Genomic DNA, 95,095 nt, shown 5'->3' with positions numbered 1-95,095 from the left:
TATCGGGGCGACCCTCCGCCTTGCGATCGCACGCACCAGACGCCGCCGGGCCTGCCCTTCGGGCAGACGACGCTACTTTCGAAACACGCCCTAGACGCCCCGCGGGTACCGGGCGAGCCAGCCCGGGGAGGCGCTCGCCGGGGTGTGCAGGGCCGGGCCCTGGGTCATCTCCATCGCGAAGTCGTCCGCCAGTTCCAGGATCGTGGGACGGCCCTCCAGTTCGGCCAGCCAGGCCGGCGGGAGGGCCGTCTCGCCGTGCAGCGCCCCGAGCAGCCCGCCGGCCAGCGCGCCGGTCGCGGCCGACGGGGCGCCGTGGTTGACGGCGAGCCGCAGCCCGTGCCGTACGTCCTCGGCGACCAGGGCGCAGTAGACGGCCGCCGCGAGCACGGCCTGGGCCGTCCCCGCCCCGGCCAGCTCCGCCACCCGCTCCGGGCCGGGCGCCCCCTGCCGTACGGCGTCCAGCGCGTGCCACAACGCCTCCGACACCGGCTCGTGCCCCGGCCGGGCGGACAGCAGGCCGAGCGCCCGCCGCACCGCGCCGTCGAGGCTGTCGCCGCGGGCCAGCGCGTGCACGGTGACCGCATACGCGCCCGCCGCGAGGTGTCCGCACGGGTGGCCGTGGGTCTGCGCCGCGCACTCCACGGCCAGTTGCGCCACCAGTTGCGGCTCCCAGCCGACGAGCAGCCCGAAGGGCGCCGAGCGGGCGGCGGCCTCGGGGCCGTCCTCGCCGGGGCCCTTGGGTGCGTCGAGGGTGCCCATGGTGTCGTCGCCGAAGCCGAGCAGCAGGGACCGGGCGGGGTCGCGGCGGACGTACAGCCACTCCTCGTGGGCCAGCCAGCCGTCGTCCTTGCGGCGCAGGTCGGGCCCCCAGTCGCGCTGGGTGGCGGCCCACCTCCGGTACGCCCGGTGCAGATCGGTCGGCGGATGCCAGGCGCCGGTGTCGCGGCGGACCTGGGCCCGGATCAGCCCGTCCACGCTGAACAGGGTCAGCTGGGTGAGATGGGTGACGGCGCCGCGCCGCCCGTGGGCGGGCGCCAGGTCGACGAGCCCCTCGGGCCCGTGCGCCCGCCGTATCTCCTCCAGCCCGAGCCGGTCGACGGCCGCCCCGAGGGCGTCCCCCACGGCGGCGCCGAGCAGGGTGCCGCGCACCCGGCTGCGGAAGTCCTGCTGCTCGGTACGCCCCCAGACGGCACCGCCTGTCGCACCCACCTAGACCTCCCGGACACCGTCCGTACGTACGACGTCCGTCACTGTAATCGAACGGAGGTGGAGGATCCGGGGGAAGGTCGTGAACATGCCAGACGCACCTTCCGGGCGGAGCTCCCCTGCGGCGGTCACGGTCTCCGCCCCCGCGGTACCCGCCGGCCGGCGCCGGGACCCGCTCCCGCGGTTACTCGACGACCCGGACGTTCGTCCCCGTCGCGCCGAACGCCCACAGGGCCGCGCCGTCCGCCTTCGGCATGCGGATGCCACCGGTCTGCGCCCCCGAGGCGGGGGGCGGGGAGGAGCCGTCGACCGCGTTGGAGAAGGCGATGTTGACGCCCGACTTGGCGGAGAAGTAGATGATGTGCTCGATCTGCACGCCGTCGGAGCCGGTGGTGGCGTCCTTGCGGAGGGACACCGTGTAGCTGCCGGACGCCGGGTCCACGGTGCCCGGCCAGACCGTGAAGGTGCGGCGGGCCTCGTCGTCGGCGTCGACCAGCCAGACCCGGTCCTGGCCGAGGGAGTAGACGATGCGGCGGCCCGCGCCCGAGCCGTCGGGGACGGGCTCGGCCGTGGGGGCCGGGGAGGGGGAGGCCGAGGGCTTGGCGTCCGCGGAGGCGGGAGCGGACGGCTTCGCCGCCGTCGCCGTCGGGTGCGGGCCCTTGTCGGCCTGCACCGTCAGGGCGCCGACCACGACAATCGCGCCGGCCGTCAGACCGGTGACCCAGGCCCACGAAGGAAGCCGTCGGGCAGGCACGGGCACGCATCTCCTCAATCTCGGGCCCCCGACACCGGGAGCCCGATCATCGTACTGCGACGCCCCCGGTCCCCCGGCCCTCAGCCCGGCGGACGCCCCGGTCCCCCGGCCTCCCGGCTCCCCGCTCCCCCGGCCCTCAGTCCAGCACCGGCAGCAGCTCCGGCAGGTGGCCGTCGGACGCCGCGGCGGCCCGCTGCCGCTCCTCGGGGACCTCGCCGTACAGGGTCGTGCGGGGCCTCGCCGGGCGGCCGGCCGCCTCGGCGACCGCGATCAGGTCCCGGACCGACTTGTAGGAGCCGTAGGAGGAGCCCGCCATGCGGGAGATGGTCTCCTCCATCAGGGTGCCGCCGAGGTCGTTCGCCCCGGAGCGGAGCATCTCCGCCGCGCCCTCGGCGCCCAGTTTCACCCAGCTGGTCTGGATGTGGGGGATGTGCGGGTGCAGCAGCAGGCGGGCCATCGCCGTGACCGCGCGGTTGTCCCGCATGGTCGGGCCGGGCCGCGCGATGCCCGCCAGGTACACCGGCGCGTTGGTGTGGATGAAGGGGAGCGTCACGAACTCCGTGAAGCCGCCGGTGCGTTGCTGGATCCCGGCCAGGGTGCGCAGGTGGCCGAGCCAGTGCCGGGGCTGGTCGACATGGCCGTACATCATCGTCGACGAGGAGCGGATGCCCAGTTCGTGGGCCGTCGTGACGACCTCGATCCAGGTCGCCGTCGGCAGTTTGCCCTTGGTGAGGACCCAGCGGACCTCGTCGTCGAGGATCTCCGCCGCCGTGCCGGGGATCGAGCCGAGCCCGGCCTCCTTCGCGGCGGTGAGCCACTCGCGGATCGACAGACCGGTGCGGGTGGCGCCGTTGACGACCTCCATCGGCGAGAAGGCGTGCACGTGCATCCCCGGCACCCGTTCCTTCACCGCCCTCGCGATGTCGAAGTACGCCGTGCCGGGCAGGTCCGGGTGGATGCCGCCCTGCATGCAGACCTCCACCGCGCCGACGTCCCAGGCCTGTTGGGCCCGGTCGGCCACCTGGTCCAGGGAGAGCGTGTAGGCGTCGGCGTCGGTGCGGCGCTGCGCGAAGGCGCAGAAGCGGCAGCCGGTGTAGCAGACGTTGGTGAAGTTGATGTTCCGCGTGACGATGTAGGTGACGTCGTCGCCGACCGCCGCCCGCCGGACGTCGTCGGCGATGCGGCAGAGGGCATCGAGCGCGGGCCCGTCGGCGTGCAGCAGGGCCAGCGCCTCGTCGTCCGTCAGCCTCGTCGGATCGTCGGCCGCCGTCGCCAGCGCCTGCCGTACGTCGGTGTCGATGCGCTCCGGTGCCATGCCGGGCGCGGCGGCCTCCCGCAGGGCGCCCCAGTCGCCGTACACCTCGTCGAAGTCGTCGCGGCGGTCGGAGGTGCGGCCGTCGGTGTCGATGGTGCGGTGCAGGTCGGTGCGGCCGGTGGCCTCGAAGGTGTCCTCCGGTTCCTGCCACGGCCGGCCCTCGACGACGGCGTCCGGCACGGCCAGGCCCGTCTCCGGGTCGGCGAGCGCGCGCACGTGCGGCAGCAGGCGCGGGTCCAGCCACGGCTCGCCGCGCCGCACGAACTCCGGGTACACGCACAGCCGTTCGCGCATCTCGAAGCCGGCCGCCGCCGACCGTGCCGCGAGTTCGTCGATCTGCGGCCAGGGGCGTTCGGGGTTGACGTGGTCGATGGTGAGCGGGGACACCCCGCCCCAGTCGTCGATGCCCGCGCCGATCAGGCGCTCGTACTCGCTGTCCACCAGGTTGGGCGGGGCCTGGAGGCAGGCGCTCGGGCCCATGAGGTGGCGGGCGACGGCCACCGTCGCCACCAGCTCGTCGAGTTCGGCGTCGGGCATGCCGCGCATCGCCGTGTCCGGCTTGGCGCGGAAGTTCTGGATGATCAGTTCCTGGATGCCGTGGTAGGCGCGGGAGACCTTGCGGAGCGCGAACAGCGACTGTGCGCGCTCCTCGTACGTCTCCCCGATGCCGATCAGGATCCCCGAGGTGAACGGGACCGAGGAGCGGCCGGCGTCCTCCAGCACCCGCAGCCGTACGGCGGGTTCCTTGTCGGGGGAGCCGAAGTGCGGGCCGCCGGGCTCGGACCACAGCCGGGTCGCGGTGGTCTCCAGCATCATGCCCATCGACGGGGCGACCGGCTTGAGCCGCTGGAAGTCCGTCCAGGTCATGACGCCCGGGTTGAGGTGCGGCAGCAGGCCGGTCTCCTCCAGGATGCGGATGGAGACGGCGCGGACGTAGGCGATGGTGTCGTCGTAGCCGTGCGCGTCGAGCCACTCGCGCGCCTCCGGCCAGCGGTCCTCGGGCTTGTCGCCGAGGGTGATCAGCGCTTCCTTGCAGCCGAGGGCCGCGCCCTTGCGGGCGATGTCGAGCACCTCGTCCGGGGACAGGAACATCCCGTGCCCGGCGCGCCGCAGCTTGCCGGGCACGGTGACGAACGTGCAGTAGTGGCACTTGTCGCGGCACAGCCGGGTCAGCGGGACGAAGACGCTCTTCGAGTACGTGATGACGCCGGGCCGCCCGGCCGCCTCCAGGCCCGCGTCCCGCACCCGGGCGGCGGACGCGGCCAGGTCGACGAGGTGCTCGCCCCGGGCCTGGAGCAGGACCGCCGCCTCGGAGACGTCGAGGGCGACGCCGTCCCGGGCACGTTTGAGGGCGCGACGCAGCGAGTTCTCGGTGGGGCCGGTTCCGGAGGTCGCGGAAGTCGTCATCCCTTGAGCATACGTTCGGGCTGATCAGGACCGGCGGGGCGCCGGGATCGTCCCTCGGTTGCATGCGTGACGCGGTGACACCGGCGGTCGGCGCCCGTGGCGGTCGGCTTCACGCGAGGTCGGCCGCCGCGGGCAGGTAGGCAGCGCACGCGTCGAGGGCCGCGAGGACGTCCGCCTCCCCCGCCGGCGGGAGCTGCACCACGACCTCCTCGATGCCCAGCTCGGCGTAGTGCGCGAGCTTGCCGGGCGACGGGTGGACGGCGTACGGCACGACCTGGAGGCCCGCCGGGTCCCGGCCCGCGTCCGCCCAGGCCGCGCGCAGCACGGGCAGCGACTCGGACAGGCCGCGCCCGCCGATCGGCAGCCAGCCGTCGGCGTACTCGCAGATGTGCGCGAACAGCTTCGGACCGGCGGCGCCGCCGACGAGGGTGCGGGGTCCGATGACCGGGCCGCGCGGCTTCTGCACGGGCTTGGGGTAGGCGTGGCTGGCCCGCACGCCGCCGAACTCGCCGTCGTACGCGGTGGGTTCCTCGCTCCACAGCGCCCGCATCAACGCCATCCGGTCGCGGACCAGCTCACGGCGGGTACGCCACTCGACGCCGTGGTCGGCGGCCTCCTCCACGTTCCAGCCGAAGCCGAGCCCGAGGGTGAGGCGGCCGCCGGAGAGGTGATCCACCGTCGCGATCTGCTTGGCGAGGTCGATCGGGTCGTGCTGGGCGACGAGGGTGATCCCGGTGCCGAGCCCCAGGCGCTCCGTCACGGCCGCCGCCTGACCGAGGGCGACGAAGGGGTCGAGCGTACGGCCGTACTCGGGAGGCAGGTCGCCGCCCGCGGGGTACGGGGTGGTGCGCTCGACGGGGATGTGCGTGTGCTCGGGAAGGTACAGCCCGGCGAAGCCCCGCTGCTCCAGCTCACGGGCGAGGCGGGTGGGAGTGATCGTCCCGTCGGTGAGGAAGATGGTCACGGCGATGCGCATGGGGCGGCCTTTCGACGCGGGCGGCTCTGGGTGTGCGGTGGTGCGGCTTCCTGGGCGGTGCGGTTCGTGCGGCTGTGTGGTTCGTGCGGCTGTGCGGTTCGTGCGGCTCCCTCGACGCGGGTGCCGTCGCAGTCATCTGTACCGGGAGACCGGCCCGGTGTCCATACCGACCGGTCGGCATCACGGCGCGGGGCCGGCCTGCCACCCCCGGCGGGCCGGGGACGGCGGCCGACGGTGTCAGCTCGCGCCCGATGACGGGGGGTGGACGGAATCGAGCTGGTGGTCGGCCCAGACGTAGGTCTCGGGGAGCAGGTCGGCGACGGGGACCGTGCGGACGCGGTCGCCTTCGCCGACGATGACCCCGATGCCGGGGAAGTAGTCGAGGAGGACCTGGCGGCACCGGCCGCACGGGGGAACGACTCCGCGGTCGCGGTCGCCCACGGCGACGATCGTGTCCAGTTCGTAGACGCCCTGGGCGGCCGCCGCACCGATGAGGACCAGCTCGGCGCAGGGGCCGCCGGTGAAGTGGTAGGCGTTCACCGCGGTGACGATCCGGCCGTCCCGGGCGCGGCCCGCTGCCGCCATGGTGTGGTGGTCGCCCCGGCAGCGGGTGCGGGCGACGTGCGCGGCGGCCTGGACGAGTTCGTGGTCGACGGGGGAGGTCTGCGGGGTCATCAGGCGACGGTGGCCCGTGCGCCGGGGCCGCACAAGCGAATTTCGGCGGGCCGGCCCCGTGCGGCCCGCCCCTCCACCATGTGGGGCGGGCCGCCCACACTCCGAGGCTGCGACGTACGCCGGTGACGGGTGACCGGCGGCGTAACTCAGTCCACGACCTGCGGATCACGGAAGTAGTAGACGACGGTGACACCCATGCCGTGAGTGTGCGTGTAGACGACCGTGATCGCCTCGGCCGAGTCGCGGGCCAGGGGCGTTGTGTACGTGTACTCGACGGACGGTGGGCGCCAGCCGGGGACCTCCCTGCCCACCGCGGGATCCCGGCCGATGGCCGCGAGTGCTTCCCGAACCACCTCCCGCTCCCCCTCCGTCAGGTCACCGAACGCTTTCCTCCTCCCCCACCGCCATCCACCTCACCGAATCCGCCGACCCCGCCCGAGCCGTCCTCACCACCACCCCCACCGCCTTCGCAGCCCTCCTCGACTTGATCGGCCGGCGGAGCCGGGGCTGACCCGTCGGAGCCGGCCGGCATCCGCGGTCACCCGCGGCCTTCGTCGCGCAGGTGTCCGGGACCATGGACGCGACAGTTCGACCGGCCTGCCGTACGAAGGAGTCGCACCGACGATGTCCCGCCTCGACGACCGACGGTTCCGTGCCACCACCGCCTTCCAGCGCCGTCTCAACCCGCTTCTGCGGTGCCTGCCCTTCCAGACCGTCGTCGAGACCACCGGCCGGGTCTCCGGGCTGCCCCGGCGGACGCCGGTGGGCGGCCGACGGGTCGGGGACGTCTTCTGGCTGGTGTCGGAGTTCGGGGAGCGGTCCCAGTACGTGCGCAACATCAAGGCCGACCCGCGGGTGCGGGTGCGGATCGGCGGGCGGTGGCACACGGGCACGGCGGGGCTGCTGCCCGACGACGACCCGGCGGCACGTCTGCGCGGCCTGCCCCGGTTCAACAGCGTGGCGGTGCGGGCCCTCGGGACGGACCTGCTGACCGTGCGGGTGGATCTGGACGGCTGACGGGAGGGGCCCGGTGAAGTCGGCCTGACTTTACGTCAGCTCCGTTGCCGGGGGCCCTCGGTGGGCGGCGGCGGGCGAAAGTGTGCGCAGAGCGTGTGGTGACTGTGTGGACTCCCGGGTGCCGCCCTGTGATCGGCGTCTCCCACGGCTGACGGTCCGGGCAAGTACAGGGCAAACTGACATAGTTGGTCATCATGCCTAGGGGGAGCCCGATGGACGACCGTGTACCGCGCGTGCCGGAGCAGAAGCGTCACGACTCCCACCGGGAGCCGGCGACGTTGCGCTTCGACGTGCTCGGCCCGGTGCGCGCCCGGCGCGGCGAGGAGCCGCTGGCCACCGGCTCACCCCAGCAACGCGCCCTGCTCGCCGCCCTCCTGCTGCGCGAGGGCCGTACGGCCACCGCCGCCGAGCTGATCGACGCGCTGTGGGGCGAGGAGCCGCCGTCGCAGGCGCTGGCGGCGGTGCGGACGTACGCCTCCCGGCTGCGGAAGGTCCTCGACCCGGGCGTCCTGGTCAGCGAGTCGGGCGGATACGCGGTGCGCGGGCTCGGCGAGGGCGCCCTGGACCTGGCGGTGGCTCAGGAGTGGGCCGTCGAGGCGGAGAAGGCGCGGGCGGCCGGCGCCCTCGGCCGGGCGCGGGACCTGCTGAACCGCGCGCTCGGCCTGTGGGACGGGGAGACGCTGGCCGGCGTGCCCGGCCCGTACGCGGAGGCGCAGCGCGTCCGGCTGGAGGAGTGGCGGCTCGGCCTCCTCGAATCCCGCCTCGACCTGGACCTGGAGCAGGGCTGCCACGCGGAGGCCGTCTCCGAACTGACCGCGCTGACCGCGGCGTACCCGCTGCGCGAGCGGCTGCGGGAGCTGCTGATGCTGGCGCTGTACCGCGGCGGACGGCAGGCGGAGGCCCTCGCCGTGTACGCCGACACCCGGCGCCTGCTGGCGGAGGAACTCGGCGTCGACCCGAGGCCGGGCCTGCGCGAGCTCCAGCGCCGCATCCTCCAGGCCGACCCGGACCTGGCGGAGCCCTCGGCACCGCAGGCCGAGCCGTCCTCCGCCCCGGTGCGGCCCGCGCAACTCCCGGCCACGGTCCCCGACTTCACGGGCCGTTCCGCCTTCGTGACCGAGTTGAGCGAGGTGCTCGCCGGGGCGTCCGGCGAGGGCGGCGGCGGTGGCCGGGTGATGGCCGTGTCGGCGCTGGCGGGCATCGGCGGCGTCGGCAAGACGACCCTCGCCGTGCACGTGGCCCACGGGGCCCGCCCCGCCTTCCCCGACGGACAGCTCTACGTCGACCTCCAGGGCGCCGGCGCGCGGGCCGCCGAACCCGTCACGGTCCTGGGCGCCTTCCTCCGCGCCCTCGGCACCCCCGACTCGGCCGTCCCGGACTCCCTGGAGGAGCGGGCGGCGCTGTACCGCTCGGTGCTGGACGGCCGGCGCGTACTGGTCCTGCTGGACAACGCCAGGGACGCCGCGCAGGTCCGTCCGCTGCTGCCGGGCACGGAGGGCTGCGCGGCCCTCGTCACCTCACGGGTGCGGATGGTGGACCTGGCCGGGGCGCATCTGGTCGACCTGGACGTGATGTCGCCCGAGGAGGCCCTCGCGCTCTTCACGAAGATCGTCGGCGAGGAACGGGTGGCGTCGGAGCGCAAGGCCGCGCTGGACGTGGTCGCCGCCTGCGGCTTCCTGCCCCTCGCGATCCGCATCGCCGCGTCCCGGCTGGCCGCCCGGCGCACCTGGACGGTGTCCGTCCTCGCCGCCAAGCTCGCCGACGAACGCCGCCGCCTCGACGAACTCCAGGCCGGTGACCTCGCCGTCAAGGCCACCTTCGAACTCGGCTACGGCCAGCTGGAACCGGCCCAGGCCCGCGCGTTCCGCCTGCTCGGCCTGGCCGACGGCCCCGACATGTCCCTCGCGGCGGCGGCGGCCGTGCTCGACCTGCCGCCGGAGGAGACCGAGGACCTGCTGGAGTCGCTGGTCGACACCTCCCTCCTGGAGTCGGCCGCGCCGGGCCGCTACCGCTTCCACGACCTGGTCCGGCTCTACGCGCGTGCCTGCGCGGAGCGGGACGAGTGGCCGCCGAGCGAGCGGGGGGCGGCGCTGTCGCGGTTGCTGGACTTCTACCTGGCCACGGCGGCGGGGGTGTACGCGATCGAACGGCCGGGAGACCGGCTGGTGGACGACCTGGAGCCGACGGAGTACACGGGGCTGACCTTCACCGAGGGCTCGGCGGCCCTCGACTGGCTCTACTCCGAGGCGGGCCCCTTGCTGGCCTGCGTACGGCAGGCGGCGGGGACGGCACGACTGCGGCGGGCGGTGGATCTGCTCTGGGCGGCCCGGGACCTGGTCGAATCGGGCGCCAACTCCCGGCAGTACGAGACGACAGCCGTGGCCATGTGCGAAGCGGCGCAGGCAGCCGGGGACGTCCGGACGGAAGGCAGAGCACGCAATACCCTCACCAGCGTCCGGCTGGTATCCGGCCGTATTCAACAGGCCGCAGAAGAGGCGCGACTGGCCATGGAGAGCGCGACTGCCGCCGGGGACTCCACCGCCGCCAGCTGGGCTGCCCAGGACCGAGGGCTCATCGCCCTGCACCAACGCCGGTACGAGGACGGCAAGGTCTTCTTCGACCAGGCCATCGCGGGTTTCCGGGCAGCCGGCAACGGGCTGTGCGAAGCGACCGCCCTGTGCAACCTCTCGCGGGCGTACATGGGGATGGGCGACATCACGAGAGCCGTGGAGTTCGCTCAGCGCGGCCTCGCCGTCCACATCGAAGTGGGCAGCACGATGCGGCTGGCGAACGGGTACTACGCACTGGGTGTGGCGCTGACCAAGGCCGACCGGCACGCCGAAGCCCTCAGCCAGTTCTCGGAGGCCCTGACCATCTTCGTGGACCACCGGCAGCGGCTCTGGGAAGGCACCACCCACTTCAGGATCGCCGAGGCGCACATCGCGGCGCACCGCCCCGCCCAAGCGGCGCAGCACGCCGAACAGGCTCTCGCCATCGGGTGCATCGGCGGAGACCGGACACGAGGTGGTGTCCTGACACTTCTTGGGCACGCGCTCTCCTCGCTGGGCCAGGCGGACCGGTCGAAGGCCTGTTGGCGTGAGGCGCTCCAGCTCTACGAGCAGAACGGCGCGGACGAGGCCGAAGACGTACGCGCCCTGCTCTCACCCGCCACCGCGGCGTAGAAGGCGGGACCGGGCCATCGGCTCCGGGTGCGTTCAGCGTTCGTTTATCACTGTCCGCCACTCTCTTACGTGTCACACCGTCGCGTCGGGGGGCAGGCGGTCTGACCAGAAGCCGAGCGGTTACTGTGCGGCTTCGAGCGCCCGTCCGGCGGCCCTCGGGGGAGCTTCTGGACGGGCGTTCCTCATTCGTCATCCGCAGCAGAGGAATCAGGACCATGAGCGACAAGAAGAACGCGGACGTCACCGCCCTGGACAACAACATGCCCAGCCCGCCGAAGACGGACGAGACCATCACCACGCTGGACAACAACATGCCGAGCCAGCCGGCCAATGAGGCCATCACGACGATGGACAACAACATGCCGGCTCCGCCCGCCCTGGACCTGGACGGCGGCGGCAAGTAGGGCTTCATCCCACGGGGACCGATCGGCCGCGGCGGCGCGGAGGGGGAGCCGCCGCGGCCGTGGTGTGTCCGACGGCCTCGGTCCGTCCGGCGGTTGTGTGGTGTCTCCGACGGCCTTGACGTGTCCGACGGCCTTCGTGTGTCCGGTGGTTGTGGTGTGTCCGGCGGCCGCCGCAGGGGCGGCACGAAGCGGTGCGTCATGTTCCGCTCGCCCGGCACTTCCCGGAGTTCACGAAGTCGTCGGCCTGACGGGGTGTGAGCAGGTCTCACGGAAGGCAGCCATTTTGACATGCACCTGTTTCCCGAGGGGCGGGCAACAGCCGTACGGAGGTGGGGGAATGACCCGCAGACTTGCCACCGCTCTCGTCGCCCCGGCCCTCGCCCTCGGCGCCGTGTTCGTCACGGCGACCGCCGCCGAGGCCGCTCCCGCCGACAAGCCGCAGGTCCTCGCGAGCTGGACGCAGACCAGCGCGACGAGCTACAGCGCGTGGACGGCCGCCCGCGCGAACCAGTCCGCCTGGTCCGCGTACGGCTTCGACTGGTCGACCGACCACTGCTCCTCCTCGCCGGACAACCCGTTCGGCTTCCCCTTCTCCACCTCCTGCGCCCGGCACGACTTCGGCTACCGCAACTACAAGGCCGTCGGCACCTTCGACGCCAACAAGTCCCGCCTCGACAGCGCCTTCCACGAGGACCTCAAGCGCGTGTGCAACAAATGCACCGGCGCCACCCAGACGTCCTGCAACAGCACGGCCTGGACCTACTACCAGGCCGTCCGCGTCCTCGGCTGAGCACACGCGGGGCGCCCGCCGCGCGCCCCGCACCGCTTCCGGGTGCGCCGAGTTCCGGGTGCGTCGAGGTCAGCTGCCGGAAAGGGAGTCAGGGGCGGTGGGGGCGGCCTCGCAGTGGTCGAGGACCTCGCCCGGCGCACCGCCGTCGAACTCCACCCGGACCCTCTTCGTACCGTTCGCGGGGACGTTCACCGTCGGGTGGGCCTCGTCGATCGCCACCGTGTCCGCGTCCATGAAATACACGGCGACGTCGAAGTCGCGGGGGACGCCGTTCGGATTGACGACCTCGACGGTGGCGTACGGCCGGTCCTTGGTCGCGCAGCTCACCAGCTCCACGGTCGCCGGTTCGAAGGTGGCCTCCATGGCAGGGGACGACGACCCGTCCGACCCGCTCGAACCGCCCGACCCGTCGCCGTAGTCGTAGTCGTCATCGTCGTAGTCGTGGTACCCGCTCGACCCGGACGAGGACGATCCGCCGCCGCCGGACGAACCGTCGTGGTCCTGGCTCGAGCTGCTGCACCCGCCGCCCCCGTGCGTGCTGCTCCCGTGGCCGCGTCCGGTGGAGAAGCCGGTCAGCGCCAGTACCACCAGTGCCGCCGTCGCCGTGAGTCTGAGTGTGCGTCCCCGTCGGTCCATGGGACCAGCCTAGACACCGACTGTCACGAGCATGTCATTGCGGGGTGACCGGCCGGTCCCCGGCGCGGCGGGGACCGGTGCGTCGCGCCGCGGGCCCCGGCGCCGGGCGGCGTCACGCCGTTCGCGCCGTGCCCGTGCCCTTCTCCGCGTCCAGGGCGTAGACGCAGCGGTCCTTGCTGCACGCGTAGACGACGCCGTCGCGGACCATCGGGGAGCCGGTGATCTCGCCGCCGGTCGCCAGCTTCCAGCGGAGGCGGCCGTCGTCGGCCTTGAGGGTGTAGAGGAGGTGGTCGGTGGAGCCGAAGTGGATGCGGCCCTCGGCCACCGCGGGGGCGCCGACGATGTCGCCGCCCGCCTGGAAGCGCCACTTGGGCGTGCCGGTGACGGCGTCGAGGGTGTAGAGGCCCTTGCCGCTGCCCACGTGGACGTGGCCCGCGGCGACCAGCACCGGGTCGACCGAGGAGCGGGCCTCGGTGGCGATGCGCCAGCGGTCGCGGCCGTCGGTGGCGTCGAGGGCGTAGACCGTGCCGAGGTAGTCGGCGAGGTAGACGCCGCCGCCCGTGACCGCCGGGCCGGGGACGAAGGCGGGCGGGGAGAGGAAGACCGCGGGGGCCTCGAAGTGCCAGCGGACCATGCCGCTCGCCACGTCGACGGCGAGGACGCGGGTGCCGGCCGAGACGTAGACGTAGCCGTCGGGAGCCGCGGTCACCCGGACCGGGACGCCGCCGCAGGAGGCGGCGTCGCCGATGGGGTACGACCAGCGTTCGTCGCCGGTGCGGGCGTCGAGGGCGCGCAGGCGGGCGTCCTGCCAGAGGTAGACCGTGCCGTCGTGGAGGGCGGGGCCCGCCTCGGGGGACTCGAAGTCGGTCTGGCAGCCGGTGACCTCCCACAGCTTCTGCCCGGTGGAGGCCTCCCAGGCCTGGACGCCGCCGCCGCGGGTGCCGGTGACGACGGTGCCCCGGTCGGCCCTGAGGCAGTACACCCAGGAGTCGGTGGGCAGCCGCCACAGGTCGGTGCCCTCGCGGGCGTCCAGCGCGAACAGGGTGGGGCCGTCGGAGGCGACGATACGGCCGTCCGCCACCGCCATCGACCAGGCCACGTCACGCGTCTTGAAGCGGCGCCGGCCGGTGGCCACGTCCAGGGCGTGCACCTCGAAGGAGGTGACGTAGACGAGGTCGCCCGCGACGGCCGGGGTGCCCCACACGTCGTTGGACATGCGGAACCGCCAGGGGCGCCAGCCCGCCGGGGTCGCGGCGGCGGCCGGGGGCGCGGCCGTGGGGGCCGGTTCGGCGCCGTTGACGCCCGGGCGGGGCCGGGACCAGGAGGCGACCAGGCCGGGATCGGGCACGGGCGCCTTGACGGCGGCGGTGGCGCGCGCATCGGCGACCCGCGGGCCGGGGCCGATCGGCACGGCCGCTCCGGCGAGCCGGACGGGCCCCGCGCCGGGGGCGCCGACCCCGACGGGCGCGGGCGCCGTACGGGCGGGCACCACGGGGTCGTGCGCGGGCGGCGGCGGCACGGCGGGGCGGGCCATGCCGACGCCGCCGCCGCGGGGGCTCACCGCCGCCTTGACGGGTGGCCGGCCGCCGCGGCGCGTCTCGATGAGGGCGACCGCCTTCTCGGGCAGCCAGGCCGACGCCGTACCGCTGTCGTCGGAGCCGGAGCCGAAGAGGTGCGGGGCCAGCTGGGCCTGGAGGTCGGCGGGGCTGGGCCGGCCGGTGGCCTCCATCTGCATGCAGGAGTCGATGAGCGGGCGCAGCTCGTCCGGGAGCCCGGCCAGGTCGGGGCCCTCGCGCAGCAGCATGAAGACCGTCTCGACGGGGTTGGCGCCGTGGAACGGGGGGTGTCCGGTGGCCGCGAAGACGAGGGTCGAGCCGAGGGAGAAGACGTCGCTGGCGCCGGTGACGCTGCGCGAGTCCTTGGCCTGCTCCGGGGACATGTAGGCGGGGGTGCCGACGGCGACGTTCGTCATCGTCAGACGGGTGTTCGAGACGCCGGAGGCGATGCCGAAGTCGATCACCCGGGGGCCGTCCTCGACGACGAGGACGTTGGAGGGCTTCAGGTCGCGGTGGACGAGCCCGGCGCCGTGGATGGACTGGAGGGCCTCCGCGATGCCCGCCGCCAGCCAGCGCACCGCCTGGGCCGGGAGCGGCCCGCAGTCGTTCACTATCTCCTCGAGGGAGGGCGCGGGCACGTAGGCGGTGGCCAGCCACGGCACGGCGGCCCGCGGATCGGCGTCGACGACCGCGGCCGTGTAGAAGCCGGAGACCGCCCGCGCCGCCTCCACCTCGCGGGTGAAGCGCACCCGGAACAGCTGGTCCTCTGCCAGTTCCGTGCGGACCGTCTTGATCGCCACCCGCCGGCCCGAGGCCGAACGTGCGAGATAGACCAGCCCCATGCCGCCGGCCCCCAGCCGTCCCAGCACCTCGAACGGCCCGATCCGCCGCGGATCGTGCTGCGTCAGCTGATCCACCACTTGCCTGCCACCTCCCCGTACGGGCCGCGTCACCCACATGTGTACGCGACCCCGTGCAGCGTCTCACCACCGCACCGCCATGGCGGCACGCACCCCGATTCTTCCTGGCCGGGCCACCGGTTGCGAACCCCGTGACAATCGGGGTGTCTCATTTCATATACGCGCAAGTAGGCACATGCACAGGTGCCCGGCCCGCACGTACGTCCCCCGCGTCCGCCCCCGCACCGGCCCCCGGCCGCACGCCCGGACGGCTCAGCGCTGGAGCAGCGCGAACGACGCCCCCTGATTGTCGGTGACGACGGCCACCGTTCCGTACGAGGCGGTGAACGGCCCCGCCTGCACCCGCCCCCCGAGCCGGCTCACCGCGCCGAGGACCGCCTCGCAGTCCTCGACACCGAAGTGGACGAGGAAGTGCGGCGGCATGACGTCGGGGAAGACGTCCGAGACCGGCGCCCGCCCGAAGTCGGGCTCGGCGCCCGGTCCGAACAGGGCCTCGTGGAAGAGGTGGCCGTAGAAGGTGTTGGCGGCACCGGTGTCACGGGCGTACAGCTGCGCCCAGGCGAACGCGCCGGGTCTGTGCCGCACCCCGAAACCCGGGTGGCCGCCCGCCTGCCACAGGCCGAAGACCGCGCCCTCGGGATCGGCGGCCAGGGCCGCGACCCCCGCCCCGTCGACCGGCGTCGGCGCGGTCACCACCTGCCCGCCGGCCGTGCGGATGCGGCGCACGGTCGCCTCCGCGTCCGGGGTCGCGAAGGACACCGTCCACACCGTGGGCATCCGGCCGTCCGTCTTGTGGGCGAGCGCGGCGACCGGCTCGCCGTCCAGCCGGGCCCACACGGAGGAGCCGTACGCCTCCTCGAAGACCCACCCGAACAGCTCCCCGTAGAACCGCTTGCCCGCGTCCACGTCGGGGAGCTGCGCATCCACCCAGCAGGGGACGCCCTCCGCGTACACCGATGCCCTGTTTTCGGCCATACAGCCAAACTAACGGCGCTTCACGCAAGCCGCAGACCAGGCACGCCCGCCTCCGAGCCCCCGCGCACCCCATTTGCAGTCGGCCGAATCGCGCTCTCATCACCCGTCGGTAAGCTGACGGCATGACAGGACAAGTGCGTACCGTCGACGGCCGCGTGGCCGGTCGGCGCGGGCAGGCGACGCGGCAGAAATTGCTCGACTGCCTCAGCGAGATGCTCAGATCCTCTCCCTACCGGGACGTCAAGGTCATCGATGTCGCCCGGAAGGCGGGCACTTCGCCCGCGACCTTCTACCAGTACTTCCCGGACGTCGAGGGCGCCGTCCTGGAGATCGCGGAGCAAATGGCCGCCGAGAGCGCCGGGTTGACCGAGGTGCTGGAGGGGCGGTCCTGGGTCGGCAAGGCCGGCTGGCAGACCGCGCAGGAACTCGTCGACGAGTTCCTGGAGTTCTGGAAGCGCAACGACGCGATCCTGCGCGTCGTCGACCTCGGCGCGGCCGAGGGGGACAAGCGTTTCTACAAGCTCCGCATGAAGATCCTCAATTCGGTGAACGCCTCCCTCGCGGACGCCGTCGCCGAGTTGCAGTCCAAGGGCAAGGTCGACAAGGACGTGAACCCGGGCGCGATCGCCGGTTCGCTGGTCGCGATGCTCGCGGCGGTCGCCTCGCACCAGAAAGGTTTCACCGCGTGGGGCGTCAAGCAGGCTGAACTCAAGCCGAACGTGGCGCTGTTGGTGCACCTGGGCATGACGGGCAAGAAGCCGACGAAATAGCCCGCGGCAGCCGCGACCCTTTTCCCCCACGTCCCACGTCCTGTCTGGCAGGCGGCGGTCCGTCCGGTGATCCGGACGGGCCGCCGCCTGCCGCGCTGTGGGGGGGTGCCCGACTCGAGGACGCCCGCGGCACACGTCGGCCGAGGGTGGGCAACAGCCCGGACTGCGTGCGCCGGCCCGAGCCGGTGGGCAGCAGCCCGGACGGCGTGCGTCAGCCCGGCAGCGGCCGGTCCCGCACCACGTGCTTCATGACCAGCGTCGAGGTGAGCCGCTGCACCCCGGGCAGGGTCGCCAGCCGCTCGTCGTACAGCCGCTGGAAGGCCGCGAGGTCGGCGGTGGCCACCCGCAGCAGGTAGTCCGGCTCCCCGAACAACCGCTGCGCGTCCAGGACGTGCTCCACCTCGCCGACGGCCCGCTCGAACTCCGCGACCGTGTCCCGGTCCTCCTGCCGCATCGAGACGAAGACCAGTGCCTCGAAGGTCAGCCCGACGGCGGCCGGCTCCACCACCGCCCGGTAGCCGCTGATCGCCCCGGACCGCTCCAGCTCCCGCAGGCGCCGGTGGCACGGCGAGACGCTCAGCCGCACCCGCGCGGCCAGCTCGGTCACGGTCAGCCGCCCGTCCTGCTGCAGCTCGGCAAGAATCTTCCGGTCCACGTCGTCCATGGGGAAGATCCTTCCCCATTCGGCCCGGTTCCGGGAAAACTTCGGGAACACCTTCGACGGAATCGCGCCTAATGTCCCCTCCATGGATTCCGCCACCCTGATCTCCTTCCTCACCGTGGACCTGCTGCTGGTGTGCGTGCCGGGCGCCGACTGGGCGTACGTGATCGCCGCCGGGCTGCGCGGCCGCTCGGTGGGCCTGGCCGTGACGGGCCTGGTCAGCGGCTACGCCCTGCACACGGCGCTGGCCGCGGCGGGCCTCGCGGTCCTGGTGGCGGGGTCCCCGCAGCTGCTCACCGCGCTGACGGTGGCCGGGGCGGCGTACCTGGTGTGGCTGGGCTGGAGCGTGCTGCGCCGGCCGGGGGTGCCGCGGGCGGGGGAGGCGGTGGAGCGGGACCGGCGGCGGGTCTTCCTGCGCGGCGCGACGATCAGCGGCCTCAACCCCAAGGGCCTGCTGCTCTACCTCTCCGTGCTGCCCCAGTTCCTCGTCACCCGGGACGCGCGCCTGCCGGTGCCGGCGCAGACCGCCGTCCTCGGGCTGCTGCACATGGCGTGCTGCGCCGCCGTCTACGCGACGGTGGGCGTCCTGGCCCGCAGGCTGCTGGGCGCCCGCCCGGCGGCGGCCCGCGCGGTCACCCGGACGTCGGGGGCGGCGATGCTGGGGATCGGGGCGTTCCTCCTGGCCCAGCGGCTGGCTCTCGGCGGCTGAGCCGGACCGGGCGGATCTCCCGCGCCGCCCTCGTCCGCGCTCGCCTTCGTCCGCCCTGGCCGATACTCGGACCATGGGAACGGATGCCACGGATCTTCACGAGTTGCTGAGGTCGCTGCGGGTGTGGGACCCGGAGGTGACCGAGCTGCCGCCCTTCGACCCGGCGGCGGCCCCCGCCGAGCCGCTGGCGCTGTTCACCGGCTGGTTCGCCGAGGCGGTGGCGGCGGGCGAACGGGAGCCGCACACCATGACCCTGTCGACCGCGGACGGGGACGGCCTGCCGGACGCGCGCATCGTGATCCTGCACGGCGCGGACGAGGACGGCTGGTCCTTCGGCACGCACGTGACCAGCCGCAAGGGCGGCCACCTCACGGACCGTCCGTTCGCGGCCCTCACCTTCTACTGGCCCGTGCTGGGCCGCGAGGTGCGCGTGCGCGGCCCGGTGACGGCCGCCCCGGCTGCGGAGGCCCGGGCGGACCTGCACGCCCGGTCGACGGGGGCCCTGGCCGCCGCCCTCACCGGCCACCAGAGCGAGAGCCTGGCCTCGCTGGAGGAGCTGGCGACCGCGTCGGCCGCCGCCTGGGACCGGGCCCGCGCGAACCCGACCGCCGAGTCGCCCACCTGGACCCTGTACCGACTCCGCCCGGACGAGGTGGAGTTCTTCCAGGGCGACGCGGGGCGCCGGCACGTCCGGCTGGCCTACCGGCGGGCGGCGGACGGCTGGTCGCGGGGGCTGCTGTGGCCGTGAGGGGCGGGCGAGGGGGCGGCGAGCCGCGGGTTCCTGCCGCCTGGACCGGGGTGCCGAGGCCGTCCCGGCCGCTACGCGCCGGGAGCCCGGTACTGGACGAGCTGGGCCGTGCGCAGGGCCCTCAGCGTTTCGTCGACGGTCAGCAGAACGGTCGTCTCGAACGAGCTGAGCGCACCGCCCCCGCTGATCGCCAGCGCGACCGCGGCCATGGACACGTCGTCCGGGGCCTCCCACAGGTTGTAGCCGTCGTGCGTGCCGAAGGCGTACCAGAAACCGTGGAGCGTTCCGCCGACGGACTCGATGTACGACTGAGCGGCCCGGGCCCGGTCCTCCGGGTGGTCGATCAGCCGCGCCCAGGTCTCCGGCGTGTAGCTGAACCTCGACAGGTAGAGCGGCATCGTGTCTCCCTTTCGTCCCGTCAAGGGATGCCCCGCGGGGCGGGAAGCGCGCCGACGGCGGGCGCCGCGTCCCCCGAACGGCCGGGAAAACCGCTGGGCGTCCGGGCACGGTCTTCGGCACTCGGGGGTGGCGCGAGAAGCTTCGCGCCGTCGAGGACGAACTCCTCCGGCGGGGCGCCGACCAGGCCGGTCAGGCCGCGGTGGCCGGGACGAGGACGGCGGTCAGGGGCGCTCCGGCCGCTCGTCCGGGCACTCCCCTCCAGCTCCGCAATTCCGGCGAAACGCACCAAAAAGACTATTATTTCCCTTGTGGGTGCCGTGCGGGCCTCACGAGGGAGGAATGTCCCCATGACTGAGAACACCGGCGTACGACACGGTGGAGCGCCCGGTTCTCGCGGCCGGACCTCCATCGCCGATGTGGTGGTGGAGAAGATCGCCGGAATGGCGGCACGCGACGTGCCCGGCGTCCACGCCCTCGGCAGCGGATTCGCGCGCTCGATGGGATCCGTGCGCGAACGGATGCCCGGCGCCGGTAGCGGCAAGTCCGTCACGCGCGGGGTCAGCGTCGAGGTCGGAGAGCTTCAGGCGGCCGTCGATCTGGAGATCGTCGTCGACTACGGCGTCTCGATCACGGACGTGGCCGGTGCGGTGCGGGAGAACGTGATCTCCGCGGTGGAGGGGATGGCGGGCCGGGAAGTCGTGGAGGTCAACATCACGGTCAGCGACGTGAAGCTGCCCGACGAGGAGGACGAGGGCGAGGAACGGCAACGGATCCAGTAGCCGGGCGGAGCGGCGCGTTCGAGCGACGGAGCGCGTGATGAGCCCTGAGCGAAGGAGCGCGTGATGAGCAAGGCCGTGGTGGGCCTGATGGCCGGAATGGCGCTCGGTTTCGCCGCCTATTTCGGCAACTTCTGGACTTTCCTGCTGGTGCTGGGGCTGGGCCTCGTCGGCCTCCTGGTCGGGCGGCTGACGGAAGGCGATCTCGAACCGAGCGACTTCGTCCGCCGCCGGGACCGGCAGGAGCGGATCCGCGACGACCGGCGACGGGCTCGGTGAGACCGGCGGCAGTGACCGGTGAAGCCGATCGGCGTCCCGTCGTCCCCCTGGCGGGCGCGGTGCGTCACCGTTGCCGACCGGGCCGTCGTGAAGACCGTTTCCCGGATCGCCCGCCGGGCACTGAGCCGGTTCACCTCGACCGGTTCAGTGCAGCCCGGCCGCCGTACGCCACGGGTGGCGGCCTGTGTGCCGGGGCCCTCGCGTCCCCCGCGTCGGCCGACGCGGCACCCGAGCACGGTCCCGGCGTGCCCCGCCGTACCGGAGAGGCGCGGAACCCGCACGTCCCGGGAGGTGTCCCGCCATGGTCCTCTTCCTGACCCTGCTCGCCGCCGGAATCGCTCTGGTCGCCGTCGGCGCGGCCGTCGACGGCCTGCTCCACCTGGCCTCGATCGGCGTACTCCTCCTCGTCGCCGACCTGCTCTACCTGGCGGTCCGCTCCCTGTGGCGCTCCACCCGGCGCCCGGCCGGCTGAACGGCCCGGCCACGGGCGGCCCACGTTCCGCCGGGCGCGAGGCCGTTCGGAGGCGCCCCGAGGGTCGTCGACATGGCCACGAGTCCATCACACGGGCCGGGGACAGGAGCCTCGGTTCCGCAGATCCGGCAGCGGAGGACGCCCGGGGGACGACGTCGCCGTCGCGGAGCCCGCGGAGGGGGAAGCCGGAGCCTCCGAGGTCACCCGGACCCGGCCGCCGGGTCGGGGTCCGTCGCGAGGCGGGCGTGGCCGTGCACGTCCCGCCAGGCGTCCTGGCGGCCGGCCTCCCACATCGCGCCGCGCAGGGTGCCCTCGTAGCGGAACCCGCAGCGCTCGGCGACGCGGCAGGACGCCCCGTGGCCGAGGGCGTGGCCCAGCTCCAGCCGGTGGAGGCCGAGTCGGGCGAAGAACCAGACGGTGGCCAGCCGCAGGGACCGGGTGGCCACCTGCCGGCCGCGGGCCTCGGGCAGCACCCAGTAACCGACGTTGGCACAGCTGCGGACGCGGTCGATCGCGTTGAGGCCGACCTGCCCGAGGATCGCCCCGTCCTCCGCGTCCGTGACGCAGAGGACGACCGCGGTCCCGGCCTCCGTCGCCGCCGTCCTCGCCCGCAGCGACTCCCGCGCGCCGGCGGTGTCCGTGACGGCCCGCAGCGGGGTGTTCCAGCGCAGGAACTCGGGGTCGAGGTGCACGCGCAGCCACGCGTCGACATCGGCGGCGGATCCGGGGTCCCAGGGCCGCAGGCGCAGGCCGTGACCGTCGAGCACGGGGGCGGGCGGACCGGCGTACGGCTCACGGGGATCGGTCATCCCGCCATTGAACACCGGCCGCTTCCGCACCCGCGCCGGAAGGGCCCCCTGCCCGTGTGCACCGTCCTCCCGGTTCCATGAAAATGCGCTGTGCCCCCGCCATGAACCTGTGCATCCCCCATGAAGCGCGCGGGATTGTTGGCAATTTTGTCTGCGATCCGGCTACGTTCGCTGACGCAAGCACCCGCAGCGAGGGAGTCGAACCGTGAAGCACAGGGCAGTCAAGCGCAGGTCGGTCGTCATGGGCATCGGGGCCACCGCCGGCGTCGCGGCGGTGGGCGGCCTCGCCCTCAGCGCCCAGGCGTCGGCCGGCGGGACCTCGTCCTCTTCTTCGTCCGGCTCGGACTCCCTGGGCTCTCTGGCCTTCGACCCCGACGCCTACACCGAGCTGACGACCACCGTCACGGACGCCGAGGGCACCGAGCACCCCGTGACCTACCGCTTCTGGAAGGCGATCACCTACGTCGCCCGGCCGGTGGACGAGAAGTACCAGAGCCTCAACGTCAGCGTCCCGGTGAAGATCGACGGCACCGCGGTGGACGCCTCGGACGCGCCGATCCTGTTCGCGAACTCCGTCGGCGGGTACATGCCGTCCTCCGTCGCGGACGCCACCGGCGTCGGCGGCCCCGCCGGCGGGCCCATGGGAGGCGGCGCCCCCGGCGGCCCGTCCGCCCCGACCGCCTCGCCCAGCCCCTCCGCCTCCAACGCGACGGGCGACACCAACGCCACCGGCGGCGCCCTGAACACCAACCAGCTGCTCGCCCTTGCCGCCGGTTACGTCGTCGTCGAGCCCGGCGCCCGCGGCCGTACCCTCAAGAACTCCGCCGGCGAGTACTACGGCGTCGCCCCCGCCGCGATCGTCGACCTCAAGGCCGCCGTGCGGTACGTCCGCGCCAACAAGGGCCGCATCCCCGGCGACACCGACCGGATCGTCTCCGCCGGCACCAGCGCGGGCGGCGCCCTGTCCTCGCTGCTCGGCGCGTCCGGCGACAGCCCGCTCTACGCGCCCTACCTGAAGGAGATCGGCGCGGCCGACGCCTCCGACGCGATCTTCGCGACCGGCGCCTGGTGCCCGATCACCGACCTGGAGCACGCCGACGGCGCCTACGAGTGGAACTGGGGCGCCAACGCCACCTCCGCCGGAGCGGTCGTCGACCAGTCGGTGTCGAAGGAGTTGCGGGCCCGGTTCGCGGAGTACCAGGCCGGCCTCAAGCTCAGGGGACTCGGCGGCTTCGGCACGCTCAACGCCCGCAACTACGACGAGTACCTGGTCGAGCAGTACCTGGAGCCGTCGGCCACCACCCACCTCGCCGCCCTGTCGGACTCGGCGCGGGCGACCTACCTCGCCGCCAACACCTTCATCACCTGGAAGAACGGCCGGGCCTCCTTCTCCTGGGCCGACTTCCTCACCCACGTCGGCGCCCGCAAGAAGAACGTCCCGGCGTTCGACGCCTTCGACCTCTCCTCCGGGGAGAACAACGAGTTCGGAAAGGGCACCACGCTCGCCCGGCACTTCACGGCGTACGGCCAGAAGAACGACACGACCGGCCTCACCGGCAAGCGGGTCGACGGCGACGTCCCCGAGCTGCTGCGGCTGATGAACCCGATGTACCACCTGGTCGACAAGCCCAACACCGCTCGCAGCAAGCACTGGTGGATCCGGCTGGGCACCAAGGACTCCGACACGTCCCTGACCGTCTCCGCGAACATCGCCGCCGCCGCGCACGGCCTCGGCGACGACGTGAACCACGTCTACTACTGGGACCAGGGCCACGGCGCCAACACCGACCCGGGCGACTTCATCCAGTGGATCGCCGAGGTGACAGGGCACAAGGCCGAGCGGAAGTAGTCCCTTTCCCGGCGGCCCCTGCCGGTTCCCGGCGGCCTCCGCCGGGCCGCCCCCGAGCGGCGGCGTCCGTTTCCCGTCATAAGAATCGACGCCGCCTCCCGCGACGCCGGACCCCCGCGCACCCGGGCCCGGCGTCGCGGCACGTCCACAACCAGGTGACCCACGTCACCGTCCGCACACACCACTCGTACAGGCGTGATCGATCCGCAACCAATTCCGGTCTTGACCGAGACCCATCAATGCCGCGCATGATTACGCTCGCGCTCATGGAAGACTCCGCACCGCAGCCGAACCCCTCCGCGAACAGCGCCGCGAACGCGGCCGACCGCCCGGTCTACGTCATCGGCGGCGGCCCCGGCGGCCTCGCCACCGCGTACGCGCTGCGCGCCCGGGGCGTACGCGCCGTCGTGGTGGAGAAGTCCGACCGGGTCGGCGCGTCCTGGCGGCGGCACTACGACCGGCTGCACCTGCACACCACCCGGCGCCGCTCGGCCCTGCCCGGCCTGCCGATGCCCCGCCGCTTCGGACGGTGGGTCGCCCGCGACGACGTGGTGCGGTACCTGGAGAAGTACGCCGAGCACCACGAGCTGGAGATCGTCACCGGCGTCGAGGTGTCCCGCGTCGAGCGGACCCCCGACGGCACGGGCTGGCTGCTGCACGCCTCCGGGGGGCGCGAGCTGACCGGCGCGGCGGTCGTCGTCGCCACCGGCCACAACCACACCCCGGCGCTGCCCGACTGGCCCGGCCGCGACACCTTCACCGGCGAGCTGATCCACGCCTCCGCCTACCGCAACGGCACGCCGTACGCGGGCCGGGACGTCCTCGTCGTCGGCGTCGGCAACACCGGTGCCGAGATCGCCGTCGACCTGGTGGAGAGCGGCGCCGGGCGGGTGCGGCTGGCCGTGCGCACGGTCCCGCACATCGTGCGCCGCTCCACCGCCGGCTGGCCGGCCCAGTACAGCGGCATCCTCGTACGGCGGCTGCCCGTCAAGCTCGTCGACCGCGTCGGCCGGGTCCTGGCCAGGATCAGCGTGCCGGACCTGTCGGCGCAGGGACTGCCGCGACCGGACACCGGGCTCTACACCCGTGTCCGCGAAGGGGCGATCCCGGTGCAGGACGTCGGCCTGATCGACGCGGTGCGCACGGGGAGGGTCGAGGTCGTGGCCGCGGTGGACGGCTTCGAGGACGGCAAGGTCGTCCTCGCCGACGGCACCCGCGTCCAGCCGGACGCCGTGATCGCCGCGACCGGCTACACCCGCGCCCTGGAAGGCCTGGTCGGCCACCTCGACGTCCTCGGCCCCCGGGGCAGACCGACCGCCCACGGCCCCCGCACACCGGCCACCGCCCCCGGCCTCTACTTCACCGGCTTCACCAACCCCATCAGCGGCAACCTCCGCGAACTGTCCCGCGACGCGGAACGCATAGCGAAGGCGGTACGCCGCCGGCTGGGGCGGGGCTGAGGGGACGCCGCACCACCGGGGACGGGTTCCGGCGGGAGCCGGCCGTCAGGCCACCGCGGGCGCGGCGGGCGCGAAGGGAGCCGTGGGCCTGCGCCTGATCACCAGCGCCATCAGCGCCGCCGCCGCGCACAGCGCCCCCGAGGCGTACCAGACCACGTCGTACGAGCCGAAGGCGTCGCGAGCCACGCCGCCGAGGAAGGCGACCAGGGCCGCGCCGATCTGGTGGGAGGCCAGGACCCAGCCGAAGACGATGGCGCTGTCCTCGCCGTAGTGCTCGCGGCACAGGGCCAGGGTGGGCGGGACGGTGGCGACCCAGTCGAGGCCGTAGAAGACGATGAAGAAGATCATCGGCGGGTGGACCGTCGGGGCCAGCAGGACCGGCAGGAAGAGGAGCGAGACGCCGCGGAGCGCGTAGTACACCGCCAGCAGCCGGCGCGGTTCGAAGCGGTCCGTGAACCAGCCGGAGGCGATCGTGCCGACCACGTCGAACACGCCGATCACCGCCAGCAGGGAGGCCGCCGCCGTGACGGGCATGTGGTGGTCGTGGGCGGCCGGCACGAAGTGGGTCTGGACCAGGCCGTTCGTGGAGGCGCCGCAGATCGCGAAGGTCCCGGCCAGCAGCCAGAACGGGCCGGTGCGCAGCGCCGAGAACAGGACCGTGACCGCACGCCGCGCCGCGCCCGGCACCGGGGCCGGCTTGGGGACGAACTCCGTCGCCCCGTACGGCCTCTGGCCCACGTCCGCGGGATGGTCGCGCAGCAGCAGCCAGACGAAGGGGACGACCGCGAGGGCGGCGAGGGCGACCGTCACCGCCGCCGGGCGCCAGTCGTGGCGGGTGATCATCCAGGACAGCAGCGGCAGGAAGATCAGCTGGCCGGAGGCGGAGGCCGCGGTGAGGATGCCGCTGACCAGGCCCCGGCGCTCGGTGAACCAGCGGTTGGTGACCGTCGCGGCGAAGGCGAGGGCCATCGAACCCGAGCCGAGACCCACGAGCAGACCCCAGCACAGCAGCAGCTGCCAGGCCGCCGTCATCCACACCGTCAGGCCGGAGCCGAGCGCGATCACGGTCAGCGCGACGGCCACCACCCGGCGGATGCCGAAACGGTCCATCAGCGCCGCGGCGAAGGGCGCGGTGAGCCCGTAGAGGGCGAGGTTGACCGACACGGCCGCGCCGATCGTGCCCCGCGACCAGCCGAAGTCCTCGTTCAGCGGCTCGATGAGCAGGCCGGGCAGCGAGCGGAAGGCAGCCGCCCCGATGATCGTGACGAAGGTGACGGCGGCGACGAACCACGCCCGGTGGACGCGCGGCCGCCGCCTCCCGGCGCGAGGGGTCCCACCGGGGGCCACCCCCGGCGCCCGGGAGACGCCCGCGTCCGGCGCCCCGCCCCCCTTCGCCCCCGCCCCGGTCACCCTGGTCCCGCTCTCCTCGACCTTGTCCACCTCGGCCCCGTCCGCCCCGGTCCCGGTCATGTCTGTCTGCGTCACGCCATAGAGCTTCGGGTCCGCGATCGTCCGGAGCGAGTGACCCAAAGGCCGATGTTCGTTAGGATCGGGCCATGAGCCCCTCCTCGGGCTTCCGCCCGCACCGCGTCGTCGTCCTCGCCCTCGACGGCCTGCTCCCCTTCGAGCTGGGCATCCCGCACCGCATCTTCGGCCGTCCCAAGGACCCCGAGGGACGGCACCTGTACGAGGTCGTCACCTGCTCGGTCCGGCCGCCGGGGCCGGTCGAGACGGACGCCGATTTCGCCGTCCAGGTCGCGTACGGTCCGGAGGCACTGGCCACCGCCGACACCGTGATCGTCCCGGCGTCCTACGAACTCGGCCCGGTCTTCGAGGAGGGCGTCCTGACCGACGACCTCGCCGCCGCGCTCGCCTTCATCCGCCCCGGCACCCGCCTCGCCTCCATCTGCACCGGCGTGTACGTCCTGGCCGCCGCCGGCGTCCTCGACGGCCGCCCCGCGACCACGCACTGGGCCGACGCCGCCCGGCTCCAGCGCCTGTTCCCCGGCGTCAGGGTCGACCCCGACGTCCTCTTCATCGACGACGGCGACGTCCTGACCTCGGCGGGCGTCGCCGCCGGCATCGACCTGTGCCTGCACATGGTGCGCCGCGACCACGGCACGGCCGTCGCCAACGAGGTCGCCCGCCGTACGGTCGTACCGCCGCACCGCGACGGCGGGCAGGCGCAGTACATCGAGCGGCCGGTGCCCGATCCGCAACTGCCCGGGACGGCCGCGGCGCGCGCGTGGGCGCTCGGCCGCCTCCACGAGCCCATCCAGCTACGGGACATGGCCGCCCAGGAGGCCATGTCGGTACGGACGTTCACCCGCCGCTTCCGCGAGGAGGTCGGGGTCAGTCCCGGCCAGTGGCTCACCCGGCAGCGCGTCGAACGCGCCCGGCACCTGCTGGAGTCCACCGGCCTCTCCGTGGACCAGGTCGCCCGGGACGCCGGCTTCGGCACCGCCCAGTCGATGCGCCAGCACCTGCAGGCGGCGCTCGGGGTGACACCGACGGCGTACCGGCGGACGTTCCGGACGGAGAGCGGCGCCGTCAGAACGTGAGGACGCCCCGTGGCGGCAGCCCGGGATCCGGCGGGGCGGGCATCGCGCAGGACAGGAGCGGGAATCCCGAACATTTGTCCACAGCCTGTGGACAAGAGGAGCGGCACGCCTTCCCCCTCTCCGCGAGGCCCGAGCCGCTCACCGGCGCCGGCGGAACGCCGGGGGTGCCGGTGCCGCCGGGTGGCGATCCCGTGACGGACGCCCGGGGCATCCGGCGGTCGACCGCCCCCGAACGCACGCCGGACGGCGGCGCGCCTCCCCCGCTCTCGACCGTGCTCGAGCGGGAGGTGCCCCCGTGCCGCCCCGAGCACGGCACCGCGCACCACCATCCGACTCGGCGCACCCGCCCCGGTCTCCCCCGGCCCTGAGGGACCCGACGCCGAATCACGACCCACACTCGGCGAGGGCCCCGTCACCGGAACCCTCGTCGTCCCCTCGCGGCGAATCGCTGCCCACAAGCGTGATCAAACGGACACCCGACGTCAACACCCGTTCGGGGATTTGTGACTTACGTCCTATTTATACTGGGCGCGCACGGAAGCACGTCCAGGCGCACCGCCGCCCTCCCCGGCCGGACCGACAGCGCTTTCTGCATCCGTGCACCGCACCCCGCGCGCCGTTCGGCTCCGTCCACGCCCGCGCACCGCCGCCGCAGGCCGGGCCGTGCCGGTCCGCATCAGTCCTCGGACACGGCCGCGCCGCACGGCCGTGTCACACGGCTTCGTACGCGAACCCGCCGTAGGCCGGCGCGCGGAAGGGGCGGGTCCCGCCCTCGGCCGCTCCGCCGCGGTCCGTCACTCCGCCGCGGTCCGTCACTCCGCCGCGGTCCGCCGCGCTTCCGGGGTCGATGTCGTCCAGCGGCCGCGCGCAGTGGTCGAGTTCGCACCAGATGCGCTTGCCTGGACCCTCGACGCTCCACCCCCAGCGGTCCGCGAGGCCGTCCACGAGGGCCAGTCCACGGCCGCCCGTCGCCCCGTCCCCCACACAACGGGGCACGGGGGCCCGGCTGCTGCTGTCGGCCACCTCCAGCCGGACGGTGGCCCGACCCGCCTCGACGCCCGGCAGCGAGAGCCGCAGCACGGCCGGACAGCCGGTGTGCACCACGGCGTTGGTGACCAGCTCGGAGACGAGCAGGATCAGCGTCTCGGCGAGCGGCTCGTCGGCCCCTATCCCGGACCCGACGAGACGCGAACGGGCCCATCGCCTGGCGCGACCCACTTCAGCGGGGTCGGGCCGGATCTCCAGCTGCACTTGAAGCACCTGCACCGCTCACACCATCCGAACCGGCGGACACATGGCCGCGCGCCACGTGAGCCACGCAAGCCACGCGAGCACCATGACGACGAGGGCCACGATCGTAGCCATTTTCCGCATGGCCAGAACAACGACCAGAGGCGGAGTGACGGAACGTGATTCCCTTACGAGACAGCTTGGTTGACATACAGTCACCTCAACAAGCGCTTCGGGCATATTCCAGCGCGAAGGAGTACGCGTGCGGCATACTGTGCGACGCTTGTCGCGGAGAGTCGAACAGGCCGCAAACCCGCGCCCGTCCGGCCTGCGAGCAGGCACGCGCACCGTCGGATCCGGCACTGCCCCGGGGGCACCACCGGCACGGCTCGCGCTCGTAGCCACTCGCATCACACAGAAGGTACCGGAGCGACCCCCCGACTCCAGCCCGTGACGGGTCACACCTCGGCCACAACCGCAACTCACGCTCCGTCACCACCCCGTGCCACGATCAGTGACACGGTTCCCGGCCGGCGCCCGTCACCGCAGGCCGACGCCTTCGGAAGCCGTCCCGGACAGCGGGTCGCGCGTCGGCGGACCATCACTCTGTGTGCAGTCTCCCGCACGCCGCGCACCCGTCCGGTTCCGCTTCAGCAGCAGGTGAACCCCGTCCCGCCGCGCGCCTGGAGGCAGTCGCGCGCGCCGCGCACGGCGGCCTCCTCGGCGCGGAGCCGGGCCGTCGCGAGGCCGGCGGTGCCGACGGCGGCGTGGACGGCGGCCCGCGCCGCCTCCACCCGCGCCGACGGGTGCGCGCACGGATGCCCGACGGCCGGGAAGGCGCCGATCGGCTGTCCGAACTGCTCCCGCGCCCGGGCGTGTTGCACGGCCGTCCCGCACGCGCGCGTGGCGCCACCGAGCTGCCCGGCCGCGGCAAGGAGGGCGGCGACGGGTCCGGAGAGGATCGGGGGTGGAGCCCCGCGGCGGTCCCCTACTCCGGCACGGTGAAGTAGCGGGCGAACGCCGGCACGACCTCCGCCTCCCCCACCTTCCCGTCCGCGTCGGCGTCCAGCACACCCGCGGCCCCCCGGGCCACACCCTCACCGGCACCGAGCGCCCTCAGCACCCGCACCGTGTCGTCGACCGTGGCCCGCCCGTCCCCGTCACCGTCCGCGACGGCGAGCGCGGCGTGCAGGAACGGCCGGGCGATCTCGGCGAACCGCTCGGGATTGTCACGGAGCCGTTTGACCGCCCCGCCCACGAACTCGTCGCGGGTGATGCGCTGATCCCCGTCGCGGTCGGCCATCCCGGCCATGCCCTGCCAGAACGCCTCGGCACCGGCGTACAGCGCCTGTCCCCTGTCGGACCGGGCCGGCACTCCGAACTCGGCGAGTACGGCCTTCGCGGCGGAGGCGAAGTCCTCACGGTCGATGTAGCCGTTGCCGTCCTGGTCGAAGGTGGCGAACCGGTCGGCGATCCTGCGTTCGTACTCGCTGCTCACCATCTCTGTGGGCCGCCTCACGTCGTCGCGTCGGGTGTGGGTGAACTCTCCGCAGGGGAGCGTACGACGCCGACGGCCCCGGGGCGGAGTCGGCCGGTGCCTACGCGGACAGCGGCTCGGTGCCGTCCACGGCCTCGGCGACGTCGCCGTACACGTCGAACAGCCGGCGCACCCCCAGCGCGCCGAGGACCCGGTTCACGTGGGAGTCCTCGACCGCGCCGCGCGCCGGCAGGATCAGCCGCAGGCGGCCCCGGCAGGAGCGGATCAGCCGCCGGGAGGCGATGAGGACGCCGACTCCGCTGGAGTCGCAGAAATGCACCTCGGAGAGGTCCAGGACGAGGCTGTGGCGGCCCTCGGCCACTTCGTCGTGCACCCGTTGGCGCAGCAACGGGGACGTCACCAGGTCCAGTTCGCCCGACACCCGGAGCACGGCCCATCCGCTCCGTTCGCCGACGGTCACTTTGAAAGCCACCCACACGCCCTTCGTCCGCCCGAACGGAAGCTGTCCCTTCGCTTCCTCGCAGCGCGGCTGCCCAGCGGCCGTTCCCCGAAACGACGAGCAAAAAACAACCAATGCGAGAAAGAGGCTTGTTCCGATCGCTATCGGTCCTGTTCGATCTCACCGGAACAAGGTCCAATCAACCCTGATCCAGTCTGATCACCGGCAAGTCGGGTAGGTGTGCCCAGAGCGGGCCTTTACCACCCTCCGAAGTGCAGGGGGCGCACATTGCACCAAAGGGGCGTGCGTCGTCGGACGTGCCGACTACATTCGAGGTGACGATGCACGCAGGCTGGACAGGGACAGGTCCCGGCGGGGGCGCCGGGCACGGGCAGGGCTGAGGGGGCCGCATGGCGAAGAAGGACGCACCGCCCCGCTGGGACCGCAGGATGCAACAGCGCCTCGCGCGCGGGGAGGCCGCCGCCCTCGGTGAGCTGTACGACCGGTTCGCCTCGCTCGTGCACGGCCTGGCCCACCGCGTGCTGGGGGACGAACGGGCCGCCGACGGCGTCACCCACGAGGTCTTCGCGCACGTGTGGGAGCACCCGGACTCCTACGACCCCCGGGAGAGTCCCCTGCGCACCTGGGTCGCCGACCTGACCCACCGCCTGGCCGTGCAGCGACTGCGCGCCACGGAGACCGCGGCGCTCGCGCCGGACGGCTCCGGCAGCACCGAGGAGCTGGAGAACAAGGTGCGTCACGCCTCGGTCGCCGCCCGCGCCGACTACATCGTCCAGTCGATGCCGGCCCCGCTGCGCGCCGCCCTGGAGCTGGCGTACTTCCAGCGCCGCGACTACCGCCAGACCGCCGCCGACCTCGGCGTCACCGAGGACGAGGCGCGCCGGCGCCTCCGCCTCGGCCTGCAACTGCTCTCCACGGCCCACGACGCCGGCGCCCCCGGCGCCCCGCCCGGACGCTACGGGGGTGCGGCATGACCGAGGACCGGTTCCCCGAGAACACCGGAGCCGACCGCCTCCCGCGGACCCCGCACGCCTCCGTGGCGGACGGCGGCCTCCCGCGGCCCGCTCCGGAACCCGCCGCTCCGGCGCCGCCGCGGCTGGAACACCCGGTGCTGAAGGCGCTGTTGGGAGCCTGGGCGCTGGCCGCCTGCTCGGCCGAGGAGACCGCCGCCGTCGAGGACCACCTCGGTGACTGCGGGGCCTGCGCCGACGAGGCACGGCGGCTGCGCGAGGCGGTCGGCCTGCTCCAGCGCCCCGACAGCCTCGACCTGGATCCGGGCCTGCGCACCCGCGTCCTGGAGAGCTGCCTGGACCGGCGCCCGCCGCGCATCCCGGTGCCCGACTGGGCGATGGCGTACGACGCGGAGACCGCCCGGCTGGACGCGCTGCTCCAGGACTTCGGGGACGCGGAGTGGCACGCACCCGTGCGGCTGCGCTGGTTCCGCGGCCAGGACGCCACCAGCCGCCGTACGACCGTCGCCGGGGTCATCGCCCACCTGCTCGCGGTGGACGGGCTGGTCGCCGTCGCCCTGGGCCTCGACGATCCGCTGGGCCCGGCCACGGGCGGCACCGCGGGCAAGCCGGCCGGCACGCCCGCGGAGCGGACGGAGGCGTTCTGGGAAGCCTCGCACTTCCCGCCGACCCGGTCCGTGCGCGGCCCCTGGCGGGAACAGGCCCACGCGGTCGTCCGCACGGTGTCCTCCAGCGGGGGCACCACCCGTGCGGGCGAAGCCGAGCGTGGCGAAGACCCCGGCACCGTCGCGGTGCCGTACGGCGACTTCGAACTGCCGCTGCGGGACGCGCTGGTGGACCGGGCCTTCGAATGCTGGGTGCACGCCGTGGACATCGCCGAGGCCGTCGACTACCCCTACGACCCGCCCGCGCCGCGTCACCTGCGCGGCATGGTCGACCTCGCCGCCCGGATGCTGCCGGCCGTCCTCGCCGAACGCCGTCGCGCGGGACTGGCCGGGCCGGGCGACCGCAGGCACCTGGTGACCGCCGGCCGTCCCGGGCGCAGCCTGCGGCTGGAGATCGAGGGACGGGGCGGCGGCGAGTGGTTCATCCCGCTCGACTCCCCGGCCGCGGTGGGCTCCGCCGACCACGAGGTGGCCCATGTCGCCCTGGACGACGTGGAGTTCTGCCGGCTCGCGGCGGGCCACGTCTCCCCGGAGGAGGCGGCGGCCGGCCAGGTGGGCGACCGGACGGCCATCCGCGACGTCCTGTCCGCGGCGGCGTCCCTGAGCCGGATGTAGGGCCCACCCGGGACGGAAACGGAGCCCGGCGGCGGCACCACGCAGCGGAACGGCCTACGCGAAGACGACCGTCCGCCGCCCGTTCAGCAGGATCCGGCGCTCCGCGTGCCACTTCACGGCCCGCGCCAGCGCCTGGCACTCCACGTCCCGTCCGACGGCCACGAGCTGGTCCGGCGTGGCGTCGTGCCCGACCCGCTCGACCTCCTGCTCGATGATCGGCCCCTCGTCGAGGTCGGCCGTCACGTAGTGGGCCGTCGCGCCGATCAGCTTCACGCCCCGCGCGTGCGCCTGGTGGTACGGCTTGGCGCCCTTGAAGCTCGGCAGGAACGAGTGGTGGATGTTGATGATCCTCCCGCTGAGCTGCTTGCACAGGTCGTCCGAGAGGACCTGCATGTAGCGGGCCAGCACGACCAGCTCGACGCCCTCCTCGCGGACGATCTCCAGCAGTCGCGCCTCCGCCTCGGCCTTGTTCTCCTTCGTCACCGCGATGTGGTGGAAGGGGATGCCGTACGAACCCACCAGCTCGGCGAAGTCGGTGTGGTTGGACACCACGGCCGCGATCTCCACCGGCAGCGCGCCGGTCCGGGCGCGGAACAGCAGGTCGTTCAGGCAGTGGCCGAACCTGCTGACCATCAGGACGATGCGCATCTTCTCGTCGGCCCGGTTGATCTGCCAGTCCATGTGGAAGGAGTCGCCGATCGCCGCGAAGCTCGCCCGCAGCTTGTCCACGGTCACCGGCGACTCCGCCGAGAAGTGGACGCGCATGAAGAACAGTCCCGTGTCGTGGTCGCCGAACTGCTGGCTGTCCTCGATGTTGCAGCCGGTCATGAACAGGTAGCTGGACACGGCGTGCACGATGCCCTGCTTGTCGGGGCAGGACAGCGTGAGGACGTACTGGTCGGCGAGGGTCGCCGTGGCGCGGGTGGACTGCTCACTCATGCAGCACAGGGTCTCATGACAGGTCGTACCCGCAGGAAATCCGTCCGCAGGGCGGAATCCCGGCCGTCACGCCGTCCGTGTCATGATCCGCAGCACTTCGAGCGTGCGCGGCGGGGTGTCCGGCTCCTCGCCGTCGGCCGCCGCCATGCGCACGTGGGCGTCGCGCGCCGCCCGGACCGCGTCCGGCCAGCCCTCGTGGTCGACGTAGGCGGAGACCGGGGCGTCCGGCCCGACCTGGTGCATGATCCGCAGGACGCGCAGGACGGCGGTGTCGACGAGCGCCGCCTCCTGCGAGTCGCGGAAGATCGTGCCGACGTACTTTTCGGCGGACCAGTTGTCGAGCCAGGTGTCCTCGACCAGGCGGTACACGGCGTCGGTGACGTCCCCGTACCCGTCCACGCCGGCCAGCCAGACGTCCCGCTGGAACACCGGGTCGGAGAGCATGTGCAGCGCGGAGCGCACATTGCTGCGCCAGCGCCACCACGGCATGTCGTTGAGTGGCATGCCGCCCATGGTGGAGGAGCGACGGCCGCGACGGGAAGAGTTCTCCGAACCTTGCACGGTCATCGATCGTACGTTTCCCCGCCCCGCGGGTCGCGTCGGCCCCCGCAATTCACCTCCCCGTCACTCCCCGTCGGCCGTGGGTCACTCGGAGGTTGGCCGTGTGGCGGAATCGTGCAGGGACATGACCGGCAGGCAACGCACGCGAAGCACCTTCCTCCTCAGGTTCATCCGCCCCACCAGGTCTTTCACCACCACCGTCCGGTCGGCGGGCGCCCTCGTGGCGTGTGCGTCGCTCGCCGCCGGCTGCGGGCTCGTCCCCGGTGCCACGGGGGGCTCCGGGGACGGCACGATCACCGTCATGACCTGGGCGCCCGAGGGCACCGCGGCCACCAACAAGCCCGGCATGCCCGCCTTCGCCCGCGCCTACGCCCGGTGGGTCAACGCCAACGGCGGGCTGAACGGCCGCAAGCTCGAGGTCCTCACCTGCAACGACCACAACAGCGGCGTGGACGCCGCGAAGTGCGCGCGGCAGGCCGTGAAGGCGGGGGCGGTCGCCGTCATCGGCTCCTACAGCCAGCGCTCCGATTCCTTCCTCCCGTACCTGGAAGGCGCCGGCATCCCCTACATCGGCGGCTACGGCGTCACCAACGCCGAGTTCACCAGTCCGCTCTCCTACCCCGTCAACGGCGGCCAGCCGGCCCTGCTGGCCGGCCTCGGCAAGGAACTCGCCGCGGACTGCGGCCGTGTCGCCCTCGTGCGCCCCGACACCATCGCGGGCGACACCCTGCCCGCCATGCTCGACGCCGGCCTCACGGCGGGCGGCCACGACAAGGCCGTGGACCAGCTGGCCGCGGAGGACGCCACCGAGTACTCGGCGCAGGCCGACGCCGCACTCAAGGAGGTGACCGCGACGAGCGGGGCCGGACGGGCCGGCAACACCGGCACGGCAGGCAAGGGCGGCGGGTGCGTGGTCCCCGCCCTCGGCGACCGCACCGGCACCTTCATGGACTCCTTCCGGCGCGCCCGCGGGGACCACCCCGACGTGAGCACCGCCACCGTCCTCGGCAGCGTCGACCAGTCGGTCATCAACTCCACCGGCGGCGCGTCCAGCGCCTTCGAGGGGGCGTACGTCACCGGCTGGTACCCGGTGGCGAGCGATCCGCGCTGGGACCCGATGAAGAAGGTGATCAGCGAGAGCGCCTTCTCCGACACCCGGATCGACCCCGCGGACACGGGCGTGCAGACCACCTGGATCGCCTACACCGTGTTCAAGAAGGCCGTGGAGTCGCTGGGCGGCGGCGCGGTGACCGCCGACACCGTCACCGGCGCCCTCGACGACGGCCTGCGGATCAGCACGGGCGGGCTCACGCCCACCCTGCGCTGGGAGTTCACCGACCAGCTCGCCTCGATCGGCTTCCCGCGGCTGGTCAATGCCAACGTGACCCTGCAGACCGTGAAGCAGGGCCGGCTGGCGGCGGCCAAGAAGGGCTTCGTCGACGTCACGAGGACGCTGGAGAACGCCGACGTCGACTGAGGCCGACGCCGGCCGGGCCCCTCCCCGGGTCACAGCTGTGTCGGCTGCCGCTCCGTCAGTCCGTACGTCTTCGCGATCGCGTTCCACAACGCGGCGGCCTGCGTCTTCTGGGCGCTGGCCGTGCCGCTCGCGCGGTTGGCCTCCTGCGTCCGGCCCGTGCTGCGGGCCTGCCCCTTCTTGCAGAGCTTGCCCTTGTCGGCGGCCACCTGGTCGGCCCAGGCCGCGTAGTGGTCGTCGGCGGAGGCCGAGGCCTGCCACGCCTTGGTGAGCGCGGCGGTCAGCCTGGCGTGGTCCGGCAGCTTGTCGACGGCCAGGCCGGACAGCGCGGTCACCAGCCCGGTGCGCTGCTTCGCCGCGTCCCGCAGGTCGGAGGAGGCCTGGGCGAGGTTGTCGCACCTCTTCACGTCGGCGACCGCGCCGATCACGGTCGCCCGGCTGCTGCCGCTGTCCGCGAGCAGCTTGTCCAGGGCGATCGCCTGCTGCTCGGCCGGGTCGGCGGACGCCGAGGCGGAGCCCTCGGTGGCGGGCTGTGACGCGGCGACGGTCTCGTTGCCGTCGCCCTGCTCGTCACCGCCCCCGCCGGAGAGCAGGGCGCCCGCGCCGACCCCGACGACGACGAGGGCCACGCCGACCGCCGCGAACAGCGGCACCCGCGAGCCGCTGCGGCCGCCACCCCGGTGGTCGTCGTCACGCATCGCGCGCCGGCCGCCGGAGCCGCCGCCGGGCGGCGTGTACGAGGGCTGGGCGTGGGCCGCGGGGTGGGCGCCGTGGCCGGGGGGCTCCGGCTCCGAGAAGCGCGGCATCTGCTGCGTGGACCCGGCCGGGCCGTCGTCGGCGGGGCCGCTGCGGAAGAGGTTGTCGAACTCGGCGGGCGGCTGCTTCTCGCCGGCGCCGTAGGGGCCCTGGCCGGTCACCGGCGGGATGTACTGGGTGGCCTCGGCGTCGGCGTGGGAGCCGTGCTGCCCGCCGTGGGCGGCCTGCGGTCCCGGACCGTGCTGCTGGGCGCGGCCCAGGAAGTGGGTGGACTCCGCGGGGGACTCGGGCGGCAGGGCTCCCGGCATGCCCGGCGCGACCGGCGGGAGGTACTGCGTCGCGCCCTCGTCGCCCGGCCCCGGTGCGGGGACGGGCGGTATGTACTGGGTGGCCCCCTCGTCCAGCGGCGCGGACGCGGAGACCGGGGGTATGTACTGGGTGGCCCCCTCGTCCACGGGCGCGGGCCCGGACGCGGAGACGGGGGGTACGTACTGGGTGGCGCCGTCGGCCATGGGAGGCAGCGGCGCGGCCGGCACGCCGTGGCCGTACGACGGCGCGGGGGCGCCCTCGGGCGGCAGCGGGCCGGCGCCCCGACCGGGTCCGGGCTGCGGTGCGGCCCGCCACGCGTCGGGGCCGGTCGGCTGCGGGGCGTCCCACTGCCGGTCCCCGCCCCACTGCTGCTGGTCCGCCGGGGGCGGCCAGGCCTGCCCCGGCTGCTGCCCGGGCTGATACTCCGACTGCTGTTCCGGTCCCCAGGACCGGTCCCAGGTCTGCCCGCCGGCCGGCGGGGGGGACGGCTCCCGGCCGTACTGCTGCCGGCCGCCGTGGGGATCCTGCCGCGGGCCGTTCGCCGTGCCCGGCAGCAGGGGTTCCCCGCCGTCGGAGGGCAGCACGATGCCTTCGCGCGCGGGCCGCGCCGAGGGCTCCTCGCCCTGTCCACTCTGCGTCACCGGGACTCCTACTGATGGGGGACCTTCGGAATCGTCGGCTCACGCTACCGGGTCCCCGGAACCCCGTGCCACGCAGCTCAGGTCATGATCTCCCTCCCGTGCGACGGCCGGAGGACCGAAGCGCCGTGCGCCGTACCCGCCGCCGGCCGTGCGACGGCGGGCCGTTTCCCGGCCGTTCACGCCACGGCGCCCCGGATGTTCACGCGGCGGCCTGGAGCTCCAGTCGCGCCCCGAACTCCCTGACCACGGGCTCCTCCCGGAACGGTTCCAGCCGCTGCTGGAGGTCCTCCAGGTACTCGGCACCGCGGTCGGAGCGGAGCGTCTCCAGCAACTCCACCGCTTTCGTACCGGTGTTGCAGGCCTGCTCGACCTCTCGCTGCTGCACCTGCGCCGTGGCCAACAGCACATATCCGATGGCCCGTCGGCGGGCCCGGCTCTCCGGGTGCCCGGCCAGCGACTGCTCCGCGCAGCGCGCCGCCGCCTCGGCCTGACCGAGGTCACGGTGACAGTGCGCCAACTCGTCGGCCAGATAGGCCTCGTCGAAGTGCGCGATCCACGCCGGGTCGTCCCCGGCCGCCGGATCAGCCGCCTCCAGCGCCGACACGGCCCGCCCGGAAGCCGCGTGAGCCGCCCGTACGTCACCCATCAGGGCGTGCCCGCGGGCCTCGGCGGCGTGGAACATGGCCTCCGCGCGCGGCGTCACCCGCCCCCGCGCCCCTTCCTGCGCCGCGCGCGCCAACTGGGCGATCTCGCGCGGGTTCCCGAGCTGGGCGGCGAGGTGGCTCATGGAGGCGGCGAGCACATAGCCGCCGTAGCCGCGGTCGCCCGCCGCCTGAGCGAGGCGCAGGGCCTGGATGTAGTAGCGCTGGGCGAGGCCGGGCTGCCCGGTGTCGACGGCCATGTAGCCCGCCAGTTCGGTCAGCCGGGCCACGGAGGAGAAGAGTTCGCGCCCCACCGCCTCCCGGTAGGAGCCGGTGAGCAGGCCGGAGACGACGCTGTTGAGGTAGTGCACGACGACCGGGCGCACATGCCCGCTGCCGTACTGGTGGTCCAGTTCGACCAGCGCCTGGGTCATCGCCCTCACCGCCGCCACGTCGGACAGGCCCACCCGGGGGCCGGCCGAGCGCGCCACCTGCGCGTCGGGCGAGGAGATCAGCCAGTCACGGCTCGGTTCGACCAGCGCGGAGGCGGCCACGGACGCCCCCGAGAGGAAGTCCCGCCGGCCCACGTCACTGCGCCACAGCTCGCAGACCTGCTCGATGGCCCCCAGTACCGTCGGCGAGAACTGGAGACCGACCCCCGACGCGAGGTTCTTGCCGTTGGCCATGCCGATCTCGTCGATCGTGACCGTGCGGCCGAGTTTGCGGCCCAGGGCCTCGGCGATGATCGCCGGGGCGCGTCCCCGCGGCTGCTGTCCGCGCAGCCAACGGGCCACGGACGTCTTGTCGTAGCGCAGGTCGAGACCGTGCTCGGCGCCGCACATGTTCACGCGGCGGGCGAGCCCGGCGTTCGAACATCCGGCTTCCTGGATGAGCGCCTGCAGCCGTTCGTTCGGCTGCCGCGCGACGAGAGGCCTTGCGGCCATTGGCACTACCCCCTGTGGCTGCGGTGCCTTTCCCGCGCACCGAGTTGATGTGTCTTCCACCGAAAAGTTCCGGCCGTGAAGATCAATGCCCCGCGGACAGGACGAGAATGCGAGGCATGCGAGGATTGCCTGGGTAAAGACGGAAGCTTCCCCCAAGCCTCACTACCCGCTCACGCGCTCGTTCCTCCCGCGCGCCCCCGGTCATGCACCCGTGCGCCCCGGACGGGGAATCGGTGCTCCTCCCCCGCGCACGTGGGCGGGCCGTAACCCCTGGTGACGCCCGGAGTTGTGTTCATCGTGGAAAAGACCATCGCGGGCGCCGAGGCCACCCAGATCCCGAAGCAGCGCGGGGAATCGCTGCTGGAGACCGCTGTTCGCTACACCGAGGAACGTCACTGGGACGTCGTCCCCGGCACCTGGTTGGAAGCCGTCGACGGGGCGCAGCGCTGCTCCTGCGACGACGCGGCGTGTCCGGCGCCCGGGGCGCACCCGGCCCGGCCCGACTGGGCGACGCAGGCGACGGGCAGCGCGACCGTCGCGCGGCGCATGTGGCAGAAGCAGCCCGGTGCGTCGATCCTGCTGCCGACCGGGCGGACCTTCGACGCGATCTCCGTCCCGGAGACGGCCGGGTTCCTGGCGCTGGCGCGGATGGAGCGGATGGAGTCGACGCTGGGCCCGGTCACGTCGGCGCCGGACCGGCGGATGCACTTCTTCGTCCTTCCCGGGGCTGCGGCCAAGGTGCCGGATCTCGTCCGCACGTTGGGGTGGACGCCGTCCTCCCTCGACCTCGTCGCGCTGGGCGAGGGGGCGTACGTGGCGGCGCCGCCCACGCGGTTCGGGTCGCGGGGGGCCGTGCAGTGGGCCTGCCGGCCCACGCCCGCCAACCGGTGGCTGCCGGACGCGGAGGAGTTGATCTCCCCGCTGGCCTACGCGTGCGGCAGGGACCGGTAGACCCCGGGGTGTCTTCGGAGGGGGCGTCTCGCGCAGAGGCGCCCGGCCTCCCTCGTCGGCCCGCTCAGTGCGCCAGTACCCCGTCCAGGAACGGCTCGATGGCCGTCCGCCAGCCCTCCGGCTGGTCGTAGTGGACGAGGTGACCGGCGTCGGCCACCTCCGCGTACTCCCCGCGCGGCAGCACCCGCACCATCTCCTGAGCCTCCGCGCGCCCCAGTTCGCCGTTCAGGCCGCGGACGACCAGGGTGGGGCAGCCGACCTGGGCGAGTTCCTCCCAGTGGGCGTCGTAGACCCAGGTCTCACGGGACTTGAGCATCTGCTCGGGTTCGAAGACGGGGCGCCAGCCGTCGGCGGACTCCTGCATCACCTCGGCGTAGAACTCGCCGCGCGCCGGGTTGGGCCGCTCCACCCAGGGGTCGTCCTCGCCGAACCACTTGCGGACGTCGGCGAGGGTGGCGAAGGGCAGGGGCCAGGACGTGAACCAGTCGGCCCACTCGCGCTGCGAGGCCGCGCCGAGCGCGGAGGCGCGCATGTCGCAGATGATCACGCCGGAGATCAGGTCGGGGCGCTTGGCGGCGAGCTGCCAGGCGGTCAGGGCGCCCATGGCGTGGCCGACGAGGACGGCGGGGGCGAGGCCGAGCTGTTCGAGGGCGGCCTCGGCGTCCTCGACGTACGCCTCGCGTGTGAAGGCGGCCCGCGGCGGCTTGTCGCTCCGGCCGTGGCCCCGCTGGTCGAGGGCGACGGCGCGGTGCCGCTCGGAGAGCCAGCGGGCGGTGGACGCCCAGTGCGAGGCCCGGCCCATCAGACCGTGCAGTAACAGCACGCCGGTGGTGCGCTCGGCGGCCGCCGGTCCGGACCACCCTCCGCCCGCCACGGCCGGTTCCCCGGTCGCTCCCCCGGCCGGTTCACCGCTCGGCGTCCCGGCCGACTGGGACGGAATCATGGCTTCCGGCCCGTTCTCCGCCGGGTCCTTCTTGGGTGGGTCGCCGAACTCCCAGGCCGCCAGGCGTACACCGCCCGCCCCGGTCACGTCGATGCGTCGCGCCATAGCTCCTGGCACCCCCTCGCTCCCGCTCGGACCCCCCGCTCCCGCTCGAGCCGGCCGGTCCGGTCACGCGTCGTGTCTGCCGTCGTACCGCTGTGCTGCCCACTGCCTCACTGCCCGCGCGCCCCGCGCACCGCGTCACGCACGGGCCCCTCACCCGCACGCTACCGAACGTTCATTCGAAAACATCTGCTTCCGCGAGCAACACCCCTCGTTCGAGTGACCCCCCTCAAGGAATGATCGCCGCCACCGAGGGGAGATCTTCAACGGGGGGGCGGACCGCTCGGGGAAACCGGTCCGAAGGGAATGACCTTGAGAGCTCGGGGCTCCAGGTCAGAACAGGGGAGGACAGGCCCCGGCGCCGCAGGGCGCCGGGGCCCTCCCATGATCCGCGGCACATCATCCCGCCCCCTCAGGTCGTATGCCTCACGCGACAGCCTGGCACGCGCGGCGCCGGAGCGCTGCGGTTCGACACAGGGAATCACCGATTTGACGAGATCGACAGGACGCCTCAACTAACCCGGCAACCGCAACAGTTGAACAACGCTCAGCAAGTGCACCGACGCCACCGTCAACGCTTGGCGACGAACACGTGGGAGGCGATGTCCGCCTCCAGCTCGGCCGCCTCGCCGCCGCTGCCGACCAGCACGCCGCCGGCCGACTCCGTCACGCTCACCACCGAGCCCGGCTGCACGCCGGCCCGCCGCAGTGTGTACATCAGCTGCGCGTCCGTCTGGATCGGCTCGCCGATGCGGCGTACGACGACCGTCTTGCCCTCCAGGCCCGGGTCGAGGTCGGCCAGCGACACCATGCCCTCGTCCAGGAAGGGATCGGCGATGTCCTTCTCCCCCAACTCCTCCAGTCCCGGGATGGGGTTGCCGTACGGCGACTCGGTGGGGTGACGCAGCAGTTCGAGGACCCGGCGCTCGACGGCCTCGCTCATCACGTGCTCCCAGCGGCACGCCTCCGCGTGGACCTGCTCCCACTCCAGGCCGATCACGTCGACGAGGAGACACTCGGCCAGGCGGTGCTTGCGCATCACGCGCGTGGCGAGGCGGCGGCCCTCGTCCGTCAGCTCCAGGTGCCGGTCGCTGGCCACGGAGACCAGGCCGTCCCGCTCCATACGGGCCACCGTCTGGCTGACCGTCGGCCCGCTCTGGTCGAGCCGCTCGGCGATCCGGGCGCGCATGGGGACCACACCTTCCTCCTCCAGCTCGAGGATGGTGCGGAGATACATCTCCGTGGTGTCGATCAGTCCGGACATACGTGCCCCTCGATGAGATGGCCGGAGGCTGGACGGCTCTCCGGCTCGTGCGCTGGCCCTGGCCTCAATTCTGCCGGATACCACCGACAAGCGTGCCGCGCCGCCGAGACGAGGGGGTCGCGCCGGGGCCGCCGCTCCCCGGCCGTGTTGACAGGGTGCTGGTCCAGACCGCACGGTGATCCGCGACACGGACACGGACACCGGATTCGGCAAAGGGGCCCCTCGGATGAGTGACCGCACGCCCGCCGCGCAGTTCTTCGACGCCGCGATCGGCCTGTTGCAGCGGGTTCGCGACGAGGAGGCGGAGGCCGTGGAGGCCGCCGGTGTCCTCCTCGCCGACACCGTGGCCTCCGGCGGACGCCTGTTCGCCTTCGGCGCCGGCCATTCCTCCCTCGCCGCGCAGGACGTCGTCTACCGCGCGGGCGGCCTGGCACTGATGAACCTGCTCGCGGTGCCGGGCGTCGTGGGCGTCGACGTCACGCCCGCCACCCTCGGCTCCGCCCTGGAACGCGTCGACGGCCTGGCGAGCGCGGTCCTGGACACCTCGCCGGTGCGCGCGGGCGACGCCCTGGTGATCGTCTCGCTGTCGGGCCGCAACGCCCTCCCGGTGGAGATGGCCCTCAACGCGCGCGCCCTGGGCGTGAAGGTCATCGGCGTGACCTCGGTGGCGTACGCCGCCGAGACGACGTCCCGGCACCGGTCGGGGACGTTCCTCAAGGATCACTGCGACCTCGTCCTGGACTCGAAGATCGCCGTCGGGGACGCCGAGTTGACCCTCGACACCGTCCCCGCGCCCTTCGCGCCCGCCTCCACCGTGGTCACCACGGCCCTGCTCCAGGCGGTCGTGGCCACCGCGGCCGCCTCCCTCGCGGAACGCGGCATCGAGCCCCCGCTGCTGCGCTCCGGCAACGTCGACGGCGGCCACGACTGGAACGGCCGGATCATGGACGAGTACCGGGACCGGATCTTCTACCGGCACTGAGGGGCCGCGCCCGCGGTGACGGGCTCCCGCGCGCCTCAGACCTCGTCGCCGCTCCCGGCGGGACCGGCGAGGTCGGCGAGGTCGAGGGCGGCCGCCATCCGGACGGCGACGTCCTCGGCGTAGGTCGCGTCGGAGCGCTCGAAGGCCATACGGCCCGCCGCGCGCAGGAACGTCACGACGCCCAAGGTGCGGCCGCGGCTGCGCAGGACCGCGCAGAGCGCGTGCACGGTGTCCTCGGGCCACTGACGCGCCCGTGCCCACTCGACGGCCCGGTCCGGCGCCACCTTGCCCGCGGAGGCGCGCACCGAGCCGGCGCGGGCCACGCACTGGAGCGCCGGGTGGCTCTCCGCGTACCCCACGGGCAGCCCGGCGTGGCCGGTGAGGACGCTGGGGCCCGGTCCGCCGGAGGGGGTGGCCGCCACCCGCACCAGACGCGGCGGGGCGTCCGACTCCCCGTCCGCCCTCGGCGCGCCGGCGACCCGGTCGATCACGGCGTGGTCGGCGAAGCCGGCGAGGGCGAAGTCGAGGTGGACGGTCGCCGCCTCCGCCGGGTCCTCGCACTCGGCGGCCGCCCGCGACGCCCGGTGCAGCTGGTTCGTCCGGAACCGCAGCAGGGCCGCCTCCTGCTCGACCTGCTTGGCCTCGGTGACGTCCTGGAACAGCCAGCCGACGCCGAGCGGCACCGGCTCCTCGGCGAGCGGGGAGGCGAGCCGCACGAAGCCGCTGCGCCAGCAGCGCCGCTTCTCGCCGTCCGGGGTCCGCACCCCCACCCACATCTCGGCGGGCGCGGGCGGGGCGCCCTCGGCGAGGACGTGCGTGAGCGCGTTCTCCAGCTCCTCGACGCCCCGGGTGAGCAGGTCGCCCAGCGGACGGCCCAGGACCGCCGTACGGCCCGTGCCGAGCGCGCGGGCGGCGTGCGCGTTGACGACGGCGGGGCGCAGGTCGGCGTCGACGAGGACCACGCCCCAGGACGCGTCCGCGAAGAGGGCCTCGCTCAGGGCGATGGAGCGCTCCAGGTCGATCTGGGTGTGCACCTCGCTGAACGCGCAGTACAGCCCGGCGGGCTTGCCGTCGGGGCCGCGGACGGCGGCGGACTGGGTGCGCACCAGGACCCGGCCGCCGTCCTTGGTGAGCAGCGCGAACTCGTGCACCTGCCGGCCGGGCGCCCGCATCGCGGCCATCAGCCGGCCCTCGATCTCCTCGGCGTCCGCCTCGCGCACCGCCCAGCCGGCGAAGCCGTGCCGGCCGACCGCCTCCGCGGCGGTCCAGCCGAGGATGCGCTCCGCCTCGCGGTTCCAGTGGGTGACGACGCCGTCGGCGTCGAAGGCGCACAGGGCCGCGTCCATCCCGTCGAGCAGCGCGGCGAGCAGGTCCGAGCCGTCCGGCCCCTCCGGGCCGGGCCGCTCGGGCTCGTCCGGTCCCAGTTCGTCGGTGGTCCCACTACGGCGGGAAGCACTCACCTGGACCCCCTCAGCTTCGCTCACGTGCCCTGTGCCCTCATTCAACTTGAACGTGACGCAGCCCACATATGGTTCCCGCAAGATTGCGGGGGGAATCGTCGGACGCCGGTCCCGCCCGGTACGCACCGGCCCGCTAGAGCGCGGTCAGCCGCAGGTCTACCCAGACGTCGTCCTCGCCGTCCAGCGTGTACCGCTCCGTCTCGACGAACCCGTGCGCAGCGGCGAACCGCAGGCCGTCCTCGTTGACGGCCAGCACGCACGTCTCCACCGTCCGGGCGCCCAGCACGCGCGCGTGGGCGAGACCGTTCTCGTACAGCGCGGTGCCGTGTCCGCGGCGGCGGTACGGCGGCAGCACGCGCGCGATGACGGTGGCCACCGCCTCCTCGCCCGCCGGGGGCCGCAGCGTCGAGCAGCCGACGAGGACGTCGCCGAGGTAGGCGTTCTCCAGGCGGTAGCGGTCGGCACGCGCGCGTGCCTCGTCGGGGGACATGGCGGCCGGGGGCACGATCGTGTTGTGGACGTGCCGCCACTGCTCGAGCATGGCCGCACCGGCGACCGGCGCGATGCGAAGACGAAGATCGGTCACGGCACCAGGCAACCGTGCGGCGGGGCGGGCGTCAACGCGGTTGCGGGTCCGGCGGGCGGGCGGCGCGCGCACGTCCACCCGCCTCCTGGAGAGGCCTGCGGAAAAAGGGGTTGAACGGACGGCGGGACGCTTCTTAGGGTGGCGAGCACACGAGAAGGGAGGTGGTTCGGCGAATGTACGAGAACCGGACGCGTGAGGTGGCTGCGGGCTAGCGGCCCGTCACCACACCGAGTGCGGTGCCGGACCCGCACGTGAAAGAGGCGTGCAGCCGGCCCAATCCCAGCAGTCACCCGACCCGCGAGTCGCCGGTACGTCCGGCCGGCCCTCCCCGGAGGACCGGACTCGCGGGTCGCCTGCGTTCACGGGCTCCCCTCGGAACTCCGCCGTTCGAGCGGGCCGACCGTGGATCCTTCGGTACGTGACGCACGCCACGCACGAATGCGCGGGCGGGGAGTACCCTGACCGCATGCTTTCGCTCGTTCGGCGCCGCCACGTGGACTACGTCCGCGTCACGAGCATGGGCTGTCGACGCTCCCTCTGAGCCGTCCGGCCCCTTCGCGGTTCGACAACCGCCCGTGTTCCCCCCTTTCTCTGCCCACCTGGCACCCGCGCGCCCGCCCCTACCCACGGCGCTCGCGCGGGCCCCGTACACCCCGCGGACGCACCATGACGAACGTGTCGACGAACCCGTCGTACCAGCAACTGCCGATCATCGATCTCTCCGCCGCCGACCGGGGGCCCGAGGCCCGGGAGCTGTTGCGCGCGCAGCTGCACGGCGCCGCGCACGACGTGGGGTTCTTCCAGCTCGTGGGGCACGGGGTGAGCGAGGCGGAGACGGCGGCGCTGCTCTCCGCGATGCGGCGGTTCTTCGCGCTGCCCGAGGCCGAGCGGCTCGCGATCGACAACGTGAACTCGCCGCACTTCCGGGGCTACACGCGCACCGGTGACGAGCGGACCGGGGGCCGGCAGGACTGGCGGGACCAGCTGGACATCGGCGCGGAGCGGCCGGCGCGGGTGCCGGGGCCCGGGGAGCCGGCGTACTGGTGGCTGGAGGGGCCCAACCAGTGGCCCGCCGGACTGCCCGAGCTGCGGGTGGCCGCGCTGCGGTGGGTCGAGCGGCTCAGCGGTGTCGCACAGCGGCTGCTGCACGAGCTGCTCGCCTCGATCGGGGCTCCCGCGGACTTCTACGACCCGGTGTTCGGGGAGCGGGCACATCCGCACCTGAAGCTGGTGCGCTATCCGGGGAGCGCGGGCGACGGCACCGGCCAGGGGGTGGGGGCCCACAAGGACTACGGCTTCCTGACGCTGCTGCTCCAGGACCGGGTGGGCGGGCTCCAGGTGCAGCGGGAGGACGGGCTCTTCCACGACGTCCCGCCGCTGCCCGGGGCGTTCGTCGTCAACCTCGGTGAGCTGCTGGAGGTGGCGACGAACGGGTACCTGGTGGCCACCAACCACCGGGTGGTGTCGCCGCCGAGCGCGGTCGAGCGGTTCTCCGTGCCGTTCTTCTACAACCCGCGCCTCGACGCACGGGTGGAGCCGCTGCCCTTCCCGTACGCCTCCGCCGCGCCCGGCGTGACCGACGATCCGGCCAATCCGCTGTTCGCCGAGTACGGCTTCAACGAGCTGAAGGGCAAGCTGCGGGCCCATCCGCTGGTGGCCGAGCGGCATCACGCGGAGCTGCTCAGCCCCGCCTGACGGCCGCCCGGCCGGCTCAGTGGGCGATGTCAGCGATGTCTGCGTATCCCTCGATCTCCCGGGGGCCGCGGGAGCCGGGGCCGGTGTAGCGGGCGGAGGGGCGGACGAGGCGGCCGGTGCGCTTCTGCTCCAGGATGTGCGCCGACCAGCCGGCGGTGCGGGCGCACGTGAACATCGACGTGAACATGTGGGCGGGGACCTCGGCGAAGTCGAGGACGATGGCCGCCCAGAACTCCACGTTGGTCGCCAGGACCCGGTCGGGGCGACGGGCGTGGAGTTCGGCGAGGGCGGCCTTCTCCAGGGCCTCGGCGATCTCGAAGCGCGGCGCGCCCAGCTCGCGGGCGGTACGGCGCAGCACGCGGGCGCGGGGGTCCTCGGCGCGGTAGACGCGGTGGCCGAAGCCCATCAGGCGTTCGCCCTTGTCGAGGGCCTGCTTGACGTAGGCCTCGGCGTCGCCGGTGCGCTCGATCTCCTCGATCATGCCGAGGACGCGCGAGGGGGCGCCGCCGTGCAGCGGGCCGGACATGGCCCCGACCGCGCCGGAGAGGGCGGCGGCGACGTCCGCGCCGGTGGAGGCGATGACGCGGGCGGTGAAGGTGGAGGCGTTCATGCCGTGCTCGGCGGCGGAGGTCCAGTAGGCGTCGACCGCGGCGACGTGCTTGGGGTCGGGCTCGCCGCGCCAGCGGATCATGAACCGCTCGACGACGGACCGGGCCTTGTCGATCTCGCTCTGCGGGACCATGGGGCGGCCCTGTCCGCGGGCGGACTGGGCGACGTAGGACAGCGCCATGACGGCGGCGCGGGCGAGGTCCTCGCGAGCCTGCTCGGCGTCGATGTCGAGGAGTGGTTTGAGGCCCCAGACGGGGGCGAGCATGGCGAGCGCGGACTGGACGTCGACGCGGATGTCGCCGGAGTGGACGGGGATGGGGAACGGCTCGGCGGGCGGCAGTCCGGGGTTGAAGGCGCCGTCGACGAGCAGGCCCCACACGTTGCCGAAGGAGACGTGGCCGACCAGGTCCTCGATGTCGACGCCCCGGTACCGGAGTGCGCCGCCCTCCTTGTCCGGTTCGGCGATCTCCGTCTCGAACGCGACGACTCCTTCGAGTCCGGGTACGAAGTCGGACATCAGGCGGCTCCTCGTGATGTGTGCGACAGGTGGCGCCGGTGGATCCACGGTCCGTGCGGGGACTCGCGGTCCTGGGCGGTCACTCCGGTGATGCCCCGCGCACTCGGCGGTCACGCAACCGGGATGGCACAAGCACCATAACGCCGAGTGCCACCTTTGGGGAGATGTCGCGGCACTCAGTGCCACCTTCGGGTGGGCGGGAGGCGCTGCTGCCGGCGGCTCCGGTGCGGCAAGATGACGGCGTGGAACACGCAGAAACCGTTTCTCCCGATCCCGCCTCCATGCGCAAGCAGTACCGGGCGGAGGGCCTCGACGAGGCCGATCTGGCCGCCACTCCCGTGGAGCAGTTCGCGCGCTGGTTCAGGCAGGCCGCGGCGGAGGCGCACCTGTTCGAGCCCAACGCCATGGTCGTCTCCACGGCGGACGCCGAGGGGCGGCCCTCCTCCCGCACGGTGCTGCTGAAGCACTTCGACGCGCACGGCTTCGTCTTCTACACGAACTACGACTCCCGCAAGGGCCGCGACCTCGCGGAGAACCCGCACGTCAGCCTGCTGTTCCCGTGGCATCCGGTGGCCCGGCAGGTCATCGTGCGGGGTGCGGCCCGGCGCACCGGGCGGGACGAGACGGCGGCGTACTTCCGGACCCGGCCGCACGGCTCCCAGCTCGGCGCGTGGGCGAGCGTGCAGTCCGCGGTGATCACGTCCCGCGACGATCTCGACGCCTCCTATGCCGAGCTGGCGGCCCGCTACCCGGAGGGCGAGCAGGTGCCGGTGCCGCCGCACTGGGGCGGTTTCCGGGTGGTGCCGGAGTCGGTGGAGTTCTGGCAGGGCCGGGAGAACCGGCTGCACGACCGCCTGCGTTACGTGGCGGAGACGGACGGCGGCTGGCGGGTGGAGCGGCTCAGCCCGTGAGGGCTGACCGCCTCGTCCGCACGATCGCCCGGAACCGGTCGCTCACCGGCCGAGGTTCTGTTCCAGCAGGGCCGCCCACTGCGTGACGACCCGGTCGCGGCGGGGGCCGTCGTCGGTGAGGAGGTTCGCGAGGCCGAGGCCGCGGGCCATGTCGAGCAGGCCCTGGACGGTCTCGCGGACGCCGGGCCCGGACTCGTCGGCGCCGAGCAGGTCGACGGCTATGCGGTGGGTCTCGCGGCCGACGCGGGCCTCGAGTTCCGTGACGCGCGAGCGGAGCTGCTCCTCGTTGGAGGCGGCGACCCACAGGTGCAGGGCGGCCCGGAAGAGGGGGCCGGTGTAGAGGTCGACGAGGGCGGACACGACGGCGCGCCGGTCGCCCGCCGCGCCCTGCGGGAACAGGGCGCGCAGGGCGAGGGAGCGTTCCTCGGCGACGTATTCGACGGCGGCGGTGAAGAGGTCCTCGCGGGTGGGGAAGTGGTGCTGGGCGGCGCCGCGGGAGACACCCGCCCGTTCCGCGACGACGGAGACCGTGGAGCCCGCCCAGCCGCGTTCGGCGAGGCAGGCCACGGCGGCTTCCAGGAGCCGCTGCCGGGTGGCCCGGCTGCGGTCCTGCTTGGGGGCGCGGTCGCGGTCGACCGGGCTCACAACACCCATGCGGGTTCCCGTCGTTCGAGAAAGGCCGTCATTCCCTCGCGGGCCTGCGGGGAGGCGAACAGGCGGGCGGAGAGCGCGGTGAGTGCGGCCGCGTCCCGCTCGAACGCCTCCAGCACCCTAACCGTGAGCAGCCGTTTCGCCTCGGCCAGGCCCTGGGGTGCGGCCTTGCGCAGGCCGTCGAGGACAGGGGCGAGCACGGCGTCGACGTCGTCGGCGGCCGCGGTGAGCAGGCCGATGCGGGCCGCCTCGAGGGCGTCGAAGCGTTCGCCGGTGAGGTAGTAGCGGGAGAGGGCCCGGGGGTCGGTGCGCGGGAGGAGCGGCAGGGAGATGACGGCCGGGGCCACCCCGATGCGCACCTCGGTGAAGGCGAACGTCGAGGCGGTGGAGGCGGCGGTGACGTCGCAGGCGGCGAGGAGGCCGAGGCCTCCGGCGCGGACGTGTCCGGTGACGCGGGCGACGACCGGCTTGGGCAGCTCGACGAGCTGCCGCAGCAGGGCGACGAAGGCGTCCGGGTCGGGCGGGTCGCGCAGGTCGGCGCCTGCGCAGAAGGTGCCGCCGGTGTGGGTGAGGACGACCGCGCGGACCCCGGGGTCCGCGGCGCAGCCGGCGAGCGCGTCGGCGAGTTCCGCGACGAGGGCGGCGGAGAGGGCGTTGCGGGTGTCGGCGGCGTCGAGGCTGAGTGTCTCGACGCCGCGGTCGCGGGCGCGGCCGATCGGCGCGGTCACGGGTGCTTCCTCCGGTGCGGTCATGGGCGCTTCCTCAGTTCGCGGCGCAGGATCTTCCCCGAGGCGGCCCGGGGGACGGCGTCGACGAAGGTGACGAGGCGGACGCGTTTGTACGGGGCGACGCGTTCGGCGACGTACAGGGCGACCTCGCCCCCGGAGAGGTCGGGGGCGGTCGGCCGGCGGACCACGTACGCGTGCGGCACCTCGTTGCCGTCGTCGTCGTACTCGCCGACGACGGCGGCGTCGGCGATGCCGGGGTGGGTGAGGAGCAGGGCCTCCAGTTCGGCGGGGGCCACCTGGAAGCCCTTGTACTTGATGAGTTCCTTGACCCGGTCGACGACGAACAGCCAGCCTCCCCCACTCTCGGCTTCGCCCGAGCGGGAGGCGCCCCCACCGTCGACGCGGCCGATGTCGCCGGTGTGCAGCCAGCCGTCGGCGTCGATCATGGCTGCGGTGGCGTCGGGGCGGCCCAGGTAGCCCTTCATGACCTGGGGGCCGCGGATGAGGATCTCGCCGGCTTCGCCGACGCCGAGGTCCTTGTCGGGGTCGTCGAGGGAGACGATGCGCATCTCGGTGCCGGCGACGAGCCTGCCGACCGTGCCGGCGGGCGCCTCGTGCATGGCGTCCAGGGGGACGACGTGGGTGCCGGGGGACAGTTCCGTCATGCCGTAGGCCTGGCCGACGGGCGGCAGGTTCAGGCGGGCGGCGCAGGCGGCGGCGAGGCCGGCGTCCAGGGGGGCGGCGGCGCTGATGACGTACCGCAGGGACGACAGGTCGTACTGGGCGACCGCCGGGTGCTTGGCGAGGGCGAGGACGATCGGCGGGGCCACGTACAGGCCGGTGATGCGGTGGTTCTGGATGGCCGCGAGGAACGTCTCCAGGTCGAAGCGGGGCAGGACGACGACGGTGGCGCCCTTGCGCAGCGGCGCGTTCATGAGAGCCGTGAGGCCGTAGATGTGGAAGAAAGGCAGCACCGCGAGGATGCGGTCGCCGGGGCCCGCCGTGATCGCCGGTTCGAGCTGGGCGAGGTTGGTGGCGATCTGCCGGTGCGTGAGCATCACGCCCTTGGGGACGCCCGTGGTGCCCGAGGAGTAGGGCAGGGCCGCGACGTCCTCGACGGGGTCGATGGCGACCTGCGGCTCGGGGGCGGCGGACCCGAGCATGTCGATGAGCGAGCGGTGGCCGGGCGCGCTGTCGCAGACGAAGATCTCCTGGACGCCGCCCGCCAGTTCGGCCGCCCGGCGGGCCGTCTCCAGCAGCGGGGAGACGGTGACGATCCAGCGGGCCGCCGCGTCGCCGAGCTGCTTGGCGAACTCCTCGGCGGTGGCGAGCGGGTGCACGGTGGTGACGGTGGCCCCCGCGCGCGTGGCGGCGTAGAACGCGATGGGGAAGGCGACCGTGTTGGGACTGTGCAGGGCGAGTACGTCGCCCTTGCGGACACCGGCCTCGGCGAGGGCGGCGGCGATCCGCCGGTGGAACCGGTCCACCTGCTCGTAGGTGAGGGTGGTGCCGTCGGTGCCGTCGACGAGGGCGGGCAGGTCGCCGAATTCGGCGGCACGGCCCAGCACGGCCTCGTGGATGGGCAGTTCTACGGGCGGGACGTCTGCGTACGCGCTGCGGAACATGGTTCCTCCTCGCTGACCGGCGGCTGGCCGCGCGGTCAGTACGACTTGGGCAGGCCCAGGGTCTGGTGGGAGACGTAGTTGAGAATCATCTCCCGGCTCACGGGGGCGATACGAGCCACGCGCGAGGCCGTTATCAGCGAGGCGAGGCCGAACTCGCGGGTGAGCCCGTTGCCGCCGAGGGTGTGCACCGCCTGGTCGACGGCCCGCACGCAGGCCTCCCCGGCGGCGTACTTCGCCATGTTGGCGGCCTCGCCCGCGCCGACGTCGTCCCCGGCGTCGTACAGACGGGCCGCCTTCTGCATCATCAGGCGGGCCAGTTCCAGGTCGATGTGGGCCTGGGCGAGGGGGTGCGCGATGGCCTGGTGGGCGCCGATGGGGGTCTTCCAGACGGTGCGCTCGCGGGCGTACGCGATCGCCTTGCCGAGGGCGTGGCGGCCCATGCCGATCGCGAAGGCGGCCGTCATGATGCGCTCCGGGTTGAGGCCGGCGAACAGTTGGAGCAGTCCTGCGTCCTCGTCGCCGACGAGCGCCTCGGCGGGCAGCCGTACGTCGTCCAGGACCAGTTCGAACTGCTTCTCCGCGCCGTGCAGTTCCATGTCGATGGGCCGCCGGGTGAAGCCGGGGGCGTCGCGCGGGACGATGAACAGGCAGGGCTTGAGGCGGCCGGTGCGGGAGTCCGCCGTCCTGCCGACGATGAGGGTGGCGTCGGCGATGTCCACGCCGGAGACGAAGACCTTGCGGCCGGTCAGCAGCCAGTCGCCGCTCGCCTCGTCGCGGCGGGCGGTGGTGGTGATGCGGTGGCTGTTGGAGCCGGCGTCGGGCTCGGTGATGCCGAAGGCCATGAGGCGGGAGCCGTCGGCGAGGGCGGGGAGCCATTCCCGCTTCTGGGCGTCCGTGCCGAAGCGGGAGATCACCGTGCCGCAGATGGCGGGGCTGACGATCATCATCAGCAGGGGGGATCCCGTGGCGCCGAGTTCCTCCAGGACGAGGGAGAGTTCGGCGATGCCGCCGCCGCCCCCTCCGTACTCCTCGGGAAGGTTGACGCCGATGTAGCCGAGCTTGGCGGCCTCCCGCCAGAGGTCCGCGGGGTAGCGGCCCTCCGCCACGATCGTGGCGAGGTAGTCGCGGCCGTAGCGGCTGCCGAAGGCGGACACCGCCGCCCGCAGTGCCTTGTGCTCGTCGGACTCGATGAGGGTGGTCACGGTGGCTCCTTCGCGTGCGGGTCGTGGATGGCGGGGGCGCCCACGCGGCGGAGCCGCGTGTCGGTACGGCCCCGCCCGCTAGGTCGTCTGCACTACCGCCAGCAGGGTGCCGACCTGCACCTGCTGTCCCGTCGTCACCGGCAGCTCCGTCAGCGTCCCCGCCGCCGGCGCCGAGATGACGTGTTGCATCTTCATCGCTTCGAGCCACACGATCGGTTCGCCCGCCCGGACACCCGATCCGGTGACGAGACCGTCCGCGATCTTGACGACCGTGCCGGGCATCGGTGCCAGCAGGGAACCGGGGGCGCGCTGGTCCTCGGGCTCGGGGAAGCGGGGCAGGGCGGTGAGGGCGGTGGCGTTCACGTGGACGCGGTCGCCGTACCGGGCCACCCGGAACCTGCGCCGTACGCCGTTCACCTCCAGCACGACGAGGGACGCGTCGGCGTGGACGACGTGCACGCCGTCCGCCGTGAGGCCGGTGCGGGTGTGGTGGTAGCGGGCCTCGTGTTCCTCGCCCGCCATGAGGTAGCGCCGGGTCCGCGGCTGGGAGGGCAGGTTGCGCCAGCCGCCGAAGCGGGAGCGGCCGTGCGCCTCGGCGAGGGCCGCCGCCAGCGGGGCGTAGGGGTCGGGGGCCGGTGCGGTGAGGGCCGCGAGGTGGCGGTCGTAGAAGCCGGTGTCCATGCGGCCGGAGGTGAACTCCTCGTGGCGCAGGGAGGCGACGAGGAGGTCGCGGTTGGTGACCGGGCCGTGGACGGCCGCCCGCTCCAGGGCGCCCGCGAGGGAGCGGACGGCCTCCGCGCGCGTGGGGGCGTGGGCGACGACCTTGGCGAGCATGGGGTCGTAGTGGACGCCGATGGTGTCGCCGTCGCCGAAGCCGGTGTCGAGCCGGACGCCCTCGGGGACGGCGAGTCGGTGCAGGGTGCCGGTCTGCGGGGTCCAGCCGGCCGCCGGGTCCTCGGCGTAGAGGCGGGCCTCGACGGCGTGGCCGCGCGCGGGCGGCGGCTCGGCGGGCAGGGCGTGGCCCTCCGCGACGCGGATCTGCTCGGCCACCAGGTCGATGCCGAAGACGGCCTCGGTGACGGGGTGTTCGACCTGGAGGCGGGTGTTCATCTCCAGGAAGTGGGCGCGGCCGTCGGCGACGAGGAACTCGACGGTCCCGGCGCCGGTGTAGTCCACGGCGCGCGCGGCCCGCACGGCCAGCGCGTGCAGCTCGTTCACCAGGTCCCCGGGGAGGCCGGGTGCCGGGGCCTCCTCGACGACCTTCTGGTGGCGGCGCTGGAGGGAGCAGTCGCGGGTGCCGAGCGCCCAGACCGTGCCGTGCGTGTCGGCGAGGATCTGCACCTCGACGTGGCGGCCGTTCTCCACGTAGGGCTCGACGAAGACCTCGCCGTCGCCGAAGGCGCTCGCGGCCTCGGCGCGCGCGCCCTCCAGCGCCGACGTCAGCTCCGCCAGGCGCCGTACGACGCGCATGCCGCGCCCGCCGCCGCCCGCGGCGGCCTTCACCAGGACCGGCAGGTCGGACTCGGTCACCTCGTCGGCGTTCAGCGGGGCGAGCCCCATGAGGGCCTTCGCCCGGGTCTTGGACGCCATCGCCTCGATCGCCTCGGGCGGCGGCCCGATCCAGACGAGGCCCGCGTCCAGGACGGCGCGCGCGAAGCCGGCGTTCTCGGAGAGGAAGCCGTAGCCGGGGTGCACGGCGTCCGCGCCCGCGGCGACGGCCGCCTTCACGATCAGATCGGCCCGCAGGTACGTCTCCGCGGGCGTGTCGCCGGGCAGCCGTACGGCGGTGTCGGCCACGCGCGCGTGGAGGGCCCTCTCGTCGGCGTCCGAGTGCACGGCGACCGTCCGGATCCCCGACGCGCGGCAGGTGCGGAAGATGCGGCAGGCGATCTCGCCGCGGTTGGCGACGAGCACAGAAGTGATCACTGGAAGGTCCCTCACATCCGGAAGACGCCGAAGCCGCCCCGCGCGCCCTCGAAGGGGGCGGTGTGGACGGCCGACAGGCACAGGCCGAGGACGGTGCGGGTGTCGCGCGGGTCGATGACACCGTCGTCGTACAGCCGCCCGGACAGGAACATGGGCAGCGACTCGGACTCGATCTGCTGCTCGACCATCGCGCGCAGCGCGGCGTCGCCGTCCTCGTCGTAGGGCAGGCCCTTCGCGGCGGCCGACTGGCGGGCGACGATGGAGAGCACCCCGGCGAGCTGCTGCGGGCCCATGACGGCCGACTTGGCGCTGGGCCAGGCGAACAGGAAGCGGGGGTCGTAGGCGCGCCCGCACATGCCGTAGTGGCCGGCGCCGTAGGAGGCGCCCATGAGGACGGACAGGTGCGGGACCCTCGAGTTGGACACCGCGTTGATCATCATCGAGCCGTGCTTGATGATGCCGCCCTGCTCGTACTCCCTGCCGACCATGTAGCCGGTGGTGTTGTGCAGGAAGACCAGCGGGATGTCGCGCTGGTTGGCGAGCTGGATGAACTGGGCGGCCTTCTGGGACTCGGCGCTGAACAGCACGCCCTGGGCGTTGGCGAGGATGCCGACCGGGTAGCCGTGCAGGCTCGCCCAGCCGGTGACCAGGCTCGTCCCGTACAGCGGCTTGAACTCGTCGAAGTCGGAGGCGTCGACGATCCGGGCGATCACCTCGCGCGGGTCGAAGGGCACCTTGAGGTCGCCCGGCACGATCCCGAGGAGTTCCTCCGGGTCGTACTTCGGCGGCTCGGCCGGTCCCGGGTCCTGGTGCGCCTTGCGGTGGTTGAGGCGGGCGACGATCCGCCGGGCCTGGCGCAGGGCGTCCGGTTCGTCGACGGCGAAGTGGTCGGCGAGGCCGGACACGCGCGCGTGCATCTCCGCGCCGCCGAGCGACTCGTCGTCGCTCTCCTCGCCGGTCGCCATCTTGACCAGCGGCGGCCCGCCGAGGAACACCTTCGCCCGCTCCTTGACCATGACGACGTGGTCGGACATGCCGGGGACGTACGCGCCCCCGGCCGTGGAGTTGCCGAAGACGACGGCGACGGTCGGGATGCCGGCCGCGGACAGCCGGGTCAGGTCCCGGAAGATCGCGCCGCCGGGGATGAAGATCTCCTTCTGCGAGGGCAGGTCGGCCCCGCCGGACTCCACCAGGCTGATCACGGGCAGCCGGTTGGCGAGCGCGATGTCGTTGGCGCGCAGGGCCTTCTTCAGCGACCACGGGTTGCTGGCGCCGCCGCGCACGGTCGGGTCGTTGGCGGTGATCAGACACTCCACGCCCTCGACGACCCCGATGCCGGTGACGAGGGAGGCGCCGACCGTGTACTCGCTGCCCCAGGCCGCCAGCGGCGACAGCTCCAGGAACGGGGTGTCGGGGTCGAGGAGCAGTTCGACGCGCTCGCGGGCCAGCAGCTTGCCGCGGCCCCGGTGCCGGGCGACGTACTTCTCGCCGCCGCCCGCCAGCGCCTTCGCGTGCTCCTCGTCGAGGGCGGCCAGTTTGGCGAGCATGCTGTCGCGGCGGGCCCGGTGGTCGGGTCCGTGGGGGTCCAGCGTCGACGGCAGGACGGTCACAGCAGGTCCTCCGGTATGTCCAGGTGGCGGGAGCGCAGCCATTCGCCGAGCGCCTTGGCCTGCGGGTCGAAGCGGTGCTGGGAGGCGACCCCGGCGCCGAGGAGGCCCTCGACGACGAAGTTGAGGGCGCGCAGCCCGGGCAGGACGTGCCGGGTCACGCGCGACCCGGCGCTCTCGGGGATCAGTTCGCGGAACCGGTCGACGGTCAGCGTGTGGGCGAGCCACCGCCAGGCCGCCTCCGACCGCACCCACACGCCCACGTTGGCGTCCCCGCCCTTGTCACCGCTGCGGGCTCCGGCGACGCGCCCGAGCGGCGCCCGGCGCACGGGCCCGTCGGGCGGCGGTCCGGGCGGCGCCGGCTGCGGCACGTCGTCCAGGGCCAGGGTGTCGGCCGGCGCCGGCACCGGGACGCGGCGCCCGTCGGCGAGGACGGCGGTGTGGTCCACCTCCCCCTGCGGGACGTACGCGGCCTCGAACACCCCGTAGGGGGCGCCCTTGCCGGGCGGGGCGAGGACGTGGAAGCCCGGATAGCTGGCCAGCGCCAGTTCGACGGCCGCGCCGCTCAGCGCCCGCCCGACGGCGGCCTGGTCCGGGTCGCGCACGACGAGCCGCAGCAGCGCGCTCGCCGTCTCCTCGGTGCCCGCGTCGGCGCGGTCGGTGCGCACGAGGTCCCAGCGGACCTCGTCCGGGGCCGACTTGGCGAACGCCTCCGCCATCTGTTCCCGCACCAGCGCCGCCTTGGCCTCGATGTCGAGGCCGGTCAGCACGAAGACGACCTCGTTGCGGAACCCGCCGAGCCGGGTGCGGCCCACCTTGAGGTCCGGGGGCGGCGCCTCGCCGCGCACGCCGTCGATCCGGACGCGGTCGGGGCCGTCCTGCACGAGCCGTACGGTGTCCAGCCGGGCGGTGACGTCCGGTCCGGCGTAGCGGGCGCCGCCCGTCTCGTAGAGCAGCTGGGCGGTGACCGTCCCGACGTCGACGAAGCCGCCCGTGCCCGGATGCTTGGTGATCACGCTGCTGCCGTCGGCGTGCAGTTCGGCGAGCGGGAAGCCGGGCCTGCGGACGTCGCGGCCGCCCTCGCCGAAGAAGGCGTAGTTGCCGCCGGTGGCCTGCGTCCCGCACTCCAGGACGTGCCCGGCGACGACGGCCCCCGCGAGCCGGTCGTGGTCGGTGGGCCCCCAGCCGAAGTGGGCGGCGGCGGGCCCGGTGACCAGGGCCGCGTCCGTCACCCGCCCGGTCACCACGACGTCCGCGCCCGCCCGCAGGCAGGCGGCGATGCCGAAGCCGCCGAGGTAGGCGTGGGCGGTGAGGCTGCCGGGGTGGCGGGGTCCGAGGTCGTCCCCCTCGACGTGCGCGACCCGTACGGGGATGCCGAGCCGCTCCGCGAGGGCGCGTACGGCGTCGGCGAGTCCGGCCGGGTTCAGGCCGCCGGCGTTGGTGACGATCCTGACCCCGCGTTCATGGGCGAGGCCGAGGGACTCCTCCAGCTGGCGCAGGAAGGTGCGGGCGTACCCGGCACCGGGGTCCTTCAGGCGGTCCCGGCCGAGGATCAGCATGGTCAGCTCGGCGAGGTAGTCGCCGGTCAGGACGTCCAGTTCGCCGCCGGTCAGCATCTCGCGCATCGCGTCGAAGCGGTCGCCGTAGAAGCCGGAGGCGTTGCCGACGCGCAGGGGCCGGGCCGTCACCGGACGGCTTCCTTCGGCGGACGGCCGGGGCCGGGCGGTCCGGCGAAGGCCTGCGCGATGTCCAGCCAGCGGTCGGCGCCCTGGCCCTCGGCGCGCAGGGCGAGGTCGGTGCGGTGGGCGCGCTGGGTGACCAGCAGGCAGAAGTCGAGCGCGGGGCCGGTGACGCGCTGCGCGGCCTCCTCGGGGCCGTAGGTCCACGACTCGCCGGAGGGGCCGAGGAGCTCCACCCGGACGGGATCGGCCGGTGCGGGCAGCCCGTGCACGGCGAAGGCGAAGTCGCGGGTGCGGACGCCGAGCCGGGCGATGTGCCGGATGCGGTCGGTGGGGGCGCGGGTGACGCCGAGGGCGTCGGCCACGTCCAGGCCGTGGGCCCAGGTCTCCATGAGGCGGGCGGTGGCGAGGGAGGCGGCCGCCATCGGGGGGCCGTACCAGGGGAAACGAGCACCCGGCGGGGCTCCCCGCAGCGCCTCGTCGAGGGCGGTGCGGCCGGCCCGCCAGCGCGAGAGGAGTTCGGCGGGCGGGAGCACCGCGGCTTCCTCGGCGCCCTGGTCGACGAAGGAGTCGGGGGCGGCGAGCGCCTGTTCGACCAGGGCCCGGAACCCGTCCTCGTCCGTGACGGCGAGGAGGGCCGAGTGGTCGGTCCAGGCGAGGTGGGCGATCTGGTGGGCGACGGTCCAGCCGGGGGCGGGCGTCGGGAGGGCCCAGCGGTCCGGGGCGGACTCGGCCACCAGCCGGTCGAGTTCGTCGCTTTCGGCACGGAGGTCGTCGAGCACGGGCGTCGGGTCGGCCATGGGGAGGAGCATGGCAGCGGCCCCAGAAACAATCAAGCATGCTTGCATGATTTGTCGAGGGGCCTTTCCGAGAGGCTTTCCGACACCCCGTGGGCCCCGTCGCGGGGTCTCCCGGGCGCAGGGTCTCCCGGTCGCGGGGTCTCCCGGTCGCGGGGACTCCCGCAGGCCCTCTCGCGGGGCCTGCCGACCGGGCGGGCCCCCTCAGGCCTCCGGGACCGCCGTCCTCACCCGCCTCGCCTGGGTCCGCACCGCGCCCATGCTCGCGGCGATGACCAGGGCGATCGCGGCCGCCTCGACGGTGGACAGGGCCTGGTCGAGGACGAGGAAGCCGGCGGCCGCCGCGAGGGCCGGCTCCAGGCTCATCATGATCGCGAAGGTGGGGGCGGGCATGCGCCGCAGGGCGAGGAGTTCCAGGGTGTAGGGCAGCACGGAGGACAGGATCGCCACCGCCGCGCCCAGGCCGAGGGTCACCGGGTCGAGGAGCTTCGTGCCCGACTCGGCGACGCCCAGGGGCAGGAACAGCAGCGCGCCCACCGCCATCGCCAGCGCGAGCCCGTCCGCCTGCGGGAAGCGGCGGCCGGTACGGCCGCTGAAGACGATGTACGCCGCCCACATCGCGCCCGCCGACAGCGCGAACGCGGCGCCCAGCGGGTCGAGGTCGCGGACCCCGCCGCCGAGCAGGAAGACGCCGGCGAGCGCGAGCCCGGCCCAGACGAGGTTCAGGGCGCGCCGCGAGACCAGGACGGAGAGGGTGAGCGGGCCGAGGACCTCCAGGGTGACCGCGGTACCGAGAGGGATGCGGTCGACGGACTGGTAGAAGAGGCCGTTCATGGCGGCCATGGTCACGCCGAAGGCGACGACCGTGCCCCAGTCGGCACGGGAGTGCCCGCGCAGCCCGGGCCGGCAGACCGCGAGCAGGACGACGGCGGCGACCAGCAGCCGCAGCGCGACGACGCCGAGCGCGCCCGCCCGCGGCATCAGGGTCACCGCGAGCGCGCCGCCGAACTGGACGGACACCCCTCCGGCGAGCACCAGCCCGACGGGGCCGAGGGCGGCCCACCGGCCGGGCGCCGGAGCCGGGCCGTCCGGGCCGTCCGGGCCGGCCAGGTTCGCCGGGGCGGCCGTGCCGGCCGGGGTGACGGGCTGCCGGTTCGGCGCGGTGGTGTCGGGGGTGCTCACGGGCGGTCCAAGGGTTCGGTGGGCTCTGCGCCAGGGCGGGCGTCCATCAGGATGCACTGCGCAGTCCAGGGTAATGGACCACGTCAGGGGTGTGAAGGGGATTTGCCGCTGTCCACGGGGCCGCGGGAGGCACGGCCGGGGCGCCGGACTCACCGCGGGAGCACGGGATCGCGGGAGGTGCGGCCCGGGCGCCGGACTCCCCGCAGGACGGGGTGCCGTCGTTTGCCGACGCTCAAGGCCGGCCCCCGGCCGCTGTCGGATCACCCCGCGAGTCGTTCCCGGGCGTACTCGCGCAGCTCGATCATCGGTTGCTCGGTCCGGTCGTCCAGGCGGCGGATGAGTGCGGAAGCGAGGTCAATGCAGCGAGTGGCCCCGGAGTCGAGGGCGCAATCGAGAGCGGCGCGGGCATCGGCCGCGGCAGCGGAGGCGTCGCGGTCATGGAGCGAGCCTTCGGCCCGGTAGGTCAGGAACACCGCTCTGGTGCGGGACCGGCGTGGATCGAGCTCGCCCAGTCCGGAGTCGATCGCCCTGCCTGCGCGACCGGGGTCACCGAGGTCGAGCCAGCAGCGCCCGGCGTCGGCGTTGACGTCCGCCATCGACATCCAGGACACCACGGGAGGTGTGTCCTGCGGGCGAATCCGGTCCAGCTCGGCCTCGGCGGACGCCAGGGCACGCCCGGTTGCCGTGTGATCCTGGAGCACGGCGCAAGCCCGTGCGCGGCGTACGTCGAGCAGGGAGCGGGCGGCCGGCGCACGGGTCCGGGAGCGGGCGTGTTCCAGCACTCTGATCGCGTCGGCGGGCCTGGACAACCAGGTTGCCTGGTATCCGAGGTCGGACAGTGCGACCGCGGCGAGATCGCGGTCCCCGGCCTGGTGCGCGGCGTGGACGGCGGCCTGCCAGTGGCGTTGGGCGTCGGCGTGCCGGTCGGCGTCAAAGCGCAGCCATGCGGCGCAGTGCGCGAGGTCGGCGGCCACGGCGTGGAGGCGACGACCGATTGCCGAGCTGTAACGGTTCTGGGTGATCAGGTCGATCGCAGTGTTCAGGTGGGCGTCGATGAGGCCGGAGACCTGTCGGTGCGGCCCGGCGGCAAGGGTGCGCAGTTCGCCGGAACGCCGCTCCAGCCACCTCAGGAGTTCCTCGTCAACCCGTTGTCCGCCCAGGGCCTGGGACAGGTGGCGCGGCTCGATGCGGGCCCAGTCGGCAGCGACCTCGACGAGGGTGCTGCTGCTGAGTACCAGGAAGGATCGTCGGTCCATGCGGGTGATCTGCACCTCTCTCAGAGCGGCCCGGCTTCCCGAGGGGCTGAACGGGGCGGGCTGTTCGAAGGCGGGCAGCCAGTCGGGCCATCGGAGATGTTCGATCGCGGCGGTCGGAACATCGAGGACCTCCGCCAGCAGCAACTGGCTCTCCTCGCTCGGTGTGGTTCCTGTCTCCCAGAGCCAGATCCGGTTTCGGTCGATACCGCTGCGCAGGCCACGCCTGTGGGCCTGCGCACGGAGCAGACGGGCGAGATCCTCTCCGGACCAGTGGTGCCTGTGGCGCAGATGCGCCAGCGGATGACGGTCCAGATCCATGTCGCCCCCTCTGACACTGACACCGCCCCTCCACCATGCCGTACCCGGAAGGGGGTTGAGGAGGCTTCACCGAGGCCGGGCACACATCGGCCACACAGTCATCCCCTGGAGCCCGGCGGGACCTGGTGGTGTCCTCGACGGCGTGACGCCGCGCATCCGCGCGGCGCCGTCGAGAAGGGCCGGCCCTCGCGTGAACACCAGGGATCGCTTTGCTGATCTGTCCGGCGCCACCGTCACCGTGACCGGAGGCTTCGGACTGGTCGGCAGCCGCATCGTGCACAAACTCCGCGCACTGGGCGCCAAACCGCTCTCCGTGGGCCGACTGGACGCCTACGGCAGTTCCGTCTGCTCCTCCGTGTTCGGCATCTCGCCCGGGGACCCGGACGTCGTCGCCGGCGACATCACCGACACCGCGCTGATGAACGACCTGCTGTCGCGCAGTGATTACGTCATCCACGCCGGGGCGCTGGCCGACGTCGCGGAGTGCCCCCGCAATCCGGCGGCGGCGCTGGAAGCCAACATCCGCGGTACCCAGACCGTGCTGGATGCAGCGGCCCAGCACAGCGGCACGTTGAGGAGGCTGGTCTTCGTCTCCTCGGCCGGCGTCTACGGCGTCGGCAACGGTTCGCCGGATGCGGGTGCCTGCTTCAGCGAGGACCTCGCCCCCGGTCAGGACGCGACCACCTTCGCCTTCCGCGACCAGGACTTCGACAGCCTTGCCAAGGCGGCGCCGTCCCTGCTGGGACAGACGATCTTCCGCGAGATGCGCATTCTTCAGCGCTACCCGCAGCTCTACCTCGCCTTCGAGCAGGCAAAGGCCCTTCGGGCCTGGAACTACTGGAACCACCACCAGATCCGGGCGCCGTTCAACGGGTTCCTCCCGAAGGGCGAGATCGGCGTCGACCCCGCCTACCCCGCCGACTGCGCGGTGTGGCTGGCGGAGACCTGCGAGCGGGGCCTGATCCACCCAGTCGACGAACTCGACGTCGCCTTCGTGCCCCGCATGGCGGACCTGGGCATGACCGCCATGCGACGGGACGCCACCGGCAAGGCCGCCGGGCATCCGGCCGCCGCCTGAACTGATCGCCCGGTACCGCTACCAGGTCTGCCCGTCCCGCCGGCCTCAGCGGCGCGCCATGTACAGCTCCAGCGCCCGGTGGAGCATCCGGTTCAGCGGGAAGTCCCACTCGCCGAGGTACTCCACCGCCTCGCCGCCCGTGCCCACCTTGAAGCGCAGGAGGCCGAGGAGGTGGTTCCCGTCCTCCAGGGTGTCGGTGATGCCGCGCAGGTCGTAGACGGCGGCGCCCAGTTCGTGGGCGTCGCACATCATGCGCCACTGCAGGGCGTTGTTCGGCTGGACCTCGCGTCTGCGGGCGGTCGAGGCGCCGTAGGAGTACCAGACGTGCTCGCCGACGGTGATCATGGTGGCCGCGGCGAGGACCTCGCCGTCGTGGTGGGCGAGGTAGAGACGCATGCGGTCGGGGTGCTCGGCGTCGAGCGCGGTCCACATGCGCTCGAAGTAGGCCAGGGGGCGCGGGACGAACCGGTCCCGTTCGGCGGTCTCGGTGTACAGGCCGTAGAAGGCCGCGAGATCCGTCCGGTCGCCGCGGACGACCTTGACGCCCGCCTTCTCCGCCTTCTTGATGTTGCGCCGCCACTGCTGGTTGAAGCCGCCCTGGACGTCCTCCAGCGACCGGCCGGCGTAGGGGACCTGGAAGACGTACCGCGGCTGTCCGGCCGCGAAGCCGTCCTCGCCGCCCGGCTCGGTCTGCCGCCAGCCGGCGCCGCGCAGCCGCTCGGCGACGCCGAGGGCGGGCGCCTCGGTGACGGTGGGCGCCGCGTCCCGCAGCCGCCGGGCACCCGGATCGGCGATCGCGGCCTTCACGGCGTCGGCGCTCCAGCGGCGTACGACGACGGGCGGGCCCATCTTCACGGAGAACGCGCCCCGCGCCTTCAGGTGGGCGAGCATCGGGTCCAGCCAGCGCTCGACGAGGTCCGCCGCGAACCAGTCGACGACCGGCCCTTCGGGCAGGTACGCCAGGTACCTCTTCAGCTTCGGCAGCGGCCGCAGCAGCACCAGCCCCGCCCCCACCAGCGCCCCGCGCTCGTCGAACCAGCCGAGGCTCTCCGCCCGCCAGTCCGGTTTCACGTCCCCCCACGCGGGAGTCTGCAGGTGACTGACGGAGGGGCGGTCCGCGACGAACGCCAGGTGCTCGGCGCGGGTGATCGGTTGGACACGCAGGCTCATGCGCGGGGCTCCTTCGACGGCTGTGCGGCCAGCGTAGGAGCCGACCGCGCCCGTGCCGGGGACCGAGCGACCCCGGGCGCGGGCGTGTCCGTTCCCGCACGCGCGCGTGCGGGCGCCGTCACCTCCTCACCGCTCCCCCGGCCGGTCCTCCGGCCCCTCCGCCAGGACCTCCGCGAGGTGGCGCCCCCGCACGCCCGCCAGCTGTTCGAGCTGGGTCCGGCAGGAGAAGCCGTCCGCGAGGACGACCGCGTCCTGGCCGGCGTCCCGCACGGACGGCAGGAGCATCTCCTCCGCGCAGGCCCGTGACACCTCGAAGTGGCCCTTCTCGAAGCCGAAGTTTCCGGCGAGTCCGCAGCAGCCGCCGCTCAGCTCGCCGCCGAGCCCGGCGGCCTCGCGCAGCCGCCGGTCGGCCGTGTCGCCCAGGACCGCGTGCTGGTGGCAGTGGGTCTGGCCGACGACGGGACGGTCGAGGCGGGGCGGCCGCCAGTGGGGGGCGTGCCGTTCCAGGGCCTCGGCGAAGGTGAGGACGCGGGCGGCGAGGCGGGCCGCGCGCGGGTCGTCGTGCAGCAGCTCGGGCAGGTCGCTCCGCAGGGCCGCGGCGCAGCTCGGCTCCAGCACGACGACCGGCACGTCCGCCGCCAGCACCGGCTCCATCAGGTCGAGGGTGCGCCGCAGCACCACGCGCGCGTGGTCGAGCTGCCCGGTGGAGACGTACGTCAGCCCGCAGCAGACCCGCGCGCGGCGGGCCGTCAGCAGGACCGCCGCGCTCCTGGACCGCCCGTCCCCCACCGGCCGCCCCCGCATCCGCAGGGTCGGCGGCAGCGCCACCCGCAGCCCGGCCGCCTCCAGCACCCCGACGGCCGCCCGCCCGACCGAGGGCGAGAAGTGCTCGGTGAAGGTGTCGGGCCACAGGACGACGAGGGGACCGGAGGCACCGAGGGGACCGGAGGCACCGCTGGTCCCGGAGCCGCCCGCGGGCGCCCTCCGCCGCCACCACCGGCTGAACGTCTCGCGGGCCGGCCGCGGGAGGTCCCGCTCCGCGGCGATCCCCCCGATCCGCTTCGCGGCCCGCGCCAACGGCCCCACCGCCGCCAGCGCGCCGACGAGCGACGCCGTGCGCGTACGGCTCACCCAGCGCAGCCAGACCGGCAGGCGTCCCATGGCGTAGTGGGCGGCCGGGCGGCGGCGGCCGGCGTAGTGGTGGTGGAGGAACTCCGCCTTGTACGTGGCCATGTCGACCCCGACCGGGCAGTCCGAGCGGCAGCCCTTGCAGGAGAGGCAGAGGTCGAGGGCCTCCCGCACCTCCTCCGACCGCCAGCCGTCGGTGACCACCTCACCGGCGAGCATCTCGTGCAGCAGCCGGGCCCGCCCGCGCGTGGAGTGCCGTTCCTCGCCGGTGGCCCGGTAGGAGGGACACATCACGGCGGGCCCGGACGCCGTCGCCGTACGGCACGCGGCGACGCCCACGCAGCGGCGGACCGCGGCGGTGAAGTCGCCGCCGTCGCCGGGGTAGCCGAAGGCCACGTCGACGGGCTCGCGGGGCAGCACGGCGAAGCGCAGGCCGGAGTCGAGAGGGGCGGGGCGGACCAGCATCCCGGGGTTGAGGAGGTCGTCGGGGTCCCACACGGCCTTCGCCCGCTCGAAGAGGGCGACCATCTCCTCGCCGTACATCCGCGGCAGCAGCTCGGCGCGCGCCTGCCCGTCGCCGTGCTCCCCGGACAGCGAGCCGCCGTGCGCCACGACCAGGTCGGCCAGTTCCTCCGAGAAACGGCGGAAGCGGCCGACGCCCGCCCCGGTGAGCAGGTCGAAGTCGATGCGGACGTGGACGCAGCCGTCCCCGAAGTGCCCGTACGGGGCGCCGCGCAGGCCGTGCGCGGTCAGCAGGGCGCGGAAGTCCCGCAGGTACGCGCCGAGCCGGGCCGGCGGCACCGCGCAGTCCTCCCAGCCGGGCCAGGCCTCCGTGCCGTCGGGCATCCGGGTGGCCGTACCGCTGGCGTCCTCCCGGATCCGCCACAGGGCGCGCTGCCCGGCGGCGTCCGTCACCACGAGCGTGTCCACGGCGTCGGCCGCCCGCGCGATCGCCTCCGCACGCGCGCGTGCCTCACCGGGCGACTCGCCGCCCGTCTCCACGAACAGCCACGCCCCGCCCCGCGGCAGTCCCGCCGCCGCCGGCACCAGGTCGGCGGCCATGCCCTCGACCGTCAGCGGCCGTCCCCCGCTCCCGGCCGCGCCCGAGCGGGGGGACGAGCGTGCCACCAGAGCGGCCGCGGCCTCGGCGGCGGCGCCCTCGTCGGCGTAGCCGAGCACCGCGAGCGCGTGCGCGCGGGGCGCCTCGACGAGATCGACCACCGCTTCCGTGAGCACGGCCAGGGTGCCCTCGGAGCCGCAGAAGGACCGGGCGACGTCGGCGCCCCGCTCCGGCAGCAGGGCGTCCAGCGCGTATCCGGAGATACGGCGGGGCAGCTCGGGGAATCCGGTGCGCAGCCGCGCCCGCTCGCCCTCGACGAGCGCCCGCAGTCCGTCCGGCGCGCCGGCCCATCCGCGGCCGAGCCGCAGGCGCCGCCCGCGCGCGGTGACGACGTCCAGCTCGCGCACGTGGTCCGCGGTCGTCCCCCAGGCGACCGAGTGGGCGCCGCAGGAGTTGTTGCCGATCATTCCGCCGAGCGTGCAGCGGCTGTGCGTGGACGGGTCGGGCCCGAAGCGCAGTCCGTGCGGGGCGGCGGCCTCCTGGAGGCGGTCCAGCACCAGACCGGGCTGGACGACGGCCGTACGGGCGTCGGCGTCCAGGCGGACGAGCCGGTTCAGGTGGCGGGTGAAGTCCAGCACCACGCCGGTGCCGGTCGCCTGCCCGGCGATCGACGTCCCCCCGCCGCGCGCCACGACCGGCACGCCGTGCGCCCGGCACACCTCCAGGGCCGCCGCCACGTCGTCGGCGTCGCGGGGCGCGACCACGCCCAGGGGGACGCGCCGGTAGTTGGACGCGTCCATGGTGACCAGTGCCCGGGAGGTGACGTCGAAGGCCACCTCGCCGCGCACGGCGGCCCGCAGCGCGGCCCGCAGTTCCGCGATCTCGGTCATCCCCTCAGGATGCCCCGGGAGACCGGCAACCTCCCCCCGGCCCGCGCGCCCGTGCCTCCCGGAGGGTGCCCGGCCGCGCTCTTCGCTTTTCGGCCACGTCAATTCCCAAGAACCTGACCGGGACCCTCCCAAAGTGATCACGAACCTGCATATAGTGACCGGCAGTTGCGCGCAGGTGACGGCTCTAGCCCCCAGTAGAGGCCGGATTACCTCATGGAATCGCCCGAGGGCCGGCCCGGATCTCCGGTGAACGCCCGCGGACCCGACCGAGGATTCGACTGATGACCTCCCCCGCCCTCCCAGGCGACCGCCCCGCCCTTCGCAACCTGCTGCCCGCCTTCGCGCTCACCGCGGCCGGGGCCGGGGCCGCGGTCGCCGTGGCCGCCGCTCTGGCACCGGCCTCCGTGCGCGGAGCCGTGGCGCTGACCGGGGTGGTGGCCGCCCTGCTGCTCTGCGCGGCCGTCACCGCGGCCGCACACGGCAGGCAGACGGCGCGGCTGGCCCGCGCCCGGCTGGCATCCGCCAACCAGGACCTCAGCCGGCTGTTCCAGGAACGTGCCCGGCTGGGTGAGGACTCCCGCCGTCAGCACGAACGGCTGGCCGGAGACCTGGCCCGGGAGCAGGCCCGGCTGGCGGCCGAGCTGGAGCGGGAACGCGCCCTGCACGCCGAGACCCTGGCCGCCGAGCACGACCGCCGCACGGCCGAGCACACGGCGGAACTGGCCCGCCTCACCGAGGAGCACGCCGCCGAGCGGGCCCGGCTCACCGCCGAGCACAGCGCGCAGGTGGCCCGCCTCGGCGAGGAGCGGGACCGGCTCACCGACGGCAACGCCCGGCTCGCCGCCCGGCTGCGTGAGGCCACCAGCGCGCGGGCCGCCGCCCTCTCCGCCACCGCCAACGCCGCGGGGCGCATGCAGGCCCTGGCCACCAGCATGCTGGCCGACCTGCGCGCGATGGAGGAGAAGCACGCCGACGAGGAGGTTCTCGCCGACCTCCTCCACCTCGACCACCGCACCGCCCAGGCCGGCCGGCTCGCCGACTCGGTCGCCGTCCTGACCGGCGCCCGGTCCGGCCGCCGCTGGGCCCGGCCCATCGCCATGGAGTCGATCCTGCGCGGCGCCATGGGCCGGATCGGCGGCTACCAGCGCGTGCGCGTCCACTCCGCCAGCGACACCGCCGTCGCCGGGCACGCCGCCGAGGGCGTCATGCACGCGCTCGCCGAACTCCTCGACAACGCGGCCAACTTCTCGCCGCCGACCGCCGAGGTCCACGTGTACGTGGAGGAGGTGCCGGCCGGGGTCATCGTGTCCGTCGAGGACAGCGGCCTCGTCATGAGCGAGGCCCAGCTCCGGCGCGCCGAGGCCGCGGTCTCGGGCGAGACGGCCGGGATCGGCGGTCTCACCGGCACCCGCCTCGGTCTCGCCGTCGTCGGCCGACTGGCCCGGCGGTACGGCATGAAGGTCTCCTACCGCCCCTCGGCGCGCGGCGGCACGGGCGTGCTGGTGCTCATCTCGCAGGACATCCTCGTGTCCCAGGACGGCACGCCCGGCATGCCCGCCGTGCCCGTCCCGCCCGCCGTGTCCGCCCCGTCGGTCACTCCGGCCGCCCCGGCCCGGCCCGCCCCGGCCGCCGCACCGCGCACCGGCCCCGTCCCGGCCCCCAGGTCCGCCCCCGACGCCTCCGACCGGCTTCCCCGGCGCGGCGGCAACCGCCCGGCCGCGGCACCGGCCGGCGCGACCGACACCCCGCAGCCCGTTCCCCCGGCCGACTACGCCGCCGCACTGGCCGCCTCCACCCCGGGCCCCGACCCGCTGCCCCGGCACGACTCCGCGGACCGGGACGAAAACCACACCCCGGACGCGGCGGCGCTCGGGCTGCCCCGCCGCCGGCGCGGCCGCACCCTCGCCGAGGCCGAGCGCGCCCGGTCCGGCAGCCGCACCGCCACGCCGCGCCCCGCCCCCACGGCCGAGGAGACCCGGGCCCGCGCCTCCCGCTTCAGCGACTTCCGCCAGGCCGTACGCGGCTCCGCGCCCACCGCGCCCCAGGACGCGGCCGGCCCCCCGGCCGCCCGGAGCACAGCCGAAGCCGCTGCCGCCGCGGACCCGGACGCCCCGCACACCGCCGCGGACCCGGACGTCACCTCGCCCGGCCGGGGCGACGACACCACCCCCGTACCCACCACCCCCGTACCCACCACCCCCCGCTCCCCGCACACGCAGAACCACCTGGAAGGCGATCCCACCTCATGACCGGCACGACGACCGCCGACGAGAAGCTCACCTGGCTGATAGAGGGCCTGCTGACGCGCACGCCGGGCACTCGGCACGCGCTCGTGCTGTCCCGTGACGGCCTGAAGCTGTGCCGTACGCCCGAGCTGTCCAACGACCAGGCCGACCAGCTCGCGGCGATCGCCGCCGGCATCCAGTCGCTGTCGCACGGCGCGTCCGTGGAGTTCGGGGACGGCAGCGGAGGCGTCCGGTCGGCGATGACCGAGTTCTACGGGGGCGTGCTGTTCATCGTGGAGGCCGGTGAGGGCGCGCACCTGGCCGTCGTCACCACCGAGGACGCGGACCCCGGCCTCGTCGGCCACAACATGAGCGAACTGGTCGAGCAGCTCGGGGAGCACCTGACCGCCCCGCCGCGCAGCTCATGAGCAGGCCCGGCAGGGACGACGCGCCCGACCGGCTGTACACGCTCACCGGCGGACGCAGCCGGCCCGGCCCGGACAGTCCCTTCGACCTGGTGACCCTGGTCGTCGCCGAGTGCGATCCGACGCCGGGCATGCAGTCGGAGCACGCGGCGATCCTGCGGATGACCGACCGTCCCACCGCGGTCGTCGAGATCGCGGCGGAGCTGGGGCTGCCGGTGAGCATCACCAGGATCCTGCTGTCCGACCTGCTCGCCTCGGGCCGGGTCAGTGCCCGTCACCCCCGCAAGGCCGCCGTACTCGACCCCGACATTCTGGAGCAGGTGCTCGTTGGACTCCGCAACCTCTGAGACGCGCACGCCACTCGGCGCGTCGGCCGACAACGGCCTCAAGATCGTGGTCGTGGGCGGCTTCGGCGCCGGCAAGACGACGATGGTCCGTTCGGTCAGCGAGATCCGTCCCCTCAACACCGAGGAGACGATGACCCAGGCCGGCGAGTCCGTGGACGACCTGAGCGGCGTGCGCGGCAAGACCGCGACCACCGTCGCCTTCGACTTCGGCCGCATCACCCTCGACGAACACAACGTGCTGTACCTGTTCGGCGCGCCCGGCCAGGAGCGGTTCTGGTTCCTGTGGGACCGGTTGTTCTCCGGGACGCTGGGCGCGGTCGTGCTCGTCGACACCCGGCGGATCGACGACTCCTGGTACGCCATCGACCGCCTGGAGAAGCACGGCACGCCGTTCATCGTGGCCTGCAACGACTTCGGCGGCCCGGCCTTCGCCCCGGAGCAGGTCCGCGAGGCCCTCGACCTCGACCCGCACGTGCCGCTGGTCACCTGCGACGCACGGTCCCGGGCGTCCAGCAAGCTGGTCCTGATCTCCCTGGTGGAGCACATCCAGGCCCTGTACGCCGCCCCCGACTCCGCCCCCGCCTTTCCCCAGGAGCTGGTGTGACCGCCGCCCCCGCCCCCGTCCTCCTCAGCGGCGCACTGCTCCAGGACGACCCGACCCGGGTGTACCGGGAGATGCGGCGCGAGCACGGTCCCGTCGTACCGGTGCTGCTGGACGGCGACGTACCGGCCTGGCTGGTGCTCGGCTACCGCGAGCTGCACCAGGTCACCGGCGATCCGGTGCTCTTCAGCCGTGACTCCGAGCTGTGGAGCCAGTGGGACGCCATCCCCGACGACTGGCCGCTGCTGCCGATGATCGGCCGCAAGCAGGCGTCGATCCTCTACACGGTCGGCGAGCGGCACCGCGAACGGGCCGCGATGCTCGGCAACGCGCTGGAGGCGGTCGACGCGTTCGAACTGCGCCGGTACGCCGAGAAGTTCGCCGACGAGCTGATCGACGGCATCTGTCCGCGCGGCCGGGCCGACATCGTCGGCGAGTACGCGATGCTGCTGCCGGTGCGGGTGCTGGCCCGCCTCTACGGCTTCGCCGACGACGAGGGCCCGGCCCTGGTCACCGCGCTCAACGACATGATCGACGGCCGGGAGCGGGCCCTGGCGGGCCAGACCCACCTGTTCACGTCGATGATGCGGCTGGTGGCCGACCGCACGGAGGCCCCGGCCGACGACGTGGTCTCGCGGATGCTCGCCGACCCCTCCGGGTTCACCGGCGAGGAGATCGTCCAGGACCTGATGGTGATGATGGCGGCCGGCCACCAGCCGACCGCCGACTGGATCGGCAACTCGCTGCGGCTGATGCTGACGGACAGCCGGTTCGCGGCCTCCCTGTTCGGCGGCCGCAACAGCGTCGCCGAGGCCATGAACGAGGTGCTGTGGGAGGACGCCCCCACCCAGAACGTCGCCGGCCGCTGGGCCTCCCGCGACACCCATCTGGGCGGGCGCCACGTCCACGCGGGCGACCTGCTGCTGCTCGGCCTCCAGGGCGCCAACTCCGATCCCCAGGTGCGCACCGACGGCTCGGCCCTGACCGGCGGCAACAGCGCGCACTTCTCCTTCGGCCACGGTGAGCACCGCTGCCCGTTCCCGGCGCAGGAGATCGCCGAGGTCATCGCGCGGACGGCCATCGAGGTCGTCCTGGACCGGCTGCCGGACATCGACCTCGCCGCACCGGCGGACTCCCTGACCCGCCGTCCGTCTCCGTGGCTGCGCGGTCTGACGGAACTGCCGGTGACGTTCACACCCACCCCCGCCCTTGGAGGCACGCTCTCATGACGGCTGCTACGGACGCGCCGAACGGTACGGAGCAGAAACGCATCGCCCTCGACCCCTTCGTCACCGACCTGGACGGGGAGAGCGCCGCGCTGCGGGCCGCCGGTCCGCTCGCCGCGGTGGAACTGCCGGGCGGCGTGCCGGTGTGGGCGGTCACCCACCACGCCGAGGCGAAACGGCTGCTGACCGACCCCAGGATCGTCAAGGACATCGACGTCTGGGGTGCCTGGCAGCGCGGCGAGATCGCCTCCGACTGGCCGCTGATCGGGCTGGCCAACCCGGGCCGGTCCATGCTGACGGTGGACGGCGCGGACCACCGCCGGCTGCGCACGCTGGTCGCCCAGGCGCTCACGCCCCGGCGGGTGGAGCGGATGCGCGGGCGGATCGCCGAGCTGACCGAGGGCCTGCTCGACCGGCTCGCGGAGCTGCCGGCCGGCACGGTGGACCTGAAGGCCGAGTTCGCCTACCCGCTGCCCATGTACGTGATCGCGGACCTGATGGGGCTCGCGGAGGACCGGCTGCCGCGGCTGAAGGAGCTGTTCGAGAAGTTCTTCTCGACGCAGACCCCGCCGGCCGAGGTCGTGGCGACGCTGACCGAGCTGGCCCAGATCATGGCGGCGGCGGTCGCCGAGAAGCGCGAGAACCCCGGCGACGACCTGACGTCCGCGCTGATAGCGGCGTCCGAGGACGGCGACCGCCTCACCGACGAGGAGATCGTCTCCACGCTCCAGCTGATGGTCGCGGCCGGCCACGAGACGACGATCTCGCTGATCGTCAACGCCGTCGTCAACCTCTCCCTCCACCCCGAGCAGCGGGCGCTGGTCCTGTCCGGCGCGGCGGACTGGTCGGCGGTGGTGGAGGAGACCCTGCGCTACGCCACCCCGACCTCCCACGTCCTGATCCGCTTCGCCACCGAGGACGTACCGGTCGGGGACAAGGTGCTGCCGGCCGGGGACGCGCTGATCGTGTCGTACGCCGCGATCGGCCGCGACGAGGAGGCGCACGGCCCGTCGGCGGGCGTCTTCGACATCACCCGCGACACGGCCAACCGCCACATCGCCTTCGGCCACGGCCCGCACGTCTGCCCCGGAGCGGCGCTGTCCCGCCTGGAGGCGGGCGTGGCACTGCCCGCCCTCTACGCGCGTTTCCCCGGCCTGGACCTGGCGGTCCCGGCGACGGAGCTGCGCAACAAGCCGGTGGTGACGCAGAACGACCTGTACGAACTGCCGGTCACCCTGCACGGCTGAGCACTTCCGGTGCGGGGGGACAGGCCCCCGCACCTCCCTCCTCGGTCCCCCCTCGGTGTCTCAGCGGCCGGACGACGTTTCGCCCCGGTTTCACGGAGCCGCTAGGCTCCCGCTCGTGGCTGAGATCCGGATTCCCGCTGACATCAAGCCCGCCGACGGTCGTTTCGGCGCGGGCCCCTCCAAGGTGCGGACGGAGGCGCTGGACGCACTGGCCGCGACCGGCACATCCCTGCTGGGCACCTCCCACCGCCAGGCCCCGGTGAAGAACCTGGTCGGCCAGGTGCGCGAGGGCATCTCCCAGCTGTTCCGGCTCCCCGAGGGCTACGAGGTGGTCCTCGGCAACGGCGGCTCCACCGCCTTCTGGGACATCGCGACGCACGGCCTGATCGAGAACAAGTCGCAGCACCTGACCTTCGGCGAGTTCAGCTCCAAGTTCGCCAAGGCCGCCAAGCTGGCGCCGTGGCTGGCCGAGCCGACGGTCGTCTCCTCCGACCCGGGCACGCACCCCGACCCGGAGGCCGAGGCCGGCGTCGACGTGTACGCCTTCACGCACAACGAGACCTCCACGGGTGTCGCCGCCCCCATCAAGCGGGTGGCGGGCGCCGACGAGGGCGCGCTGGTCCTGGTCGACGCCACGTCGGGCGCGGGCGGTCTGCCGGTCGACATCGCCGAGACGGACGTCTACTACTTCGCCCCGCAGAAGTCCTTCGCCTCCGACGGCGGCCTGTGGATCGGCGTGTTCTCCCCGGCCGCGATCGAGCGCGCGGAGCGGATCCACGCGTCCGGCCGCCACATCCCGGAGTTCTTCTCGCTGCCCACGGCGATCGACAACTCCCGCAAGAACCAGACGTACAACACCCCGGCCCTGGCCACGCTGTTCCTCCTCAACCAGCAGCTGGAGTGGATCAACGGCCAGGGCGGCCTGGACTGGTCCACGGCCCGCACCAAGGACTCCTCGACCCGCCTGTACGCGTGGGCGGAGGAGTCCAAGCACGCCAGCCCCTTCGTCACCGACCCCGCCAAGCGCTCCCAGGTCATCGGCACGATCGACTTCACCGACGAGGTGGACGCCGCGGCCGTCGCCAAGGTCCTGCGCGCCAACGGCATCGTCGACACCGAGCCCTACCGCAAGCTCGGCCGCAACCAGCTCCGCGTCGCCATGTTCCCGGCGATCGACCCGGCGGACGTCGAGGCCCTGACGAAGTGCGTCGACTACGTCATCGAACAGCTGTAGCGGTTCCCGGTACGACGGCGAGGGGCGCCCGGTGGTCACCGGGCGCCCCTCGCCGTACGCAGGCGACGAAGGCTAGGGTGCCGTTTCCGCGCGGCTGCATCTGCCCGCCGAGGACTTCTGGCTCTTCGACTCCCGGCTCGTCTTCGACGAGGCCGACGGACTGGTCGGCATCGAACTCGTCACAGAGCCGGCGGCCGTCAACCGCTACTGCCAGATGCGGGACGCGGCCTGGCACCATGCGGTTCCGTACGATCAGTTCAAAGCCGCCATGTAAGTGACGTGAGGCCCCGTGAGCACCGACTATCAGCAGGCTCGTGAGGCATTGGGTGTCCAGCTCCGGGAGCTGCGGCTCGCACACCCCGACGGTCGGCTCACCGGCGCCCAACTCGCGGAGCGCCTCGGTCCGGGGTGGACCAAGTCCAAGGTCAGCAAGCTGGAGAACGGCAGGCAGACCGCCGAGGCCGAGGAACTCAGGGCGTGGGCCGAGGCCACGGGCCGTCCGGAGGCGTACGACGGCCTGCTCGCCCAGCTCCGCGGGTTCGAGTCCCGCATCCGGTCGTGGCGGAGACAACTCGCCTCCGGGCACAAGCCCGTCCAGGACGCGATCACCGCCGAACACGAGCGCACCCGGGTCCTGACCATCTGGGAGAACAACCTCGTCCCCGGGATGCTCCAGACCGCCGACTACGCCCGGCACGTCTTCACTCGCCATGCCGACCTCATGCGGTCGCCACGCGACACCGAGGCAGCGGTACGCGCACGGATCCGTCGCCAGGAGTGCCTCTACGAATCCGGCAGGACGTACAGGATCCTGATGTGGGAAGCCGCCTTGCACACGCTGGTGTGCCCTGCCCCGGTACTGGCCGCCCAGCTCGACCGGCTCACGAGCGTCATGGGCCCGGACACCGTGGAACTCGGCGTGGTGCCGTTCACGGCCGCCCTCAAGATCTATCCGGGCAACGGATTCTGGATCTATGACGAACGACGGGTGGTCGTCGAGGACTGGCACGCGGAGCTGTGGCTGGACGATTCCGACAGCATCACGACGTACCTACGGGTGTGGAACACGCTGAAAGAATCCGCGGTGTACGGAGCCGGAGCACATGAGGTGATCACTGCCGCGCGGCACGCACTGGCCCGAGGCCGACCCGGCTGACCGTCCTCACCACCACTTACCGGAACTGCCCCAGGAACGCCCGCCAGCTCCGACCGGAGACGGCGATCAGCGGGCCGTCCTGCCGTTTGCTGTCGCGGACGGCGCGGCCGTCGACGGCGGTGGCGGCCACTTCCACGCAGTTGCTCTCCTGCCCCGAGTAGGAGGACTTCCGGAACGGGCCTATGACCTCGATCATGACGTGTCTTCCTTGAGGGTCCGCAGTGCGCTCCGGATGAGACTGGCGCTCGCCTCCGGAGCCAGTGCGGATGATCGTAGTAGGTCATACGTATTGGCGTAAGCCGCCAGATCCTCGGGGTCCTCAAGGACTGACGCGCCCCTCAGGTTCTCCAGCGTCACCGCCTCGACGGTCGGCTCCGAGTCGAAGCTGAACGTGGAGAAGGCCGAGGTCGCGGCTGCCAGGAGCCCGGCCTTGAAGGGCAGTACCTGGATCGTGACGTTCTTCCGCTTCCCGGCTTCGAGGATCGCGGAGAGCTGCTCCCTATGAACCTCGACATCCACCAGAGGGCGAGCGACGACCGCCTCCCACACGATGGCGGTGTACGTCGCTCCGCCTTCTCCGATCTTCGCCTGACGGCTCTCCCGGACCTTCACCAACTGGGTGATCCGCTCGGGAGATACGTAGTTGGGTCCCTCGGTGGTGACCGCCTCGGCGTAAGCGGGGGTCTGCAGCAGACCGGGCACCAACACCGGCTGCCACTCACGGATGTGGGTGGCGTCGTCCTCCAGCGCGATGTGGTCGAGGTAGTCCGGCCGCAGGTGCGCCGCGTGCTCCAGCCACCAGCCCCGCTTCTTCGAGTGCTTGGCCAACTCCTCCAGTTTGGAGCGCACTTCAGGGTCCGTGACGCCGTACGCATCGAGCAGCAGGCGCACTTCGATGACGCGCGCGGTGACGTGTCCGCTCTCCAGGCGGCTGACCCTGGCCTGGCTCGCCGCGATGATCTCGGCGGCCTGCGGCTGGTCGAGCTTGGCGGCGTGCCGGTACTGCCGGAGTGCCGTCCCAAGTCGCCTGCTGCGTACGGTTGGTCGTCCCCCTGCGGGCATGGGCCCTCCCCTCTCCGGCCGCAACCATGCCACACGCGTCATCGCCTTCGAGACCCCATCACTCGATCGAGTGCACAAGTGCATGCATTCACTGAAGAGGGTTGTGGGCGTATCGGATACGTCCGTAGCTTCACCCCATGCCACCGACGGAAACCTTCCGCATCCCCAAACACCGACGGCACGTCCCCGACGCCCGCCAACGTGTCCGCAAGGCCCTCGCCGACTGGGGCGTCATCGGCCAACTCGCCGACTCCGTCACCCTCCTGGCCAACGAACTCGTCACCAACGCCGTGACCCACTGCCGCGTCTCCGACGCCCGGGTCGAGGTCACGCTGACCCTCCACGGGACCGAACTGGTCCTGGAGGTCGCGGACCCCGACCGGGACCGGCTCCCCCGGCCCCACCACTCCGGCCCGGACGAGGAGGGCGGTCGCGGCCTCGCGCTCGTCGCGGCGCTGGCCGACTCCTGGGGGTGCCGGCAGGAGCCGTACGCGAAACACGTGTGGGCCCGGTTCTCACCGGTGGAGGCGGAGGCGGACGTACCGGCGAGGGCGCATGTTCCAGCTGCTCTGTGACGCGGTCGCCCGCCTGTTCACCCGGCCGCGACCGCCTGAACCCCTCATGAGCGATCTCGCGCAGGCGGTCCGCTCGCCCGACCCCTACGTCTGGCGGCTGCCGAACCCCCACGACGCCCGCTGGCGCCGCTGGTCCAAGCGCTCCCGCGCGAACGGCCGTTACCTGCCCTTCCCCCACGACGCGGCCCACTGGGCGACCACGTCCCCGCCCGCACCGCCGTCCCGGCGGACCGGCGAGGACGTGGTGCGCCCGTACGTCCTCGGACCGTGACGCCTTTCAGGCCGCCGTACCGCCGCGCCCCCTGATCCCTCGCCGGGAGGTCGCGTCCGTCGCCGCTCCGGGGGGAGTCACGGCACCTCCTCGATGACGGGGCGCCGCTGGACGAACCGGGCCTGGTCCGCGAGGAACCGGTCGGTGTACAGCTGCCGGGGCGCGAGGACGGCGGTCAGCGTCAGGCGCCAGTCGGAGTTCTCCAGAGCGCGGTCGACCAGGGAGTGGGTGGCGTCGGCATAGCGGGCGACCGTCAGGGACTCCGTCGGCAGGACCTTGCGGTAGACGGCCTCGGTGTCGGCGACGTCCACGTTGACGTCGTGACCCGCCAGCACCAGCAGGACCGGAGTGCCGCGCATGGCGCGCAGGTCTGCGGTCGCGTCCGAGCGGTAGTTCTTGGCGACGAACGCCCACCGCGCGCTCGTCATGCCCTCCACGTCCCCCACGGCGGCCCGGTACTCGGCGAAGGACGCTCCCCTGTCCAGCAGGCGCAGGGTGGTCTCCCGGCGGCGCAGCGCCGCGTTCGTCCGCTCGGCGGTGGCCCCGTCCCGCTCCAGTTCGGCGACGAGGTTGAAGCGGCCCTGCCGCAGCCAGTTGACGGCCGGGGAGACGGCGATGACGAACTGCAGCCGCCGATCTCTCGCGGCGACCTTGGGCAGGACCCAGCCTGCCTGGCTCGCCCCCCAGAGCCCGATGCGCCGGTCGTCGATGTCGGGGCGGCTCCGGGCCCACCTCACGGCGGCCAGTGTCTCGTCGGCCCGGTCCGTCATGCTCTGGTCCAGCCAGTCCCCCTCCGACCCTCCGATCCCCGGCTTGCTGAACGACAGCGAGGCGTACCCCGCGCGGGCGAAGGACTCCCACAGCGGCCGGTAGAACGTCTCGTGCGTCGCGTCGATCGGCCCGTCGCCGTGGACGAAGACGACCAGCCCGAACGGCCCGTCACCCGTCTCGGGCAGGGCGAGCACGCCTTGGAGGACCTTCCCGTCGTGCCGGAGCGAGACCTTCTCCTCCCGCAGCGCGTACGTGTTCTGCCACACCACGACCCCGGCGAGTCCGGCGGCCGTCAGCAGCACCCCCACCAGCGTCCACACCGCCCGGCGCCATCCGCGTCGCATCGGCCCACCCCGTGTCCGGAACATCCCGGCCCCCTTATCGTTCTTTGCAAAAACGCTCGTTCAGAGAATGAACGTATTGCTATTGTTCATGCAAGGTGGTCCCGTGGACGACGAGGGAGCGATGTGCGGACGACAGCAGGCGATGCCCGGCACTCAGCGGGAAGCGGGCCGGTGGTCCGCAGAGGCATCCCCGAAGGCAGCGAGGAACAGGTGGCGGCGCTGTACTGGGAAGCGTTCGGCCGCAAGCTGACCCCGGCGCTCGGCCCGCCCGGCACCGGGCGGGCGTTCATAGCGGATCACCTCCACCACGACCGGGGCATCGTCGCGCTCGCCGACGGCAAAGTGGTCGGCGTGGCCGGCTATCAGCTCGGCGGCCGCGCCCTGACCGGCGGCGGCGTGTGGGACGTCCTGTCCACCTACGGCTGCTTCCGCGGCCTGCCCCGGCTGGCGGTCCTCGCCCTGTTCGAACGCACCCCCGCCGCAGGCGAACTGGTCATGGACGGCATCGCCGTCGAGGCGGCACACCGGGGCAAGGGCGTCGGCAGCCTCCTCCTCCGGGAGATCGGGGCCGTCGCCGCCGACCGGGGCTGCCGCCGGATCCGCCTGGACGTCATCGACGCCAACCCCCGCGCCAAGGCGCTCTACGAACGGCACGGCTTCACCGCCCACCGCACCGAGCGGACCCCCTGGCTGCGTGGCCTGATGGGCTTCGGCGCGGTCACCACCATGCACCGCCCGGTCACCCCGGCGGACGCGACGAGCGAACGGAGGACACGGTGAACAGCATCCCGTCCCCAGCCGGAAACGCGGACGACGGGCCGGAGATCCCCACCCGGCTGCTCGTGCACGCCCTGGTCCGCGAGGACGGCACCGTCGACGCCGGCGAGTTGTACACCGTCGCCGGCCTGCTCGACATGAGCGACCAGCAGATCAGGCTGTGCGTCAAACGCCTCGTCGCCGAAGGCCGGTTCACACAGGAAGGACGCGGCCGAAAAGCCACCCTCCACACCGTGGCCGATGTCACCGGATCCCTGGCACCCGACGCGGCCCACGTCCGCCACGCCTACCGGCAGGACGCCGGACTCGCCCCCTGGGACGGCACCTGGCACCTGTTCGCCTTCGCCATCCCCGAATCCCGCCGGACCGCCCGCGACACCCTGCGCGAGCACCTGCGCCACCTCGGCGCCGCATCCGTCCACAGCGGCCTGTACGTCACCGCCAACCCCGTCACCGAACTCGTCGAAGCCCAGGCCCGGAATCTCGGCGTCCTCCACACCCTCACCCAACTGACCACCACCGACCTGCGGATCGGCGGCACCACCGACCCCCGCGCACTGGCCGCCGCGCTGTGGCCCCTCGCCGAGATCGCCCAGCGGCACGAAGATCTCGCCGCCTTCGCCGAAGCACGCCTGACGCGGCTCACCGAGGGGCCGCGTGCGCAGGACGCCGAGCGGCTCACCATGGCCGTCGAGCTCGCCGCTCGATTCACCGCCGCGATGGATCCCGACCCGCTCCTGCCGCCGCAGCTCCTCCCCCAGCCGTGGCCCGGAACCCGCGCCCGCCGCCTGGCAGCCGACTGCTGGGAGCGCCTGCGCCAAGCCCCGCCGACAGGGCGGGCCTCCGCCCCCCGCCTGTTCGCGCTCTACGCCGACGCGCTGCGCCCGGCAGAGTGACCGGCCTCCACCACCGCCTACGCGAACTGCCTCGGGAACGCCCGCGGGCCGGGTGCTCCCCTCGAACGTCTCCTCGGCCCGACGGCAGGGGGACCGGGTCCCGCCGGCCGTGAGGCACCGTCGGTGTCCCGGTCGGTGCCTCACGGCCGGCGGAACACAGCGGGCCGCGGGTGTGTCCTCCGTCCCCGGCGGTCCCACCGCGTCCTCGGCCCGCCCTGACCTCCCGTGAGAAAAGGAGTTGACCTTGCTGTCCTCCCGTGGGCAGGGTGCGGTGGTGGCCGGAGCGGAGATCGAGATCCCTGGCGTGGACGGGGTCCCGTCCGGTGGGGACTTCGGCGGTCGCGGTCAGGGCGTGCCGCTCGTCCACGGCAGCGGACACGACGCCGCGGTCCGGACGGGTACGGCGTCCCACCTGGTGAGCGAGTGCCGTCCGAGCGCCCTCGACCCGCGTGGCCACGAGCGGACCAGGGCCGATGCCGGCCCCGGCCGCCGGCCGACCGACATCAGCTCGCACCACGACGTCCCCACGACCCGGCCTGTCGGTCTTGCCGCGATCGTTCCCGGCCTGGTGCGGGACCGGGTCGCGGCCTCGGTCGGGAACATCGATCGGTCCCCGCCCCCACGAGGAGTTGCCGTGCCCCCTTACGACGCCCCGACCATCAGGGAGATCTCCGTGACGGACGAGAAGGCCGGGCCGTACGGCATCACGGCCGGACCTGACGGCGCGCTGTGGCTCACCTTCGTGCACAGCGGCCGCGTCGCGCGTCTCACCCTTGGCGGCGAACTCACCGAACACCCCCTGGACTCGCCCGGATGCGGCCCCACGGTCATCACTCCCGGGCCCGACGGAGCCCTCTGGTTCACCCGGTCCCGGGACCACCGGATCGGCCGCGTCACCACCGACGGTGAGACGGAGTCCTTCCCCCTGCCGACCCCCGCCGGCGGGCCCTTCGGCATCACCGCCGGTCCGGACGGCGCGATGTGGTTCACGGAGATGAACACCGACCGGATCGGCCGCATCACCGGCACGGGAGAGATCACCGAGTTCGCCCTTCCCCGTCCGGGCGCCTTCCCCTCCGCCATCACCGCGGGCCCTGACGGGGCCCTGTGGTTCACCCTCAACCAGGCGAACGCCATCGGCCGCATCACTGTTCACGGGGACATCGCCGTTCACCCGCTCCCCACCCCCGGCGCCGCACCCGTGGGCATCACCAGTGACGGCGCCGCCCTGTGGTTCGTCGAGATCGCGGCGGGCCAGATCGGCAGGATCTCGGTGGACGGCGCGATCGAGGAGTTCCCCCTCCCCGACCGCGCGGCCGGACCCCACGCCATCGTCGCGGCCTCCCCCGGGAACTGCTGGTTCACCGAATGGGGAGCCAACCGCATCGGCCACATCACCGACGGCGGCGAGATCGCCGAGTACGGCCTGCCCTCACCGTCGTCCGAGCCGCACGGCATCACCCTGGGGCCCGACGGCGCTCTCTGGGCGGCCCTCGAGACGGGAGGGGCCGCTCGGGTGGAACCGTAGCCTCGGGACGAGGAACCGCCGCTCCGGAGCACCGCGCGCGTCTCGGGCGCGCGGGGCAGCCGTGTGCCGGTGTCGCGGCGCGTTCGGCGAGAGCCCGCCGTCACGGACGTCACAGAGGTCCTGGCCGGACCGGGACGCCGTCGCGGAACCGGTCCATCGACCGCTGGACCGGAAGAAGCTGCCAGGGGTGCCCGGCCACCGCCGGACACCCCCCGCCCACGGCCGCACCGCTCACGCCGACGTGCAGCTCAGGCCGCCGTGCAGCTCACGCTCGGCACGCCTCCGCCCCCCGGCGCCGCACCGAAGCCGAAGCTCGCCGAACCGCCCGCCGCGAGCGCCCCGTTGTGGGCGGCGTTCGTCGCCGTGACCGTCGAGCCGCTCTGGGTGTACGAGGCGTTCCACATGCTGGTGACCTTCTGCGAGCCGGGCCAGGTCCAGGTCACCTTCCAGGAACTGATCGCCGTCGTACCGGTGTTGGTGACCTTCACGTCGGCGTTGAAGCCGCCGCCCCAGTCGCTGCCGACCGTGTACGCGGCGGTGCAGGCGGCCGTACCGCCGCCCGGATCACCGGGGTTGTCCGGGTCGCCGGGGTCACCGCTCCCGGTCCCCGGCGCGAAGCCGGGCGCCTTGACGCTCGTCAGGTAGCCGTCCTTGACCGTGTCCACGGTCTGCCAGTCGTCCTTCAGGATGCCGCCCGTGTCACCGGAGTTGGGGTTCCAGGACCAGAACGTCCAGTGGAAGGAGTCGGCGCCGTACGTCGACGTGGGCCGCAGGTAGTCCACCAGTGCCGTCAGCCACTTCTGGTCGACCGTCGACTGGAGGGTGGTGCCGAACTCGCCCACCCACACCGGGGCGATGTTCTGCTTGAAGATGTAGCCCCAGTACTTGTCCCAGATCCCGGGCATGTTCGCGGGGAACGCCGGGTCGCTGAACCAGCTCTGCTGGGCCACGCTGGTCGCGTAGTCGTGGGCGGAGTAGACGACCCGGTTCGGGACGTCGAGCTGGACCGGGTACCGGGCGACGCCCATCAGGTTGCCGCCCCACCAGCCGGAGACCCCCTCGAAGGTCTGCACGCCCTCCACGAAGATCAGCAGGTTCGGGTTGACGGAGAGGACGGCGTTCCCGGCGCGCTGGGCCGCCAGCCGCCAGTCCCTCGTCGTGTCGCCGCAGCCCCAGCAGGCGGGGTCGTGCGGCTCGTTGTGCAGGTCGATGCCCACGACGGCGGGGTTGCCGGCGTAACGCCCGGCGATCGACTTGAGGTTGGCGATCCACGTCGACTCCGGGACCGCCGCGGTGTACCAGAGCGCCGACTGGCCCGCCCCGTCCGGGCGGTGCCGGTCCAGGATGACCTTGACGCCGGTCTGGCCGGCGTACCCGACGATCTTGTCCAGTACCTGGAGGGAGGTGAGTCCCTGCAGGTCGGCGTTCTTCCCGGCGGAGAAGTCGATGCTGTTGGGCATGGCGCCGGGTTTGAGGATGTCGTCGCTGAACGGGATCCGGAGGGTGTTGTACCCCGTCGTCCTGATCTGGTCGATCATGCTCTTGTAGTCGCGGGACCACAGGCCGTGGACGACGTTGTTGGAGGTCTCGAAGCCGAACCAGTTGATGCCGGCGACGCGGACCGGCTGCCCGGACGCGTCCAGGATCTGGCGGCCGCTGGTGTGCCAGTACCCGGCTCCGCCGGCGTCCACGGCCTGCGCCTGCGGGGCCGCGGCCAGGGGGATCAGCGGCAGCAGGAGTGCGGCGGCGGCCGTGCACAGTGCTCTGCGCAAGGTGCGGAACATGTCGCTGCTTCCTCTCGGGGGTGCGGCCCGGAAAGAGTGGGAGCGCTCCCACAACCGCGCCTCCATGGAAGAGGGGATCACATGGACACGTCAAGATGGTCGACGTCAGCTGGTGCACTCCGGCTTCGCCCGGGGCGGGCGTCCCAGCTCGGCCCGGGGCGGGCGCCTCAGCGCCTGCGCCGCAGCCGGCCGAGGCCGAACAGGGCCAGGCAGAGGGCCGCCACCGCGACGGCGCCCACCTTCACGCTCCCGCTCGTCCCGGAGTCCTCGCCCTCGTCGGAGGAGGACGCCGAACCGCCGCCGCCGGAGGACGACTTGGACCCCGCGTCGCCCGGCGCGTCCTCCGCCTGGACCTCGCCCCCGGCGCCCTCCGTGCCGTACATCAGCTTCGAGCCGTCGGCGGAGAAGGTGACGGACTCGCCCTGCCGCTGCAACGGCACGTCGAGGCGGCCGAGCCGCTTGGGGACGCCGGCGTTCCAGTCGTAGTCGATGCCGCCGAAGTAGCCGCGCACGGCGAGCCGTTCGCCGTCCGGGGAGAGGGCGGCGTCGGTGGCCCACAGGTCGATGGGGGCGACGGGGCGGAAGACGTTCTTCCCCGAGGCGGAGAGCTTGGCCGGGCCCTCGTACAGGTGGCCGCCGTCCTCCTTCTTGTCGATGATGTAGACGCGCCCCGTCTTCGGGTGGACGATCATCGACTCGGCGTCCCGGGCGCCGTCGGAGTACGTCACGACGTACTGCGTGGCGCGCACGGTCGCGTCCTTGAGTTCCTTCGGCTCGGGCAGCTCGTAGATCCACACGTACGGCCAGGTGCCGCCGAGGTTGTCGCCGATGTCCCCGACGAGGATCCGGTTGTCCGGGCCGATGGAGATCGCCTCGACGTCGCGCGGGGTGCCGATGCCGGTGAGGGTGAGGCGGGCGACCGTCCTGCCCGTGGAGCCGTCGACGGCGTAGAGGTAGGGGCCGTCGTCGCTGTCGTTGTGCGTCCAGTAGACGCCGGGGTGCTGCCGGGAGGCGGCCAGACCGCTGGACTCGGTGATCCTCGGGTCCTCGATCGTGAAGCTCTTGTCGCCGTCGGCGGCGGAGGCGGGCGCGGCGAGCGCACCCACGAGCAGGGCCCCGGCGAGGAGGACGAACGGTCGGCGCATGCCCCAAGCCTGCCATCCCGCCCGCCTGTTCCTCACTCGTGGTCCGACTCACATCCCACGCGCCCCTCCCGTCCCCCATGATGAGCGGATGCTCAGGATCATGCCCGTCGGCGACTCGATGACGATCGGCAGCGCGGGCGAGCACACCTGGCGTCACCGCCTGTGGCGGCACCTGTGCGCGACGTACGGGGGCCCGGTCACGCTCGTCGGCCCCCGCGAGACGCTGTACGACAAGGCGGCGGACGCCCCCACGTCGCTGGCGTACGCCGATCCCGGCTTCCCCCGCCGCCACCTGGCCGGCTGGGGCGAGGGCTGGCTGCACATGGCCCCGCTCGTCGGCGACGCGGTCCGCGACTGCCGGGCGGACGTCCTGCTGGTCTCCCTCGGCCTGATAGACCTCGGCTTCTACACGAACGCCGAGCAGACGGCGCAGAACGTCCGCCTCTTCGTGGAGCGGGCGCGGGAGGCGAACCCGAAGGTCGGCATGGTCCTCCTGCCGGTGATCCCCAACATCCGCGCCGCACAGGACGAGCCGTTCGCCGCACAGGTCACCCGCTTCAACGAACTCCTCGCGAAGACGGCCGCCGACCTGGACGAGCCGGCCTCCCCCCTCCTCCTGGCCCCGGTCCCGGATACCTGGGACATCGCCACCGACACCTACGACGGCACCCATCCGAACGCCAGCGGCGAACACCGGCTGGCGGAGACCTTCGCGAAGGCCCTGCACCAGGGGTGGGGGCTGGGCGGGCCGTACGGGGGCTGAACGCCGGGCGGGCAGGCAAGGCGCGCGGTGGTGCCGCGTGCGCCGGGTGACCAAGTCACCATGCGTATCGTTGTACCGCGCGGCTGCGCCTGAGCTGGGGCAGCCGGGGAGGAGCGGCACGATGACCGTCGTAGACGACAGGATCGCCATGGCCGACGCGAACACCAGGCGCTTGGACGAGTTGTTCGAGCTGCTGGAGCAGATGCCCGTCCCCGAAGGATTCAGGGTCGAGATCGTCGGGGGCAACGTCTTCATGACACCGCAACGGGACACCCATTGGGGCATCATCCGCCGGATCGTACGGGCTGTCGAGGATCGGTTCGGGGTGGAGGTCAAGGTCTTCTCTGACGTCCGTATCGACTTCCCGGGCCACGAGAACGGTTTCTGTCCGGACGTGGCCAAGCTCCGGGACTCCGCCGAGAAGGACGACGAAGGCCGCTGGCACCACGAGGATGTCGAGTTCGTCGCCGAGGTCATCTCCCAGGGCACGGCCATCAACGACTACGGCCCGAAGAAGACCGCCTACGCGGTCGCGGAGGTGCCCGTCTATCTCATCGTGGATCCCTATCAGGGCCGTTGCTACGTCTACACCGATCCCAAGGAAGGCCACTACGTCATGTGCACGAGGGTCGACTTCGGCGGAGCCGTCGACCTGACGGCGACCGTCGTCGACCTCACCCTCAAGACCGACGCCTTCCCCCGCGACTGACCGCTTCCCCTTGCCTGGAGCCCACTCCAAGCCGTTGGCTTGACTCCCATGAAGTACACGCAGCTCGGACGCACCGGACTCAAGGTCAGCCGACTGGTCCTCGGGACCATGAACTTCGGACCGCAGACAGACGAAGCCGACAGTCACACGATCATGGACGCGGCACTGGACGCGGGCATCAACTTCTTCGACACCGCGAACGTGTACGGCTGGGGCGAGAACAAGGGCCGTACGGAATCCATCATCGGGAACTGGTTCGCCAAGGGCGGCGAGCGGCGCGACAAGGTCGTGCTCGCCACCAAGGTGTACGGCAACATGGGCACCGACGGCGACGTCTGGCCCAACCACGACAAGCTCTCCGCGCTGAACATCCGGCGGGCGGTGGACGCGTCGCTGAAGCGGCTCCGGACCGACCACATCGACGTCTACCAGTTCCACCACGTCGACCGGGACACTCCCTTCGAGGAGATCTGGCAGGCGATCGACGTGCTCGTGCAGCAGGGCAAGATCCTCTACGTCGGCTCCTCCAACTTCCCCGGCTACAAGATCGCCCAGGCCAACGAGATCGCCGCCCGGCGCGGCGGCACCATCGGCCTGGTCAGCGAGCAGTGCCTCTACAACCTCGCCGAGCGCCGCGCCGAGATGGAGGTCGTCCCGGCGGCGCAGGAGTACGGTCTCGGGGTGATCCCCTGGTCGCCGCTGCACGGCGGCCTGCTGGGCGGGGTCATCAAGAAGGAGGCCACACAGGGGCGCCGGGCGAGCGGCCGCGCTGCCGACACGCTCAAGGACACCAAGGCACGCGAGCAGATCCAGGCCTACGAGGACCTGCTCGACAAGCACGGCCTGGAGCCCGGCGAGGTCGCCCTGGCCTGGCTGCTCACCCGGCCCGGCGTGACCGGCCCGATCGTCGGCCCGCGTACGGCGGAGCAGCTCGCGTCCGCCGTGCGCGCGGTCGAGCTGGAGCTGAGCGAGGAGCTGCTGGCGGGCCTCGACGAGGTGTTCCCCGGTCCCGGCCCGTCACCGGAGGCCTTCGCCTGGTAGTCGAGCGGCGACGGCGCGCCTGCCCGGAGGTCCGCTCCGGACGGGCAGCGGGCCCGGCCGCCCGCAGGTCCCTCCCGGTGAGCGGGCGACGGCAGCCCCGGCGTCCGGAGGAGGGCCGCCCCCGTCAGGCCTGCGGCAGCAGTGCGCGGCGGCGGGCGGTCACTTTCCGAGGGCTGCCGCCACCGCCACCACGACGAACATCAGTACGAGCGCAACGGCCATGATCCGGTTCCGGGTCTTCGGGTCCACCCTTGGAGCCTAACCGGCCGCGCCGAGCGCCCAGCGGCCGACCGGCTCGTAACGCGGCTGCTCCCCGGGCACTCCGGACCTCGGCAGGTCGCTGCGCACGAGCGTCAGCTCCCGCACGGTCCACTCGCGGCCGGCGAAGGTGTGCAGCGAGTCGACGTAGGGGCGGGGGTCGACGGCGTCGCGGCTGCGGGCCAGCGTCAGGTGGGCCTTGTAGCGGCGGTGCTCGCCGAGGTCCAGGCCCGCCTTGCGGCCCGCCGCCTCCGCCCGGTCCGCCAGCAGCCGCAGCGCCGCCGTCCCGCCCGCGGCCCCGGCCCACAGCGCCCGCCCGTGGCCGAACTGCCCGCCGCCGCGCAGGGCCAGCGGGAAGGGCCCGGTGCGCCGCGCGGCCCGCTCCAGCCGTGCCGACAGTTCGGGCACGGCCTCCTCGTCGACCTCGCCGTAGAAGGCGAGGGTGAGGTGCCAGCCGGGGCGGCCGGTCCAGCGCAGCCGGTCGGCGCCGGGCAGTCTCCGCAACGCGGCGACCTCGGCGGCGAGCTCGTCGGCCACGTCCCGCGGGGGCAGCACGGCGGCGAAGAGTCTCATGGGGCCAGTGTGCCCTCCGCCACCGGCCCCGGACGGGTCATACCGCGGCCGACAGTTCCTTGCGCCGCTCCCGCGGGACGAACCGCAGGACCGGGTGGCCGTGGCGCCAGCCGACGGAGAGCCGCAGGCCGCCGACGCGGGCCAGGACCAGGCCGACGACCGCCGCCGCGAGCGCGGAGACCGCGCCGCCCGCCGCGAGGCCCGCCCGGACGCCGTACGCGTCGGTGATCCAGCCGGCGATCGGCGCGCCGACCGGGGAGCCGCCGAGGAAGACCATCATGTAGAGGGCCATGACGCGGCCGCGCATGGCCGGGTCGGTGCCCATCTGGATGGTGGTGTTCGCGGTGACGTTGACCGTCATGCCGAACATGCCGATCGGCGCCATGAGCAGAGCGAACAGCCACAGGGACGGGGCGGCGGCGGCGACCAGTTCCATCACGCCGAACGCCACGGCCGCCGCGATCAGCACCCGCATGCGGGAGGTCCCGCGGCGGGCGGCGAGCAGCGCGCCGGCGAGCGAGCCGACGGCCATCAGGGTGTTGAAGAGGCTGTAGGAGCCGGCGCCCGCGTGGAAGACGTCGTCGGCGAAGGCGGAGAGGTAGACGGGGAAGTTGAAGCCGAAGGTGCCGACGAAGCCGACCAGGACGATCGGCCAGATCAGGTCCGGGCGGCCGGCGACGTAGTGCAGGCCCTCCCGCAGCTGGCCCTTGCCGCGCGGGGCGCGCCGGACGGCGTGCAGTTCGCGGCCCCGCATCAGCAGCAGTCCGGCGATGGGCGCGACGAAGGACAGGCCGTTCGCGAGGAACGCCCAACCGGTGCCCACCCCGGTGATCATCAGGCCGGCGACGGCCGGGCCGACGAGGCGGGCGGACTGGAAGTTCGCGGAGTTGAGGCTGACCGCGTTCTGGAGCTGGTCGGGGCCGACCATCTCGGAGACGAAGGACTGGCGGGCCGGGTTGTCCAGGACGGTCGCGAGTCCGACGGCGAAGGCGGCGACGTAGACGTGCCAGACCTCGACGTGTCCGGAGAGGGTGAGCAGCGCGAGCGCGATCCCGGTGACGGCCATGGCCAGCTGGGTGAAGAGGAGGGTGCGGCGCTTGGGCCAGCGGTCGACGAGGACGCCGCCGTAGAGGCCGAACAGGAGCATCGGCAGGAACTGCAGGGCCGTCGTGACGCCGACGGCGGTGGCGGAGCCGGTGAGGCTCAGCACCAGCCAGTCCTGGGCGATGCGCTGCATCCAGGTGCCGATGTTGGAGACGACCTGGCCGGCGAAGAACAGCCGGTAGTTCCTGACCCTCAGGGAACTGAACATCGAGGACCTGCGGGTGCCCCCGGACGGGCCGGGGGGAGAGTCGTGGGTGGTCGGTGCGGGGGCGGAGTGTGCTCCGGGTCCCGTACTCAACAGGGTCGCCTCCTCGCGAAGTGCCTACAGGTGTGCGAGCTTCTCCAGGACGGGGGCGGCGGCGCGCAGCTTCGCCCACTCGTCCTCGTCGAGACCGTCGACCAGGGTGGCCAGGAAGGCGTTCCGCTTGGCGCGGCTCTCCGCGAGCATGGCCTCGGCCTGCTCGGTCTTCGTGACGACCTTCTGGCGGCGGTCCTCGGGATGAGGCTCCAGCCGGACCAGGCCCTTGGCCTCCAGGAGCGCCACGATGCGGGTCATCGACGGCGGCTGTACGTGTTCCTTGCGGGCCAGCTCACCGGGGGTGGCACTGCCGCACAGGGAAAGGGTGCCCAGCACCGACATCTCGGTGGGGCTCAGTGACTCGTCGACGCGCTGGTGCTTGAGCCGACGGGACAGCCGCATCACGGCGGATCGCAGGGAGTTCACGGCGGCAGCGTCGTCGCCATGTTCGAGGTCCGGCATGTATTTAGAGTAACTCATTACTCTGACTAAGGAACACCGTGGGGTGCGTCGCTTCCCGTGACGCGCGCCACTGAATCGCCACATCACCCCAATGTCACTCAAACGGGTGGTGCGGGCGCGGAACGGCACCCACCGTCCCGGATCGTGCCGCGACCCTCGTAGCCATGGGGACCGATGTGCTCAGCCTGCGAATGGACCACGAGCTGCTCGAACGGCTCCGGCACCATGCCGCCAGAAGAGGAATGAGCGTCCAGGACTACGTCGTCCGGACGCTCATGCGCGATGACTTCGACGAGCGGTTCCAGACCGCGGTCGAGGAGACGGAGAAGTTCTACGGCCTCACCTGAGCCGCGGGAAGCGGTCCGGGTGAGGCCGTACGGCGCGGGTCGGGCGCGCGGCCCGGGCGAGGCACGCGCCCTCGGGCGAGGCACGCGGCCCGGGTCGGGCACGCGGCTCAGGTCAGGCCCAGGGCCGGCATCAGGTAGTAGAAGGCGAACACGGCGGAGACCACGTACATCGGGACCGGCACCTCACGGCCGCGGCCGGCCGCCAGGCGCAGCACCGCGAAGGTGATGAAGCCCATGCCGATGCCGTTGGTGATCGAGTAGGTGAACGGCATCATCACCATCGTGACGAAGGCCGGGATCGCGATCGTGTAGTCGGCCCAGTCGATCTCCTTGACCGAACCGGCCAGGATCAGGAAGCCCACCGCGAGGAGGGCCGGGGTGGCCGCCTGGGAGGGGACCATCGTGGCGACCGGGGTCAGGAACAGGGCGACGGTGAAGAGGCCGCCGGTGACGATGTTCGCGAAGCCGGTGCGGGCGCCCTCGCCGACGCCGGCCGTGGACTCCACGAAGGCGGTGGTGGCGGAGGAGGAGCTGGCGCCGCCGGCGGCCACGGCGAGACCGTCGACGAAGAGGACCTTGTTGATGCCGGGCATCTGGCCCTGCGCGTCGGTCAGCTTGGCCTCGTCGCTGACGCCCATGATCGTGCCCATCGCGTCGAAGAAGCACGACAGCAGCACGGTGAAGACGAAGAGGACGCCGGTCAGCACGCCGACCTTGCCGAAGCCGCCGAAGAGGCTGACCTCGCCGATGAGCCCGAAGTCGGGGGTGGCGACGGGGTTGCCGGGCCACTCCGGGGTGGTCAGGCCCCAGGACGGGACGGTGGCGACCGCGTCGACGACCAGCGCCAGCGCGGTCATCGCGACGATCGAGATGAGGATCGCGCCCGGCACCTTGCGGACGATCAGCGCGAGCGTCAGCAGCGCGCCGAGGATGAAGACGAGAACCGGCCATCCGTTGAGGTGGCCGTCGCTGCCGAGCTGGAGCGGGACGGTGGTCTGGGCGACGTCCGGGATGCGGGTGACGAAGCCGGAGTCGACGAGACCGATCAGCATGATGAACAGGCCGATACCGATGCTGATGGCCTTGCGCAGGCCGAACGGCACGGCGTTCATGACCCGCTCGCGCAGACCGGTCGCCACCAGCAGCATGACCACGAGACCGGCGAGGACGACCATGCCCATCGCGTCCGGCCAGGCCATCCGGGGCGCGAGCTGGAGCGCGACGACGGAGTTGACGCCGAGGCCGGCGGCCAGCGCGATGGGCACGTTGCCGATGACGCCCATCAGCAGCGTCGTGAACGCCGCCGTGACGCAGGTGGCGGTGACGAGCTGGCCGTTGTCGAGCTGGTGCCCGTACATGTCCTTCGCGCTGCCGAGGATGATCGGGTTCAGCACGATGATGTAGGCCATCGCGAAGAAGGTGGCGAAACCGCCCCGGATCTCCCGGGGCAGCGTGCTGCCCCGCTCGGAGATGCGGAAGAAGCGGTCGAGCGCGCCGTGGGCGGGCGTGCCGCCCGGTTCTCCGGGCGCGGGGACCTTGGCGGGGGCCGAGGTGGACATGTGGAACCTCATCACCGGCGGACATCCCCCATGCCGCTTTGGCGCTTCCTACGAATGAAAATGGTCAGAGGCAAACGGATTCAGTATGAACACATAAATCGGCGAACACCATCTCCGCGCGTAGAACTGATCGCCTCGTAGGCTGTCCCCATGGCGAAGTGGACCCCCAAGCACGAGGCGCCGGAGCCCCTGGAGGGCCCCGTGGTCGCCACCATCACCGGCGGCACGATCCTCTGGTTCGCCCTCTTCCTCGTCCAGCTGCCCTTCTACGGCTGGTTCGACGACCACGGCCACCTCTGGTGGCTGTGGACCTGCCTCGCGGGCGGCGGTCTGGGGTTCATCGGCATCTGGTACGTCCGCAGGCGGGACGCGGCGATCAAGCGGGGCGCCGCCGAACAGCGGTGACCGCGGAGCCGGGGCGTCCCCGGAGCGGAGGTCGGGGTGTCCCCGGAGCCGGGAGTCGGGGAACCCGTGGCCGGCACGTGCCACCCCCGCACGAGGGCCGTCCTCCCCAGGTCGGATCTTCCGCCACCCCGGCGGGTGAACACCTCCGTCCGCACGTACCGTCGATGCCATGACCCACACCGACGCCGCCGCCACCGCCCGGGCCCCCGCGGCGACCGGGCTCACCGCCGCCGAGGTCGCCGAGCGCGTGGCGCGCGGTCAGGTCAACGACGTGCCCGTCCGCAGCAGCCGCTCGGTCGGCGAGATCGTCCGGGCCAACGTCTTCACCCGGTTCAACGCGATCATCGGCATCCTCTGGGTCGTCATGCTGTTCGTCGCCCCGGTGCAGGACAGCCTCTTCGGGTACGTCATCCTCGCCAACACCGGCATCGGCATCGTCCAGGAGTGGCGGGCGAAGAAGACCCTGGACTCCCTCGCCGTCATCGGCGAGGCCCGCCCCACCGTCCGGCGCGACGGGGCCGCCGTCGCCGTCGGCACCTCCTCCCTCGTCCTGGACGACATCGTCGAGATCGGGCCCGGCGACAAGGTCGTGGTGGACGGGGTGTGCGTCGAGGCCGACGGTCTGGAGATCGACGAGTCGCTGCTCACCGGTGAGGCCGACCCCGTCGTCAAACACCTCGGCGACCAGGTGATGTCCGGCAGCTTCGTGGTGGCGGGCGGCGGCGCCTTCCGGGCCACCAGGGTCGGGCGCGAGGCGTACGCCGCCCAGCTCGCCGAGGAGGCGTCCCGCTTCACCCTCGTCCACTCCGAGCTGCGCACCGGCATCTCCACGATCCTCAAGTACGTGACGTGGATGATGGTCCCGGCCGCGATCGGCCTGGTGATCACCCAGCTCTTCGTCAAGAACAACGACCTCAAGGAGTCGATCGCGAGGACCGTCGGCGGGATCGTGCCGATGGTCCCGGAGGGCCTCGTCCTGCTGACCTCCGTCGCCTTCGCCATCGGCGTCGTCCGGCTCGGCCGCAAACAGTGCCTCGTCCAGGAACTGCCGGCCATCGAGGGCCTCGCCCGCGTCGACACCGTCTGCCTGGACAAGACCGGCACCCTCACCGAGGGCGGCATGGACGTCGCCGAGGTCCGCGCCCTCGACGGCGGCGACGACGGGTACGTCCGCAAGGTGCTCGGCGCGCTCGGCGCGTCCGACCCGCGGCCCAACGCCTCCCTCCAGGCGATCGTCGACGCCTGCCCGGACACCGGGGACTGGCGCCGCACCGGGTCCCTGCCCTTCTCCTCCGCCCGCAAGTACAGCGGCGCCGCCTTCGACGAGGGCGACGGCGCGAGCAGCACGTGGCTGCTCGGCGCCCCCGACGTCCTCCTCGCCGACGGTGACCCCGCCCTCGCCGAGACGGAGCGGCTCAACGAGCAGGGCCTGCGCGTGCTGCTCCTCGCCCGTACCCCGCACGGCCTCGACGACCCCGAGGCCACCCGCGGCGCCCGCGCCACCGCCCTGGTCGTCCTGGAGCAGCGGCTGCGCCCCGACGCGGCCGACACCCTGCGCTACTTCGCCGAACAGGACGTCCGCGCCAAGGTCATCTCCGGCGACAACGCGGTGTCCGTGGGCGCCGTGGCCGCCAAGCTGGGCCTGGACGGCCGTGCGGTGGACGCGCGCCGGCTGCCCGCGGAGCGGGAGCCGATGGCCGCCGCGCTCGACGAGGGCACGGTGTTCGGGCGGGTCACCCCGCAGCAGAAGCGGGACATGGTCGGCGCCCTCCAGGCGGGCGGGCACACGGTCGCGATGACCGGGGACGGCGTCAACGACGTCCTCGCGCTGAAGGACGCGGACATCGGCGTGGCGATGGGTTCCGGCTCGGAGGCCACGCGGGCGGTGGCCCAGATCGTGCTGCTGGACAACAGCTTCGCCACGCTCCCGTCGGTGGTGGCGGAGGGCCGGCGGGTCATCGGCAACATCACGCGGGTGGCCACGCTGTTCCTGGTGAAGACCGTGTACTCGGTGCTGCTGGCGCTGCTGGTGGTGTGCTGGCAGGTGGAGTACCCGTTCCTGCCCCGCCACCTCACCCTGCTGTCGACGCTGACGATCGGCGTCCCGGCGTTCTTCCTCGCCCTCGCCCCCAACAAGGAGCGCGCGCAGCCCCACTTCGTACGGCGGGTGATGCGGTACTCGGTCCCGGGCGGGGTGCTGGCCGCGGTGGCGACCTTCGTGACGTACCTGGTCGCCCGGCACCACTACATCGGGGCGGGGTCGCTGGAGGCCGAGACGAGCGCGGCGACGCTGACCCTGTTCCTGATCTCGATGTGGGTGCTGGCGATCATCGCCCGGCCCTACACCTGGTGGCGGGTCCTGCTGGTGGCGGCCATGGGAGCGGCCTTCGTGCTCGTGCTGGCGGTGCCGTGGCTCCAGGACTTCTTCGCGCTGAAGCTGGTCGGCATGGCCATGCCGTGGACCGCGGTGGGGGTCGCCGCGGTCGCGGCGGCCGTCCTGGAACTCCTGTGGAGGTGGATCGACCGCCGCGTGCCGGCTTAGACGTCATCTCATTTGGCGAGTCTGCGGTAGCAGATGAGGGTGCAGGCGATGCTGGTGAAGGCGAGGAAGTGGTCGGCCTTGCGTTCGTAGCGG

87 protein-coding genes and 1 pseudogene are annotated in these 95,095 nt (G+C 73.2%); 41 read left to right on the top strand and 47 right to left on the bottom strand.

The window, feature by feature from the left end; translation table 11 throughout:
* Window positions 1-90: 90 nt before the first annotated feature.
* From AB0N31_RS23700 to AB0N31_RS23675, 6 genes are all read right to left on the bottom strand, one after another.
* Window positions 91-1,209 carry an ADP-ribosylglycohydrolase family protein gene (locus tag AB0N31_RS23700; protein WP_366060390.1) on the bottom strand — a complete coding sequence of 373 codons (1,119 nt, stop codon included), beginning with the start codon at window positions 1,207-1,209 and terminating at the stop codon, window positions 91-93.
* Between the two features lie 181 nt (window positions 1,210-1,390).
* Window positions 1,391-1,966 (bottom strand): hypothetical protein, encoded by a 576-nt coding sequence (locus AB0N31_RS23695; RefSeq protein WP_366060389.1) that lies wholly within the window; start codon window positions 1,964-1,966, stop codon window positions 1,391-1,393.
* 130 nt (window positions 1,967-2,096) lie between these two features.
* Window positions 2,097-4,682, bottom strand: a complete 2,586-nt coding sequence (locus AB0N31_RS23690) for a bifunctional FO biosynthesis protein CofGH (RefSeq protein ID WP_366060388.1) — start codon at window positions 4,680-4,682, stop codon at window positions 2,097-2,099.
* A 109-nt stretch (window positions 4,683-4,791) separates the two neighbouring features.
* Complete coding sequence (locus AB0N31_RS23685) at window positions 4,792-5,658, bottom strand: LLM class F420-dependent oxidoreductase (RefSeq protein WP_366060387.1); 867 nt, start codon at window positions 5,656-5,658, stop codon at window positions 4,792-4,794.
* 237 nt (window positions 5,659-5,895) lie between these two features.
* A complete protein-coding gene (locus tag AB0N31_RS23680) occupies window positions 5,896-6,333 on the bottom strand; it encodes a cytidine deaminase (RefSeq protein ID WP_366060386.1) in 438 nt (145 codons plus the stop codon).
* A 146-nt stretch (window positions 6,334-6,479) separates the two neighbouring features.
* Window positions 6,480-6,686: a hypothetical protein gene (locus AB0N31_RS23675; protein ID WP_366060385.1), complete on the bottom strand. Its 207-nt coding sequence runs from the start codon at window positions 6,684-6,686 to the stop codon at window positions 6,480-6,482.
* Between the two features lie 271 nt (window positions 6,687-6,957).
* On the opposite strand from AB0N31_RS23675, the gene AB0N31_RS23670 reads away from it, so the two are divergent.
* From AB0N31_RS23670 to AB0N31_RS23655, 4 genes are all read left to right on the top strand, one after another.
* Complete coding sequence (locus AB0N31_RS23670; protein WP_366060384.1) at window positions 6,958-7,350, top strand: nitroreductase/quinone reductase family protein; 393 nt, start codon at window positions 6,958-6,960, stop codon at window positions 7,348-7,350.
* Between the two features lie 212 nt (window positions 7,351-7,562).
* Complete coding sequence (locus AB0N31_RS23665; RefSeq protein ID WP_366060383.1) at window positions 7,563-10,532, top strand: BTAD domain-containing putative transcriptional regulator; 2,970 nt, start codon at window positions 7,563-7,565, stop codon at window positions 10,530-10,532.
* A 215-nt stretch (window positions 10,533-10,747) separates the two neighbouring features.
* Window positions 10,748-10,936 (top strand): hypothetical protein, encoded by a 189-nt coding sequence (locus tag AB0N31_RS23660; RefSeq protein ID WP_366060382.1) that lies wholly within the window; start codon window positions 10,748-10,750, stop codon window positions 10,934-10,936.
* A 337-nt stretch (window positions 10,937-11,273) separates the two neighbouring features.
* Window positions 11,274-11,726 carry a phospholipase gene (locus tag AB0N31_RS23655; RefSeq protein WP_366060381.1) on the top strand — a complete coding sequence of 151 codons (453 nt, stop codon included), beginning with the start codon at window positions 11,274-11,276 and terminating at the stop codon, window positions 11,724-11,726.
* A gap of 69 nt (window positions 11,727-11,795) precedes the next feature.
* Here AB0N31_RS23655 and AB0N31_RS23650 read toward each other — a convergent pair whose 3' ends face one another.
* From AB0N31_RS23650 to AB0N31_RS23640, 3 genes are all read right to left on the bottom strand, one after another.
* Complete coding sequence (locus tag AB0N31_RS23650) at window positions 11,796-12,362, bottom strand: hypothetical protein (protein WP_366060380.1); 567 nt, start codon at window positions 12,360-12,362, stop codon at window positions 11,796-11,798.
* A gap of 112 nt (window positions 12,363-12,474) precedes the next feature.
* Complete coding sequence (locus AB0N31_RS23645) at window positions 12,475-14,838, bottom strand: PQQ-binding-like beta-propeller repeat protein (protein ID WP_366060379.1); 2,364 nt, start codon at window positions 14,836-14,838, stop codon at window positions 12,475-12,477.
* A 252-nt stretch (window positions 14,839-15,090) separates the two neighbouring features.
* Window positions 15,091-15,813: a VOC family protein gene (locus tag AB0N31_RS23640; RefSeq protein ID WP_366060378.1), complete on the bottom strand. Its 723-nt coding sequence runs from the start codon at window positions 15,811-15,813 to the stop codon at window positions 15,091-15,093.
* 134 nt (window positions 15,814-15,947) lie between these two features.
* On the opposite strand from AB0N31_RS23640, the gene AB0N31_RS23635 reads away from it, so the two are divergent.
* Window positions 15,948-16,583 carry a TetR family transcriptional regulator gene (locus AB0N31_RS23635; RefSeq protein WP_366060398.1) on the top strand — a complete coding sequence of 212 codons (636 nt, stop codon included), beginning with the start codon at window positions 15,948-15,950 and terminating at the stop codon, window positions 16,581-16,583.
* A 211-nt stretch (window positions 16,584-16,794) separates the two neighbouring features.
* Here the strand turns inward: AB0N31_RS23635 and AB0N31_RS23630 are convergent, their stop codons facing one another.
* Window positions 16,795-17,247: an Lrp/AsnC family transcriptional regulator gene (locus AB0N31_RS23630; protein ID WP_366060377.1), complete on the bottom strand. Its 453-nt coding sequence runs from the start codon at window positions 17,245-17,247 to the stop codon at window positions 16,795-16,797.
* Window positions 17,248-17,329: 82 nt separating this feature from the next.
* Here AB0N31_RS23630 and AB0N31_RS23625 point away from each other — a divergent pair, with 82 nt between their 5' ends.
* Both AB0N31_RS23625 and AB0N31_RS23620 read left to right on the top strand, forming a co-directional pair.
* Entirely contained in the window at window positions 17,330-17,953 is a 624-nt protein-coding gene (locus AB0N31_RS23625) for a LysE family translocator (RefSeq protein ID WP_366060376.1), read from the top strand.
* 73 nt (window positions 17,954-18,026) lie between these two features.
* A complete protein-coding gene (locus AB0N31_RS23620; protein WP_366060375.1) occupies window positions 18,027-18,701 on the top strand; it encodes a pyridoxal 5'-phosphate synthase in 675 nt (224 codons plus the stop codon).
* A 71-nt stretch (window positions 18,702-18,772) separates the two neighbouring features.
* On the opposite strand, the gene AB0N31_RS23615 is transcribed toward AB0N31_RS23620, so the two are convergent.
* The gene (locus AB0N31_RS23615) at window positions 18,773-19,099 is read right to left on the bottom strand and encodes a GYD domain-containing protein (RefSeq protein ID WP_366060374.1); all 327 of its coding nucleotides are present in this window, start codon (window positions 19,097-19,099) and stop codon (window positions 18,773-18,775) included.
* 348 nt (window positions 19,100-19,447) lie between these two features.
* Between AB0N31_RS23615 and AB0N31_RS23610 the strand changes: the two genes are divergently transcribed.
* The 3 genes from AB0N31_RS23610 to AB0N31_RS23600 all read left to right on the top strand — a co-directional run bounded on the left by AB0N31_RS23610 (window position 19,448) and on the right by AB0N31_RS23600 (window position 20,627).
* Window positions 19,448-19,879, top strand: a complete 432-nt coding sequence (locus tag AB0N31_RS23610; protein ID WP_366060373.1) for an Asp23/Gls24 family envelope stress response protein — start codon at window positions 19,448-19,450, stop codon at window positions 19,877-19,879.
* A 63-nt stretch (window positions 19,880-19,942) separates the two neighbouring features.
* Window positions 19,943-20,155 (top strand): hypothetical protein, encoded by a 213-nt coding sequence (locus AB0N31_RS23605; RefSeq protein WP_366060372.1) that lies wholly within the window; start codon window positions 19,943-19,945, stop codon window positions 20,153-20,155.
* A gap of 301 nt (window positions 20,156-20,456) precedes the next feature.
* A complete protein-coding gene (locus tag AB0N31_RS23600; RefSeq protein ID WP_366060371.1) occupies window positions 20,457-20,627 on the top strand; it encodes a hypothetical protein in 171 nt (56 codons plus the stop codon).
* Between the two features lie 200 nt (window positions 20,628-20,827).
* Here AB0N31_RS23600 and AB0N31_RS23595 read toward each other — a convergent pair whose 3' ends face one another.
* Complete coding sequence (locus AB0N31_RS23595) at window positions 20,828-21,436, bottom strand: GNAT family N-acetyltransferase (protein ID WP_366060370.1); 609 nt, start codon at window positions 21,434-21,436, stop codon at window positions 20,828-20,830.
* A 241-nt stretch (window positions 21,437-21,677) separates the two neighbouring features.
* On the opposite strand from AB0N31_RS23595, the gene AB0N31_RS23590 reads away from it, so the two are divergent.
* Window positions 21,678-23,285 (top strand): subtype B tannase, encoded by a 1,608-nt coding sequence (locus AB0N31_RS23590; protein ID WP_366060397.1) that lies wholly within the window; start codon window positions 21,678-21,680, stop codon window positions 23,283-23,285.
* 266 nt (window positions 23,286-23,551) lie between these two features.
* On the top strand, window positions 23,552-24,745 hold the full coding sequence (locus tag AB0N31_RS23585) for an NAD(P)/FAD-dependent oxidoreductase (RefSeq protein ID WP_366060369.1): 1,194 nt from the start codon (window positions 23,552-23,554) through the stop codon (window positions 24,743-24,745).
* A 45-nt stretch (window positions 24,746-24,790) separates the two neighbouring features.
* Here the strand turns inward: AB0N31_RS23585 and AB0N31_RS23580 are convergent, their stop codons facing one another.
* Complete coding sequence (locus AB0N31_RS23580) at window positions 24,791-26,230, bottom strand: MFS transporter (protein WP_366060368.1); 1,440 nt, start codon at window positions 26,228-26,230, stop codon at window positions 24,791-24,793.
* Window positions 26,231-26,301: 71 nt separating this feature from the next.
* On the opposite strand from AB0N31_RS23580, the gene AB0N31_RS23575 reads away from it, so the two are divergent.
* Complete coding sequence (locus tag AB0N31_RS23575) at window positions 26,302-27,306, top strand: helix-turn-helix domain-containing protein (protein ID WP_366060367.1); 1,005 nt, start codon at window positions 26,302-26,304, stop codon at window positions 27,304-27,306.
* A 711-nt stretch (window positions 27,307-28,017) separates the two neighbouring features.
* On the opposite strand, the gene AB0N31_RS23570 is transcribed toward AB0N31_RS23575, so the two are convergent.
* From AB0N31_RS23570 to AB0N31_RS23555, 4 genes are all read right to left on the bottom strand, one after another.
* Window positions 28,018-28,557, bottom strand: a complete 540-nt coding sequence (locus AB0N31_RS23570) for an ATP-binding protein (RefSeq protein ID WP_366060396.1) — start codon at window positions 28,555-28,557, stop codon at window positions 28,018-28,020.
* Between the two features lie 629 nt (window positions 28,558-29,186).
* Window positions 29,187-29,420 (bottom strand): acyl-CoA dehydrogenase family protein, encoded by a 234-nt coding sequence (locus AB0N31_RS23565; protein ID WP_366060366.1) that lies wholly within the window; start codon window positions 29,418-29,420, stop codon window positions 29,187-29,189.
* 104 nt (window positions 29,421-29,524) lie between these two features.
* Complete coding sequence (locus AB0N31_RS23560) at window positions 29,525-30,037, bottom strand: EF-hand domain-containing protein (protein WP_366060365.1); 513 nt, start codon at window positions 30,035-30,037, stop codon at window positions 29,525-29,527.
* Between the two features lie 97 nt (window positions 30,038-30,134).
* Complete coding sequence (locus AB0N31_RS23555) at window positions 30,135-30,512, bottom strand: STAS domain-containing protein (RefSeq protein ID WP_366060364.1); 378 nt, start codon at window positions 30,510-30,512, stop codon at window positions 30,135-30,137.
* A 371-nt stretch (window positions 30,513-30,883) separates the two neighbouring features.
* Here AB0N31_RS23555 and AB0N31_RS23550 point away from each other — a divergent pair, with 371 nt between their 5' ends.
* Entirely contained in the window at window positions 30,884-31,468 is a 585-nt protein-coding gene (locus AB0N31_RS23550) for a sigma-70 family RNA polymerase sigma factor (RefSeq protein ID WP_366060363.1), read from the top strand.
* Complete coding sequence (locus tag AB0N31_RS23545; RefSeq protein ID WP_366060362.1) at window positions 31,465-32,745, top strand: zf-HC2 domain-containing protein; 1,281 nt, start codon at window positions 31,465-31,467, stop codon at window positions 32,743-32,745. Before AB0N31_RS23550 ends, AB0N31_RS23545 begins: the two co-directional genes overlap by 4 nt.
* Window positions 32,746-32,799: 54 nt before the next feature.
* On the opposite strand, the gene purU is transcribed toward AB0N31_RS23545, so the two are convergent.
* Together purU and AB0N31_RS23535 are read right to left on the bottom strand one after the other, a co-directional pair.
* On the bottom strand, window positions 32,800-33,684 hold the full coding sequence (gene purU / locus AB0N31_RS23540; RefSeq protein WP_366060361.1) for a formyltetrahydrofolate deformylase: 885 nt from the start codon (window positions 33,682-33,684) through the stop codon (window positions 32,800-32,802).
* Window positions 33,685-33,750: 66 nt separating this feature from the next.
* Window positions 33,751-34,251, bottom strand: coding sequence for a hypothetical protein (locus AB0N31_RS23535; RefSeq protein WP_366060360.1), 501 nt, complete (start codon window positions 34,249-34,251; stop codon window positions 33,751-33,753).
* 118 nt (window positions 34,252-34,369) lie between these two features.
* Here AB0N31_RS23535 and AB0N31_RS23530 point away from each other — a divergent pair, with 118 nt between their 5' ends.
* Entirely contained in the window at window positions 34,370-35,722 is a 1,353-nt protein-coding gene (locus tag AB0N31_RS23530; RefSeq protein ID WP_366060359.1) for an ABC transporter substrate-binding protein, read from the top strand.
* A 29-nt stretch (window positions 35,723-35,751) separates the two neighbouring features.
* Here AB0N31_RS23530 and AB0N31_RS23525 read toward each other — a convergent pair whose 3' ends face one another.
* Together AB0N31_RS23525 and AB0N31_RS23520 are read right to left on the bottom strand one after the other, a co-directional pair.
* Entirely contained in the window at window positions 35,752-37,425 is a 1,674-nt protein-coding gene (locus AB0N31_RS23525; RefSeq protein WP_366060358.1) for a hypothetical protein, read from the bottom strand.
* A 199-nt stretch (window positions 37,426-37,624) separates the two neighbouring features.
* Complete coding sequence (locus tag AB0N31_RS23520) at window positions 37,625-39,010, bottom strand: transcriptional regulator (RefSeq protein WP_366060357.1); 1,386 nt, start codon at window positions 39,008-39,010, stop codon at window positions 37,625-37,627.
* A 288-nt stretch (window positions 39,011-39,298) separates the two neighbouring features.
* On the opposite strand from AB0N31_RS23520, the gene AB0N31_RS23515 reads away from it, so the two are divergent.
* The gene (locus AB0N31_RS23515; protein ID WP_366060356.1) at window positions 39,299-39,961 is read left to right on the top strand and encodes a bifunctional DNA primase/polymerase; all 663 of its coding nucleotides are present in this window, start codon (window positions 39,299-39,301) and stop codon (window positions 39,959-39,961) included.
* A gap of 64 nt (window positions 39,962-40,025) precedes the next feature.
* Here the strand turns inward: AB0N31_RS23515 and AB0N31_RS23510 are convergent, their stop codons facing one another.
* Together AB0N31_RS23510 and AB0N31_RS23505 are read right to left on the bottom strand one after the other, a co-directional pair.
* Window positions 40,026-41,009 (bottom strand): alpha/beta hydrolase, encoded by a 984-nt coding sequence (locus tag AB0N31_RS23510; protein WP_366060355.1) that lies wholly within the window; start codon window positions 41,007-41,009, stop codon window positions 40,026-40,028.
* Window positions 41,010-41,577: 568 nt separating this feature from the next.
* Entirely contained in the window at window positions 41,578-42,270 is a 693-nt protein-coding gene (locus AB0N31_RS23505; RefSeq protein ID WP_363086735.1) for a metal-dependent transcriptional regulator, read from the bottom strand.
* 226 nt (window positions 42,271-42,496) lie between these two features.
* On the opposite strand from AB0N31_RS23505, the gene AB0N31_RS23500 reads away from it, so the two are divergent.
* Window positions 42,497-43,252: an SIS domain-containing protein gene (locus AB0N31_RS23500; RefSeq protein ID WP_366060354.1), complete on the top strand. Its 756-nt coding sequence runs from the start codon at window positions 42,497-42,499 to the stop codon at window positions 43,250-43,252.
* 35 nt (window positions 43,253-43,287) lie between these two features.
* On the opposite strand, the gene AB0N31_RS23495 is transcribed toward AB0N31_RS23500, so the two are convergent.
* Both AB0N31_RS23495 and AB0N31_RS23490 read right to left on the bottom strand, forming a co-directional pair.
* Complete coding sequence (locus AB0N31_RS23495) at window positions 43,288-44,712, bottom strand: PAS domain-containing protein (RefSeq protein WP_366060395.1); 1,425 nt, start codon at window positions 44,710-44,712, stop codon at window positions 43,288-43,290.
* A 133-nt stretch (window positions 44,713-44,845) separates the two neighbouring features.
* Entirely contained in the window at window positions 44,846-45,298 is a 453-nt protein-coding gene (locus tag AB0N31_RS23490; protein WP_366060353.1) for a GNAT family N-acetyltransferase, read from the bottom strand.
* Window positions 45,299-45,964: 666 nt separating this feature from the next.
* Between AB0N31_RS23490 and AB0N31_RS23485 the strand changes: the two genes are divergently transcribed.
* On the top strand, window positions 45,965-46,993 hold the full coding sequence (locus tag AB0N31_RS23485; RefSeq protein ID WP_366060352.1) for a 2-oxoglutarate and iron-dependent oxygenase domain-containing protein: 1,029 nt from the start codon (window positions 45,965-45,967) through the stop codon (window positions 46,991-46,993).
* A gap of 16 nt (window positions 46,994-47,009) precedes the next feature.
* Here AB0N31_RS23485 and AB0N31_RS23480 read toward each other — a convergent pair whose 3' ends face one another.
* Window positions 47,010-48,119: a citrate synthase 2 gene (locus AB0N31_RS23480; protein WP_366060351.1), complete on the bottom strand. Its 1,110-nt coding sequence runs from the start codon at window positions 48,117-48,119 to the stop codon at window positions 47,010-47,012.
* A 281-nt stretch (window positions 48,120-48,400) separates the two neighbouring features.
* Between AB0N31_RS23480 and pdxH the strand changes: the two genes are divergently transcribed.
* A complete protein-coding gene (pdxH, locus tag AB0N31_RS23475; protein WP_366060394.1) occupies window positions 48,401-49,030 on the top strand; it encodes a pyridoxamine 5'-phosphate oxidase in 630 nt (209 codons plus the stop codon).
* A 42-nt stretch (window positions 49,031-49,072) separates the two neighbouring features.
* Here pdxH and AB0N31_RS23470 read toward each other — a convergent pair whose 3' ends face one another.
* The 10 genes from AB0N31_RS23470 to AB0N31_RS23425 all read right to left on the bottom strand — a co-directional run bounded on the left by AB0N31_RS23470 (window position 49,073) and on the right by AB0N31_RS23425 (window position 62,001).
* A complete protein-coding gene (locus AB0N31_RS23470; RefSeq protein WP_366060350.1) occupies window positions 49,073-49,684 on the bottom strand; it encodes a TetR/AcrR family transcriptional regulator in 612 nt (203 codons plus the stop codon).
* Window positions 49,672-50,433 carry an enoyl-CoA hydratase family protein gene (locus AB0N31_RS23465; RefSeq protein ID WP_366060349.1) on the bottom strand — a complete coding sequence of 254 codons (762 nt, stop codon included), beginning with the start codon at window positions 50,431-50,433 and terminating at the stop codon, window positions 49,672-49,674. Before AB0N31_RS23465 ends, AB0N31_RS23470 begins: the two co-directional genes overlap by 13 nt.
* Window positions 50,430-52,034: a 4-coumarate--CoA ligase family protein gene (locus tag AB0N31_RS23460; protein ID WP_366060348.1), complete on the bottom strand. Its 1,605-nt coding sequence runs from the start codon at window positions 52,032-52,034 to the stop codon at window positions 50,430-50,432. The genes AB0N31_RS23465 and AB0N31_RS23460 overlap by 4 nt, the downstream gene beginning before the upstream one ends.
* A gap of 35 nt (window positions 52,035-52,069) precedes the next feature.
* Window positions 52,070-53,236: an acyl-CoA dehydrogenase gene (locus tag AB0N31_RS23455; RefSeq protein ID WP_366060347.1), complete on the bottom strand. Its 1,167-nt coding sequence runs from the start codon at window positions 53,234-53,236 to the stop codon at window positions 52,070-52,072.
* 78 nt (window positions 53,237-53,314) lie between these two features.
* Window positions 53,315-55,162 (bottom strand): biotin carboxylase N-terminal domain-containing protein, encoded by a 1,848-nt coding sequence (locus AB0N31_RS23450; RefSeq protein ID WP_366060346.1) that lies wholly within the window; start codon window positions 55,160-55,162, stop codon window positions 53,315-53,317.
* Window positions 55,163-55,173: 11 nt separating this feature from the next.
* The gene (locus AB0N31_RS23445) at window positions 55,174-56,772 is read right to left on the bottom strand and encodes a carboxyl transferase domain-containing protein (protein WP_366060345.1); all 1,599 of its coding nucleotides are present in this window, start codon (window positions 56,770-56,772) and stop codon (window positions 55,174-55,176) included.
* Window positions 56,769-58,457 (bottom strand): acyclic terpene utilization AtuA family protein, encoded by a 1,689-nt coding sequence (locus tag AB0N31_RS23440; protein ID WP_366060344.1) that lies wholly within the window; start codon window positions 58,455-58,457, stop codon window positions 56,769-56,771. Before AB0N31_RS23440 ends, AB0N31_RS23445 begins: the two co-directional genes overlap by 4 nt.
* Entirely contained in the window at window positions 58,454-59,248 is a 795-nt protein-coding gene (locus tag AB0N31_RS23435) for a TIGR03084 family metal-binding protein (RefSeq protein WP_366060343.1), read from the bottom strand. The genes AB0N31_RS23440 and AB0N31_RS23435 overlap by 4 nt, the downstream gene beginning before the upstream one ends.
* A gap of 201 nt (window positions 59,249-59,449) precedes the next feature.
* Window positions 59,450-60,355 (bottom strand): EamA family transporter, encoded by a 906-nt coding sequence (locus AB0N31_RS23430; protein WP_366060393.1) that lies wholly within the window; start codon window positions 60,353-60,355, stop codon window positions 59,450-59,452.
* Between the two features lie 332 nt (window positions 60,356-60,687).
* Entirely contained in the window at window positions 60,688-62,001 is a 1,314-nt protein-coding gene (locus AB0N31_RS23425; RefSeq protein ID WP_366060342.1) for an XRE family transcriptional regulator, read from the bottom strand.
* A gap of 190 nt (window positions 62,002-62,191) precedes the next feature.
* Between AB0N31_RS23425 and AB0N31_RS23420 the strand changes: the two genes are divergently transcribed.
* Window positions 62,192-63,079 carry an NAD-dependent epimerase/dehydratase family protein gene (locus AB0N31_RS23420; protein ID WP_366060341.1) on the top strand — a complete coding sequence of 296 codons (888 nt, stop codon included), beginning with the start codon at window positions 62,192-62,194 and terminating at the stop codon, window positions 63,077-63,079.
* A gap of 45 nt (window positions 63,080-63,124) precedes the next feature.
* Here the strand turns inward: AB0N31_RS23420 and AB0N31_RS23415 are convergent, their stop codons facing one another.
* Both AB0N31_RS23415 and AB0N31_RS23410 read right to left on the bottom strand, forming a co-directional pair.
* Window positions 63,125-64,249, bottom strand: a complete 1,125-nt coding sequence (locus AB0N31_RS23415) for a peptidoglycan bridge formation glycyltransferase FemA/FemB family protein (protein ID WP_366060340.1) — start codon at window positions 64,247-64,249, stop codon at window positions 63,125-63,127.
* Between the two features lie 126 nt (window positions 64,250-64,375).
* Window positions 64,376-67,327: an FAD-binding and (Fe-S)-binding domain-containing protein gene (locus tag AB0N31_RS23410; RefSeq protein WP_366060339.1), complete on the bottom strand. Its 2,952-nt coding sequence runs from the start codon at window positions 67,325-67,327 to the stop codon at window positions 64,376-64,378.
* Between the two features lie 281 nt (window positions 67,328-67,608).
* Here AB0N31_RS23410 and AB0N31_RS23405 point away from each other — a divergent pair, with 281 nt between their 5' ends.
* The 9 genes and pseudogenes from AB0N31_RS23405 (at window position 67,609) to AB0N31_RS23365 (ending at window position 75,788) form a co-directional block, all read left to right on the top strand.
* Complete coding sequence (locus AB0N31_RS23405; protein ID WP_366060338.1) at window positions 67,609-69,576, top strand: ATP-binding protein; 1,968 nt, start codon at window positions 67,609-67,611, stop codon at window positions 69,574-69,576.
* Complete coding sequence (locus AB0N31_RS23400) at window positions 69,573-69,980, top strand: roadblock/LC7 domain-containing protein (protein ID WP_363086752.1); 408 nt, start codon at window positions 69,573-69,575, stop codon at window positions 69,978-69,980. Before AB0N31_RS23405 ends, AB0N31_RS23400 begins: the two co-directional genes overlap by 4 nt.
* Window positions 69,977-70,324 carry a DUF742 domain-containing protein gene (locus tag AB0N31_RS23395; RefSeq protein ID WP_366060337.1) on the top strand — a complete coding sequence of 116 codons (348 nt, stop codon included), beginning with the start codon at window positions 69,977-69,979 and terminating at the stop codon, window positions 70,322-70,324. Before AB0N31_RS23400 ends, AB0N31_RS23395 begins: the two co-directional genes overlap by 4 nt.
* Window positions 70,305-70,928 carry an ATP/GTP-binding protein gene (locus AB0N31_RS23390; RefSeq protein WP_366060336.1) on the top strand — a complete coding sequence of 208 codons (624 nt, stop codon included), beginning with the start codon at window positions 70,305-70,307 and terminating at the stop codon, window positions 70,926-70,928. Before AB0N31_RS23395 ends, AB0N31_RS23390 begins: the two co-directional genes overlap by 20 nt.
* Before the next feature lie 35 nt (window positions 70,929-70,963).
* Entirely contained in the window at window positions 70,964-72,154 is a 1,191-nt protein-coding gene (locus tag AB0N31_RS23385; protein ID WP_366060392.1) for a cytochrome P450, read from the top strand.
* Window positions 72,151-73,398, top strand: a complete 1,248-nt coding sequence (locus tag AB0N31_RS23380; protein WP_366060335.1) for a cytochrome P450 — start codon at window positions 72,151-72,153, stop codon at window positions 73,396-73,398. The genes AB0N31_RS23385 and AB0N31_RS23380 overlap by 4 nt, the downstream gene beginning before the upstream one ends.
* Before the next feature lie 115 nt (window positions 73,399-73,513).
* Window positions 73,514-74,632 carry a phosphoserine transaminase gene (gene serC / locus AB0N31_RS23375; protein ID WP_366060334.1) on the top strand — a complete coding sequence of 373 codons (1,119 nt, stop codon included), beginning with the start codon at window positions 73,514-73,516 and terminating at the stop codon, window positions 74,630-74,632.
* Window positions 74,633-74,711: 79 nt separating this feature from the next.
* Window positions 74,712-74,906: pseudogene (locus AB0N31_RS23370) on the top strand (DUF6879 family protein); the annotation flags it as partial.
* A gap of 15 nt (window positions 74,907-74,921) precedes the next feature.
* Entirely contained in the window at window positions 74,922-75,788 is an 867-nt protein-coding gene (locus tag AB0N31_RS23365) for a helix-turn-helix transcriptional regulator (RefSeq protein WP_366060333.1), read from the top strand.
* 16 nt (window positions 75,789-75,804) lie between these two features.
* Here AB0N31_RS23365 and AB0N31_RS23360 read toward each other — a convergent pair whose 3' ends face one another.
* Window positions 75,805-75,984, bottom strand: coding sequence for a DUF397 domain-containing protein (locus tag AB0N31_RS23360; RefSeq protein WP_366060332.1), 180 nt, complete (start codon window positions 75,982-75,984; stop codon window positions 75,805-75,807).
* Window positions 75,981-76,850, bottom strand: coding sequence for a helix-turn-helix transcriptional regulator (locus AB0N31_RS23355; RefSeq protein WP_366060331.1), 870 nt, complete (start codon window positions 76,848-76,850; stop codon window positions 75,981-75,983). Before AB0N31_RS23355 ends, AB0N31_RS23360 begins: the two co-directional genes overlap by 4 nt.
* A 137-nt stretch (window positions 76,851-76,987) precedes the next feature.
* On the opposite strand from AB0N31_RS23355, the gene AB0N31_RS23350 reads away from it, so the two are divergent.
* On the top strand, window positions 76,988-77,425 hold the full coding sequence (locus tag AB0N31_RS23350) for an ATP-binding protein (RefSeq protein ID WP_366060330.1): 438 nt from the start codon (window positions 76,988-76,990) through the stop codon (window positions 77,423-77,425).
* Window positions 77,426-77,471: 46 nt separating this feature from the next.
* Window positions 77,472-77,696 (top strand): hypothetical protein, encoded by a 225-nt coding sequence (locus tag AB0N31_RS23345; RefSeq protein ID WP_366060329.1) that lies wholly within the window; start codon window positions 77,472-77,474, stop codon window positions 77,694-77,696.
* 77 nt (window positions 77,697-77,773) lie between these two features.
* Here the strand turns inward: AB0N31_RS23345 and AB0N31_RS23340 are convergent, their stop codons facing one another.
* The gene (locus AB0N31_RS23340) at window positions 77,774-78,811 is read right to left on the bottom strand and encodes a CocE/NonD family hydrolase (RefSeq protein ID WP_366060328.1); all 1,038 of its coding nucleotides are present in this window, start codon (window positions 78,809-78,811) and stop codon (window positions 77,774-77,776) included.
* A 171-nt stretch (window positions 78,812-78,982) separates the two neighbouring features.
* Between AB0N31_RS23340 and AB0N31_RS23335 the strand changes: the two genes are divergently transcribed.
* The 3 genes from AB0N31_RS23335 (at window position 78,983) to AB0N31_RS23325 (ending at window position 82,012) form a co-directional block, all read left to right on the top strand.
* Window positions 78,983-79,591 carry a GNAT family N-acetyltransferase gene (locus AB0N31_RS23335; RefSeq protein ID WP_366060327.1) on the top strand — a complete coding sequence of 203 codons (609 nt, stop codon included), beginning with the start codon at window positions 78,983-78,985 and terminating at the stop codon, window positions 79,589-79,591.
* Window positions 79,588-80,484, top strand: coding sequence for a PaaX family transcriptional regulator C-terminal domain-containing protein (locus tag AB0N31_RS23330; RefSeq protein WP_366060326.1), 897 nt, complete (start codon window positions 79,588-79,590; stop codon window positions 80,482-80,484). The genes AB0N31_RS23335 and AB0N31_RS23330 overlap by 4 nt, the downstream gene beginning before the upstream one ends.
* 634 nt (window positions 80,485-81,118) lie before the next feature.
* On the top strand, window positions 81,119-82,012 hold the full coding sequence (locus AB0N31_RS23325) for a virginiamycin B lyase (protein WP_366060391.1): 894 nt from the start codon (window positions 81,119-81,121) through the stop codon (window positions 82,010-82,012).
* A 248-nt stretch (window positions 82,013-82,260) separates the two neighbouring features.
* On the opposite strand, the gene AB0N31_RS23320 is transcribed toward AB0N31_RS23325, so the two are convergent.
* Both AB0N31_RS23320 and AB0N31_RS23315 read right to left on the bottom strand, forming a co-directional pair.
* Entirely contained in the window at window positions 82,261-83,796 is a 1,536-nt protein-coding gene (locus tag AB0N31_RS23320; RefSeq protein ID WP_366060325.1) for a cellulase family glycosylhydrolase, read from the bottom strand.
* 167 nt (window positions 83,797-83,963) lie between these two features.
* Window positions 83,964-84,941 (bottom strand): WD40 repeat domain-containing protein, encoded by a 978-nt coding sequence (locus AB0N31_RS23315; RefSeq protein ID WP_366060324.1) that lies wholly within the window; start codon window positions 84,939-84,941, stop codon window positions 83,964-83,966.
* Between the two features lie 88 nt (window positions 84,942-85,029).
* Here AB0N31_RS23315 and AB0N31_RS23310 point away from each other — a divergent pair, with 88 nt between their 5' ends.
* The 3 genes from AB0N31_RS23310 to AB0N31_RS23300 all read left to right on the top strand — a co-directional run bounded on the left by AB0N31_RS23310 (window position 85,030) and on the right by AB0N31_RS23300 (window position 87,454).
* On the top strand, window positions 85,030-85,704 hold the full coding sequence (locus tag AB0N31_RS23310) for a GDSL-type esterase/lipase family protein (RefSeq protein ID WP_366060322.1): 675 nt from the start codon (window positions 85,030-85,032) through the stop codon (window positions 85,702-85,704).
* Between the two features lie 121 nt (window positions 85,705-85,825).
* Window positions 85,826-86,413 (top strand): Uma2 family endonuclease, encoded by a 588-nt coding sequence (locus AB0N31_RS23305; RefSeq protein WP_366060321.1) that lies wholly within the window; start codon window positions 85,826-85,828, stop codon window positions 86,411-86,413.
* 48 nt (window positions 86,414-86,461) lie between these two features.
* Window positions 86,462-87,454 (top strand): aldo/keto reductase, encoded by a 993-nt coding sequence (locus tag AB0N31_RS23300; protein ID WP_366060320.1) that lies wholly within the window; start codon window positions 86,462-86,464, stop codon window positions 87,452-87,454.
* Between the two features lie 258 nt (window positions 87,455-87,712).
* On the opposite strand, the gene thpR is transcribed toward AB0N31_RS23300, so the two are convergent.
* From thpR to AB0N31_RS23285, 3 genes are read right to left on the bottom strand one after another with little or no spacing between them, the layout of a single operon-like run.
* A complete protein-coding gene (gene thpR, locus AB0N31_RS23295) occupies window positions 87,713-88,285 on the bottom strand; it encodes an RNA 2',3'-cyclic phosphodiesterase (protein ID WP_366060319.1) in 573 nt (190 codons plus the stop codon).
* A gap of 37 nt (window positions 88,286-88,322) precedes the next feature.
* Window positions 88,323-89,687 carry an MFS transporter gene (locus AB0N31_RS23290; protein WP_366060318.1) on the bottom strand — a complete coding sequence of 455 codons (1,365 nt, stop codon included), beginning with the start codon at window positions 89,685-89,687 and terminating at the stop codon, window positions 88,323-88,325.
* 24 nt (window positions 89,688-89,711) lie between these two features.
* On the bottom strand, window positions 89,712-90,149 hold the full coding sequence (locus tag AB0N31_RS23285) for a MarR family transcriptional regulator (RefSeq protein ID WP_363086778.1): 438 nt from the start codon (window positions 90,147-90,149) through the stop codon (window positions 89,712-89,714).
* Between the two features lie 164 nt (window positions 90,150-90,313).
* On the opposite strand from AB0N31_RS23285, the gene AB0N31_RS23280 reads away from it, so the two are divergent.
* Entirely contained in the window at window positions 90,314-90,496 is a 183-nt protein-coding gene (locus AB0N31_RS23280) for a ribbon-helix-helix protein, CopG family (RefSeq protein WP_366060317.1), read from the top strand.
* A 107-nt stretch (window positions 90,497-90,603) separates the two neighbouring features.
* Here AB0N31_RS23280 and AB0N31_RS23275 read toward each other — a convergent pair whose 3' ends face one another.
* Window positions 90,604-92,055, bottom strand: a complete 1,452-nt coding sequence (locus AB0N31_RS23275) for an NCS2 family permease (RefSeq protein WP_366060316.1) — start codon at window positions 92,053-92,055, stop codon at window positions 90,604-90,606.
* 150 nt (window positions 92,056-92,205) lie between these two features.
* On the opposite strand from AB0N31_RS23275, the gene AB0N31_RS23270 reads away from it, so the two are divergent.
* Together AB0N31_RS23270 and AB0N31_RS23265 are read left to right on the top strand one after the other, a co-directional pair.
* Window positions 92,206-92,460, top strand: coding sequence for a DUF2530 domain-containing protein (locus AB0N31_RS23270; RefSeq protein WP_366060315.1), 255 nt, complete (start codon window positions 92,206-92,208; stop codon window positions 92,458-92,460).
* A gap of 169 nt (window positions 92,461-92,629) precedes the next feature.
* Window positions 92,630-95,002 (top strand): HAD-IC family P-type ATPase, encoded by a 2,373-nt coding sequence (locus AB0N31_RS23265; protein WP_366060314.1) that lies wholly within the window; start codon window positions 92,630-92,632, stop codon window positions 95,000-95,002.
* Window positions 95,003-95,095: the final 93 nt, after the last annotated feature.

Origin of the sequence: Streptomyces sp. NPDC051051, from assembly GCF_040682975.1 — a bacterium.
GTDB lineage: Bacteria > Actinomycetota > Actinomycetes > Streptomycetales > Streptomycetaceae > Streptomyces.
Note: the sequence above shows the minus strand (reverse complement) of the source record. Positions and strands in the feature narration are given on the sequence as shown.

Bases quoted from the DNA above. Each gene is read 5' to 3' on its own strand.
- AB0N31_RS23690 (WP_366060388.1), bottom strand. From the start codon at position 4,682: ATGACGACTTCCGCGACCTCCGGAACCGGCCCCACCGAGAACTCGCTG.
- AB0N31_RS23685 (WP_366060387.1), bottom strand. From the start codon at position 5,658: ATGCGCATCGCCGTGACCATCTTCCTCACCGACGGGACGATCACTCCC.
- AB0N31_RS23680 (WP_366060386.1), bottom strand. From the start codon at position 6,333: ATGACCCCGCAGACCTCCCCCGTCGACCACGAACTCGTCCAGGCCGCC.
- AB0N31_RS23670 (WP_366060384.1), top strand. From the start codon at position 6,958: ATGTCCCGCCTCGACGACCGACGGTTCCGTGCCACCACCGCCTTCCAG.
- AB0N31_RS23665 (WP_366060383.1), top strand. From the start codon at position 7,563: ATGGACGACCGTGTACCGCGCGTGCCGGAGCAGAAGCGTCACGACTCC.
- AB0N31_RS23660 (WP_366060382.1), top strand. From the start codon at position 10,748: ATGAGCGACAAGAAGAACGCGGACGTCACCGCCCTGGACAACAACATG.
- AB0N31_RS23655 (WP_366060381.1), top strand. From the start codon at position 11,274: ATGACCCGCAGACTTGCCACCGCTCTCGTCGCCCCGGCCCTCGCCCTC.
- AB0N31_RS23650 (WP_366060380.1), bottom strand. From the start codon at position 12,362: ATGGACCGACGGGGACGCACACTCAGACTCACGGCGACGGCGGCACTG.
- AB0N31_RS23640 (WP_366060378.1), bottom strand. From the start codon at position 15,813: ATGGCCGAAAACAGGGCATCGGTGTACGCGGAGGGCGTCCCCTGCTGG.
- AB0N31_RS23630 (WP_366060377.1), bottom strand. From the start codon at position 17,247: ATGGACGACGTGGACCGGAAGATTCTTGCCGAGCTGCAGCAGGACGGG.
- AB0N31_RS23625 (WP_366060376.1), top strand. From the start codon at position 17,330: ATGGATTCCGCCACCCTGATCTCCTTCCTCACCGTGGACCTGCTGCTG.
- AB0N31_RS23620 (WP_366060375.1), top strand. From the start codon at position 18,027: ATGGGAACGGATGCCACGGATCTTCACGAGTTGCTGAGGTCGCTGCGG.
- AB0N31_RS23615 (WP_366060374.1), bottom strand. From the start codon at position 19,099: ATGCCGCTCTACCTGTCGAGGTTCAGCTACACGCCGGAGACCTGGGCG.
- AB0N31_RS23610 (WP_366060373.1), top strand. From the start codon at position 19,448: ATGACTGAGAACACCGGCGTACGACACGGTGGAGCGCCCGGTTCTCGC.
- AB0N31_RS23605 (WP_366060372.1), top strand. From the start codon at position 19,943: ATGAGCAAGGCCGTGGTGGGCCTGATGGCCGGAATGGCGCTCGGTTTC.
- AB0N31_RS23600 (WP_366060371.1), top strand. From the start codon at position 20,457: ATGGTCCTCTTCCTGACCCTGCTCGCCGCCGGAATCGCTCTGGTCGCC.
- AB0N31_RS23595 (WP_366060370.1), bottom strand. From the start codon at position 21,436: ATGACCGATCCCCGTGAGCCGTACGCCGGTCCGCCCGCCCCCGTGCTC.
- AB0N31_RS23590 (WP_366060397.1), top strand. From the start codon at position 21,678: ATGGGCATCGGGGCCACCGCCGGCGTCGCGGCGGTGGGCGGCCTCGCC.
- AB0N31_RS23585 (WP_366060369.1), top strand. From the start codon at position 23,552: ATGGAAGACTCCGCACCGCAGCCGAACCCCTCCGCGAACAGCGCCGCG.
- AB0N31_RS23575 (WP_366060367.1), top strand. From the start codon at position 26,302: ATGAGCCCCTCCTCGGGCTTCCGCCCGCACCGCGTCGTCGTCCTCGCC.
- AB0N31_RS23560 (WP_366060365.1), bottom strand. From the start codon at position 30,037: ATGGTGAGCAGCGAGTACGAACGCAGGATCGCCGACCGGTTCGCCACC.
- AB0N31_RS23550 (WP_366060363.1), top strand. From the start codon at position 30,884: ATGGCGAAGAAGGACGCACCGCCCCGCTGGGACCGCAGGATGCAACAG.
- AB0N31_RS23545 (WP_366060362.1), top strand. From the start codon at position 31,465: ATGACCGAGGACCGGTTCCCCGAGAACACCGGAGCCGACCGCCTCCCG.
- purU (WP_366060361.1), bottom strand. From the start codon at position 33,684: ATGAGTGAGCAGTCCACCCGCGCCACGGCGACCCTCGCCGACCAGTAC.
- AB0N31_RS23535 (WP_366060360.1), bottom strand. From the start codon at position 34,251: ATGACCGTGCAAGGTTCGGAGAACTCTTCCCGTCGCGGCCGTCGCTCC.
- AB0N31_RS23530 (WP_366060359.1), top strand. From the start codon at position 34,370: ATGACCGGCAGGCAACGCACGCGAAGCACCTTCCTCCTCAGGTTCATC.
- AB0N31_RS23520 (WP_366060357.1), bottom strand. From the start codon at position 39,010: ATGGCCGCAAGGCCTCTCGTCGCGCGGCAGCCGAACGAACGGCTGCAG.
- AB0N31_RS23510 (WP_366060355.1), bottom strand. From the start codon at position 41,009: ATGGCGCGACGCATCGACGTGACCGGGGCGGGCGGTGTACGCCTGGCG.
- AB0N31_RS23505 (WP_363086735.1), bottom strand. From the start codon at position 42,270: ATGTCCGGACTGATCGACACCACGGAGATGTATCTCCGCACCATCCTC.
- AB0N31_RS23500 (WP_366060354.1), top strand. From the start codon at position 42,497: ATGAGTGACCGCACGCCCGCCGCGCAGTTCTTCGACGCCGCGATCGGC.
- AB0N31_RS23485 (WP_366060352.1), top strand. From the start codon at position 45,965: ATGACGAACGTGTCGACGAACCCGTCGTACCAGCAACTGCCGATCATC.
- AB0N31_RS23480 (WP_366060351.1), bottom strand. From the start codon at position 48,119: ATGTCCGACTTCGTACCCGGACTCGAAGGAGTCGTCGCGTTCGAGACG.
- pdxH (WP_366060394.1), top strand. From the start codon at position 48,401: ATGCGCAAGCAGTACCGGGCGGAGGGCCTCGACGAGGCCGATCTGGCC.
- AB0N31_RS23470 (WP_366060350.1), bottom strand. From the start codon at position 49,684: ATGGGTGTTGTGAGCCCGGTCGACCGCGACCGCGCCCCCAAGCAGGAC.
- AB0N31_RS23465 (WP_366060349.1), bottom strand. From the start codon at position 50,433: ATGACCGCACCGGAGGAAGCACCCGTGACCGCGCCGATCGGCCGCGCC.
- AB0N31_RS23460 (WP_366060348.1), bottom strand. From the start codon at position 52,034: ATGTTCCGCAGCGCGTACGCAGACGTCCCGCCCGTAGAACTGCCCATC.
- AB0N31_RS23435 (WP_366060343.1), bottom strand. From the start codon at position 59,248: ATGGCCGACCCGACGCCCGTGCTCGACGACCTCCGTGCCGAAAGCGAC.
- AB0N31_RS23425 (WP_366060342.1), bottom strand. From the start codon at position 62,001: ATGGATCTGGACCGTCATCCGCTGGCGCATCTGCGCCACAGGCACCAC.
- AB0N31_RS23415 (WP_366060340.1), bottom strand. From the start codon at position 64,249: ATGAGCCTGCGTGTCCAACCGATCACCCGCGCCGAGCACCTGGCGTTC.
- AB0N31_RS23410 (WP_366060339.1), bottom strand. From the start codon at position 67,327: ATGACCGAGATCGCGGAACTGCGGGCCGCGCTGCGGGCCGCCGTGCGC.
- AB0N31_RS23405 (WP_366060338.1), top strand. From the start codon at position 67,609: ATGACCTCCCCCGCCCTCCCAGGCGACCGCCCCGCCCTTCGCAACCTG.
- AB0N31_RS23400 (WP_363086752.1), top strand. From the start codon at position 69,573: ATGACCGGCACGACGACCGCCGACGAGAAGCTCACCTGGCTGATAGAG.
- AB0N31_RS23395 (WP_366060337.1), top strand. From the start codon at position 69,977: ATGAGCAGGCCCGGCAGGGACGACGCGCCCGACCGGCTGTACACGCTC.
- AB0N31_RS23380 (WP_366060335.1), top strand. From the start codon at position 72,151: ATGACGGCTGCTACGGACGCGCCGAACGGTACGGAGCAGAAACGCATC.
- AB0N31_RS23360 (WP_366060332.1), bottom strand. From the start codon at position 75,984: ATGATCGAGGTCATAGGCCCGTTCCGGAAGTCCTCCTACTCGGGGCAG.
- AB0N31_RS23355 (WP_366060331.1), bottom strand. From the start codon at position 76,850: ATGCCCGCAGGGGGACGACCAACCGTACGCAGCAGGCGACTTGGGACG.
- AB0N31_RS23350 (WP_366060330.1), top strand. From the start codon at position 76,988: ATGCCACCGACGGAAACCTTCCGCATCCCCAAACACCGACGGCACGTC.
- AB0N31_RS23345 (WP_366060329.1), top strand. From the start codon at position 77,472: ATGAGCGATCTCGCGCAGGCGGTCCGCTCGCCCGACCCCTACGTCTGG.
- AB0N31_RS23340 (WP_366060328.1), bottom strand. From the start codon at position 78,811: ATGCGACGCGGATGGCGCCGGGCGGTGTGGACGCTGGTGGGGGTGCTG.
- AB0N31_RS23320 (WP_366060325.1), bottom strand. From the start codon at position 83,796: ATGTTCCGCACCTTGCGCAGAGCACTGTGCACGGCCGCCGCCGCACTC.
- AB0N31_RS23315 (WP_366060324.1), bottom strand. From the start codon at position 84,941: ATGCGCCGACCGTTCGTCCTCCTCGCCGGGGCCCTGCTCGTGGGTGCG.
- AB0N31_RS23310 (WP_366060322.1), top strand. From the start codon at position 85,030: ATGCTCAGGATCATGCCCGTCGGCGACTCGATGACGATCGGCAGCGCG.
- AB0N31_RS23305 (WP_366060321.1), top strand. From the start codon at position 85,826: ATGACCGTCGTAGACGACAGGATCGCCATGGCCGACGCGAACACCAGG.
- AB0N31_RS23300 (WP_366060320.1), top strand. From the start codon at position 86,462: ATGAAGTACACGCAGCTCGGACGCACCGGACTCAAGGTCAGCCGACTG.
- thpR (WP_366060319.1), bottom strand. From the start codon at position 88,285: ATGAGACTCTTCGCCGCCGTGCTGCCCCCGCGGGACGTGGCCGACGAG.
- AB0N31_RS23285 (WP_363086778.1), bottom strand. From the start codon at position 90,149: ATGCCGGACCTCGAACATGGCGACGACGCTGCCGCCGTGAACTCCCTG.
- AB0N31_RS23280 (WP_366060317.1), top strand. From the start codon at position 90,314: ATGGGGACCGATGTGCTCAGCCTGCGAATGGACCACGAGCTGCTCGAA.
- AB0N31_RS23275 (WP_366060316.1), bottom strand. From the start codon at position 92,055: ATGTCCACCTCGGCCCCCGCCAAGGTCCCCGCGCCCGGAGAACCGGGC.
- AB0N31_RS23270 (WP_366060315.1), top strand. From the start codon at position 92,206: ATGGCGAAGTGGACCCCCAAGCACGAGGCGCCGGAGCCCCTGGAGGGC.
- AB0N31_RS23265 (WP_366060314.1), top strand. From the start codon at position 92,630: ATGACCCACACCGACGCCGCCGCCACCGCCCGGGCCCCCGCGGCGACC.